The organism is Microcoleus sp. (assembly GCF_041354475.1).
Classification (GTDB): Bacteria; Cyanobacteriota; Cyanobacteriia; order Cyanobacteriales; family Microcoleaceae; genus Microcoleus.
In genome coordinates, this window is the sequence record NZ_JBGJZU010000023.1 from 1 (window position 1) to 81,158 (window position 81,158).

At 44.5% G+C, this 81,158-nt stretch carries 54 protein-coding genes and 1 tRNA gene; 26 read left to right on the forward strand and 29 right to left on the reverse strand.

Annotated features, from left to right (window positions below):
• Window positions 1-103 precede the first annotated feature (103 nt).
• From ACBR23_RS11200 to ACBR23_RS11225, 6 genes are all read left to right on the forward strand, one after another.
• Window positions 104-838 (forward strand): glutathione peroxidase, encoded by a 735-nt coding sequence (locus ACBR23_RS11200; RefSeq protein ID WP_341737212.1) that lies wholly within the window; start codon window positions 104-106, stop codon window positions 836-838.
• Window positions 839-1,025: 187 nt separating this feature from the next.
• Window positions 1,026-1,997, forward strand: a complete 972-nt coding sequence (locus ACBR23_RS11205) for a sodium-dependent bicarbonate transport family permease (RefSeq protein WP_341737151.1) — start codon at window positions 1,026-1,028, stop codon at window positions 1,995-1,997.
• A 1-nt stretch (window position 1,998) separates the two neighbouring features.
• Window positions 1,999-2,310: a P-II family nitrogen regulator gene (locus ACBR23_RS11210; protein WP_341732197.1), complete on the forward strand. Its 312-nt coding sequence runs from the start codon at window positions 1,999-2,001 to the stop codon at window positions 2,308-2,310.
• Window positions 2,311-2,494: 184 nt separating this feature from the next.
• On the forward strand, window positions 2,495-3,526 hold the full coding sequence (gene gap / locus ACBR23_RS11215; RefSeq protein ID WP_341737152.1) for a type I glyceraldehyde-3-phosphate dehydrogenase: 1,032 nt from the start codon (window positions 2,495-2,497) through the stop codon (window positions 3,524-3,526).
• A 184-nt stretch (window positions 3,527-3,710) separates the two neighbouring features.
• Window positions 3,711-4,076 carry a DUF1823 family protein gene (locus tag ACBR23_RS11220; RefSeq protein ID WP_371116064.1) on the forward strand — a complete coding sequence of 122 codons (366 nt, stop codon included), beginning with the start codon at window positions 3,711-3,713 and terminating at the stop codon, window positions 4,074-4,076.
• A gap of 76 nt (window positions 4,077-4,152) precedes the next feature.
• Window positions 4,153-4,851, forward strand: coding sequence for a CsgG/HfaB family protein (locus ACBR23_RS11225; RefSeq protein ID WP_371116063.1), 699 nt, complete (start codon window positions 4,153-4,155; stop codon window positions 4,849-4,851).
• A 317-nt stretch (window positions 4,852-5,168) separates the two neighbouring features.
• Here ACBR23_RS11225 and ACBR23_RS11230 read toward each other — a convergent pair whose 3' ends face one another.
• Window positions 5,169-5,894, reverse strand: a complete 726-nt coding sequence (locus tag ACBR23_RS11230) for a glycosyltransferase family 25 protein (protein WP_371116062.1) — start codon at window positions 5,892-5,894, stop codon at window positions 5,169-5,171.
• Window positions 5,895-6,056: 162 nt separating this feature from the next.
• On the reverse strand, window positions 6,057-8,345 hold the full coding sequence (locus ACBR23_RS11235; protein WP_371119562.1) for a PP2C family serine/threonine-protein phosphatase: 2,289 nt from the start codon (window positions 8,343-8,345) through the stop codon (window positions 6,057-6,059).
• A gap of 484 nt (window positions 8,346-8,829) precedes the next feature.
• Between ACBR23_RS11235 and ACBR23_RS11240 the strand changes: the two genes are divergently transcribed.
• Entirely contained in the window at window positions 8,830-9,144 is a 315-nt protein-coding gene (locus tag ACBR23_RS11240) for a hypothetical protein (protein ID WP_340519463.1), read from the forward strand.
• A gap of 71 nt (window positions 9,145-9,215) precedes the next feature.
• Here the strand turns inward: ACBR23_RS11240 and ACBR23_RS11245 are convergent, their stop codons facing one another.
• The 3 genes from ACBR23_RS11245 to ACBR23_RS11255 all read right to left on the reverse strand — a co-directional run bounded on the left by ACBR23_RS11245 (window position 9,216) and on the right by ACBR23_RS11255 (window position 12,430).
• The gene (locus tag ACBR23_RS11245) at window positions 9,216-9,560 is read right to left on the reverse strand and encodes an NAD(P)H-quinone oxidoreductase subunit M (protein WP_371119561.1); all 345 of its coding nucleotides are present in this window, start codon (window positions 9,558-9,560) and stop codon (window positions 9,216-9,218) included.
• A 76-nt stretch (window positions 9,561-9,636) separates the two neighbouring features.
• A complete protein-coding gene (locus tag ACBR23_RS11250) occupies window positions 9,637-10,158 on the reverse strand; it encodes a hypothetical protein (RefSeq protein ID WP_371119560.1) in 522 nt (173 codons plus the stop codon).
• Between the two features lie 568 nt (window positions 10,159-10,726).
• A complete protein-coding gene (locus tag ACBR23_RS11255; RefSeq protein WP_371119559.1) occupies window positions 10,727-12,430 on the reverse strand; it encodes a pentapeptide repeat-containing protein in 1,704 nt (567 codons plus the stop codon).
• Window positions 12,431-12,476: 46 nt separating this feature from the next.
• Here ACBR23_RS11255 and ACBR23_RS11260 point away from each other — a divergent pair, with 46 nt between their 5' ends.
• The gene (locus ACBR23_RS11260; protein ID WP_371116057.1) at window positions 12,477-13,274 is read left to right on the forward strand and encodes an ion transporter; all 798 of its coding nucleotides are present in this window, start codon (window positions 12,477-12,479) and stop codon (window positions 13,272-13,274) included.
• A 71-nt stretch (window positions 13,275-13,345) separates the two neighbouring features.
• Here ACBR23_RS11260 and ACBR23_RS11265 read toward each other — a convergent pair whose 3' ends face one another.
• The 7 genes from ACBR23_RS11265 to ACBR23_RS11295 all read right to left on the reverse strand — a co-directional run bounded on the left by ACBR23_RS11265 (window position 13,346) and on the right by ACBR23_RS11295 (window position 22,830).
• Entirely contained in the window at window positions 13,346-14,722 is a 1,377-nt protein-coding gene (locus tag ACBR23_RS11265) for a sensor histidine kinase (RefSeq protein WP_371116056.1), read from the reverse strand.
• 237 nt (window positions 14,723-14,959) lie between these two features.
• Complete coding sequence (locus ACBR23_RS11270; protein ID WP_371119558.1) at window positions 14,960-16,330, reverse strand: sensor histidine kinase; 1,371 nt, start codon at window positions 16,328-16,330, stop codon at window positions 14,960-14,962.
• Between the two features lie 610 nt (window positions 16,331-16,940).
• Entirely contained in the window at window positions 16,941-17,513 is a 573-nt protein-coding gene (locus tag ACBR23_RS11275) for a hypothetical protein (RefSeq protein WP_340519456.1), read from the reverse strand.
• 81 nt (window positions 17,514-17,594) lie between these two features.
• Window positions 17,595-19,160, reverse strand: a complete 1,566-nt coding sequence (locus ACBR23_RS11280; RefSeq protein ID WP_371119557.1) for a hypothetical protein — start codon at window positions 19,158-19,160, stop codon at window positions 17,595-17,597.
• 78 nt (window positions 19,161-19,238) lie between these two features.
• Complete coding sequence (locus tag ACBR23_RS11285) at window positions 19,239-20,609, reverse strand: oligosaccharide flippase family protein (protein ID WP_371116052.1); 1,371 nt, start codon at window positions 20,607-20,609, stop codon at window positions 19,239-19,241.
• A gap of 254 nt (window positions 20,610-20,863) precedes the next feature.
• Entirely contained in the window at window positions 20,864-21,652 is a 789-nt protein-coding gene (locus ACBR23_RS11290) for a TIGR03943 family protein (protein WP_371119556.1), read from the reverse strand.
• Between the two features lie 98 nt (window positions 21,653-21,750).
• Window positions 21,751-22,830 (reverse strand): permease, encoded by a 1,080-nt coding sequence (locus tag ACBR23_RS11295; RefSeq protein WP_371116050.1) that lies wholly within the window; start codon window positions 22,828-22,830, stop codon window positions 21,751-21,753.
• Between the two features lie 497 nt (window positions 22,831-23,327).
• Here ACBR23_RS11295 and ACBR23_RS11300 point away from each other — a divergent pair, with 497 nt between their 5' ends.
• Window positions 23,328-24,767: a sensor histidine kinase gene (locus ACBR23_RS11300; protein ID WP_371119563.1), complete on the forward strand. Its 1,440-nt coding sequence runs from the start codon at window positions 23,328-23,330 to the stop codon at window positions 24,765-24,767.
• Window positions 24,768-25,168: 401 nt separating this feature from the next.
• Here the strand turns inward: ACBR23_RS11300 and dnaN are convergent, their stop codons facing one another.
• The 3 genes from dnaN to ACBR23_RS11315 all read right to left on the reverse strand — a co-directional run bounded on the left by dnaN (window position 25,169) and on the right by ACBR23_RS11315 (window position 28,329).
• The gene (gene dnaN / locus ACBR23_RS11305) at window positions 25,169-26,308 is read right to left on the reverse strand and encodes a DNA polymerase III subunit beta (RefSeq protein WP_371116049.1); all 1,140 of its coding nucleotides are present in this window, start codon (window positions 26,306-26,308) and stop codon (window positions 25,169-25,171) included.
• A gap of 454 nt (window positions 26,309-26,762) precedes the next feature.
• A complete protein-coding gene (gene dnaA / locus ACBR23_RS11310; RefSeq protein ID WP_341737168.1) occupies window positions 26,763-28,136 on the reverse strand; it encodes a chromosomal replication initiator protein DnaA in 1,374 nt (457 codons plus the stop codon).
• On the reverse strand, window positions 28,096-28,329 hold the full coding sequence (locus tag ACBR23_RS11315; RefSeq protein WP_341737169.1) for a hypothetical protein: 234 nt from the start codon (window positions 28,327-28,329) through the stop codon (window positions 28,096-28,098). Before ACBR23_RS11315 ends, dnaA begins: the two co-directional genes overlap by 41 nt.
• Before the next feature lie 181 nt (window positions 28,330-28,510).
• Here ACBR23_RS11315 and ACBR23_RS11320 point away from each other — a divergent pair, with 181 nt between their 5' ends.
• The 6 genes from ACBR23_RS11320 (at window position 28,511) to ACBR23_RS11345 (ending at window position 34,059) form a co-directional block, all read left to right on the forward strand.
• Window positions 28,511-29,749: an HhoA/HhoB/HtrA family serine endopeptidase gene (locus ACBR23_RS11320; RefSeq protein ID WP_371116048.1), complete on the forward strand. Its 1,239-nt coding sequence runs from the start codon at window positions 28,511-28,513 to the stop codon at window positions 29,747-29,749.
• Window positions 29,750-29,866: 117 nt separating this feature from the next.
• Window positions 29,867-30,427 (forward strand): peptide deformylase, encoded by a 561-nt coding sequence (gene def / locus ACBR23_RS11325; RefSeq protein ID WP_371119555.1) that lies wholly within the window; start codon window positions 29,867-29,869, stop codon window positions 30,425-30,427.
• A 48-nt stretch (window positions 30,428-30,475) separates the two neighbouring features.
• Complete coding sequence (locus ACBR23_RS11330) at window positions 30,476-31,027, forward strand: AAA family ATPase (RefSeq protein WP_371119554.1); 552 nt, start codon at window positions 30,476-30,478, stop codon at window positions 31,025-31,027.
• Between the two features lie 141 nt (window positions 31,028-31,168).
• On the forward strand, window positions 31,169-31,741 hold the full coding sequence (locus ACBR23_RS11335) for a TerD family protein (protein WP_341737173.1): 573 nt from the start codon (window positions 31,169-31,171) through the stop codon (window positions 31,739-31,741).
• A 99-nt stretch (window positions 31,742-31,840) separates the two neighbouring features.
• Window positions 31,841-33,385: a TerD family protein gene (locus ACBR23_RS11340; protein ID WP_371119553.1), complete on the forward strand. Its 1,545-nt coding sequence runs from the start codon at window positions 31,841-31,843 to the stop codon at window positions 33,383-33,385.
• A 74-nt stretch (window positions 33,386-33,459) separates the two neighbouring features.
• Window positions 33,460-34,059 carry a TerD family protein gene (locus ACBR23_RS11345; RefSeq protein WP_341737175.1) on the forward strand — a complete coding sequence of 200 codons (600 nt, stop codon included), beginning with the start codon at window positions 33,460-33,462 and terminating at the stop codon, window positions 34,057-34,059.
• Between the two features lie 201 nt (window positions 34,060-34,260).
• On the opposite strand, the gene lysS is transcribed toward ACBR23_RS11345, so the two are convergent.
• Window positions 34,261-35,814 carry a lysine--tRNA ligase gene (gene lysS / locus ACBR23_RS11350; protein WP_371119552.1) on the reverse strand — a complete coding sequence of 518 codons (1,554 nt, stop codon included), beginning with the start codon at window positions 35,812-35,814 and terminating at the stop codon, window positions 34,261-34,263.
• Between the two features lie 746 nt (window positions 35,815-36,560).
• Here lysS and tkt point away from each other — a divergent pair.
• Window positions 36,561-38,576 carry a transketolase gene (tkt, locus tag ACBR23_RS11355; protein ID WP_371119551.1) on the forward strand — a complete coding sequence of 672 codons (2,016 nt, stop codon included), beginning with the start codon at window positions 36,561-36,563 and terminating at the stop codon, window positions 38,574-38,576.
• A gap of 619 nt (window positions 38,577-39,195) precedes the next feature.
• On the opposite strand, the gene ACBR23_RS11360 is transcribed toward tkt, so the two are convergent.
• The 3 genes from ACBR23_RS11360 to ACBR23_RS11370 all read right to left on the reverse strand — a co-directional run bounded on the left by ACBR23_RS11360 (window position 39,196) and on the right by ACBR23_RS11370 (window position 45,622).
• Window positions 39,196-42,519: a PAS domain-containing protein gene (locus tag ACBR23_RS11360; protein WP_371119550.1), complete on the reverse strand. Its 3,324-nt coding sequence runs from the start codon at window positions 42,517-42,519 to the stop codon at window positions 39,196-39,198.
• A 12-nt stretch (window positions 42,520-42,531) separates the two neighbouring features.
• Window positions 42,532-43,005: a response regulator gene (locus ACBR23_RS11365; protein WP_371119549.1), complete on the reverse strand. Its 474-nt coding sequence runs from the start codon at window positions 43,003-43,005 to the stop codon at window positions 42,532-42,534.
• Window positions 43,006-43,366: 361 nt separating this feature from the next.
• A complete protein-coding gene (locus ACBR23_RS11370) occupies window positions 43,367-45,622 on the reverse strand; it encodes an ATP-binding protein (RefSeq protein WP_371116042.1) in 2,256 nt (751 codons plus the stop codon).
• A 433-nt stretch (window positions 45,623-46,055) separates the two neighbouring features.
• On the opposite strand from ACBR23_RS11370, the gene ACBR23_RS11375 reads away from it, so the two are divergent.
• From ACBR23_RS11375 to ACBR23_RS11390, 4 genes are all read left to right on the forward strand, one after another.
• A complete protein-coding gene (locus tag ACBR23_RS11375; protein ID WP_371119548.1) occupies window positions 46,056-48,866 on the forward strand; it encodes a PAS domain S-box protein in 2,811 nt (936 codons plus the stop codon).
• A gap of 36 nt (window positions 48,867-48,902) precedes the next feature.
• Entirely contained in the window at window positions 48,903-49,349 is a 447-nt protein-coding gene (locus ACBR23_RS11380; RefSeq protein ID WP_371119547.1) for a response regulator, read from the forward strand.
• A gap of 135 nt (window positions 49,350-49,484) precedes the next feature.
• Window positions 49,485-50,993: an ATP-binding protein gene (locus ACBR23_RS11385; protein ID WP_371116040.1), complete on the forward strand. Its 1,509-nt coding sequence runs from the start codon at window positions 49,485-49,487 to the stop codon at window positions 50,991-50,993.
• A gap of 91 nt (window positions 50,994-51,084) precedes the next feature.
• Window positions 51,085-52,173, forward strand: a complete 1,089-nt coding sequence (locus tag ACBR23_RS11390; RefSeq protein WP_341737185.1) for a response regulator — start codon at window positions 51,085-51,087, stop codon at window positions 52,171-52,173.
• Window positions 52,174-52,195: 22 nt separating this feature from the next.
• Here the strand turns inward: ACBR23_RS11390 and ACBR23_RS11395 are convergent, their stop codons facing one another.
• The 5 genes from ACBR23_RS11395 to ACBR23_RS11415 all read right to left on the reverse strand — a co-directional run bounded on the left by ACBR23_RS11395 (window position 52,196) and on the right by ACBR23_RS11415 (window position 60,003).
• Window positions 52,196-54,802: a PAS domain S-box protein gene (locus tag ACBR23_RS11395; RefSeq protein ID WP_371116039.1), complete on the reverse strand. Its 2,607-nt coding sequence runs from the start codon at window positions 54,800-54,802 to the stop codon at window positions 52,196-52,198.
• On the reverse strand, window positions 54,799-55,194 hold the full coding sequence (locus ACBR23_RS11400; protein ID WP_371116038.1) for a response regulator: 396 nt from the start codon (window positions 55,192-55,194) through the stop codon (window positions 54,799-54,801). The genes ACBR23_RS11395 and ACBR23_RS11400 overlap by 4 nt, the downstream gene beginning before the upstream one ends.
• A gap of 114 nt (window positions 55,195-55,308) precedes the next feature.
• Window positions 55,309-56,742 carry a response regulator gene (locus ACBR23_RS11405; RefSeq protein WP_371119546.1) on the reverse strand — a complete coding sequence of 478 codons (1,434 nt, stop codon included), beginning with the start codon at window positions 56,740-56,742 and terminating at the stop codon, window positions 55,309-55,311.
• The gene (locus ACBR23_RS11410) at window positions 56,735-59,608 is read right to left on the reverse strand and encodes an ATP-binding protein (protein ID WP_371119545.1); all 2,874 of its coding nucleotides are present in this window, start codon (window positions 59,606-59,608) and stop codon (window positions 56,735-56,737) included. Before ACBR23_RS11410 ends, ACBR23_RS11405 begins: the two co-directional genes overlap by 8 nt.
• Before the next feature lie 251 nt (window positions 59,609-59,859).
• Entirely contained in the window at window positions 59,860-60,003 is a 144-nt protein-coding gene (locus tag ACBR23_RS11415) for a hypothetical protein (RefSeq protein WP_371116035.1), read from the reverse strand.
• A gap of 318 nt (window positions 60,004-60,321) precedes the next feature.
• On the opposite strand from ACBR23_RS11415, the gene ACBR23_RS11420 reads away from it, so the two are divergent.
• A tRNA-Arg gene (locus ACBR23_RS11420) sits at window positions 60,322-60,394 on the forward strand.
• Between the two features lie 199 nt (window positions 60,395-60,593).
• On the opposite strand, the gene kaiC is transcribed toward ACBR23_RS11420, so the two are convergent.
• The 3 genes from kaiC to ACBR23_RS11435 form a co-directional block, all read right to left on the reverse strand.
• A complete protein-coding gene (gene kaiC / locus ACBR23_RS11425; protein WP_341731251.1) occupies window positions 60,594-62,156 on the reverse strand; it encodes a circadian clock protein KaiC in 1,563 nt (520 codons plus the stop codon).
• Between the two features lie 137 nt (window positions 62,157-62,293).
• Window positions 62,294-62,608 (reverse strand): circadian clock protein KaiB, encoded by a 315-nt coding sequence (gene kaiB, locus ACBR23_RS11430; RefSeq protein WP_340520079.1) that lies wholly within the window; start codon window positions 62,606-62,608, stop codon window positions 62,294-62,296.
• 105 nt (window positions 62,609-62,713) lie between these two features.
• Entirely contained in the window at window positions 62,714-63,655 is a 942-nt protein-coding gene (locus ACBR23_RS11435; protein WP_371119544.1) for a circadian clock protein KaiA, read from the reverse strand.
• 395 nt (window positions 63,656-64,050) lie between these two features.
• On the opposite strand from ACBR23_RS11435, the gene ACBR23_RS11440 reads away from it, so the two are divergent.
• The 3 genes from ACBR23_RS11440 to ACBR23_RS11450 all read left to right on the forward strand — a co-directional run bounded on the left by ACBR23_RS11440 (window position 64,051) and on the right by ACBR23_RS11450 (window position 69,635).
• Window positions 64,051-67,287 carry an ATP-binding protein gene (locus ACBR23_RS11440; RefSeq protein ID WP_371119543.1) on the forward strand — a complete coding sequence of 1,079 codons (3,237 nt, stop codon included), beginning with the start codon at window positions 64,051-64,053 and terminating at the stop codon, window positions 67,285-67,287.
• A 125-nt stretch (window positions 67,288-67,412) separates the two neighbouring features.
• Window positions 67,413-68,294: a tetratricopeptide repeat protein gene (locus tag ACBR23_RS11445; RefSeq protein ID WP_371119542.1), complete on the forward strand. Its 882-nt coding sequence runs from the start codon at window positions 67,413-67,415 to the stop codon at window positions 68,292-68,294.
• 111 nt (window positions 68,295-68,405) lie between these two features.
• Window positions 68,406-69,635, forward strand: coding sequence for a clostripain-related cysteine peptidase (locus tag ACBR23_RS11450; protein WP_371119541.1), 1,230 nt, complete (start codon window positions 68,406-68,408; stop codon window positions 69,633-69,635).
• A gap of 21 nt (window positions 69,636-69,656) precedes the next feature.
• On the opposite strand, the gene ACBR23_RS11455 is transcribed toward ACBR23_RS11450, so the two are convergent.
• A complete protein-coding gene (locus ACBR23_RS11455; RefSeq protein WP_371119540.1) occupies window positions 69,657-73,283 on the reverse strand; it encodes an NB-ARC domain-containing protein in 3,627 nt (1,208 codons plus the stop codon).
• A 217-nt stretch (window positions 73,284-73,500) separates the two neighbouring features.
• On the opposite strand from ACBR23_RS11455, the gene ACBR23_RS11460 reads away from it, so the two are divergent.
• Window positions 73,501-74,280, forward strand: coding sequence for a hypothetical protein (locus ACBR23_RS11460; RefSeq protein WP_371119539.1), 780 nt, complete (start codon window positions 73,501-73,503; stop codon window positions 74,278-74,280).
• Window positions 74,281-74,403: 123 nt separating this feature from the next.
• The gene (locus ACBR23_RS11465; protein ID WP_371119538.1) at window positions 74,404-80,586 is read left to right on the forward strand and encodes a hypothetical protein; all 6,183 of its coding nucleotides are present in this window, start codon (window positions 74,404-74,406) and stop codon (window positions 80,584-80,586) included.
• A 315-nt stretch (window positions 80,587-80,901) separates the two neighbouring features.
• Here the strand turns inward: ACBR23_RS11465 and ACBR23_RS11470 are convergent.
• Window positions 80,902-81,158: hypothetical protein (locus ACBR23_RS11470; RefSeq protein WP_371119537.1), on the reverse strand; the 257-nt coding region annotated here is incomplete at its 5' end.

The window sequence follows — 81,158 nt, forward strand, 5'->3', positions numbered from 1 at the left end:
CCCCCTCTCCCCCTCTTCCACTCTCCCCATTGACAACTCATACTCGTTATGAGTACGATTAAGTGCAAGTGAATTTAACCCAAATACTAAAGGATTCAAAATCATGCTGCCGAACAAAGAAGGTCAAAGAGTACCCAATGTCACCTTTCGCACCCGCAAAGATAACGAGTGGGTTGATGTCACCACCGCTGATTTGTTTGCAGGCAAAACCGTAGTAGTATTTTCGCTACCTGGAGCATTTACTCCCACTTGTTCGTCAACGCACCTCCCCGGTTACAACGAATTAGCCAAAACTTTCAAAGCCAATGGTGTAGATGAAATTGTTTGCATTTCCGTCAATGACACATTTGTGATGAACGAATGGGCAAAAGACCAAGAATCGGACAATGTTACCTTAATTCCCGACGGTAACGGCGAATTTTCTGAAGGCATGGGAATGCTGGTAGACAAAACAGATTTAGGTTTTGGCAAGCGGTCTTGGCGCTATTCTATGCTAGTGAAAGATGGCTTAATAGAAAAAATGTTTATTGAGCCGGAAGAGCCCGGAGACCCTTTCAAGGTGTCCGATGCTGATACGATGCTTCACTACATCAACTCCGCAGCAGCAAAGCCCAAAGTTGTATCTTTGTTCACCAAAGTTGGCTGTCCCTTCTGCGCCCGCGCTAAGGCAATGCTGACTGAAAAGGGCTTGGATTATGAAGAAATCGTCTTGGGTCAAGATATCACAACTCGATCGCTCCGTGCAGTAACTGGGGCAACCACAGTGCCACAAGTATTTATCGATGGCAAATTGATTGGTGGCTCCGAAGCCCTAGAATCTTATTTGGCTGCTAGTTAGGAAAAAATACCTAACTCCCTTCCCTAGGAAGGGAAGGGGCAGGAAGATGTCTTGCCCCTTTCTGGCGAGGTTTGGGTTCAACAGTTCCATAGTCACAAAAAATAAGATCGATCGCCCGATCGATCCATTCTCGTGTCACAATTACCTGTGAAGTAAGATAAAAAATCAGACATGGGAGTAACCGATCGTGGATTTAAGTCTCGTATCATCAAATATCTTAAATCCGCCCGTATTAGCTTTTTTTATGGGACTGCTGGCAGTTTTTCTCAAATCTGATTTAGAAATTCCAGCACCAATCCCCAAATTGTTTTCATTGTACTTACTGTTTGCGATCGGATTTAAGGGCGGAGTTGAACTGGCAAAAAGTGGCATCGACCAGCAAGTTGCACTGACAATTCTCGCAGCGATGTTGATGTCAGCACTTGTACCCGTTTATACTTTCTTTATACTGAGAATCAAACTAGATTCTTACAATTCTGCTGCGATAGCAGCTACCTATGGTTCCATCAGTGCGGTAACATTTATCACCGCCACTTCTTTCCTCAAAGAACTGGGAATTGACTTTAACGGCTACATGGTAGCAGCCCTAGCATTAATGGAATCCCCAGCAATTATCGTCGGTCTAATTCTCGTTAGCGTCTTCGGCGGGGAAGAAGGAAAACGCGAAATAGTTTGGCCAGAAGTGCTGCAAGAATCCTTCCTGAATAGCTCTGTATTTCTGCTCATTGGTAGCCTAATTATGGGTATACTGACAGGAGAACATGGTTGGCAAGTGCTGAGTCCTTTTACCCAAGATTTGTTTTACGGCGTTCTGACTTTTTTCTTGTTGGACATGGGACTCGTCGCCGCCAGCAGAATTAAAGATTTGCAAGAAGCAGGAATTTTTCTGATCGGTTTTGCCATCCTAATTCCTATAGTAAATGCAGTAATTGGTTTGCTAATAGCGAAATTAATTGGAATGCCACAAGGAGATGCTTTGCTGTTTTCGGTATTGTGCGCCAGTGCTTCTTATATAGCAGTTCCAGCAGCCATGCGGCTAACTGTTCCCGAAGCTAACCCAAGTCTTTATATTTCAACGGCTTTAGCAGTGACGTTTCCGTTTAATATCATTGTAGGTATTCCCATGTATCTATATGTAATCAATATATTTTGGAGGTGAGATGATGGATTCAGTTAAAAGAATAGAAATCATAGCTCATTCAGTTGAGCTGGGAAAGATTTTAGATGGCTTAGATAAGGCAGGAGTGCCTGGTTATTCGGTGATTCGTGATGTTGCTGGAAAAAGCACCAGGGATCATGTTTCCCGCGATTCCTCAATGACGACCCTGGATAACATTTATGTGCTGGCTTTTTGTTCTCCCGATCAAGTATCAGCAGTCGCAGAAAACATTAGACCAGTTCTGAATAAGTTTGGTGGGTCGTGCTTTATTTCGGATGCGGTGGAATTGCTAATTACTAGGTGTGTTGGGTAGGAAGTCAGTAGTCAGTAGTCAGTAGTCTGTTGACTGTTGACTGTTGACTGTTGACTGTTGTCATTACCAATTACCAAATTCTTAAGATATAAAAAAGATTAAGTTGCACCAAGGGATTGCCGTGGTAAGTTTTAACGCACAAGTTGCGATCGAGATAGCGATATTTTGCAGAGGAGTTTAAATCATGGCTACCCTAAAAGTTGGTATCAACGGATTTGGTCGTATTGGACGGCTAGTGATGCGCGCCGGCATCAAAAACCCCAATATCGAATTTGTCGGTATTAATGACTTAGTTCCACCAGACAACCTCGCTTACCTTTTCAAATACGACTCCACCCATGGCATTTACGACGGCGAAGTTGAAGCCAAACCAGACGGCATTATTGTTGACGGAAAATTTATCCCCTGTACGTCAATCAGAAATCCCGCTGAATTGCCTTGGGGTGACACGAATGCAGATTATGTTGTAGAGTCTACCGGATTGTTTACCGATTTTGCCGGCGCATCAAAACACTTGACTGCGGGAGCAAAACGAGTAATACTTTCAGCACCAACCAAAGATCCTGAAAAAGTTGCAACTTTTCTAGTAGGTGTCAACCACCACAAGTTCGATCCGACAAAAGATACTGTTGTTTCTAATGCTAGCTGCACTACAAACTGTCTAGCACCAATTGCCAAAGTTATCAATGATAACTTCGGTTTAGAAGAAGGTTTAATGACTACAGTTCATGCGATGACAGCTACTCAACCCACAGTAGACGGACCCAGCATCAAAGATTGGCGGGGAGGAAGAGGTGCGGGTCAAAATATTATTCCATCTTCTACCGGTGCGGCGAAAGCTGTTACTTTGGTATTGCCAGAATTGAAAGGAAAACTGACGGGGATGGCTTTGCGCGTCCCAACTCCAGATGTGTCTGTAGTGGATCTTACTTTCAAAACGGCGAAGGAAACTAGCTATAAAGAAATTTGTGAAGCTATGAAAAAAGCTGCGGAGGGCGAACTAAAAGGTATTCTCGGCTATACTGAAGATGCGGTGGTTTCGACGGATTTTCAGGGAGATGGGCGATCGAGTATTTTCGATGCTGGTGCAGGAATTGAACTGAATTCTAAGTTTTTCAAAGTCATTTCTTGGTATGACAATGAGTGGGGTTATTCTTGTCGCGTGATTGATTTGATGTTGTCTATGGCGCAGAAAGACGGAATTTTCGACAATTGATTTTTGGTGGGGTGGGCGGGCTATTCGCCCACCCCACAAGCAGCTTCTTCCATCTTCCTTCTTCCATCTTCCTTGTTTAGATATAGAAATCCTTGCAGGAGTCGTAAATCTTGTTACCCCACCCCAACCCTCCCCTTAGTAAGGGGAGGGAGTAAGACATTCACAAATGATTTAGGATTGCTATATGTCTGAATTGCCACCTCTGAATAACGAAACTATTTGGGCTATCCTCAACGAAGAAATCGACGATGCTGCTGTCAATCGCTTAGTTTGGCAATATTTAGGCTACGGTTGGGATGCAGAGACTGGGCTGTGGAACAGTGAAAATGTGGCCGAGGAGTGGCGCACAGAGTATCCACAACCGCCGGATTTTATCGATTCTAGACCCGCAACGGTGAAATTGACTCGATCGATCCTTCCAGAAAACAAGCAGTTATTGAAGGAAAAATTGGGCTTTCAAGGCTATAAAATTGGGGAATTCGGACCGAGACAGACTCGAAGGGCGACGATGGCTAATTGGTTGATGGGTTTTATGCAGGCTGAAAGCTAGAATCTCAAATTGACTGACATCGACCTGTTCTGTGAACTATTCTAGAGTCGGCACAAAACAACTGTGAGAAGAATTTATGAAAATCACCCCGATGTCTCGCTTGACCAGCATTTCTCTCGCTAGCCTCATGCTAGCTGGCCTTTGTGTAAGTGCGATCGCCACGCCCGCCACTACCCAAGCCACCACTATCCAAACAGCCCAAGCTACTGCCAAAAAGCGTCTCGTCGTCATGGACTTCGACTACGGCACCACCAACAGTTACTATAGCTCCTACAGAGGAGTAGGCGCGGCCAAAGGCATCAGCGAACTGCTAATCAATGAACTGGTGAACAATGGGACTTATACTGTAGTCGATCGCAGCAAACTCGAACAAGTGCTCAAACAGCAAAATCGTAGCGGTACAATGGATGCCGGCACCGCAGCAGAAGTTGGCAAACAATTAGGAGTTGATGCCGTGCTCATCGGCACTATTACCAAGTTTAATGTTGACAAACAATCCGGTGGCGGCAGTTTTATGGGAATCGGCGGTGGTTCTTCCAAAACCAAAGCCATAGTTCAAATTGATGCACGGTTAATTGGTACTGCTTCGGGAAATATTCTGGCCACCGCCAAAGCAGTAGGAGAGGCAGATCAAAGCGATTCTAGTATCTCGATCAGGGGTATCGGAGGCAATTCCAGCAGCAGCAATGAGGATTCACTTTTGAGCGCCGCTGTGGATAAAGCAGTATCACAAATGGTGACAAAACTTGCAGAAGTATCTAAGAAATTAGGTTAGACCTCTTTGACCCCGACTTGTTTACTAAGTCGGGGTTTTAACAGCTAGCTTTTTATAGCATTAGAGTGACTTATATAAAATCCTCTCTTCATCGTCCTGTATTAAACTCTCTCTTCTCTTCCTTCGCGTACTTCGCGCCTTCGCGGTTAAATCATTCCGATACAACCGGAATTGATATTACTTAATTGTTTTTCTGGCTATTAAAACTCTCATAAAAGCAAGCTTTGAACAGGCAAGATGCCTGTTCCACAATTATTGTAGATGCCTATTGTGTGCAAAGATTGGAGAGAATCTAACTATTTTCAAGTCTAATTCTACTAACGAGAAAGACGACGCTTCAGCCATGTTTTGCCTGTTCTTGCTGCTGCTACCAATTCCCTGATCCCCGGTACACGGTCAAACCACGGATTAGGATAGATGTCACTACGGGAACTCTTTTGCCACCCCAGGTTGGGAGAAGCAATCAAAGTCACAACATCGGGATTTTGAGCCCGGAAAGTAGAATAAGCTCCATCGAGGTGCATCGGACCACCGTCGGGATGTCCAGGAGGTCGCTGTTGCACTTGTTCGAGAAAACCCAAGAGGCGATCGAAAATCCTGCCGTTTACACCGTAAAAATGAGTAGTCATCACCGCCTCAGAAAAGGGTACCAGGGGGACAGGAGACTTTTCTCCAACCTTTGCGACGTGTCCGAAGTATACGAAATCCCAATCTTGCTGACGCAGTTGTTCGACGATGGCAGCTTGCTCTGTGCTGAAATCTGGTGAAATTTCTAAGTCGTCTTCGACAATCAGGATACTGCTCAAACCCTCCTGTTTTGCCCGCTTGAGGATAGCCACATGACTAGAAAAGCATCCCCTCGCCCCAATACTGGGGAAACCTCCTGCATCGTCGGGGCGGATTGCAGGAAATATTTCAACCTGATGGGGTTTCAGGGGCATTCCTGCAACCTCTAATTCCTTGACTATGAGTTTGCGTCTATCTGTCCTCTCAGGGAGATTTACCGCATAAACTCCCTGGAAATAATCTGTGATTTTCGTCATAGTTTGAGATCAAATCAAGAGACTGTTGAATCTTTGGGTTGAGGGTCCCCAAATTTTATTTGAGGTCTGTGTCTGCCTTAAATTACTCTATCTTTAGCAAACTGCATCTTCCTATTTACAAAACTTACTCTAATTCTTGAGACAGCATCTAGTATTGATACTTTAATTACCATTGGGATTGGTGGCATCAGCATCCAGACATTTTCCCTGTTGATTGGAGTTTAAGGCTGGGTTAGAGACTACCTGAGACAGGGCATCTTTTTCTTGAATCCATCCCACTTCCCCCGGTTGCAGCTTAGGGATTTGGACTGCCACAGTTGGTTTAACAGTGGGGGAAGGCGATGGAGTAGAAACAACAGGTGAAGGATTAGTTTCTGGTTTAAAAACTCGCGAAAAATCTTTAATTGATTTTGGTTTGGGAGAATTAGATGCTACTACTTCAGGAATCGAGCAAACTTTCAATTCCAGCCAATTACCGGCAGGTGCAAGCTGTTTGTTTGTTACCTGCAAAACGCTACCGGCAGGGACTGTTCCTTTTAGCTCATCACCGATTTTTTTTAGCAAATACAAGCGATCGCCCTCGGTTCCCGAAACGGCAGAATTTTTAATTTCTATAAACGAGCCTTGTTCTAAAGCTTGAATCGGATCGGGTAGGGGTGTTGCCGTTGGTGATGGACTGCTTTTAGTATTAATTACACCACGTTTCCCAAACATTGATTCCCCGGCAGCATCGATCGCCCGACCTACCGGAGGGATGAAAAAATAAGCAAATACTCCCCCCAAACCTAATAACAATACTATTTTCAGCAACAGCGAGAATAGACTTTTGCTTTTTTGTGGTAGCTGTACAAACTCAGTTTTTAATTGAGAATTACCCTCACCCGTATTGGTGCGATCGTTCAAATCCGTGGGTACATCTTCGCTGTCAGGAATGGGTTCCCGCGACGGTTCTAAAACTGCAATGGACAGTTCTGTAAAAGTATTGTCTTTCAAATGTGCCTGACAGTGAATTAAGCCGATGGTGACGTTATCATGACCATTGCGAGTATTAGCAATATCGATCAATCGATCGCGCGCCGAGGCGACACTAATGCTACCGTCAAGAATCGGCAAAATCTCCGTTTCCCAGCATTCCTCAACCCGGTCTTTATCGCTCAAACCATCGGAACACAATAGCAAAACACAGTCCTCATCCACCACCAAACGCTGCACGCTAGGGTGGAGAGTGTTGGAAGAAGTAATTCCCAAAGCTTGAATCAGAGCACCAGCAGCCACCTGTTCCAAAGCGTCCCGGTACAGCGCGTAGCCCAAACGCACCTCGCGACAAGCCACATCGTCATCGAGAGTAACTTGATAGCAGCCAGCGCGAGTAATCAAATAAGCCCGACTGTCTCCGACGTGGGCGACATAAAGTTCGTGGACGTGGGCTAAACCCATCACTAGGGTAGTTCCCATGCGCTGGCGGCCCTGGCGGTGTTCGCTGTCGTTACGATCGGCTATTTCGTCATTAGCAGCACAAGCAGCTCGTTCCAGCTTGGAAATCAGAGTCAGTGGCTCGTAAATATCCTTGTGGAGGACAACTTGCTGCAACTTTTTTCGGAGTACAGAAATTGCCAATTCCGAAGCAACTTCCCCGCCATCTTGTCCGCCAATACCATCGCAGACGATCGCGCAAGCTTCCGATCCCGGCATCACCGACAGTACGGTACCGCTGGGAGGATGACAAGCATCTTCGTTGTGGGCCCGCGATCGCCCCACATCAGTGCCGGTGGCAATCTCCACCGTGCGATCGTACCATTTGCCACAAATTAGCAGAGCCTTATCCAACTGAGCCACGAGTTGTTCGCCGTTGCGAATCTGACGGGCGATCATTTGTCGGCAAAGTTCCCCCAAAAAATTGAGGATTGCCGGGTGAGCCTCATCCAGCCACTGCTGCCACAATTTTCCCAACTCCGACAAATTAGGTGGTTTGCGATCGGGCTGTAACTCCAGAAACCGCACCACAGGCCCTTCCACCCTTAGCAATTCGGGAGTTAACAGCGTCGCAGCCACGCCCTGAGTAATACAGGGCTGCCAAAGTTGGGCAATTTGCCACAGCCAATTAAGCTGACGCATGGCCGAGGCCCCTCTCCACGAGTCCGTCAATTCCGGCATCAAGGATTCGCTGACCTTCTGAATTGGCGCGTTTTCCAGCAGCCAGATATCCCCCGACAGCTTACTCACCTTGGACGATACCATCCCATATACTTGGGGTACGTGCAGTTGATAGGCAAACAGTCTCAGATAAGGAGTTATAAAGTTTGGAATGTCTTCGGGAAGTTCCGGCAACTGTTCAGGTTGAGTATCTACCAGAAGTCGCTCGCGCTTAAGCAAGTAGCGACCGGCGATTAGATCGCCCGGTTTACAAGCTTTTATCCCTTCACCTAAAGCCCATAAGTAGTTTTTTGGCACAGAGTTTTGCATAAGGGTTCCTAGACGCCTTTGGGCCCAGTGCTGATCTGAACTATTTTAGCGCTTGAACCTCGACGGGTTAATACGTGGCGATTATTTTACACTCCCCGGTCTCGCATACGCGGGGATTTTAAGACTTTGTTGCCTTAATATCCCTATTGCTAGGGTTTCCGGGCGCAATCCTGTTACCAAAAAAGGCGGTTTGCTGTCCTAGTCTTGCAACTGGGCTCCTCGGTCTTCACTTTCCCCCAGTTGGAGGGTAAGTTTTAATGTCTTGTACTGACAAGTGGTATTTTACCACGCCAAAACACTGTGTTAACATCATTTGGCACCATCGGTAAATCCAAGCAGGATTTATCCTGCAACTACCTTTGAAACTTGGACTTTAGTCGATCGGGTTTTCAGGCGATTGTTGATAACATGGAGTCATTAATCAACTAAAGTTTAATTTGACAAGCCTCTCCAAGCAGTTGAGTATCTATCCATGCCCCTAGAGGAATCCAGCCCTGTTCCTGAAAATTTTCCAGACCCAAAACTTCCTGCTGCGGTCGAAGTTGACGAAATGCTAACTCGGATTAAGCATTCCCACGGTCATTACTACAAAGTGATGAATCTTGAGGTTTGGGCGCTGGTGGAAACCCTCGATCGCGTATTTCCCGGTGCTTGGGGTAACTTCATGGCCAACCGCCAGGTGGCGGTGAAACAGTTTTTGCAGCGCAAGGGCCAGCTAAATGGTTCAGTTGAAGCTGAGGAGATCGAGGAGAAGCCAGAAGCCAGAAGCCAGAAGCCAGAAGAATAAAAGCAGATTTTCCCCCCTTCTCCCCATCTCCCCATCTAGTGGCGATCGCAGTCTAGATAGCTCTTACGCCCTTACAGGTGAATTTTCGCATCCACTTGGGGAACTCCCATGCTGTAGTTGACAGCACGGCTGTTGAGGTTATAGCTGATTTGGCCTTTCTGTAAGAGCGATCGCACCAAATGCTCCAATTCCGAGCCGATGCGACGGAGGTTGTATTCCGTCAAATCCTCGCCTTCATAGGAATCTACAAGTTCATCGAATTTGGCATACACCTGTTTAACCGACTCATCATTCCAGTTCAGTTCGTTGTCTGGGTCAATGTCCAGTGTCAACAGATCGTTGCTGGGTACAAGTTCGTTATCTTCCAGGATGGCGGTATATATGCGAATATGGCGGGTTGTGGACTTGAGCTGCATAAGTTCTTAATCTGTAAAGATTTTTTGCTGAACTTATTGTAGTTGCTTCCAGAGGCGCGGGGAGAACGGGCGATCGTCAATTTCTCGGAATCCCGAAATATTTGAGTTGTTGGGCCGTCCAATTTCTATAATATTCAGTTTTCAGTAAAGAATCAGAAACTGGCTTAAGCTGAGAATTTGCTTGAACGGTGAAACCCGGATACGGTGCCCTCCTAGTATGAAGCCCGTCAATATTAAAATCTTCATCGGGATGAACGTGAAAAGCCAGCAAACCCAGCTCTGAAATATTATTATTGAGTTTTTCTATTAATGCTTGAGTTTGCGGTGCACTAATTGCTGTTTTTTCAGGATTAATGACTAACATTATTTCAAAATCGGAATTGTAAAATTCATAAATCGATTGCATTATGGCAGAATTGCGATCGAACTCAGTCAGCGTTGAAAACGGTTTTATTTTGAATAAAATTTGATTGGCCAAGCGTGCTGTTTTAGTAAAGGGACAAACGGGTAAATCGCCGAAAACTGGATGTGGTAACTCGACAAACTCCGTCATCCATCTCAGGGTAGATTCTATAATTTCCGTGTCAGATTCATTCATCGAAAATCTATGTATTTGACATTTCACACTAATCATAATCTATTTCTAGGGCGATGCACATCTCACCATTGATATCAACTTAAGACTAAAACCCTCTGTCTCTCTCATTTGTATCGAAGTCTAGATCCCCCTAAATCCCCACCCCCCCCTGCCCCCCCCAAGGGGGGAAGGGGGACTTTGAGAATGCTCTTGTCCCCCCCTTATTAAGGGGGGCTAGGGGGGATCTCCGGGTTAAAAAACACGCCCTAGGCCTTCCATTGCTGAGGGAATTTGAATTCTCTTGTCCCCCCCTTGTTAAGGGGGGCTAGGGGGGATCTCCGGGTCAAGAAAACACGCCCTACTCCTTCCATTGCTGAGGGAATTTGAATTCTCTTGTCCCCCCCTTATTAAGGGGGGCTAGGGGGGATCTCCGGGTTTAAAAACACACCCTATTCCTTCCATTGCTAAGGGAATTTGAATGCTCTTGTCCCCCCCTTGTTAAGGGGGGCTAGGGGGGATCTCCGGGTTAAGAAAACACGCCCTACTCCTTCCATTGCTAAGGAGTCAATTTGTGACTACAAACATTAATTCATTCGTGAATTGTGCCGTCTGGCATAATTGCACCTGTGAGTTTTGCCCGATCCATATTTGCTCCAGCCATATTTGCTCCAGCCAGTTTAGCCTCCTTCAGGTTAGCTTTTTCTAGGTTTGCCATCATCAAGTTTGCCCCGCGCAAGTCTGCTGAAGTTAGATTTGCTTCACTCAAATTGACGCAGATCAAGCTAGTTCCGCAGAGATTGAACCCGCTTAAGTTTTGCCCGCTCAAGTTAACGAGATCGAGGTTTACTCCAACCAAACTTACTCCTATAAGATTAACACCTCTTAGGTCGAGTTCTCTGAGGTTAGCTCTCTTCAAGTTAGCTCCAACAAAACTTACACCTGTGAGGTTAGCAACCTTCAAGTTAACTTTCATAAAGTCTACTCCCGCCAAACTTACACCTGTCAATTTAACGCCTGTCAGATTAGTAGCAATTAGGCTGGCACTGTTAAGATTTGCTTGACTTAAATCTGCTGCTGCCAAATTAGCACTATTGAGATTAGCCGAAGTTAGGTTAGCATTATTTAGATTAGTGGCGGTTAAATTTGCTCCACTGAAATTTGCCCCTGTTAAGTTTGCTCCACTAAGATTTGCCCCTGTCAGGTTTGCTCCTGTGAAGTTTGCATCGCTTAATATGGCTTGATGGAAATTCGATTGAATCAGTTTTGCATACTCCAATTTAGCCTTGGTTAGGTTGGCACTGCTTAAATTAGCTCCTATCAAATCAGCTTCTTGCAGATTTGTTAAACTTAAATTTGACCTTTGCAGATTAGCTTCAAATAGATTTACTTTTTTTAAAGTAGCACCAGTTAGGTTTGCTTCTGTCAAATTTGCTTCTGACAAAATGACATCAGCTACCAAAGTTTTTCCACTCAAATCTAATCCGAATAAATTGCAGCCAGTAAAGTCTCTTTCACCTGCGTTATATCGCTTCCAGAATTCCTCAGTGCTGGTAGCTAGTTCTCGATCGTCAATCTTAGCATTCACAGGAGTAACGATCGGCGATTCTACCGCTTTGCTAGATACAGATTCTTCCCGCAATAACCGATCCACCCGATCGCTAAACTGCCTCAAAACCTCAGCATCATCAACCTTCCCACCAGCATTCGCCCCCTGCGTAACCGCATTCTCAACATAATACTTATCCACAAAACTTTGCAGCCCAGCATTATATCCTTGTCCCACCGCCTGAAACCTCCAGTCGCCATTCTTCCTATACAAACGTCCAAATTCCAAAGCCGTTTCTTGCGAAAATATCTGATTCAAATTATACCGAACCAATTCATTTCCAGTCTCGGAATTGTAAAGCCGGATAAAAGCATTTGTAACTTGACTAAAACTTTGATGCTTTTCCTGTCCCTCGTGAATCGTCACCACAAACACAATTTCTTGAATCCCAGAATTGATTTTACTCAAATCCACATAAACCGTCTCATCATCTCCCTCAATTTGTCCAGTTGCGCTGTCTTCTGAATGTCGCACCGCACCGTCTGGCGATGTCAAATTATTGTAAAATACAAAATACTTTTCATCGGGAATTCGACCATCTGCTGCTAACATAAAAACAGATGCGTCAATGTCGCAATTTTGTGCTGTCTGGCTGACTTGCCAACCTAGGGCGATCGCCAATTTATTGAAATTAGGAACTTCCTGAGAAAGATTGAACCTTTCACCCTTAGTTAATTCGATGCTCATATGCGATAATTTCCTTACCTCACAAATGGTATTAATTATCCCATCTATGTTAACTAGAAAGCAAATAGGCTTTTATCTCGAAGATATCGAAACCCCAATTGGCAAAACCGTCAATTTAACTCTTACCGGACTTATTCTCCTATCTTCCGCCAGCTTCATCGCCGAAACTTACCCCCTGGCGGAGCCTGTGAGATTTAAATTGCAAACTCTCGATCTAGTATTGTTAGTTTTTTTTGTAGTTGAGTATTTAGTGCGGCTGTGGTGCGCTGACCATAAATTAAAATTTATTTTGAGTTTTTTTTCTATCGTCGATTTGCTCGCAATCTTACCATTTTTATTGGGATTTGTCAATGTCAGTTTTATCCGTATTTTCCGTTGGTTTAGAATTCTTAGACTCATCCGCTTTCTGGAATTGAGAAATTCTGTGGTTCGGATTACTAGCGAAGATAGTGCGATTTTTTCCCGGATAATTTTTACTTTGCTCGCCATAATTTTAGTTTATTCGGGTTTAATTTATCAAGTCGAACATCCGGTAAATCCTGAAGGTTTTGGCACTTTTTTGGATGCGGTTTATTTTTCCGTTGTGACGATGACAACGGTGGGATTTGGTGATGTGATTCCGATTTCGGAAGCGGGGCGCTTTTTGACTATTTTGATGATAGTTACGGGCATTGCCCTGATTCCTTGGCAGTTGGGGGATTTGATTAAACAATTAGTTAAAACTGCTAATCAAGTAGATAGTGTTTGTCAAGGTTGCGGTTGGTCGGTACATGATGCTAATGCTAAATTCTGCAAAATGTGTGGCACTCATTTAGACATGGGGGATCGGGATACCCCCCCCTGATATCAATTCCTCTCTTCATCGGAATTATTCATTGGGCATCAGGCATTTTTGACAATGGACAACGGACTTGTTTATATCAATGGCAACCAAATTTCAAATTCTGTGCCCATTCCTAACTCCGATTGCATTCTGAAGATGCCGCCATGTTTGCCTGTGATGATTTGATAGCTAACTGCCAAACTTGTTTCTTTGAGGACTCGTTTTTCGGCTGAAAATGAATGTAAAATTTTTTGGTATTTCATCACAGACATTCCGGGTCCGTTATCTTTGATGCGGATTGAAACCCAGCGCAGGTTGGGTCGCTCCGGGTCGATGGGCGGTTCGGGGCTGCAAACTTGAGTGGCGATTTCAATTTGAGGTTTGCGAGTGAAATTTTTCAATCCCTTTCCTCTGAATTCTTTTGCTAATTCTTGACCGACAGCTTCGTTAATTAAACTATTGATGGCGTTAGTCAAGATATTGATAAATACTTGGTTTAGTTCTCCTGCATAGCAGGGTACGGGGGGTAGGTATCCGTAGTTTTTTATTACTTGAATTTCGCTGCTCAAGCGGCTTTTTAGCAGCAACAGAATGCTATCAATATTTGAGTGCAAGTCTGCGGGTTTGGGATACACGTCATCTATGTGGCAGAAGTTTTGCAAGCTGGTGGCTAATTTGCTCAAACGTTCGGCTCCGGCTTTGATGCTGCCAACGGTGCTGAGGAAATCGTTTTGCAAAAAGTCATAGTCTATCTCTTCTTTTAGTCTGGCGATTTCTGGCGGAGGCTCCGTACAGTGGGCATCGTAAACTGATAGCAACTCGATCAAGTTTTTGCTGTAATCACTTATGTAGGTTAAATTGCCCCAAATAAACCCTACGGGATCTAAAATTTCGTGGGCTACTCCGTTGACTAAACGCCCCAAACTAGCCATTTTTTCGCTTTGAATCATTTGCGCTTGGGCTCTTTCGTAGCGCACTTGAGTTTCTATGCCACGAATTTGCCAGTAGGCGATGTTGAGTGTGTGGGAGTCTAGCAGCCTATAGGATTGGGAGTCGATTTGCACGACGATGGGATCTGATTGCAATTCGGGCGATCGACGCAGAGCTTGCGGGGCTGCGGTTAAGATGGTTGTACTCTCCCTGAGCACAGACATCTCGACGCGAGCATAACTGTAGAGAGTTTTTAGTGGTAGGCGCAAAAATAGCTCCGTACCTTGGGGTTTGAGCAGGTATTCGAGCAGCAGCCTGCGCGATATCATGCCCACAAATTCTCCTGCTTCTACCAAAACTACTCCCGGTAATAGGGGGTGTTTTTCAAACATTTCGGCGACAGGAGCGCCCAAGCAGCTAGATTTTACCTGAAATTGATACAGGGGCAAGTCCCGGAGAGTAGACTCTAGCGAAAGGTCTTGATGGCTGCCTTCGGAGAGCAAAGGACCAAGTATTTTAGATCTGAATGTATTTGCCACGATCGCTTTGAGTTACCGGAATACCCTGACTGTGAAAACGATCGGGTGGTACTAACATAGTCTATCATTTCACCTAAACAGCAAAATTGGGGATTTTTTTTTGAGTAGGTCTGGTTGTTCTCATGGTTTCGATGTTACCATCTGGCTAGGTTCTGGTGCTAAGTGCTTGCCTTGGTTTGAGAAGACTTTTTATGCTAGCTAGACTGTCTGCGATATCAAGTATGTACACAAAAGTCTTTATAGTGCCTTTTGATCGCCGGTCTGAACTATAGGTAACAGGATCTCGAATTCGGTGTTGGGTGCCGGTTGCGATCGCAAATTTAGTTTACCCGCGTGCTTTTCTGTGATGATTTGATGACAGATAGCCAGCCCCATCCCGGTTCCTTTACCTACTGGTTTGGTGGTAAAAAAGGTCTCAAATATTTGCTCCTGAATTTCTGGGGGAATGCCTGGGCCGTTATCGGTAATGATAATTGCGGCCCATTTCCTGTCATCGACTTCTACTACTTTGGTGGTAATTTCGATGCGGGGATACCAATTTTGTGGGTACTGTGCGCTCATTTCGCGATCGCCCGCCCGCTCTGCCAAGGCATCTAGAGCGTTGATTAACAAATTTAAAAATACCTGACTTAATTGACCAGAATAGCATTTTATCAGTGGCAGGTCTCCGTAATTTTTTACCACTTCTGTGCTTTGTTTCAATCTATTTTTTAGGATTAAAAGTGTATTTTCTATGCACTCATGGATGTCTGTACTAAAGGGCTTACTTTCGTCCATGTGAGAGAAGTTGTGCAGACTGTTAACAATTTTGAGCAATTGTTCAGCCCCAAATTTCATACCTTCTAGGGTGGCTGGCAAATCTTCTCGTAAAAAATCAAATTCTATCCTTTCTTTGATAGCTGCAATTACAGGAGATGGTTCGGAAAATTCTTCTTCGTAAGCTGACATTAGTTCTAGCAAATCTTCAAAATAAGACAGCAGAAAATTTAAATTTCCCCAAATACAGTTGAGGGGATTCCTAATTTCGTGAGCTACCCCTGCGATAATATTTCCCAAACTTGCCATCTTTTCTGTTTGAATCAACTTGGATTCTGTTTGCTTTTGGAGCAATTTATTGGTTAATTGGTGAATCTTTGACTGAGCCACCATTAACTGTTGTACGTCTAACAGCCAGTAGGTCTCAGGGGCTACTTCGACTACTATGGGATCGTAAACTAATTCGGCTGGTCTGTAGAGCGATTCCTCGGCTGCTTCTACTATTAATTTAGTACCTGATACTATGAGCATATCTTTCCTAGAAAAACGATATAAAACCTCTATTGGTCGTTTAAAGAACATTTCTATACCGTAGCGCCGGTTGACTCTTTCAAAAAATAGCCTTCGGGAAATGATGCCGACAAATTTACCCCGATCCGTCAAAATAACGCCTGGAAGTAATGGTTTTTTGTCAAAAGCCTGGGCCACTTCTTTTGCCTGTTGAGTTAATTCAATTTGGCAGTTGTACAGAGGCAGGTCTAGGAGGGTAGATTCTAAAGAGAGGTTCCAAGTACAAATTTCAGGTATATGCAACACTGATAACTCCGAGTTAAACTCATGCAAAGCAAACATTGATGAAACCTCTGTTAAATATTTTATTGATAGATAACTAAAGTTGCTGGTCATTCATACTTAATTAGTCATAGTTAACTGGTGATGAGTCATTGGTAAGCAAGTCAGTAGTTGGGATTTTTAAGTATCGAGGGCGTGAATTTGCTACTCTTTAACTTAAACATTACTCACTTCCAGAGCGTTGTTCGCGAAGGACAGTGGCCATCTCAAAACTTTTTTGTTACCGATTCTCCTCTTCCCCATTCTCCATTCCCATCAAGTAATTTGCAACAGCACCCTATCGGAAAGCCCGATCGGGTCAGCATTGTCTGCTAAAAATATTGTTTCTAAATCAATGTTAAGGGATAAAAGCTGTTGTGGAACTTACAGATGTTTAATATAAACTTTTTACCATAAAATACCCTAAGATCGCGTATTTTGCTAAAATCTTAAATTTTTATACACTGGTTACTGTTATTTTTTATACAATCTTCTGGGTACTGGTAGAGTATTTCTATTGGGAATTTGGGAGGGGGCCTTTTGCCCGCAGATACCTCTGGGGGCTGATTAAAAATGAGGGTTAACTGTGCAGTTTCTCTAGGGAGAATTCGAGGCCAGAGAGGAAATTGCTTCAGGATTGCGGTTCTACTTCTGGCCATAGACGTTCTAATTGATACCGCCAAGCTGCGAGAGTCTGTTGGCGAGACTCTGGTCCGAGTTCCATTTCCCCCATCAAGCCTTCGGCGTAAAAACGGTCTAAAGTCTGAAGGGTAGTTTCCACAGACTGTCCCTGAATCTTGGCAGCTTTGATGATTTGACGGATACGGGTTTCGATCAAGTCGTCGAAAAAGTCTGACAAACCGCGCTGTTGTAGAGCCAGCAGTCTGGCTACGGCGGCGGAGAAATCGCCAGTGGCCAGAGTAGTCAAGTTGTGCTGAAATACTCCCCACAAGATATTTTGATGTACTGCGTAACGAGTTTCGAGGGTGTTGTCAAAGTTAGCTTCTAGCAGTTTATCGAAAAATTTTTGAGTGGATGTGGCATCGGCGATGGGGATCAAAATCCGCAGCCAACTGCTGTCTTCTGAAAGCAGCACTAGCAGGCGAAACTGGGGCGTTTCTACTTGCCAAGAAGTGGCGGCAGCCATCTCCACACTTTCACCAAATAAATCTTTGAGGGTATGGGTAATTTCTTCGGGAGTCATAGGATTTTCGATTTTCGATTTTCAATTTTCAATTTGAGATTTTCGATTTGCCGGCGGGGTGGGTTCCAATTTTAAATTAGTTTAGGGTAGCCAGCGGGGGTGATAGCCCGCAAAAGGCAGTTCTTCGGGCTGCACTTTGGGTTGAGAAACGTCGGGAGGTATTTCTATTAAGGGTAGCAGCCAAAGGCGACTGCTGGCGATCGACTGTCCGCTATCATTGCGAGGACTGGTTGGTGTTAAGGGTTGTGCTGATGTGACTGATTGGTCAAAAAGTAATGCCAGTCCGTCGGGAGATAAACTGATTTGGGTATCTAATTGGTTGGGTAAAATTAGCAGGGGTTTGATGGTTCCTATCAGACGAGTTCCGTCTTTTTTGAGGTCGATGGCGGCAATGAAAGGCTGTTCTTTGTAGTCTTCTGTTTTTAGACGTTGGGATAAAAGGCAGTATAGGCGCTGGAATTGATTGTCTTTGTCTTTGCGGGGGTCGAAATGGACGGTGATAATGCTGCCGGGAATTCGCAATATTTCTTGTTCTACGCCTTGGTTGTCTAAGATGAAAAGCGATCGGGTAAAGTCGGTGTTGTATTTAACATAGGCTGCGGCGGAGTTGTCGCGAGCCATGCCTAATACCTGTTCGTATTTGGGCAAGAATTCTACGGGTTCTGCTTGCGGTTTGAGGGGGACGATGGCTAATCCTTGTTTTTGAGATATTACCATCGATTTGTTGTCGGGCCGAATCATAAAATCACCACCTTGTTGATTTTCCAAGGGTCGAGGTGGCATTTTTTCTTCTAAAATCCAAGGACTAAAATCTGCGGGATTACGGCGGTTGACGCGGGCAATAACTATGGTTTTGCCGTCGGCTGAGAGGTCGAATTTGAGGTTCTGATAATCTTTGGCATCTAATAGTTTGTCGATTCTACCTGCTGGCTGCGGTGGGGAGACTTCCCCTCCCGATTGGGGATTGAGGCCGGTGGTAACAGTGAATAGTTCTTGGCTTAGGGTGGAGCCTGATTTGACTTGCGATCGATCTGTTGCTAAGAATAAGATGCGATCGCTATTAGGATAGGGTTTAAAATCGGTGACGACTAAATCTTTGGGAGTTAGGGCTATAGGTTTCGGGTCGGTGCTTGAGAGATTGACTAACATTAATCTGCTTTCTGCTTCGCCTTTGACGCCGATGTAAGCAAAAGCGCGATCGCGACTGCGAAAGGAAGCGCTAAATGGTTGAATTTGCCTGCCTGGATTTTGGTTGTTTTCTCCTCCGTATTTGTCCGTGGCTCCTGCGAGTTTTAATGTGTAGGTAACGCCGTAGGGTGCGGGGTTTTTGAGGGTGTAAGCCATGCGCCTTCCAGCCCAGCTAAATTTGCCGGGGAGAGGTGGTTCTATTTTTAAGTTTTCTTCGACGCTGGAGTGATTCATGGGGCGAAAGAATGTGAGGATAAATCCCGTATCTGCCGCCCCGATTTGTTGGTTTTGCCAGCTAAATTCTCGGACTCGCGGTGCGGTGCGATCGCCCGACAGCAGCAACAGTCCAATTAACAGGCTCAGTCCTAGCATCAAGATGATTGCCGTGCGGTCGATCGGCTGTTTAAATAGCCCTACATTCAACGAGGAAAGATTAATTTTTTTATTTAAAATACTCACTAATCTTTCTCTCCTCTTTCCTATCTAAATTTCTGCCCACACTTAAAAAGTTAATTAACACTCTCTCCGTTTGTTTTACTAAAATACTTTACCTGGTGATAGATCCGTCGGTAACAGATGGTCGATCGGTGAACCACCACCAAAATGATATCTACAAAACAGTATAGTTGCTAGTACCCCTAAAAACAATGCTGTCAATTTAACATCTTCCCCCAAACAAAATAATTTTTCTTTCCAAAGACCGTAGGTAATGACTAAATAAGTAGGAATATCGCCCACAGCTACAGCAATCACAGCACCTAAATAACCCAGGAAATGATATCCGACTGGTATGCCAATAGTGATACTCAAGAAAGTGGCAAAATTGCCCATAGCTCCGTACTGAGATTTGCCTATAGCTAACAGACAAGAACTCATCAAATTGTGGAGGGTGGTGTGCCAAATTCCTAAAGCCAAAATAGGCAACATCCAAGATGCTGCTATATACTCTTTTCTGTACAGGATTAAAATTATTTGATCTCCAAAACTGACAAAGAATGCTAAACCTATGGCTAGAGGGATCAGAATCAGGTTACGGTTTTTAAGAATCTTGGCGCGCAATTCTTCGCGAGGCAACTCTGCTAGCATGGAAATAGAGGGAAAAATCACCTTGCCACCAATGGCGATAATCACTTGACGTGGCATATCACCGAGGGTGAAAGCAATGCCATAAATGCCCAACATCGTCAAAGAAAAGATTTTTCCTAGAACTAGCCGATCGGCTTGAGAACATAGAAAAAATAAAAGTGTAGACAAAAATATCCATTTGCCATAAGAAAATATTTCTTTAACTGCTTCTCGATCCCAAGTGAAGCGGTGACGCTGATTGCGAATCAAAAAATGACTCCAGATTAACTCTACTAAGGTACTACTAAAACCACCAGCCAGAATCGCCCAGATGCTGGGATTTAAGAAAGCCCAGATAATCATCACTATAGTAGAAATTATCTGGGTGCCAAATTCAAAAATTACTACTTCCTTGACTGCCATTTTGCGGTTGAGGCTGAATATGGAAGTGGAGTTGAAGCCTCCGATCAGGGTGTTGATACCGATCACTGGAATCAACCACAGCAGACGTGGTTCTTGGTAAAAAGTAGCCACAGGCCAAGTGACTAACATTAAACACAACCACACAAAAAAGCTGCGAATAATTTGCATTGTCCAAGCGGTGTTGATAAATTCTGGATCGTCTCCACGCTTGTTCTGGATGATACTTGGCCCCAGACCGATATCTGAAAATAGGTGAACACCTACGATGAAAACATAAGCAAGACCAACAAGACCAAATAGTTCTGGCAAAAGCAGCCGTGTCAGGATGAGGTTACTGCCAAATCGGAGAATTTGACTGCCTCCATAGCTGATGATAGTCCAGATTGCGCCTTTGATAGCTAGTTTTTTTTCTGATGACATAAACTTTAAACTTATCTTCTCATCATGAGTCTAGTTGCTGCATTTGCTATTGGCAACTCCTACAGGATACGGAGGCTAATGTTTTACCTGACTTGACAACATCTTAATTTGGACATCGCCGAGGGCGGGAGGGTTATGCCACAATCACAAAGGTCAAATTTAATCTGTCACCTGTTCGACATTTAATAGACATCTCCCATAATTCTGGTGGGGTAGGCATCCTGCCAGCCCTTAACAGCCCTGTTGGGAGATGTCTAATAATCATAAGGGTTTTTTGGTTCGGGAATTGATTTGAGGGAATCAGCCTGAATAGTTAATTTGCGTTTCCCTTGCAGTTCTTCTGAGATCGCTTCTCCTTCTATTTCTAACCAACTGTCTGGCGGAAATGCGGTGCGGCTTTGACCGATCGGTAATTTTACCGGCAAACCGACTGGATAGGCATCTGCGGCACAGCAGGTAATGATAAAACGACCGATCCAAATATATTGCTCTGATACCTTGGGCGGGTGAATTACAAATCCTTGAACCTTGACTTTTTGACCTATATATGTGTCAGGCTCTGGATTGAAATTTAACAGGCGGACCCACTCGATGAGCGATCGCTTTTCTGGTTTGGTGGTATTGCGAAATTCTTGGGGTTGCAGTCTGGTGATGGGGAGGGATTCAGTCAGGCCTCGTTCTAATGCTGTCTGACTGGTAAAGGTACGGGGTGTCGTGACTAAACCGATTAAGGCGACGCTCAACATTAAGGTACTGCCAAAACTGGGGGGAAATAAAGTAATATGTTCAACTTTTGGGATTCTAGGAGAGTTGATGGTGGGTGATGTCCGAGATTTCTGGTTGCTGCGATCGAGCTGGATGAGTTCCCACATTTTATAACCGCCAATGATGATTAAGCCAATGCCTCCGGCTACAGTCAAGCCAAAGTAATTGGGGTGAATCAAAATGCTTAATTTGCCAGTGATCCAATATTTGAGGAGCAATATTCCCCAGGATAAGATAGCTACGGTATCTAGCCAAGGACCTAATTTTTTAAGAATCATCACGTCTGATTTGAGATGGGAAATTGAAGAGTTGAGATTTGAGCATTGCTCCCGATCGCTCTTTAATTAAGTTACAATTAAAAAAAATGTTGCTGATGCTAACCTAGATATAAATTGACGGCGAGAGTCATTAAAAAAGTTAACTGAGCTGCCAGTACCATTAAGTAAATTACGGCTCTACCTCTAAAAATTGATAGCATTAAACCGATGCCTTTGATGTCAATCATCGGACCAAAAACTAGAAAAGCTAAGAGGGAACCGCTGGTAAATGTGGCGGCGAAAGACAAGGCAAAAAAGGCATCTACCGTAGAACAAATCGATACCACTGCGGCTAATAACAGCATGGCGAGAATCGAAGAAACGGGGCTTTGGCCGAGGTTGAGAATTAGTTCGCGGGGGGTGCCAACTTGAACGATCGCAGCGATCGCGCTACCAACGACTAACACACCTCCCAATTCGCGCAACTCCTGTACCATACTATCGAGCAGCAGGCGCAGACGCTCTTTAGAAAGGCGGTGGAACAGGGAGGAAGGTTTCGAGGTTTTTTCAGTTTTGCCTGTTTCTAAGGGCTTCCAGTTGTCTTGTAGCAAAGATTCGATCGGCACTGCCCCCCCTGGCATACCTAGGATAAATGTCCCCGACTGCAACAGGGAAGGAGTTTCGGCTGTTAGTAGCTGTGTTTCGGAGCAATCGGGTTTTGGTAGGGGAAGGGCGCGGGCGATCGCGGGTTGTAGCAGAGGCCGCAAGTCTTTCTGGGTGCTAAACACCCAGCCGATGATAGTTGCAGTGATTAGGGAAAATACCACCCGTAAAACCACAATTTCTGGCTGATCCCGAAAAGCAGTCCAAGTCGCCCAAATCACGATCGGATTGATTGTCGGTGCGGCGAGTAAAAAGCCGATCGCCACCGGTGCGGGTACTCCTTGCATCAACAACCTGCGGGCCACCGGCACGTTACCGCACTCGCACACCGGAAACAAAAACCCGACTAAACTACCGGCTAAAGCCCCCAGCAGTGGATTTCGGGGGATGCGGGCTATGAGTTTGCGTTCATCTACAAACCCCAGCAGCACACCGGAAAATAAAACTCCCAGCAGTAAAAAAGGTATAGCCTCTACTAACAAGCCCAGAAACAGGGTGAAAGCATTATTTAACTGATTTGTCAGGGCGGGTTGCATCCATCACCTACTTGTAAACTGCGATTTGGGGCCTACCCCCTGTCATACTAAACACTGGTTAAAAACCCCTATTTATCGACATGGAGAGGGGGAGGGACAAAAAATGGGGTGAATAACCCGGATGTGGTATTAATAATCATAGCCGATCGCACAGCCAAGTTAAGATTCAGTTAAAAATCTCTGGCTATACAATCCTAGCTGGTATTCAGGACTTCTCTAAACCAGAGAGTATGGATAGGAATTTGAATTAGTTTTAACCACAGGTTAAAAGTTTAAATTCAGGTTAAAAAGTTACTAAATTTGGGAACTAATCGTTAATCCGCCAAAACTCAATATAAAATAAAATCTAGCATAACTGCCGGGATGCCTCTATATTGCTTATACTATTGCTGATACTGCTCTCAGTTTTTTTCGATAATTTAAAAAGCGGTTTGCTATGTGCTCGCAGCTAAATGTCTACTTGTAAATATAACCTCTATCTTCGTGCTGATGAATTTATGTTGAATACGTCCTGCATCGAAATACCAGCCCCACTCATGCAAGATAATTCTATAGCAGAGTTCCGTTTGGAATCAACTCTTCAAGAATTGTCACTTTATGATTTTCAGGTAGAAGCTACAGATTTGGGAAGTAAAATTGCTCAGATGTTGGAGGCTTATCCCCTGCTTCCAGGAGTCATTTTAACCGATATGGGTCTATTTGCCGGCATGATTTCCCGCCGGAGATTTTTGGAATTTATCAGCCGTCCCTTTGGGCGAGAATTATTTTTAAAGCGACCTGTCAGGGCCTTGTACCGATTTGCAGAAACAGAAACTTTAATTTTTTCTAGCGATACTTTAATAGTTGATGCAGCGAGAAAGTCCCTACAGCGATCGCAAGAGCTCCTTTATGAGCCCATCGTAGTTCAAACATCGCCTCATACTTATTGTTTACTGGATGTCCACGAATTGCTAGTAGCCCAATCCAACATTCACGAACTAGCAACAAAATTGCTGCGACAACAAACACAAGCCCAATTAATTCAAACTGAAAAACTAGCCAGTTTAGGACAAATGGTGGCTGGAGTCGCCCACGAAATTAGAAATCCTGTAACCTGCATCACGGGAAATCTCGAATTTTTGTCAAAATACTCCCAAGACCTGATGGATTTGCTGTCGGCTTATGAAAAAAATGTCGGCACCAACGAAGAAATTGAGGAGCTCAAAGAACGCATAGAATTTGATTTTTTAGAAGAAGATTGGGCGGAAATTCTCAAAAGTATGAAAGTTTCTGCACAGAGATTGACCGAACTTGTCACCAGTCTCCACACCTTCTCTCATATGGATGAAACTCACCGCAAAGAAGCTAATCTCCATGAATGTATTGACAGCACACTACTAATTATGAAAAACCGTCTTAAGTACGGGATTAAAGTAGTTAGAAATTATGGAAATTTGCCCTTAGTCAGATGCTATTCGGGTCAGTTGAGCCAGGTATTTATGAATATCATCAGCAACGCGACAGATGCTTTGGAAGAACTCAAAGGAAAAACAGGTTTTGTACCTGCTATTACTATTAAAACTGAGCTCATAGAAAGTTCTGAGACCAACTACATGAGTGCGGAATTAATTCAAAATTATGTAAAAGGCGATCGGGAAAATTCCCCACACCTATCTTTAGTAAATATCAACGGTCAACCGAACTCAGAAGCAGTGGAAAAAAATCAAAATCATGGTTGGATAGCGATCAGAATTGCAGATAACGGGCCTGGTATTCCGCCAGAAATTCAACGACGAATTTTCGATACATTTTTTACTACAAAACCAGCCGGAAAAGGTACGGGATTAGGATTGGCAATTACTCACCAAATTGTAACGGATAAACATCAAGGTAAGTTGAATTTGCATTCTACTCCCGGTACTGGTACAGAGTTTGAGATTTTGTTACCAATTATTTGAAGGAATAAGTCAGTTGTTATTGGTTATTGGTTATTGGTGGCAAATTACTAACGACTAATGATATCAAATCCGGTAGCATCTGAATTATTAAAATCTCTATTTTCTCCCTCTGTGTCAAGAGTGTTCTAGTAAGGTTAAATCATTCCGATGCAACCAGAAATGATATGACTGCTAACTAATGAGGACTTATACCAATTTCATAAAGTAGCGCGACATAACTACCCCCCCAACCCCCCCTTACTAAGGGGGGACTTTGAACGGCATCTGTAGCAAATATTGATGAAATTGGTATTACGCATGGGGGGTCAAAAACCCGGTTTCTGCGTGAATATTTGTCGAAAAAATCGACGATTTTTGGAAGAAACCGGGTTTTTTGCGTCCAGGACTACTAATGACTCTTTTTAAGCTCTTAGCTGAACAGGCATTACCAAGAAAGTAGCATTGACTCCGCCCAAAGGCTGAAAAATTACGGGGGCCAAAGCCCCATTTAATTGCAGTTGAATTTCTGGGGATTGAGCCGTTTTCAAAATGTCAATTAAATACTTGACATTGAACGCGATATCTATGCTGTCTCCCGAAATTTGCGCGGGCATTGACTCTTTGCCACTACCGACATCTTTAGCATCTACCGACAAAGTGATTTCCTGATTCACCGAGTCGATACTGCATTTGAGAATATTATTTTTTTGGTCGGCAAAAACAGCTATTCTTTCTACTGCGGATAAGAAAGCTCGCCTATCCATTGTAATTTGCCTCTCAAAGGAAGGCGGAATTAACTGGCGATAGGCTGGATACTGCCCTTCCAAGGTGCGAGTTGTCAACCGTTGGTCTGCCCATTCAAACACAACTTGACCGTGTTCAAAATGCAGGGTGACAGGTTCAGTCCACTGTCGCATGACTAGCATTCTTTCTACTTCCCGCAAGGCCTTAGCTGGAACTGTCACCTCAAATTCTTTTTCTGTTTCTTCCCCTTCGGGTTTTTCATTGGCAGTTTGAACTACTGCTAATCTGTGGCCGTCTGTAGCTGCAAATTCTAGACAATCTTTTAGTACCTTTAAATGCACCCCTGCTAGTACCTGTTTTGCTTCGTCGGGGCTAGTAGCAAACAAAGTTCCTTTGAGTCCTTCAATTAAAGCTTCTGGGGGCAAATGGAGGATTGTGCCTCCTTCAATGGCGGGCAATTCTGGGAATTCTTCTGGGCCCATCCCTCTGACTTGGTAGCTGCCAGAACTGCAAGTGAGATATGCTACGGTGTCTCCTGCTTCGTCTTCTAAAGTAATCTCTCCATCTGGGAGTCGGGAAACAATGTCGTTGAGTAATTTAGCGGGTATGGTGAAACTTCCGCCACCTGTCACTGCTGCTGGAAAACTGGTACGGATGCCTAAACTTAGATCGAAAGCTGTCAAGCTAACCCGTTGATTTTCCTCATCCGCTACTAAGAGCACGTTGGCTAGTACGGGATGTGTCGGGCGAGAGGGAACGGCCCGGCTTACCAACGAGAGGTTGGCGTTGAGGTCACTTTGGGTGCAAACCAATTTCATGAGATGAAGGTTAATTAACCGGATTTGAGATAGAAACAAATCCTATCACAGAAAGTCGGTGGGGGAATCCCCAGGATTTTTAGCTTGGGGCTGGGGCTGGCTTTTCTGGAGGTGGGGTGTGTGGGGATAATGGTTTTAATTTTTTTTGTTAATTTTTTGGTCGATCGCACGGTGTAAACTGTGGAAAAAAATGCGAAAGGATTACTGGATCTACTTTTTTATTGATTATACCCTGTGGAAAACTTGTGGAAAAGTTGCTAAATAGTCGATCGCCCTTGCTGCGATCAGAATTTTTATACAAGGAAACACTAATGTTTTCCACAAATTCAGGGTTCTTTGTCCACAGGTTTTTCCACAGCTAATTAGAAGGAAGAACGTTGTTAGGGGAGGGGATAGGAGACCCAGAACCAGTCAACCAGGATCTAAAAAATAACCAACAACCAATAACTTCTGCTCAAATTTTACGGCTGATCGCGTTAATACGATCGCTCAATTGACGCAAGGTTTGAGACAAATTCGGGTCAGTGTTCCGCAACTGAGCAATTTTATCACAACTATAAAGCACAGTGGTATGGTCTTTCCCGCCGAAAACTTCACCAACTTTCGGCAAACTCAAACCTGTGTGTTGCCGGATTAAATACATACCTATTTGACGAGCAAAGCTAATTTCTCGCTTCCGAGAATTGCCTTTCAAATCTTCAACAGAAATGTCAAAAAAATCTGCAACTACTGCGACTACTGCATCGGGCTTTGCTTCTACACTTTCAGTTTGGGGATTCAAAACCGGGGCTATATTTTCCACAGTCATCGGTAAATCGGTAATTGAAAGATAGGCTACGGCCCGAATCAAAGCTCCTTCTAATTCGCGCACATTGGAAGTATAGCTAGAAGCAATATATTCTATCACATCTCGCGGCAACCGCATATTTTCATATTCGGCTTTTTTCTGCAAAATGGCCATGCGTGTTTCCAAGTCTGGCAACTGAATATCGGCAATTAACCCCATGGAAAATCGCGAACATAAACGCTCTTGCAAACGGGGTATTTGTTGCGGTGGGCGATCGGAAGCTAAAACTACTTGATTGCCAGCTTCATGCAAAGTATTAAAAGTGTGAAAAAATTCTTCTTGAGTGTATTCTTTGCCTTCAATAAATTGAATATCATCTACTAATAAAACATCGGCTGCTCGATAATGATCGCGGAAAGTTTGCATACTATCTTTGCGAATGGCTGCAATTAAATCGTTGGTAAATTTTTCAGTAGAAACGTAGAAAATCTTGGCGTTAGGGTCAATTTCTAAGCGATAATGACCGATCGCCTGCATGAGATGAGTTTTGCCCAAACCGACACCGCCGCACAAAAATAGGGGATTGAATTCTCGGCCCGGAGACTCGGCTACCGCTAGGGATGCTGCGTGAGCCATGCGGTTGTTGGAACCGACCACAAAACGGGAAAATAGGTATTTGGGGTTGAGATTGGCTGGTTTGGGGGGATGGAGGGAGTGGCTTTCGGGGACATCGGGGCCGATGGGAGATGGCCAAATCAGTCCTTGTCCGCCGTGGCCTTCGGTTTCAGTCCCCCCAGCAATTGTCAAGTAAATGTCTACTTTATAGCCGAGAATGTCGTAGACTGCATCGGCGATGATTTTGACGTAATATTTCTGCAACCAATTGCGAGCAAAGGGGTTGGGAGTGCTGACGATCAAACAGTTATTTTCGAGTTGTTCGGCTTTGGCTGTTTTGATCCACGTCTCAAAACTAGGTCTGCTCAGTTGTACCTGGAGACGTTCAAGTATCTGATTCCACAGACTTTCGAGGGGAATTTCCACTGCTCACCTTTGCTGCTAGGCATTTATAGAGATCGAATTTTTGTTCTGGAAAACTCAGTTTAATCGAATTGGCGATTTGGGAGGTTGATCGATCGATCAACATTGTCTGTCGCCGGAGGATTGCAAAATGCTTGAATAATAGATCGACATCATAAATCTTACCTTCTGGGGTAGTAGGGTTGCTTGCTTGCATCTCTCATCCCACCGCTAAATTGAGTACAATTATAGAACGGGACTTCCCGGCGGTATAGTTAATGGAGTCTGCCGATCGCCCCAAAATTCTGTAAAATTCTGTGGCCACCAGGAGGCTCACAGCTATCGGGAATCAGCTCTGCAAATATTTTGATTTGGCAAAAAACCCTAAAAACGTCGCGATGAAGAGTTCTACTGGCAAATTTTGGAAGCAACCGGCAATCTACATATTACTGCTGGTGACGGGAGCTGGGGCCGCCATGTTGGGCGATCGTCTGACGGCTTCCCGATTACCTGCAAATTCTGGCGCACCACCAAGGACGCTGGAACCGAAATTACAACTCCCTCTGAATACTAAGCCTCAAGCGGGCAAAGTCTTGCCGCCGAATTCCCTGTCGGGGAATCCCGCTAATGCCAATTTTATTGTGGCTGCGGTGCAAAAAGTTGGCCCGACAGTGGTGCGGATCGATGCTTCCCGCAAGGTGAAACCGGGAAATCGAGGGATATCGCCGGAGGATTTTTTTGGCTTAGATCCGAATTCAGGGGGCCGTGGTGGGGTGGAACGGGGTACTGGTTCGGGTTTTGTCATCGGTTCTGATGGCGTGATTCTCACTAACGCTCACGTTGTAGACGGCGCTGATACAGTAACTGTAACTCTCAGGGACGGCCGCAGTTTTCAGGGGCGCGTGTTGGGGGCTGATGGGGTGACGGATGTGGCGGTGGTGAAGATTGAGGCGAATCAGGTGCCTGTGGTGACGATCGGCGATTCTGATAAACTGCTGTCTGGGGAATGGGCGATCGCGATCGGTAATCCTTTGGGTTTGGACAATTCAGTGACAGCGGGGATTATTAGCGCTACGGGGCGATCGAGTACCGAGGTGGGCGTACCTGACAAGCGGATCGGTTTTATTCAAACAGACGCTGCGATTAATCCGGGGAATTCCGGTGGCCCACTGCTGAATTCTGCCGGGGAAGTGATCGGCATGAATACAGCAATTATTCAAGGTGCTCAAGGATTGGGGTTTGCAATTCCCATTAAGGCGGCTCAAGAAGTTGCGAAGGAATTGATTGCGACGGGCAAAGTCGAACACGCTTATTTGGGCATTGAAATGGCGACGCTAACTCCTGAAGTGAAGGAGCAAATTAATAAAAACGGTAACAGCAGCCTTCGAGTTACAGTCGATCGGGGTGTGGCTATTATTAGTGTGGTGCCTGCTTCTCCCGCCGCTGCATCTGGTTTGCGGGCTGGGGATGTGATTCAAAAGATTAACAATCAGCCGATTATTCAGTCGGAAGCTGTTCAGGAATTCGTACAAAATGCTAGGGTGGGTGGGATTTTGCAAATGGAGATTAATCGCAATGGCCAAATACTCAAATTGAGTGTGAAACCAGGCAGTCTCCCCGTGCAAAAAGTTCGATAATCATTAGTCAGTAGTCAGTAGTCATTAGTCAGTAGTCAGTAGTCATTAGTCATTAGTCAGTAGTCATTAGTAATTAGTCAGAATTACGAATTACGAATTACCAATTACCAATTACCAATGCCAGAAATATTACAAATATCGCAATTAGGAAATCCTGTATTGCGTCGCCGATCGCAATTTGTGGAGAATATTCAGGACGAGCGCATTCAACAGTTGATTGACAACTTAATCTCTACAGTAAAACACGCCCACGGGGTGGGGATTGCAGCCCCTCAAGTCGCTAGGGGCGATCGGCTGTTCGTCGTCGCCTCCCGTCCCAATCTGCGGTATCCCCAAGCACCAACCATGGAACCCACAGCCATGATTAACCCTCGAATTATGGCGAGTTCAACAGAGACAGTCAAAGACTGGGAAGGCTGTTTGAGCATTCCGGGGATACGGGGATTAGTGCCGAGAAGTCGATCGATAGAAATCGAATACACCAGTAGAGATGGCAAACTCCATCAACAAGAATTGACAGATTTTGTGGCTAGGATTTTTCAGCACGAACACGACCATTTAGATGGCATCGTGTTTTTAGACAGGGTGGAAAGCACCAAAGAACTGATGAGTGAAGATGAGTACCAAAAGCAATTTGTTAATTTACTTTCTTCAGTACAAACCCGTCAGCACATTTGAGATTTACTCGTTTTTTGTAACAGCGTCATTGAATCTATAACAAAGAGTATGAATAGCGATCGACAACCTGCAAATCATCAACCACAAATTATTTTGATTACTGGGAACATGGCTGCTGGAAAATCAACAGTTGCCCAATCGCTTGCCGAAAGGTTGCCCAAAAGTGTTCACCTGCGCGGGGATATCTTTCGCCGCATGATTGTGAATGGGCAGGCGGAAATGGCGTTAAATTTGTCAGCAGAGGCATATCAGCAACTTCAACTGCGCTATCATCTGGCAGCAATGGCAGCGCGACACTATCTTCAGGCTGGCTTTACGGTTGTGTATCAAGACATTATCATTGGTTCCGCACTCGCTGAGGTAATTGCCAGGTTTCATGATGTGCCGTTTTCTGCGATTGTTCTGTGTCCCCAGGCAGAGGTTGTAGCGGCACGGGATACAGCAAGAGCGAAGACGGGATATGCCAACGAAACAATGGTTTATGCATTCGATCGCATCCTCCGCACCGAAACTCCTCATCTCGGTTATTGGCTGGATTCAACCCATCTAACGGTTAAAGAAACGGTCGATCGGATTTTGGCTTCTTTGGAAGATGAATGAGTGAGATAACGTCGCTATGTAGCGAGGGCGCGATCGCTCCTAAATCAATCTTTTAAAGACAGGAAATATTATACTTGACATTTAAAATTTATGGTATAATTGTTAGCAGTAATATCAGAGATGTTGCATACAGGAGAGCAAATGTCTATCAACTTGGAAAAAGGCGGCAGAATCAATCTCTCTAAAGAAGCACCGGGGCTAAAAAGTGCTGGTATCGGTTTGGGATGGGATACCAACGCTACCGACACCGGCGCAGCATTTGATTTAGATGCTTCCGTGTTTATGTTAGGTGCCAATGCTAAAATTCCCAGCGAAAAATACTTTGTTTTTTACAACAACAAAGAGTCACCAGATACTTCTGTAGTTCATCTGGGAGATAGCAGAACCGGAGAAGGATTTGGCGATGATGAAACAGTGACAGTCGATTTAACCAAAGTCGATCCGGCGGTGCTAGAAATTGTGTTTGTTGTCACCATCCACGAAGCGGAATCGAGGAGGCAAAACTTCGGCCAAGTGCGGAATGCTTTTATCAGAATTTACGACACTACTACTAACACAGAAGTCACTAAGTACGATTTAGATGAGGATTTTTCTAGGGAGACTGCGGTGGAATTTGGCAGACTTTACAAGAAAGATGGCGAGTGGAGGTTCCAAGCTGTCGGACAAGGCTACAATTCAGGTTTGCAGAGCTTTGTAGACAAGTATGCCGGATAAAAGGGCGATCGCATCCAGCTAAATAAATCAAGGGAAATTTCGGAAAAATCATGAATATTTCCCTTGGTTCTAGATGCTACTAATTACAGGATAAAGTTAATGGGAATTCAATTAAGTAAGGGCGAAAGATTTGATCTTTTCCCCGACAATCCTAATTTACAAAAAGTATCCTTTGCCCTCGGCTGGCAAATCAATGAAACTAAAGACAACTTTGATATAGATGCTTCTGTATTCATGTTGGGCGCAGAGGGCAAAATTCCCCAGGAAAAATATTTTGTATTTTACAATAATCTGCGTTCCCTCGATGACTCTGTACACCACTTAGGAAATCACCCAACTGGGAAAAACCCAGGAGACAAAGAGACGATAAATGTAGATTTGCATAAAATAAGTTCAGAAATTCAGGAAATTATTTTTGTCGTCACCATTCACGAAGCACAGGCAAAAAATCAAAACTTTAGCCAAATCCACAATGCTTTTATTAGACTTGACAATTCCGAAACCCATAGCGAACTTGCTTGCTACAATCTCCAAGAGCATTTTTCAGGAGAGACAGCAGTCGAGTTTGGCAGGTTATATAAAAAAAACGGAAAGTGGAGGTTTCAGGCAGTCGGACAAGGATACAATGCTGGCTTGAAAAGTTTTGTAGATAAATATTATGTTGAGATTAAACAGGAAGATAATCAACCAGAAACTAACCTAAACAATTCAGATGTTGATATCCCCGACTTAGCAATAAATGAATTAGCAGCTACTCAATTAAAAATTCCCGAAGTAGAGATTCCAGAATTAAAAATACCTGAATTAGCAATAACTGAATTAGCAACTCCCAAAGTTAGTAACAAAAGTCAGAAAGCTATAGCCTTAGAAAAAAAACTGGAGGAAAAAGCGCCGCACATTTTCAATCTAGTTAAGAAGGCCGATATCTCCCTTGAGAAAGCAAATCTCACCAATCATGATGCTAAGGTAGCGCTGTGCTTGGATATTTCTGTCTCTATGTCTGCGCTGTACAGTGCGGGAAAAATTCAGCGTTTGGCTGAGAAAATTTTGGCTTTGGGATGTCGGTTTGATGACAACGCAGCGATCGATATATTTTTGTTTGGCATCAACTCTTACTATGCGGGGGATATGACGATCGAAAATTTTCCCAACTTCATCAATCATATACTGAAGCGATACCCTTTAGAAGGAGGTACTTACTATGGTAGAGTGATGCAGGAGATCAGAAATTTCTATTTTCCCGACTCTCGCGATGGTAGTCGCTACGCACCTATTAGCGCCGATAAACCTGTGTATGTGATGTTTGTCACTGATGGAGCTACTACCGATGAGTCTGCAACCAAACAACAGCTACAATGGTCGTCTTATGAGCCTCTATTTTGGCAGTTTATGGCGATCGGCAAATCGCAAAAAGATGTCAAACGGAAGGGAGTTGGTGGCTGGTTTGCTAGGGCTACAGCCAGCGATTTTAGCTTTTTAGAGCAACTTGATGAAATGGGCGATCGCCACCTGGACAATGCTGATTTCTTCAGTGTAGAAGACCCCGAAAGTATTGCCGACGAGGAATTATACGATTTGCTGACAACAGAATATCCCAATTGGGTAAAATCAGCACGACTCAAAAATCTCTTACCCTATAGTTAGCCCTCAAAGGCTAATCAAATCTCCTGCTTGACAATCTTGAAACTTGACTTTTACCTTAACCAAATCACAAAACTATGGCTATCAATTTGACCAAAGGACAATCAATCATTCTCAGCAAAAGCGAATACGACTTATCCAGGCTGACAATGGCTTTGGGATGGGATGTGTCGAAAGCTAGCAAAGGTCTTTTCGGTAGAAGCAGCGGGGCGAATTTCGACTTAGATTCCTACGCTCTTTTATTAGGAGAGAACGGTAAATTAAAGAACTACAAAGACGATGTAATTTATTACGGTCATTTGGAATCAAAGGATAAAACAGTTGTTCACTCCGGCGACAATCTCACCGGGGCAGGAGATGGGGACGACGAACAAATATTTGTCAAATTGAATGCTTTACCCCCACAATATCACAAAATAGTTTTGGGAGTGAATATTTATGATGCTAAGGATAGAAAACAGCATTTTGGCATGATAGAAAATGCTTTTGTGAGAGCCTTGGATGCGACTGGGAAAGAAATCGCTCGCTATCGCTTGTCAAATGACCCTTCCTATGAGGGGAAATTAAATATGTTAATGGGAGAAGTTTATCGAGAAGGTAGCGAGTGGAAGTTTAAGGCTATGGGAAATCCTTTGGCTGAGGATATGAACGGTGTTGTCGGTTCATTTATGCGGTGAGATCAAATCTGTTAAATCCCATAATTGTAGGGGCGGGTTTCACCAAAAATATCAGCCAATAATGGATAATTCAAATAAACCCGCCCCAACCCAACGGTAAATCAATTGATGTAGGTTATTTGTGGGTGGGGGCGGGTTTATAGAGATTGTTTGTTGGAGTTAGATATTGTTGGTAAAACCCGCCCCTACAAGATTTACCAATCAATCTTTGACAGGCCGCATTGTCGGGAACATCACCGCATCACGGATGCTTTGAGTATTAGTCAACAGCATCACCAATCTATCGACACCGATTCCCATACCCGCACAATTAGGCATTCCTAAAGATAAGGCTTGAATAAAGTCTTCATCCATTGGATGCGCTTCATCATCCCCTGCATCTTTCTGTGCTAATTGTTCCTCAAACCGCTTTCTTTGCTCTTTCGGATCGTTCAATTCCGAGAAGCCGTTCGAGTATTCCATCCCGTTGATAAATAACTCGAAACGCTCGACAAATCCAGGTTTGCTGCGGTGTCCTTTGGCGAGGGGACTGACTTCTACAGGAAAGTCAATGATGAAAGTTGGCTGAATTAGTTTGGGGACTACTAATTTGTCAAACACGGCGTACAGCACGTAGCCTAAACTCTGTTGTTCTAATTTAGAAAGGTGTAATTCTAGTTTAGTTGCAGAGGCGATCGCACTTTCGAGATCCAAGCTATCAAAATCCAACCCAAACTCGTCTCTGACAGCTTCCACCATGGTTTTCACTTCCCAGTGCAGGCCGCTAAAACTGGGATATTTTTCGCTGTAGTCGAACTTGCGTTCTAAACTAATCATCTGTCCCTGATTTTCAATTTCTTTGACATCCCCAAGTACAGCCTGAGCAGCGCTACACATGACATCTTCTACCACTGCTAAAATGTCGAAGTAATCTGCATAAGCTTGGTAAACTTCTATGGAGGTAAACTCAGGATTGTGGGTGCTATCAATCCCCTCATTTCTAAAAGCTTTTCCGAGTTCAAATACTCGCTCAAAACCGCCACAAATTGCTCTTTTCAAGAACAGTTCAGGAGCCACTCGCAAATACAAATCAACATCCAAAGCATTGTGGTGAGTGATGAACGGCTTAGCAGCAGCGCCGCCATAAATAGCTTGCAGTGTTGGTGTTTCTATTTCATGAAAATCGGCTTTCCAGAGATAGGAACGGATGTTTTGGACGATGCGACTGCGTAGCATGAAACGGTTGAAAGCGTCTTGGTTGCTTGCCAAATCCATTTCGCGGTGACGGCGACAAACTTCGGGATCGTTAACTCCATAATAAGCATCGGGAAATTGAATTGTAGCTTTTGATAACAGCGTGAATTCCCGCACTGAAATCGAAAGTTCTCCCTTCTGAGTGCGACAGCCGATGCCTTCGACGCCGACAAAATCGCCTACATCAAGCAAAGTTTTAATTTGCTTGAAGCTTAAACCGACTTCGCCGGTGACGACTTTTTTCTCGATTTTGAGTTGGATTTTGTCTGTGGCGTCTTTTAAATCGATGAAGCAAATGCTGCCGCTGTCCCGTTTGGAAATGATACGGCCGCCTACTCGCAGGGAAATTTCCTCGGGGTCATTTTCTCCGTTTTCGAGTTCTTTTCCCGGCTGACTAAATATTTCGCGAACTTGTTGAGCTGTGTGCGATCGCACGTAGGATTGGCTAGGATACGGTTCTATGCCTTGCGATCGCAGTTCGTCTACTTTTTGACTGCGGACTTCGGCTTCACTGAGAGTCATTAGGTATTGCCTGAGTAAAATTGCAAATATAGCAGAAGGAAGAAGGAAGAAGAAAGAAGGAAAAAGAAAGAAGGAAAAAGAAAGAAGGAAAATAACTACTCGTTACCAGGCTCTGTACTCGTTACCAGGCTCTGCCTGGTAACGCAGATCCTGAGGCTCTGCCTCCTATTTTATCAAAGCTGGCGAGGCAGAGCCTCTAGACATGGATTCCCAGGCAGAGCCTGGGAACCAGTTAAATTCCCAGGCAGAGCCTGGGAACCAGTTAAAAGCTGGCGAGGCAGAGCCTCTAGACATGGATTCCCAGGCAGAGCCTGGGAACCAGTTAAAACCAGTTAAATTCCCAGGCAGAGCCTGGGAACCAGTTAAAAGCTGGCGAGGTAGAGCCTCTAGACATGGATTCCCAGGCAGAGCCTGGGAACCAGTTAAACCAGTTAAATCAAGATACTCTCGCGATCGTCCAGCCTACCTTGACTGACAACTGTCAACTGTCAACTGCCAATTGTCAACTGCCAACTCACCCCAGAAATACCTCCGATCGCCAATTATTACTAACTGCACAAAGGCCACGAAATATTAAAAAATTAAGTTGTATATCGAGTCCAAGTGGTGAGATGATCTGTAGTGCAGCCTCACGGCAGTTCCACAGAATCTGAACACTAGAGACGATGGTCGATCGAACTCGACTCATCGCACCTCTGCCAGAATCGACCACACACACTCACTCCATAAACATCAAAACCACAATTATGGCTGTTGCAACCCAACCACTCGAAGAACTCTGCATCAACTCTATCCGCTTTCTCGCCATCGATGCGGTAGAAAAAGCAAAATCAGGACACCCAGGACTGCCGATGGGCGCTGCGCCTATGGCCTTCGTGCTGTGGGATCGGTTTATGCGGTTCAACCCGAAAAACCCCAAGTGGTTCAACCGCGATCGCTTCGTCCTCTCCGCCGGCCACGGCTGTATGCTACAGTACGCCCTCATGTACTTGACAGGCTACGATAGCGTCAGCCTCGACGACATCAAGCAATTTCGGCAGTGGGAATCGAAAACACCGGGACACCCAGAAAACTTCGTCACAGAAGGCGTAGAAGTTACTACCGGCCCCCTGGGACAAGGCATTGCTAACGCCGTCGGTTTGGCAATGGCAGAAGCTCACCTCGCAGCTAGATTTAACAAGCCCGGTAACACGATTGTTGACCACTACACCTATGTAATTATGGGTGATGGTTGCCACATGGAAGGTATTTCTGGCGAAGCTTGTTCTTTGGCCGGACACCTGGGACTAGGCAAATTAATTGCTCTCTATGATGATAATCACATCTCGATCGAAGGCGACACAAACTTAGCCTTTACTGAAGATGTCGGCAAGCGTTTTGAAGCCTACAACTGGCACGTCATTACTGTAGACAATGACGCTCTAGACCAAGATACTAGCCTCGAAGCAGTTCACAAAGCTATCGAAGAAGCTAAGAAAGTCACGGACAAACCGTCCATGATTAAAGTTCGCACAATTATTGGCTACGGTTCTCCCAACAAGCGCAATAGTTACAGCGCTCACGGTGCTGCTTTGGGTGGCGCTGAAGTGCAAGCAACTCGCGATTTCTTGAAATGGGAATACGAGCCGTTTGTAATTCCTGATGATGCTTTGGCTCACTTCCGCAAAGCGTGCGATCGCGGTGCTCAATCAGAACAAGAATGGCAGCAAGCTTTTGATGCTTATAAAGCAGCATATCCCGCCGAAGCCGCAGAATATGAGCGCACTGTGGCTGGCCAACTTCCCGAAGGTTGGGACAAAGTTTTGCCTACCTACAGCCCCGAAGATAAGGCAGATTCGAGTCGGAATCATTCTGGAAAATGTTTGAATGCTTTGGCTGCTGTGTTACCTGAATTGATCGGCGGTTCCGCTGATTTGGCTTCTTCTAACATGACTTTGCTCAAGGGTGAAAAAGACTTCCAAAAAGGTCAGTACGAAGGACGTAACCTCCGGTTTGGTGTGCGGGAACATGGCATGGGGGCGATCGCAAATGGGATGCTCCTCCACGGCGGTTTGATTCCTTACTGCGCTACCTTCTTGGTGTTTGCTGACTATATGCGGGGCGCAATTCGCCTGTCTGCACTTTCAGAAGCTGGTGTCATTTATGTAATGACTCACGACTCCGTAGCCTTGGGCGAAGATGGTCCGACTCACCAACCAGTAGAAACCATCGCTTCTTTGCGCGTCATTCCTGATTTGTATGTGATCCGCCCTGCTGATGGAAATGAAACATCCGGCGCTTACAAAGTAGCCATTGAAAACCGGAAAATCCCAACATTGATGGCTCTGTCTCGTCAAAACTTGCCTAACTTGGCCGGAAGTTCGATGGAAGGAACAGCCAAAGGCGCTTACATTTTGTCTGATGACGGTGGCACTCCCGACATCATTTTAATCGGCACCGGTGGCGAAACATACCTCTGCGTTGATGCGGCTGAAAAATTGCGCGCCGCAGGTAATAAAGTACGGGTAGTTTCGATGCCTTGCTGGGAATTGTTTGATGCACAAGATGCAGCTTACCGCGAATCCGTACTGCCAAAAGCTGTTACCAAGCGCTTGGCTGTGGAAGCTGGTTGTAGCTTCGGCTGGGGACGTTATTTGGGTTCTGAAGGCGATAGTGTCAGTATCGACACCTTCGGCGCTTCTGCACCGGGCCCCGTTGTGTTAGAAAAGTTTGGCTACACCGTTGAGAATGTGGTAGCTAAGGCTCAGGCGCTGTTGGGCTAATAATGGCAGCATAATTGAGTTGGGGGCGGGCTTCTGGCTTTTGCCCCTTTTTTTTTGATCTAGCAGATTCCACGTTTATCTTAAGCTTGAAAGCATGGTGTCCTCTCTAGAGGGATCGGACACACCCCCAGCCCCTCTCTAGAGGGGAGCTAGATCGGACACACCCCCAGCCCTTCTAAGCGAGGGGGGCTAGATTGGACACACCCCCAGCCCCTCTCTAGAGGGGAGCTAGATCCGGTTCCCCTCCTGGGAGGGGCTAGGGGTGGGTCTTAGCCCCTCCTGGGAGGGGCTAGGGGTGGGTCTTAGCCCCTCCTGGGAGGGGCTAGGGGTGGGTCTTAGCCCCTCCTGGGAGGGGCTAGGGGTGGGTCTTAGCCCATAGGTGTCAACTTAACGTCAAACGCACTCAGAGACTGTTGTTTGACGATTAAGGCCAGATCCCCCCTAGCCCCCCTTAAGAAGGGGGGGACAAGAGTCTGATCAAAGTCCCCCTTTTTAAGGGGGATTTAGGGGGATCTAGACTTGGCATAAAAACCAGATTTATCAAGGATTTCAGCCTTAAGTTGACACCAATGCACGGTGCTGTGCGGCGCCTGTGAGGGCGGGCACGGGGGCACCGCCCCTACGTGAGGGCCACTATAGCTTCAGCTAACAGTTCAGGTTCCAGGGGTTTGATCAGGTGCTGTTGATAGCCACTGGCGATCGCACGCTGGCGATCGTCTTCTGTGGCATAGGCAGTCACAGCGATCGCCGGCAACTGTCCCCCTTGTTCGGGTGGTAGAGCGCGGATCTGTTGGATCAGGGTATAGCCATCGACTTCGGGCATTCCAATATCGCTGACGAGCACGTCGGGTTGAAAGGATTTCAGGCTGGTCAGCACTTCTGCCACAGAGGCAACTGTCAGCACTTCTGCTCCATATTGGGTCAGCAATGCGGTTAATAGCTCGCGGGTATCAAGTTCATCATCGACTGCAAGGACTCGAATTCCTGTGAGATCGAAGATTTGTGGTGGCAAATCGCCTGTCTGGTTGTTTTCTGGCTCAATATTCAGTAAGGGAAACTGCAATGTAAATGTGGCTCCCAACTCTTTACCGGGGCTGTCTGCGACGATCGTGCCACCGTGCGCTTCCACTAATTGACGGACGATCGTTAACCCCAACCCTAGCCCGCCATACTTACGGGTGGTGGAAGCATCTTCTTGGCGAAATGACTCAAAGATATACGGTAAAAAGTCGGGGTTGATGCCTTTACCTGTGTCGCTGATTGTAATTTGTGCTTGGTTGTCGATTTGAAAGAGCCGAATGTCTACCCGTCCATGATTGGGGGTAAATTTGATCGCGTTGGACAGCAGGTTCCAAATTACTTGCTGGAGTCGAGCTGCATCGCCAGACACTAGCCCAATTTTGGGGAGCACCGGATGAATCAGGATTGATTTGGCGACGGCTGCTGCTCTCACTGTGTCGATCGCCGATTCAATGATAAATATCAGATTGACGGGAGTCGTATCTATGCTGAGTTTGCCACGCAAAACTTTCGCAATATCGAGCAGGTCATCAATCAGTTTGACTTGCAGTTTGGCATTACGTTCAATCGTTGCCAGTGCTTGGGAGGTTTTAGCAGGATCGAAGTTGCGAGTTTGCAGCAGTTTTACCCAACCCAAAATTGGATTCAGGGGCGATCGCAATTCGTGGGAGAGAACGGTTAGAAACTCATCTTTGATCCGATTAGCTCGTTCGGCTTCTGCTCTGGCTGCTTGCTCCTGTTCAAACAGGCGATCGCGTTCGATTTCAGCCTGCTGGCGATCGGTGATATCCCGTGAAATCACCAGCACTCGTTCCACCAGCCCAGAGGCATCCAAAATTGGGCTCACGATCGCTTCCCACCATTTCGGCGTGCCTTTGGCGGTTGGGCAGTAGCCGCGAAAGAGGTAGATTTCGCCTGATGCGGCGGCAGCAAATGCTTGCTCTGCCTGTTGCCGATAGTCGCCATCCCAAAAGCAGAGCCATTCGGTATTCAGGTAAGGAGCAATGTCATCAATTTCCAGCAAACACAGTCCACCCGTATTGATATAAAGGATCTGCCCATCCAGGTTTAGTACCTTGATGCAGTCTGGACTGCTATCCAACATCCGATTCTTAAATTCTTCACTCTGTCGCAACGCTTCTTGGGCTTGTTTACGATCGGTGATATCTTCGGCAATCCCGGCAAACCGATAAATCTCTCCTGCATCGTCTCGGAGTGGAAAGCAGCGATCGTGCACCCAACGAATACTGCCATCCGCCAACACAAGACGGTACTCTTCATCAAATTGACCTGCGGCTGCTTTTTGCTGAAACGCTTTGGCAATCCATTCCCGATCGTCTGGATGAATATAATCAATCCAGGCTTGTTGATCGTCATATAATTCCTGCGGGTTTAGCCCCCACAAACGTTCAAAGGCTGGACTGACATAGCACACTCGGTCTTCGGGCATTTCTTTGATCCAGAACACCGCATCAATATTTTCGGCCAACTGACGGAAGCGTTCTTCACTCTCTCGCAGCACTTCGGCGATCAGTTTGCGTTCCGTGATATCGAGATCGATGCCCGCCATCCGCATCGGCTGTCCGTTCTGGTCATAAAACACTTTTCCCTGAGTGAGTGTCCAGCGAATAGTGCCGTTAGGATATACCACCCGAAATTCAATGTCATAATTTTCTCCGGTGGCGATCGCATGATTGACGTTTGCCAAAACACGATCGCGATCGTCCGGATGCAGCCGATCGACAAACATCTCATAGGAGCCATCAAACTCTCCTGGTTGCATTCCAAATAAGGCTTCCAGGTTCTCCGACCAGAAAATTTTTCCGGTCTGGAAGTCCCAGTTCCACCTTCCCATGCGAGAGGCTTGCAATGCCAAGTTTAGCTGTTCTGTGCTCTCTCGTAGCTCCTCTTCTACCCGTTGGCGTTCAATTAATTCATGCTGTGCCTGCTGGTAAAGTTCCGCTTGCCGCAGGGCGATGCTCACCTGAGTTGCCAGTTCTTTGAGCAGATCAATTTCTAAGGGCTGCCACGATCGCGGTGCAGCACAGTGATGGGCTATCAGCAAGCCCCAGAACCGATCGCCGTGCAGAATGGGTACGACCAGATTGGCTTTGACTTGAAACTGAGCCAACAATTCAACGTGGCAAGGATCGATGCTGCCATCCTGAATATCATTGATCGCCGTTACCTGACCCTGACGATAGCGTTCCATATAATCTTCGGCAAAGGTGGGATCGTGGGTGATTGATGGCGATCGGCTGAATCTGAGGTAGTTCTCAGCGAGGCAGGGATCGTACATCGTGGAGGAGAGCAGCGATCGCCACTCTGACCCCACTGATTCTGCCACCACCGTCCCGTTGCCATCTGGCTGTAGCCGAAAAAACAGAACGCGATCGGTGTGCAGAAATTGTTGCACCTCCGTCACCGTCGTTTGCAGAATTTCCTCCAGATCCAGAGTTTGATGGATCTTCCGGGTAATCTGGGAGATTAAGCGCTCTCGTTCGTGGGACTGTTGCAGTTGGGTGTGAAGTTGCACTTTGGCGATCGCCCCATTCACTGCCAGATGCAACCCCGCGGTCGTAATGTGTTCCTTGACCAGATAATCTTGCGCCCCTGATTTCATCGCCTGCACCGCGATCGCCTCATTGCCTTGCCCCGTCACCACAATCACTGGTAAGTAGGGCTGCTGCGTCAAGGATTGCAGTTTGACCAGAAATTCCAGTCCATCCAGGTCAGGTAATCGGTAATCCAGCAATATGGCATCCGGTTGATGTTGCTGCCACAACTCTAGCCCGATGCGCCCCAGACCTGCTTCTAGAATTGTGTAGGAGTAATCTCGATCGCGCAGCATATAGCGACGATAGAGTTCCCGGTCTTCAGGAGAATCATCCACAATTAAAATAGTGCGCGAGAGTTGACCCATGATTACTATTAATTATTGCTCTAGGTGATCGGGCAGCGTTGTCACTTCAAACCAGTAATCTACCAGCAGTTGCACATCTCGTTTCAGTTGAGCAAAGTTGATAGGTTTAATCATATAGCTGTTGACACCGTATTGGTAGCAGTCTTCGATATCTTTTGGGTTGCTGGAAGTTGTAAAGACTACGACCGGAATGGTTTTCAGGCTCTTATCTTGTTTGATCCGGCGCAATACTTCCCGTCCATCGGTGCCGGGCAGATTTAGATCGAGCACAATCAAACCGGGACGGGGCGCACTTTCACGATTGACATAGCTGCCAGTCCGATAAAGAAACGCCAATGCTTGTTCGCCATTGACGCACCGCTGGATGGGAATGACCTTGGGCGATCGCCCCAAAAATCGTTGTAGTGCCTCAAAGTCTTCGTTGCTGTCTTCTACAATTAACAGCGGTGGCGTTTTTTCGATCGAGAAAGTTGAACTGTGAGTCATATCAAATCCGGTAGCATCGGAATTATTAGCCGAAATCAGGAGACGGCTTTTGGAGTGTCCTTACCCAAAATCATACTGTAGGGAAACGGCACTGCCTATAGGTGTCAACTTAAGCCTGAAAGCCCGCCAGTTCGTTGGTCATCCCGTGAGTCCGACAGAAGTCTCAACCCCTGTCTAATAGCTAAAGTCCTCTGAAGAGGACTAATGAGTTGAAAATTCTTCTCTTCAGTCCTCTTAAGAGGACTTTCGCTTTGAGGCAGGGGTTTCAACCCTTGCCGGACTATGGGTTTTACCTTAAGTTGACACCTATGGGCTCTTGCGCCGTCTCCTCTATATCATTCCGGTGCAGCCGGAATTGATATCACGCGATAATCTCCGCTCCCAAGGTGAAATAAAACGTACTGCCTTGACCAGGGGTAGATTCAAGCCAAATTCTGCCCCCGTGGCGCTCCACAATTTTGCGGGCGATCGTTAACCCTACCCCTGTGCCCCCACCGAAGTCATCTCGTCCATGCAAGCGACGAAAGATCTGAAAGATTTTCTCAAGATGCTCCTGCAAGATCCCAATGCCATTATCACGCACATAGAAGGTCAGGGGGTAAAGCTCAGAATTTTCTTCATTCCCTGCGATGAAACCAATTTCGATCCACTTGGAAGCTTTATCGTTGTATTTAATCGCGTTGCTGATCAAGTTGGTCAAGAGTTCATTCACCTGAGCCAGATCGCCCTTAATGCTGGGCAATGGTTGGGGAATCCGAAACTCGACTTCGTTTTGTGGGCGGGCAATAGTCAGGGTGGCGATCGTCTGATGCACCAACTCATCCAAATTCACCGTTTGTCGCATCAGTTCGGTGCGACCTAACCGCGAGAAATAGAGGAGTGAATTGATCAAATCTTCCATCCGCTGAGTCAGCCGCACCAGAGTTTGCAGTTTCGCAACCCCATCCTCGTCGAGCACTTCTTCATAGTCCTCCATCAAGAAATTGGCGTAGTTGTGAATGCCCCGCAGCGGCTCTTTCAAGTCGTGGGAGGCAATGTAGGCAAAAGAGTCAAGGTCTTCATTGCTCCGCTGCAATTCAAAGTTCATCAATGACAGTTCATCTGCCTGTCGCAACACCACACCTACAATCAGGCTTCGCAGTTCAGCCACCGCTTCAATTTCACAGGGTTTCCAGGGCAGGGCACAGCCTTGGACCCTTTCCTGCCACAAGTCAAAGGATTGTCGCGGAGACATCCGCAAACTGCCATCCACCGAAACTTCTACAGGCTTGTTAGGGTTGCCGCCCCAATTCACGGTTTGCATCACCTCGGGACGAAACCACAGAATGTAATTGCGGTGAACTTTAGAAATTTCTAGTGCTAACACGCCACTGGCGATCGCCTTAAACGATTCGGCAGCAGGATAGTCTTTAGAGAGCGATCGGGTTTCAAACAAGCTGTTATGCAATTGAGGTTTAATCCAATCGAGTAAGGCGTGAACTGCTTCCTCTGATGGCGAAACGCCCACTTGAAAATACTCGTTACCACTGCAAACCACCACTCCGGTGGCATTCACCAGATTCAGTAGTTGAGATTTCAGTTGCACCATTCCATCCAGCAAATTCTCAGCCTGAGACAATGCCTCGACAAATTGAGTTTGCAAAGACTTCAATTGCATTTTGTAGTCAATGTCTTCGGTGGCTGTTTTGTTCGTTAGTTCCACAGACATCACCTGCCCAATAAACTCGCAAACAGTGCGGATATTGTAGGGAACATATTTAGGCGACAAATGATGGCAGGCGATCAATCCCCAGAGCTTTTGATCGTGCATTAGAGAAATGGACATAGAAGCATCCACGCCCATATTTTGCAGGTACTCTAGATGAAGTGGCGACACACTTCGCAACACCGACAAACTCAAATCGAGCGGTTGATTCGTGAAGGGATTGGTGGCTGGAATTAACGTAACGGGCTGGTAGCTGGTAGTTGGCATCAGCCGCAGCCAGTTGAGCGTATAGAGATGTCTGGCTTGCTTAGGAATGTCGGAGGCTGGGTAGTGCAAATTCAGATAGGACGTTTCTTGATTGGTGTCTTCAGCAATGACGCTACCTGCCCCGTCTGGAGCGAATCGGTAAACCATGACGCGATCGAAGCCAGTGATCCGCCGGACTTCCTTAACCACGATCTGGGACATATTCAGCAACGTGGGTGCTTTTTGAATCCGAGTAATGGTTCCTTTTACCTGTTGATAAAAATCAAAAAAGTCTGTTTTTCCCTTCGCTTTTTTTGGCTCCAATTCTAGTACAATGGCATCCTCTAAACGATGCACAATCCCATCAAAATAGATCGATTTATTCCCCCGCTTGATCGACAGGTTGAGGGGATTGATGCCCTCAAAATCCTCTGCCAGACATTGTTGCATCAGCTTAATCTGCTTGGCATCCAATAAGTCTGACAGCGGCTGGCCCAGCAAATCCTCCGGTTGGCGACCCATCACTGCTTCAGTATTGCGGCTCACCTGAACGATTTCTAGGGTGGGATTCTGCAAAACTAGCAAAACCCCGTGCGGCTGAATTAGCCCTGGAATATGAATCGGTTCGCGATCGCAGTTAGTCAAATCAATCGTCACATCAGTCATGCTGAGGCTCTCGAACTCCTGATTCTTTTGATTGTGATTGTTTTGATCGCGTCTGGAAAATCGCGATCGAGTAAATACAGTGTATCCCAGGTTTATGAAGTAAGGACTTCATCAACCTGCAATACGGGAGCATCCCAGGGCTGTTTCATTCTCAAGAAAACGATGCTTTTGTAGGGGTAGTGCCCCCGTGCCTACCCTCCCCATCTTTTGTAGGGGCGGTGGATGGTGCGTGCCCGTCCTCCCCATCCACAATTTTGTAAGTGTTTCAGAGATTGGGGCAGCCACGGGGGGCGGCCCCTACAAGAGAATGAAACAGCCCTGCGTTGGGGGGGGTGCGGAATCTGGGTTGAAACAGCCGATCGACCTCAAAAAATTGAGATAGGTTATAGGTCAGATCCGGTTTTATTCTATTGATTACCGTAAATCGCACCTTATGCTCTGGAATTTTTTAAATAACCTATTATTCACCGCCAACTATATTCCCCACGGCCACTGTTACCTGTGGCAGCGAGAATTAGTCGGACTCCACATAGTCTCTGATTCGCTGATTGCCTTCGCCTATTACTCCATACCTCTATCGCTGCTTTATTTTGTCCACCAGCGACAAGACTTGCCCTTTCGTAACATTTTTTGGCTGTTTGGAGCCTTTATTATCTCCTGCGGCACTACTCATGTGATGGAAGTTTGGACGCTTTGGCATCCTGTTTATTGGCTTTCTGGCAGCTTGAAACTTATTACCGCTTTAATTTCTGCTTACACCGCTTTCGCATTAATTCCTTTAATTCCGCAAGCATTAGCTCTCCCCAGTCCCACTCAATTAGGGATGATTAATCAAAGACTGGAAATAGAAATAGCTGAACGTCGAAAAAGTGAAGCTAGGTATCAAATTTTAACTGAAGTTTCGCCAGTGGGAATATTTTATACTGATACTTTAGGAAATTGTTTATACGTCAACGAACGCTGGTGTCAAATTGCTGGAATTACCTGCGAAGAAGCTTTCGGAACAGGGTGGGTGCAAAGTATTCATCCTGACGACCGTCAGCGCGTTTTTGCGGAATGGTATCGGGCTGCCCAGGAAAAATTGCCCTTTAAATTTGAGTACCGTTTTCAAAATCTTGATAACCATAGTGTCCGGTGGGTATTTGGTCAAGCTGTCGGGCAAATCGACGAGAATGGGGAGGTTAAAGGTTATGTTGGTACTATTACCGATATTACAGAACGCAAGCACGTAGAAGAGGAAAATCGACTGCTAAATGAAAGCCTGGAGCGTCGAGTTGCTCAGCGCACTAATGAAATACAAATTGCCAACCAACAATTGCAAATAGAAATCGCAGAACGTCAACAAATATCTACAGCTTTGTGGGAATTAACCCAACTGCAAAAGGCGATTCTTAACAGTGCTAATTACACAATTATTTCCACAGATGCCGACGGTGTAATTAAAACATTTAATCGCGCAGCTCAGCAACTTTTAGGCTATTCCGTAGAGGAAGTTGTGGGTAAATTAACACCAGCAATAATTCATGATCCTGTGGAGGTGGAGCAGAGAGCTGAAGTTCTTTATCAAGAATTGGGAGTAAAAATAGAGCCGGGAATTGAGGTTTTTGTGACCTTGCCCATTCGGGGAATACCTGACGAGAATGAATGGACTTATATTCGTAAAGATGGTTCGCGGTTTCCGGTGCTGCTATCGGTTACTGCTTTATCTGACAGCGAGGGAAATATTAACGGTTTTTTGGGCATTGGTCAGGATATTACCACACGCAAGCAAGCTGAAAAAGAGGTGCGGGAACTGAATACTGCTATGCAAAATGCGGTGGAAGGTATTGGGAGGCTGGATATTGAGGGACGCTACTTGAGCGTTAACCGGGCTTACGCTCATAAATTTGGCTACGAACCAGAAGAAATGATTGGGATGGCATGGAAGCAGATTGTACATCCTGACGATGTTGAGATGTTGATGTTAGCCGAGCGGGAAATGCTGATTTCTGGCAAAGTAGAAGTTGAAGCTAGAGGTGTGCGGAAAGATGGCTTGTTTTTTTACAACCAAATCACCATGGTAAAAGCTGATGACGAACAAGGGATATTTAATGGATACCACTGTTTTATGAAAGATATCACTGAGCGTAAACTAACGGAAAGAGCATTACAGGAAAGTGAATTTCGATACAGACAAATAGTGGAATTAGCTGAAGAAGGTATTTGGGTAATTGACAGCAATGCTCGCACCACTTACGTCAACCACGCCATGGCGCGAATGCTCGGTTATACAGAGTCAGAAATGTTGGGAAGGCGGATTTTTGATTTCATGGATGAACAGGAACAACAGCTAACTAGCCAATATGTGGAGCGGCGTAAACAGGGAATTAGTGAAAAACATGAATCTAAGCTTAAGAGTAAGAATGGTAAAGATGTTTGGACTTATATTTCTACCAGTCCGGTTATGGATGAATTTGGTTGTATGCTGTCTTCCTGTGCCTTGGTTTACAATGTTACAGACCGCAAACAGGTAGAGCAGCAAATGCTGCAACTTACAGAAAATTTGAAGCGTTCTAACGAGGAATTAGAACAATTTGCTTATGTGGCTTCCCACGATTTACAAGAACCTCTAAGAGCTGTTACCAGTTACACTCAATTATTGGCCCAGCGCTATCAAGGCAATTTGGATGCTAAAGCAGATAAATATATTAATCATATTGTTGATGGTGCTTCCAGAATGCAACAATTAATTAATGATTTGTTAGCTTATTCGAGATTGGGAACTAGGGCTCAGGAATTTGAGATTGCTGACTGCAACGCTGCGGTGGAGCAAAGTTTGTGCAATTTGCAAATTGCGATCGCCGAAAAGCAAGCTATTATTACCAAGGATGTGATGCCCACGGTGATGGCAGATGAATTTCAACTGGTGCAATTATTCCAAAATTTGCTCGGTAATGCCATCAAATTCTGCCGCGAAGAGGTCCCCATAATTCATATTACTGCTATCATACAAGATGATGAATGGCTGTTCAGTGTCCGCGATAACGGGATTGGCATCGATCCAGAGTATGCCGATCGCATTTTTATCATTTTTGGGCGCTTGCACTCCCGTCGCGAATATTTAGGTACTGGCATAGGTTTGGCAATGTGTAAGCGAATTGTTGAACGCCACCGCGGACGGATCTGGGTTGAGTCTTGGCCGGAAGAAGGCGCTACTTTTTACTTTACTATTCCGATCGTTAACAGTTGCAACATCAAAGTTTAAATATTTTGTTTAGAGAATCACAAGGATACGCCAATTATGAGAGTTCAAATCCAAGTTAAACCAATAGAAATTTTGTTAGTTGAAGACTCTCCCAGCGATGCTGACTTGGCAATGGAAGCCCTCAGCAACGGTAAAATTTTAAATAACTTGCATTTTGTCGAAGATGGAGTAGAAGCCATCAATTTTTTACGAAAAAAAGCACCTTACAAGGAAGTACCGCGTCCAGACTTAATTTTGCTGGATTTGAATTTGCCTAAAAAAAGCGGTGTAGAAGTCCTGAAAGAAATTAAGACAGACCCAAATTTAAAACTGATTCCAGTATTGATTCTCACCACTTCAGCAGCCCAAGAGGATATTATCAAGTCCTACTCGCTCCATGCCAACTGTTATATTACAAAACCAGTAGATTTCTTACAATTTACTAAGGTAGTTAGGTTAATTGAGGAGTTCTGGCTAGCAGTAGTCAAACTTCCTATCGTTTAATGGATAGAATAGTTATCGGGGTGGTGTACACCCTTGCCAAACTCTATTTTTCAAGTTACAAATAGAAGGAGAAAGCAAAATAGTTTAAGATCGTATTTGCCCCGTGGCAATCTGAGGATAAATAACATCAAAGCTATGTGGATTAAGATTCTGTTGGTAGAAGACAATCCGACTGACGCTGATTTGCTTGCAGAACTGTTAGAAGCATCTGTAGGAGTGGAGTGGGAACTGGTGTGCGTTGAGTTCCTACACTCGGCGATCGCACATCTGAGCAAACAATCTTTCGATCTAGTTTTGCTCGACCTTTCTTTGCCCGATAGCCACGGTTTGGGAACCCTAACTCGGTTGCGAGAAGTGGCCCCGGATACGGCAGTGGTGGTAATGACAGGGTGGGATGATGAGGCCGTTGGACTCAAGTCTGTCCGCTTGGGCGCTCAAGATTACATAGTCAAAGGTCAAATTACTACTCAATTGTTAGTGCGCACAATCCGTTACGCTATTGAACGTTCCCAAACTTTTCAAATGCTCAGGGAAAGCGAGCGACGTTTTCGGGCAATTTTTGACTCCTCATTTCAACTGACAAAGCTACTAACTCCCGATGGAATTGTGCTGGAAGTTAACGAAACAGCTCTGGAGTTTACAGGAATGCGATCGCAAAATATTGTGGGCTACCCGATTTGGGAACAGCCGATTTGGCAACAGTCACCCCATGCTAAAGCACAATTAAAAGAAGGAATCAGTAAAGCTAGTCAAGGTGAGTTTTTTCGCAAAGAAATAGACTTGTTAGGAAAAGGCGACCAAATTGTGACGGTGGATTTATCCCTCAAGCCAGTCAAAAATGACACAGGACAAGTTTTGCTGCTGATTGCTGAAGGACGGGATATTAGCGACCGCAAGCGAGCTGAAGCTGAAATTCTCAAAACCCTGGCACGAGAAAAGGAACTTTCAGAACTCAGAGCTAAATTTGTGAGCATGGTTTCCCATGAGTTTCGCACCCCCCTGACAACTATCCAATTTTCCGCTGGATTGCTACAAGATTACAGCTCAAATTGGTCGAGCGAGAAAAAATCGACTCATTTTGTGCGGATTCAACTAGCGATTCAACGCATGACAGAGTTATTAGAAGATATCCTAGTAGTAGGTAAAATCGAAGCCAATACACTACAGTTTCAACCAGTTTCCTTAAACCTGGAAAAATTTTGCCGTCAGATTATAGAAGAACAACAACTCAATGATAGCAACCAACACCCCATCGCCTTGATTGTCTCCGGCGACAACACCAAAGCTCAAATGGATGAAAAACTACTCAGGCAAATATTGGGAAATTTACTCTCAAATGCCCTCAAGTATTCTCCAGCCGGAACATCAGTTGATTTACACCTGAAAACTCAAAATGGAGAAGTTATTTTTCAAATTCAAGACCGAGGAATCGGGATTCCCAAATCCGATCAAAAGCGAATTTGGGAAACATTTTATCGCGCTACAAATGTCGGCAATATTTCGGGAACAGGTCTCGGTTTAGCAATTGTCAAAAGAGCTGTAGAACTCCACGGTGGCCAGATAGTCATACACAGTCAAAAAGGCAAAGGGACAAATTTTAAAATCACCCTACCTTTAATTTGTAATTCTGCCCAAAATAGCTAATTACTCCGTGGTAAAAATCTTCAAAACACACACAATTTAAAAACCGGATAAATTCAGAAATTAACTACAATAAATCACCGCATAAATAACTATGGCAAAAATTTTGGTAATTGAAGACGAAGCAGCGATTAGAGAAAATATTTTAGACTTGCTAGAAGCCGAGAATTTTGTATCCCTAGGAGCTGCTAACGGCAAAGTCGGTATCAAAATGGCGATCGAACATATGCCGGACTTAATTTTGTGCGACATGATGATGCCAGAAATTGACGGTCACGGTGTCCTCAAAGCATTGCGAGCAGAGCCTTTAACTACAACAATTCCGTTTATTTTTCTCACAGCCAAAGCTGAAAAAACAGACATTCGCCTAGGGATGGAACTGGGAGCTGACGATTACATAACCAAACCTTGTACGCCACAACAACTGCTAAAAGCTGTTGCGATTAGACTGGAAAAACACAAAGCAATTAGCAGTCAATCCCAAAAAAAACTTGACGATTTACGTTCCAATATTAGTACGTCCTTACCTCACGAATTGCGCACTCCTTTGAATGCAATTCTCGGTTTTTCTGAACTGATATTGTCGGAATATAAGGTTTTTGAGGAATCGGATATTTTAGAAATGATCGGTCACATCCAAATTTCCGGCCATCGCTTGTACCGACTAATTCAGAATTTTTTGCTATATACAGATCTGGAAATATCAGCAACCAATCCCGAATTAATTAAGGAGATGCGAAACAGCAAATTTAGCTGCGTAGAATCTTTGCTATCAGAAAAAGCGCGCCAGCAAGCAAAGCTGGCTAATAGAATAGACGATTTAAAATTAAGCTTGCAAAATTCATCGGTAGCAATAGATTCTGTGAAGCTGACAAAAGTTCTTGAGGAACTCCTGGACAATGCGTTCAAATTTTCTTCAGAAGGAACACCAGTTTTGGTGAGTGTTTGGGTGGAAAATCAGAAGTTCATTCTGTCGGTGAAAGACGAAGGACGGGGTATGACTTCCGAGCAAATTTCACAAATCGAAGCTTATATGCAATTCGATCGCCAACTTTACCAACAAGCAGGTTTGGGATTAGGTTTGGCAATTGTGAAACGGATTACAGAATTACATGGCGGAAACTTAAAAATAGAAAGTTCCCCGAATTTATCAACCATAGTCTCTGTATGTCTGCCCGTTTAAATAGAATACAGCCTTGCTTGAGTCAAACAGTGGCGATCGCTAGTTTGACACACCGTTGTATATAAATTTGAGCTACACTATCTGTAGGATGGTGTTGCAGACAGGCCGAAAATAATTCTCTAGCTTCTACAAACCTGTTGCTATGATAATATACCAAAGCTTGTTCAAAGATGGCTTTAGTCTCTAACTTTTTCTGTCGCGACTCCGGCCCATCCGCCTCAAATACTTCATAAACTGTGATGGGTCGCGATTTACCTTTAACTTTGACGCGATCGACTAACCTCAAATCATAAACTTCTTCCAACTGGATAAAAGTATTGTGAGTAATTAACATCGATACTCCATATTCTTTCGTCAAATTTTCAATGCGGGAGGCTAAATTTACTGCATCACTAATCACCGTACTATCCATCCGATTTTGCCCCCCAACAGTCCCCAACATTAAAGAACCTGTATTGATACCAATGCCAATTTGTAGCGGCTGGCGATCGGGTTGAGTACGAGTAGTATTGTATTCATTTAGTTGCTCTAGCATCACAATTCCAGCTTTCACAGCATGGTCTGCACTACCATCAAACAATGCCATAATCGCATCACCAATATATTTATCAATAAAGCCATAATTATCAGTAATTGCGGGTTCCATCCGCGATAAATAACCATTAATAAATTGAAAATTTTCTTGGGGATTCATAGTTTCAGATAGCGTTGTGAAATCACGAATATCTGAAAATAGCACCGACATTTCTTTTTGTACCTGATCCCCTAATTTCACCTCTAAAATACTTTCATATCCCAGAAAATACAGAAATTCATGCGGCACAAATCTCCCGTAAGCATCTGTTAATTTTTCTTCTGCTGCTAGGGCTTTTTCTAAGTCGTCTGTGAATTGACGGCGCTCTTTTTCTACACATTGACGTTCTGTGATATCTTGAAATGCTGCGATCGCATAGACTATATTTTTTCCTTCGTCGTAAATTGGTGTCGCCCAAACCTCAATGGGCACAATCCGATCCGGGCGGTGAATTTCCGCATCATCAACACGCACAACTTCTCCTCGCAGGGCCCGAATCACCGGTTGGCGATCCATGGGATATAATTGATTAGTTCCCGCACAATAAGCTTGATAAACTTCTGGTAACTTACCAGGAATAACATCGCAAACTAAACCTTGACCAAATATCCTTGTACCGGCCGAATTCATGTAGCAAGGTTTTCCCTTAGCATCTACGACAAATATTCCCACCGGCATCGCTTCCAGTAATTGAGTCAGCCGATTTTCACTTTCTGACAGTTCCTCATTTAACTTTTCTTCTGCTACTAAAGCTTTTTCCAAATCATTGGTAAACCTGAGCCGTTCCATTTCTACCTCTTTTCGCAAAGTAATATCCTCTGCAAAACCCTGGTAGTAAAGCACTTCATCATTCCCATCAAAAATAGTGCGTGCATACTCAGAAATCCAAATAATCCTACCATCTTTGCAGTAAACCTGAGACTCAAACTCAGATAGAGTACCGTGGTGTTTCATCAAATTCAGAAACTCTTGACGGCGATTCGGCATCACATACAATTGGTGCTCAATATCATTAACACTTGCTATCAATTCTGCTGGCGAATCATAGCCGTAGATTTGAGCTAGAGCCGGATTAACACTAATAAAATGTCCGTCTGTCGTAGTCTGAAAAATACCTTCAAGAGCATTTTCAAATATGCTGCGATACTTCTCCTCAGCTTGAATTAACGCTGCTTCCGCTTTCTTCCGTTCCGTAATATCAGTAAAAGCGATAATCCCATCGGAAATTTCCCCTAGAGAATCATAAATTGGAGTCGCCCAACTTTCAACGGGAATAATCTTATTACCCGCACGAATTTCTACACTTTCAGTCCGCACATTTTCGCCACGAAGCGCGCGCATAATGGGCAATTCTTCTACAGGACATCTCTCATTAGTTCCTGATTTATAAAATTGATAAATAGCTGCTTTTTGCTCAGAATTAATATGCGGCACAGTTCCTTTGCCAAATATCTCCCGCGCTTTCTGATTTGCATAAAAAGATTGACCGCTGGCATCCAGCACGCACACACCCAACGGCATCGCTTCCAAATATTGCCTCAAGCGACTTTCGTTTTCGTGGAGTGTCGCAATTAACCTTGCCTGCTTGCGACTTAATTTTGCTAATTCCTGATTCATCTCCTGAAGTTCTACTTGTTTTTCCGCAAGTTGTTTCTCCTGAAAATACTTATATATTGCCTCTGTCACAGTTAGTTTCAAATCGTCCGGCTGCCAAGGCTTAGCGATATAGCGATATAATTTGGCATAGTTAATAGCATTAGTAACCGCTTCCAAATCCGCTTGTCCAGTCAGCATAATATTCAGAGATTTCGGAGATATAGCATGAACGTTCCTTAGTAGTTCGTCTCCTTTCATGTTCGGCATGATCTGATCGGAAATAATCAAAGGAACTTCATAATTATCGGCGATTAATTGTGATAGTAACTCTAAGGCTTCTTCACCACTTTCTGTGGTTTCAATTAAATATTTATCTTCAAAGGCTTTGAGCAAATCTATTTCCAGACTATCTAGTATAGTCGGCTCGTCATCTACACAAATAATGACTGGTTTTTTCATAATCTTCCTATACCAGACTTAATCGCTTCAATTAATTCTTGATGGTTCCAAGGTTTTGCTAATAAAGCATGGACGTTTGCTTGAGTTTTGGTACGCTCAATGGCATCTTTGTCAGCTTGTCCAGTCAGCATCACCGTCACAATTTTTGGATATTTTTGATGAATCTCGATCAGCAACTGATCTCCTTTCATTCCAGGCATTAACCAATCAGAGACAATCACGAGTATATTCACCTCATCTTGACATAACTCTGCAATAATCTCCAACGCTTCGGCCGCACTTTCAGCAAATTCATAGAGATAATGTCCGTTAAAAGCCTGTTGCAGTTCTATTTCCAGACTTTCCAGTACCGATATTTCATCGTCCACACACAGAATTGCTGGTTTAACCATGGCTTGTTTCCTCTTTGAGTATAGTATGCTGATTGGGCGATCGCGATCGGCAAGATTTCCCAATTAATTATACAATCCCGACAGGGACTTATTGCGAGCCCATAACCCACTTACCTACTCCGGTAAATTTATTGGCAAAGAGACTGCAAATGTAGTTTTAGCAGGCATAGATTCGACATCAATTTTACCCTGATGTTTATCAATTATTTTTCGGACAATATCCAATCCTAAACCGCTGCCTTCGCCCATAGATTTAGTAGTAAAGAACGGCTCAAATATTTTGGGCAATACTTCAGGCGGAATTCCCTTGCCACTATCAGTAATGCTAATTTTTACCCAGTTATTTTCATGTACTATATCAATTCTTAAAATTCCTTTATCGTCCATCGCTTGTAAAGAATTATGCACTAAATTTGTCCAAACTTGATGGAGTTCGTCGGGATAGCACAGTACCGCTGGCACTCCGGCTTGATAGTTTTTGATGACTTCGACACCGTGTTTGAGTTGATTCTGGTAAAGAGTTAATACAGTTTCGATTCCCTCAGCAATATTCACCTCTAATTTTTCTCCATTAAAGTCGTAACGCGCATAACTTTTTAACGCAAACACGACTTTTGCTGCACGTTCGGTAGCGGTAGCGATCGTTTTAGCACTTCTCTGAATACTAGAAAACTCATAAGCTGTCTTGAGAATTTTTTCGCTATCGGGGTCTTTTAAGAGCGACAAAAACGATTGTAAATCTGTCTGCAAGCCGAGATTGACTAACATACCAGCAAGACTGTCCGCATTACCAATCTCTTGGAACTCTAGCTGCTGCTTCACACCTCTTTTGAATTCCCGTTTTTCTCGCGTCGATAAAGAGTAATCTTGTTTGCTGGAACTGTGCATTAAATTCACGAAATCTTCCTGGCGTTCGACGGAAAGTTCTTTAAAAAAAACGGGCAAACTTTCTAGATTATTATCCAAAAAATTGTTAATGTTGCCAATAGACGATCGAATCGCGCCTAGGGGAGTATTGATTTCGTGAGCAATCCCAGCAATCAGTTGTCCCAGGGCGGCCATTTTTTCCGACTGTACCAAGTGATTTTGAGTGGCTTTTAATTGTGCTAAAGCGACTGTTAATTCTTCATTTTTTTGTTTGAGTTTATTTTGCAACTTACACATCGCCAAATGAGTTTCCACTCTCACCAACACCTCTTCAACTTGAAAAGGTTTAGTAATATAATCTACACCACCTACAGCAAAAGCTTTTACTTTATCTAGCACATCGTTAATTGCGCTAATAAAAATGACCGGAATGTCGCGAGTGCGTTCATCTGCTTTGATTTTTTGACATACTTCATAGCCATTCATTTCCGGCATCATAATATCCAGCAAAATCAAATCAGGAGGCATTCCCCTAGCAGCAGAAAGTGCCAATTCCCCATTAGGGACCGGGCGGACTTTATAGCCCTTTCCATTCAAAATTCCCGCTAACAGGCGCAAATTAGCTGGTGTATCATCTACTACTAAAATATTACCGTTGTTAGTATTCGTGTCGTTATTCATGGTATTTTGTTTCAGAAATTAAATTCAACACTCGATCGTAGTCAAAATTCTCTATACAATTTGCGATCGCACTGGCCAGTAAAGGATTCTGCAAACTAATTTGGGCGATCGAGCTATCTATTAAATCCAGATCTATATTCAGTATGGCCAGCTTTAACTCAGCTACTAATTGCTGGGGTAATCCGTTGAAAGCATCCACAGTAAGTACCTCAAAATCCCCATTGTTTGTTTTCAGTACATTAACTTCCTTTGTATTTTCATAAATATAGCGCACTCCAATATGTTTGTGCATAGCATCAAAAATCTCGGCTTCCCGGAAAGGTTTCCGCATAAAGGCATCGCAACCCGCTGACAAAATCACTGCCCGTTCCTCCTCCAAAACACTAGCAGTGAGTGCAATAATCGCAGTAGCTTGACCTTTGACAGTGCCTTTTATGTGTTTCGTTGCTTCGTAACCGTCCATCACAGGCATTCTCATATCCATCCAAATTAAATGCGGTTCCCAACTGTCCCAAATTTCAATAGCTTCTTGACCATTTATGGCTTCTTTCAATTGAAACCCCAGAGGATTCAGGATTTTAATTAAGAGTTGGCGATTCAGCGGTTTATCGTCTACTATCAAAATTCGATAGGGGTGTTGGTTTGGTTCCAGGGCAATCACATGATTAGTTGATTGTTTGCTTTCAACTTCAGCACTTTCGACCACAATAACTTGAATATCAAACTGAAAAACGGTGCCTTTTCCCACCGAGGAAATGACACTCATTTCACCACCCATTAATTCAACAAACTTGCGACTAATTGGCAAACCTAATCCTGTACCCTCTTGGGAGTCTTTTCCTGTTTGTGTTTGTACAAAAGGTTCAAAAAGATTATCTAATTCTTCCTGGGAAATACCCTTCCCTGTATCTGCTACTTCAAAATGCAGAAACAAAGAAGAATTAACCGGGACTGAATCCGGGGCATAGATTGAATCATCAAGGGGAATTGGCGAGGCAAAATTAGCATTTTTATACAGAGCTAATTCGGAGTCTTGAACATCTTTAATTTGCCGATTCTTGATTTTTTTAGACTTTTCTAACATCGGAGAACTTTCCGATTCTGCCTGCTTGCTAATTTTAACCGATACACCACCCTCATCAGTAAATTTGAGAGCGTTGTTAAGCAGATTAATTAAGACTTGTCGCAATTTTAGTTCGTCAGTTTCCACGTATTGTGGTACATCAGGACTGCGGTCAAAAACCAACTGCAATTTTTTGTCATCTGCTTTTAATTGAAACATATCTTCGACATCGCACAGCAGGCGATAAATGTCTATTTTTTTGGGATTGAGGGTAGTGCGTCCCGCTTCAATTTTGGATAAATCGAGAACATTGTTAATTAGGGTGAGCAGGTGTTCTCCGCTGCTGCTAATTATGTTCATATTTTCTTGGTCTTCTCGCGATAGAGTTTGGCTGCGAGTCATTAGTTGGGAAAAGCCGAGAATTGCATTGAGAGGCGATCGCAATTCGTGACTCATGTTAGCCAAAAAGGTACTTTTAGCTTGATTTGCGACTTCAGCTTTGTCTTTAGCTACAGCTAATTCTGCCGTCCGTTCTTCCACTCTATTTTCGAGATTTTCAAAAGAATGTTGCAGTTGTTGAGCCATGCTGTTAAATGCTTTGCCTAATTCTCCCAATTCGTCTTTACGTTGAATTTCTAATGTTTGATTCCATTCACCTTTGGCAAGGTTTTTGGCTGCTGTATTTAAGCGCCAAATAGGATTTGTCACCCACCGAGAAGTAAAAATTCCAATGACTACAGCTACTCCCAAAGCAGCCAAACATAACCAAATCGTCATGCGGGTATTGGCATCTATTTCAGCGGTGAAATCAGCTTCGGGAACCACGACCACAATTAGCCAGTCTAAACCTTTGCCATCTTGAAAGGGTAGGACTTTGACAAATTGTGGTTTGCCTTCTATTGGAAAATTTAAAGTATAGGAAGCTTTAATTTCTTTTAATTTTTGAAAATGACTTGCTACATATTTTGCAGTAGCTTGAGTCGTAGCATCAACACTTTCTTCAGCTTTAAACAGTTCTTTGTTATTACTTCTGGTACGGAAAGGTTTTTCGGAAGTGGAAGTTGCCAGCAGGGTGCCGTTTCTTTCCATGATAAATGCCTGTCCCGATTTGCCAACTTTGAGACTGTTTAAAAATTGACCAATGTGATCGAGGCGCAAGGCAGTAATTAATACTCCTTCCAGTTGGTCATTTTCGTAGACTGGTTGTAGAGCGCTGATGATTAATGTCGGCTCCAAAAAAGAAATGTAAACTGAACTCCAAGTGGGTTTGCCTGCGTTAGCCGCATTTTGGTAGGAAGGATGTTGGCGAATATCGAAAGACTTGACAACAGTTGCTACTGTAGTGCGATCGCCTGTATTGTTAGTATTGTAAGAATAAAAGTCAAGCCCAGTAGAGCGTCCTGACATATTAATCATCAGGGAGCCATTGGAAAGTTTTTCTCCGGTTCTATATTCTCCATTTTTATTGCCAATGGATGTAAAATTGATATAAGGATATAATTGTACTTGCCGCCAAAGGTATTGCTCCCAAGCTGATAAATCTTCCATGTTTAACAGCCCCAGTTTGACTGCATCCAGCTTGCTTTGATTAATTTGATGGGGCGTGGCTACGTAAATTTGCAGGTTTTGCTCGACGCGAGCACTAACTTCGCTCATCAACTGACTAGCTAAGTTATTAACTGCTTTTTGTCCGTTTCTAAAAGAAAGATATCCTACAAGTCCCACGGCTCCGACTATTTGCAGTACAAAGGGAACTATCAGTACAGTTCGCAGGGGAAGTTTCTCTAAAAGTTTAAAAACCATAAGTTTGAGAGGTTTGGTGAACTTAATCTAGGACAGTCCTGGTACAATCTGTCTCAAAAGCAGCGCCATCAACGGGCAATTAGACATCTCCTAAAAAGATAGTCAACAACAGGCAGGATGCCTGTTCCACAGGAATTATGGGAGATGTCTAATAGCTATAGGTAATTGTTTTCTGGTTATTCGCTGCGGTAGATGCTCAACCCCCGATCAATTTAAATCTAGTATTGGCGATGTTATAGGCTGTTATTGTATCAATCTAAAGTGTGCTGTTGCGCTTCCATTTCATAAGACATCTCAAGGTAAAAAGCTCCATTCTTAGGGAGAATCGTAAACTCTTTCACGTTGGGCGACAACAATACTTGCTGAATTCCCATTGCTTTTTTGAGTTGAGACACCTCTATTTCCCTAATAACTGGTGGATTTACCTAGTCTAAGCAATTATAGTGGATCTATCAACCTGCATCAACAAAATATTTATGCTGCCACTCGCCGAATATCAAATACACAACCACGTCAGGTAATATTAGTAGTGAGGTGGGAAAGAAATACATAGAAGACCCGCATCATTCCGCTAATTAAGAAAAATTACGGGGACTGAAGTCCCCCGTGCCGCTTCCATCTCAGCACTAAAGTGCCTGAGTTTCCCGCATCCGATCGAATTTGCGATCGGACTAGCTATTTTAGGCAAGACGTGATATAGTCAAAAAAGTTGAGGGCACGTAGCTCAGTGGATAGAGCATCAGGTTCCGGTCCTGAGGGTCGGGGGTTCGAATCCCTCCGTGCTCATTTTGTATGATGATACCTCTGGCATAATTATTGTGGAACAGGCATATTGCCTGTTCCACACTTGCTTTTGTGGAGAGTTGGCGTTATGTATGTTCACCATCGATCGATCGACTACGAACTGACACGCCTTAATGGTTTCAAAAATTGGGGTTGAGCTGCCAAGCCCAACCTCATTTTAACCACGAATCATGGCTCAGGGTCAAATATCATCATTGTCTTGACCTTGTACCCCCTGAAGAATCCGCGATAATTCACTCTTCTCATTAATTGTAATTCGAGTCGGAGAACCGCTGATAATGCGTTCGTAACTGCGGAAAGAATCCCGAATTACGGGTCCGTTATCAGTAATAGTGTATTCCCGAATTCCCTTGTCATGCCAGGAACCACGCATCTTAAACACATTAATTGCCCGCGACATTTCCCCTCTAATTTCCACATACTGAAGCATGATGATCGTGTCAGTAATCGTAGAAATATGGGAATCCGTAATCGAATTAGAACCCATAAACTGGTCGCTTGTATTGGTAAAAAATCCTGTAATTTCCTCCTGCTTGGCGAAAGCTGTCACTCCAATCACGAATTGCCGGAAGGAATTATTGCTAACTCCCCGTTCTAAAGCTGACAGGGAATCGATCGCAATTCGAGAGGGTTTAAAATCTGCAATTTCTGATTTAATATTTTGCAAATGGTCTTCCAAACCCGCAGATTCCGGGTAATTACAAAGAATTTTTAACAAACCCTTATGTTCCATTTCCTCAAAATCAATGCCCCAAGAATAAGCATTGCGGAACAACTGCGCCCGCGACTCTTCATAGGCAAACAGCATGGCGCGATCGCCATTCATGCAAGCATTCTCCAAAAACTTGCTTACCAACAGCGTTTTGCCAGTTCCCGTCGCACCCGTAGCCAAAATAATCGAGTCTTTAAAGAAACCGCCCCCGCACATTTCGTCGAGAGTTTTGTCCCCGGAAGAAACCCGAACATTGGAAGATCTTTGAGTCAATCGCATAGCCCCCAACGGAAAAATATTAATGCCGTCATTAGTGATTGTAAAAGGATACTCGCCCTTCATGTGAGTAGTCCCCCGCAACTTCAAAATTTCCATGGTTCGGCGACGACGTTCTCCTTCCAAAACGTTGCGAACAATCACCACATTATCCGAGACAAATTCCTCGACTCCAAACCGGGCCACCGGGCCGTATTCTTCCACTCGTTCCGTAGTCATGATTGTAGTTGCGCCTACTTGTTTGAGGCGTGCAACTAAACGGAAAATTTCGCGCCGCACCACAGATGCAGCGTCGTATTGCTGAAATACTGCCGTCACCGAATCAATAGAAACCCGCCTTGCTTTATATTTGCGTATGGCGTATTGAATGCGTTCGATTAAGGCAGACAAGTCAAAATTTCCCACGATATCCTGACCTTCTGGATCTGGGGAAGCGTCTAAAATAAATAGCTTACCTTCATCGATAAACTTAGTCAAATCCCAGCCAAAACTGTAGGCATTTTTAATAATGTCTGTGGGAGATTCTTCAAAAGTTACAAAAACTCCGGCTTCGTCAAAATGGGTGATTCCGTTGTAAAGAAATTGTACAGCAAATAAGGTTTTTCCGGTTCCAGACGTGCCACTGACTAGGGTAGTTCTGCCGATCGGCATTCCGCCGTGACTGATGTCATCAAAGCCTTCAATCATGGTGCGGATTTTTTGAACTCCCGCCGTTACCAATCCTTCTGGTTGCACCGTTTGACTAATTTCATTCATGTCGATTTTTATCAATTGTCAGTATTTTAAAATTTTCAGCCATTAACCGCAGCTCGTTAGTATTTGTACTCAGTGTTTAGCTAGTGCTAGCGCTCCATAACTAATTACTGCTGACTAATGACTGTAACTTAATTATCTTACGAATTCATGTCTTCTTCGCGAAGTTCTTCATAGAGTAAATCTAATCCTATCAGAACTTTTTCCCGATCGGACAAATCACCAATAATTTTTCGCACTGGAGGGGGCAGAATTTTTGCCAGGGTAGGGGTTGCCAAAATTTTATCCTCTTCTGCTAGTTGAGGATTTTTGAGAACATCTATCACTTTCAGGGCGTAGACTCCTTGAAACTCTTGTTCGAGGATGTCCTTAAGGGTCTTCAAAGCTCGCACTGAGTTGGGAGTATTTCCCGCAACGTAAAGCTTGAGAACGTAGGTTTTCTTCAGAGGAGTCATGAACTTTTATGAGAGATTGAGTGTTAGTTATCAAATTTTAGTTGTAGTTGTTATTTGTCTTAAATCCCCTATTCTTTCGTATTTTATAATATTTTTAGCCAGGTTTTACCTTCCACGTTCCGAGGCATCTTTGGGAATCGATCGCCTATACATTTCGCACAAATGAGCGATGACGTCAATCAGAGTCAAGCGGTAATCCAGCAATATTTCTTCGCTGCGCCCTTCTAATTTGAGTTGCTTGGCAAACTCGTCCATCAATTCCATGTGAATTTCTACAACTTGAGTCACCGCAACATCCGCAAAAAAAGCTATATTCACAAATTCATCTATTTGATTATTTACCGCAGTATCTTCAGAAAAATAACTCAAAACAATTTTTCGATAAATTAACTTGAATTGCTCCAAAAATTTTGGCTTTTCTTCCTGAGACAGATTACGAAAAAAATTCTGGGAATTTCTTTTATAATACACACCTAAGTATCCTAATCGCTCCCGCAATTTTTCAGCAAGTCGGCGTTGCTGTCGTTGTAGTAAACTTTGAGCAGTTAATTGCGCCGTTGCACCCACCTTGGCGGATTGGTCATCTAAAGGAACCGGAGTAGAAAGTTTCAAAAATTGGGCGATCGCCCGATCGATACTGGCGGCAAGTTCGTCCGATCGATCGATTGGGAGTTGCACCTCAGCAGCATGGTAAAAAAAAGAGCAACTTTGCTGTTGATTCAGTTCGGGGCTAGTTACCAACGGATAGCAGCCATTGTCCGATGTCCGTGGCACTTCCTGCGTCCCATCGTCTCCGGGCTTGGTCGCAAAAACCACAGCAGGTAAAAAGATCGATCGCTCTTGGAGTTTAGCAGTCAGAGATCGCAGATCCCCATCTACTTCAAAAACCAAACAGTCTAGGTGGTAATTGTGCTTCAGGTATCCAAAAAACTCGCTCTCGGACTTAACCTGGGTCAAAGCATAACGTCTGCCTCCCAAAACCTCGATCGCCAAGCCTGCGAGTTCCCCTGACTTGACAAAGATACATATAGACAGTTGGGGAAGCAAAGCTGTAGGTGAAACATTTAAGTTGCCTGAAAATGGTGGATCGCTCAGAGTTGATATCTCCTTTACAAAACACTTAACATTTTAACAATCATCGCAACATTTATGTTACCAATCTTAACTACAAAAATGGTAACAACCTTGTGACAGAGGGATAATAAAACTGTAGTCCTTTGCTGCTAGCTCAAGCACCCCCAGCCTGATTTCTGCAATTAAGCTTAAGCCTTAAAATAGGTGCTAGTAGCCCCAAATCAAGCACTGGCATCGAACTGGCGGGGTTCGATCGAGCTTCGAGGTGCCATAGCAGACTGATATAAAACAAATTAGATACAGAAATCGGCAGCTACATTGGGTCTCAAAAATATTACTGCTCAGGGGAGCAGACTCTCAGGTTCGTTATGCCACAAACCCGCCCTAGTCTCCAAAATTTTATCGAGCCAGTGCCACTGTGCCGACCGACAGCTCAGCTAAAAACACTGCGGTCAATTTTCAGTCAGGGCAACTGCGATCGCATCGCATTAGTCAACGAACAGCTACAGCCCCTGGGATTAATATATCTCCGCAGCCTCATGCCCCTGGCAGACCAAGACCAGAAATGGCAACAACCCCTGTCAGAAAACCCGATCGCGATCGCTCCCCTCAGAGCAGTACCCGCAGATTGGAGCGTCAGCGAATTCTGGCAATACCTGCAAACAGCAGAAATTAACCACTTCTCGGACCAGGGCAAAATGGAGGGCAGAGCTGTCGATACTCCCATCGCCCTCACCAATTCCGAAGGCAAATTTTTGGGACTTCTAAACAGCCTCAGCCTGCTACAATTCTTCGCCCACAGCAACTCCATCCCGATCTCCACCGCGGCGGAATACAGCATCAAAGCTCAAGAAACAGCAACCAGAGAGCCGGTACATTCAGCAATGGCAAGCGCCCTAGACGCTCAATTACGCTTTCTCGAAGCAGGACTCAAACCCTCGGAAAACCTCAATTCCCTAGTCCAACTCCTGGAAAAACTGCCCCTACCCCTGAGATTGCAAACCCCCACCGGACAGATAGTCAGTCAAAACGCAGCGTGGCGGATTTTACTGGGAGCAGGCCCAGAACCAGTCCCAGAAACAGCAGTCAATCGGAATCGGCCATCTCCCCATCTACCTAGCCCAGAGCCGACTAAATATAATAGCCCCCCAAATTTAGCCATCTCCCCAGAATTCAGAAGCTTAGTAGGAGCAGGGCGATCGGGCGATCGCGACTCCACCGCACCCACCAGTTGCCCCCTACCCCTCTACGCCGCCGCCTCCCCATCCACCTTAACCAGCCCAGCCTGGTGTCCCATCGCAGGCAAACCAGACACATACATTTGCGACTGTCCAGTCCAAAAAGGTCAAGAACGAATCTGGCAATTTGTCAAACAGCCACTCTCGGACAACCTAATTTTAGTCATGGGACAAGATGTCACCGAAGAACATTTAGTCGCCAAAGAACTAGCAGCTAAAAATGCCGACTTAATCCACCTCAACCGACTAAAAGACGAATTTTTATCCTGTATCAGCCACGAACTCAAAACCCCCCTCACCGCCGTCCTCGGTTTGTCCAGCCTCCTCAAAGATAAATTAATCGGAGAACTCAACGATCGCCAAACTCGCTACGCCAAACTCATCCATCAAAGCGGGCGACACTTAATGACCATAGTCAACGACATTTTAGACCTGACCAGGATGGAAACCGGGCAGCTAGAACTAATTCCCGAACCAGTGGAAATTACCGCAGCCTGCCACAGAGCCTTTGAACAAGCCAAACAACTCCAACAGCAAGAAGAAAAATCTCCATCAAAATCCGAGGGAACTACCGCCAACCCAGGGGAAGAATCCCCCATCCAAACCGAATTTATACTCGAAATCGAACCGGGACTAAGCCACTTAATCGCCGACGAACTGCGGTTGCGACAAATGCTCGTCAACCTGCTATCCAACGCCCTCAAATTCACAGAAATTGGTGGCAAAATTGGCTTAAAAGTAAATGTTTGGGAAGGCTGGATTGCTTTCACAGTTTGGGACAACGGCATCGGCATCCCCGCAGACAAACAGCACCTCATATTTCAAAAATTCCAACAATTAGAAAGCCCCCTAACTAGGCGATTTCAAGGAACCGGACTAGGACTGGTACTGACTCAACGTTTAGCTAGGCTCCACGGCGGAGACGTTTCGTTTATTTCCTCAGAAGGTCAAGGTTCTCAATTTACCTTACTCCTACCACCAACTCCTCCGGGAAACACTAGAGAAGATGTGGCAGAATATCCAGGCATAGAGCCAGAATTATTCAAACCAAAATATCAGTACCCGATCGCCAATTCTCGCTCTCGCCTCGTATTAATCGTCGAAGCAGTTCCCAAATATATCGAAGATTTAACCAAAGTTCTTACGGGTTTAGGTTATCAAGTAATCGTCGCCCGTTCCGGCACCGAAGCACTGGAAAAAGCCCGCCGATTCAGTCCCCAAGTGATTTTCCTGAACCCGTTGTTGCCACTGTTGTCGGGCTGGGACGTGCTGACACTGCTCAAGAGCGATCCAGATACTCGATCGATACCAGCCATCATCACAGCCACCAGAGGCGAAAAAGAACGGGCCTCCGTCAACCGAGCCGAAGGCTTTTTAAGCTTACCCGTCACAGAGCCAGCCTTGGGAATGCTGCTGGGCAATTTGCTCGGACACCCCGATGGCAATATCGGCAATGTGAGAAGTTGTTTGACTATTTTGTGGCTGTGCCCGCAGAACAGTGGCTCCCAAGGCTCATCTTTATTGCTCAACCCTACCTACTGCCGGGTTTTAGAAGCAGATGATCTCGGTCAGGCCGAACTGGTGGCCCGTATCTGGCGTCCCGATGCGATCGTTTTGGACGGCACAAACCAACTGCAAAACCCTTTAGCTTTTATCAAACAGTTAAGTCAGTCTTCGAGTTTGGGTTTTCTGCCTTTAGTAACTTTAGATCAGGCAACTACACAAGTGGCAAATCAAGTCCAGGGACTGTCAGTATTTCCGTGTTTAGCCACCGACAGCGACACCTCCGACACTCCTTTAGTAGCCTCTGCTTTGTGGCAAGTTATTCAAGTAGCTGCTGGGATGAGTTGGAAGCCCAGCATTTTATTTGCTGATATTTCGACCTTACTGGACTTGCAGCAAAATATGATGGAAAATCGGGATTTCGCCACCTCCGAAAATGCAGATTATCGAGGGAAAAAATTTGATTTTCCTATTCATAATTCTGAAAATTTTGCCCCTAACTTTCAAGCTTTGATTCAGTACATCCAAACCGCAGGCTTTCGAGGTTCAATTGCTCTCCATTGGAGGGAAGTTTTGCAGCAGTTGCAATATCAAAGCGTGGACTTAGTTTTGCTTTGCTTGGGAGACAGGCCCTCGGAATCCCCCAGTGTGTTGCCAGCGCTATCAAGTCTGCGAGAAATGGCAACAAAACCGCCGATATTAGTTTTGGATTATCGGTGTAGTACAAATTCCGAATCGGAGGCGATCGACTTTCTACTACAAGAAGTAGGTGCTAAAATTTTGCCTTCTTCTTTATCAGCAGCCCAATTGTTAGAGAAAATTCAACATAGCATCCAGGCAAGGGCAAAGATTCATAAAAATTAACCTAACCCTCGGACTAGGGTCTCAATCGCCATTAATATAATCTAGTCCGGCGAGGCTGATGCGGAGAATTATAGGTTATCATAGGCGATCGAGAAACCTTTATATTTTTTGCTGGGGCTGCTCGCGTGCCTAATCGGATTCCTCTCATATCTCTGCTACTCGCCCTCGGTTTGTGCACAATGCCCAAGCCTGTTGTCGCCCAGGCACTCCTGCCTTACACTCTACAAATCGACTCTGCCCAACTCGAACAAACAGCCTTGAGCCTGGGAGAAGAAGCTGTCCAGCTAGCCAGACTCCAGCAGTACCAACTCGCGGTACCCAGAGCCGAACTCGCCACACAATTAGCCCCTAAGAATTCTCAAGCTTGGACTTTGTTAGGCGGCTTGTACCTTCAAGTTGACCAGTTGCAAAAAGGCATTGACGCTTTGCAACAAGCTCAATCTCTGTCGCCGGAAAATCCTGCAATTAAATTTGTCTTGGGGGAAGCTCATTTTCGGCAAGCAAACTATGAAAAAGCAGTGGAATACTTACAAGCAGGGTTAAAGTTAAAACCCGATAATCCGGGTGCATTATTTGATTTAGGCAATGCTTTTTACAAGCTTAAACGATTGGATAATGCGATCGCCCAATATGAAAAAGCCTTTGCTTTAGAAAAAAATCTCTGGCCCGCTCTCAACAATATCGGATTAGTCAAATACGAAAAGGGAGATGCCGATGGCGCGATTAAACGTTGGGAACAGGCGATCGCGATCGACAACAAAGCAGCCGAACCAATGCTAGCTCTAGCAGTAGCATGGTACGGCAAAGGCGACAAAGAAAAAGGCTTAGCGATGGGAGAAGCTGCTCTAAAACTAGATAAACGCTATGCTACTGTAGATTTTCTCAAAGAAAACCTCTGGGGCGATCGTTTAATCGCAGCCACCAAAAAGTTCTTAGATACTCCAGAAATGAAAGCAGCACTCACTAAAATTCAAGACACGCCACCTTCGGGGCAAATTTCGCCTTAGAAATCAGGAATTGTGCACCCTCATTTGCAAGTCCAGTTTGTAATTTTAGTTAAAAGCGAGGAAGAGCCTGGGAACCTATGTCCCCAGGCTCTTCCTGGGAACCAGTTAAACATGAAAAGAAGACAAGCAATCAAATTTCTAACAGTAGGTATGACTTCTTTAATAGAGACAGTATATTCATCTAGAGAACAATATATGCTTGGAAGTAATGCTAAAAATAATTATGACTGGATATTACTATACTGGATGCCCTATGACAATAATCTATCAAGATTTGGACAACCAATTATTCAAATGCTAAGTAAAGGTGTAAAAAGTGACAATCTTTTGGTAGTAGTACAATCAGACTTTAGTGGAGCAGCACAACTTTCGAGAAGCATCATTAGCCAAGGTAAGGTGGATACACAATACTTAGAAACAGCAGATAGTAGTAGTGAAGAAGTGTTTACTCAGTATCTGGCTTGGGCACAATCTCGATTTCAAGCCAAACGCTGGGCTATTGTGTTTTTAGGTCATGGTGGAACGCTGATGGAAATCAGCCCTGACGAACATCCCAACTCCCCCTCAATTTCAGAAGTTAGATGGATGAATCTTCATAAAATCAATCAAGTTATATTTAATTTCAACCAATCTGTAAATGGAAATCTCGAATTATTATTTTTTCAAAATTGTAATAAAGCAAATATTGAAGTACACTATACATTCCAAAATACTGCTAAGTATACGCTTTCATCTCAAATAGAACTTGGAGCGCCAAATTACTATTATGAGCAATTGTTAAGCTATTTGAGCGATTATCCAGAAATTGATGGATCTCAGCTAGCCAAAAAGATTATGGATTGTGAACGACCGGATATGTACCATAGTTTGACATTGACTAACAATCATTATTTCCGCTACTTGCCAGAAAAAGTTAATTTTGTGATTAATTCTATATTGCAAGGAAATATTGAGCCTATTAAAGTTTTTATATCCTCTCTTTTATTTTCTAAAGCCAATTCTTCCAATAACTCTGATGTAGAAGCTTATTATTATGCTGGAGAAACCTTTGTTGATTTAGAAAAATTTTTACAAGAACTGACTCGATTATCAGGTGCAAATCCTTCAGCTTATAACGATTTTTTGTTTTTCTTAAAAAATTCTCTTATTCAGAGAGTGCAACAGAATGGTGAATTACTTAGCTCAAGGATCAGACATAAGTATCAAAAATTATCAGGCTTAGGTTTATTTTTACCGACAAATCGGCAGAAACTTGAAAATTATTTGTATTTACAGGTTTACTCAGACTTAAAGCTTGTACCTCTTTTTGATGCAGTTCTCTTCGATAGGGAAAAAAACTAAAGATATCAATGGTACAACATATCACGATCGACTTACTTCCACTGCCCCCAGTGTTTTGAGCATCGCCCCAGTTGCTTCAGTTACAGCTTTAACACCTGTCATATTCAATCCTTCATAAGGTTTCGGAACAGGCAAAGTTTTGAGACAATCACCCGTTACTGCATCCCAAAACTTAATCGTCTCATCTTGGCTGCTACTAGCCAACATTTGACCATCTAAACTAAAATCAACAGACCACACCCAATTTTCGTGTCCCCGCAGAACTTGCAAGCAATCCTTTGTCCTCGCATCCCAAACTCGTACAGTTCGATCGTGACCGCCACTCGCCAAGAGTGTACCATCATGATTGAAGATTACCGATGACACAATACCATCATGTCCCTCGATGCTAGTCAGACATTCTCCGGTATGGATATCCCAAAACTTGATGCTACCGTCACTGTTGCTGCTTGCCAAAATATTACCGTCAGGACTAAAGGCAACAGACCAAACCCAACCGCTATTTCCCATCAAAGTGCTTAAGACTTTCCCTGTACTGACATCCCATAACTTCACCGTCTTATCGGTACTCGCAGAAGCCAGAATATCACCTGAAGGACTAAAAGCAATTCCCATCACCCAACTCTGATGCTCAGTACAAGTATAAAGACATTGCCCTGTGCTAATATCCCATAGTTCGATCGTCTGGTCTTCACTGAAACTTGCCAATATCTTGCCGTCGGGACTGATGGCGGCTCCCCAAACCCAAGCAGAATGACCCTCTAAACTTTTTAGGCATTCTCCAGTCATAGCATCCCATAACCTGACAGTAGTGTCAGAGAATCCACTCGCCAACAAGTCTCCATTCGGACTAAAGGCAATGGATTTCAATCGATTAGTATGTCCATCCTGTATGCTTTTAAAACACTTCCCGGTTTTGATATTCCATAATCTCACGGCGCGATCGCTACTAGCTAAAGTTTGGCCATCGGGCGAGAAAACTACCGAATTTACTGGATTGCTTTGCCCCAATACTGTTTTCAGACAACGACCTGTTTTAACATCCCACAGTCTCACCGTACAGTCTTCACCAGTGCTAGCTAAAATTTTGCCATCTGGACGAAACGCGACAGATGAAACTCGACTGGTGTGTCCTTGGAGTGTTTTGAAACACTCACCCGATGCCACTTCCCACAATCTGACGGTGCTGTCTTCGCTACAACTTGCTAAAATCTGATTGTCAGGACTAAAAGCAACAGACATTACTATTTGCGAGTGTCCAGAGCAAATGCTTGCGACTCGATCCGTGCTAATATCCCAGATGCGAATCAAAGCATCATGACCACCCCGGGCTACAGTTTTACCATCTGGACTGAAAGCCACCGATCGAATTTGACGACAGTCACTCTCAAACATTTTCAGGCATTTTCCCGTAGAAACATCCCACAGTTTGAGTATTCCGTCATCACCGCCACTAGCTAAAATATTACCTTGAGGACTAAATGCGATCGACCAAGCCTGACTTTTGTGTGCTGGCAAAGTTAGCAAACATCGTCCATTACTCCAATCCCAAAAACGCACAGTCCCATCACCGATGCCACTAGCAAGCATCTTGCCATCTGGACTGAAAGCAACTCCGAGCACACTGCTATGATTTCCCTGCAATATTTGACGAATCGACCAACTGCTAACATCCCAGCAATTAATCGTACCGTTACTACCGCCAGTAGCAAGAGTTTTCCCATCTGGACTAAAAGCAACAGATAACACAATGCTGCCGTATTCTTTGCCAGTTCTCAGCAGCCTAACTTCTGGCATTTGCCACAAATGAACCTCACTATTGGTATCGCCCATTGCTAAAAGTTTTCCATCCGGGCTAAAAGCGATTGACAAACCGCTGCCCAGAACTTCAGCGAAAACCGAATTAGTTAAATCAGCCCCAGCAAAGTTTACCTGATGCAAATTCGTATTGGGTAAATAAGCTTGCCAAATGGTTAAATTAGAAAAATCCCAACCGCTTAAATCTGTCTGCATTTGACACAATAGATTTATAATATTACCCGCAACATAGCCAGTTTCTAGTGTGGGTTTACCGCGCAGGGATGTCAGAATAGGTTTGAGTTGGTTTTCGATGATTTGCTGGCGTTCAAAAGAAAAAAAAAGGCGATCGGCAATAGGTTTTAGTATCAGACCAGCTTGCGTATCTCTAATGTATTCTTTAGCTGTAGCTTTGAGCAGACCCAGGCTTCTGAGAAGATCAATTTTGCTGGTTGCGATTTCAGTGCAGACTTGTTCGATTAATCGTTCCGTCATGTATTCCATGACGACAGGTTGTTGAGTGTAGCCGTCTGAGGTTTTTTCAATCATAGAATGTCTCAGGAGAGAACCTAAAACCTCTAGTAATTCTTTAATAGTTAATTTAGCAACTAAATCTTGTTGTAATTCTGCCGCCGAGACAGGCTCCCGATTAATAGCCAGCCAGTACATCACCTTTTTTTCTAAATCTAATAAACGATTAAATTGCCTGTCTAATAGGTTGCGAATATCATCAAACACTAAAGTTCCTTGATTTAAAAGTTCTAAAAATTTGGGGAGGCTACTATCAAAAAAATCGCGAATAGCGGGAGCGACCATTTTTAATGCTAGGGGATTTCCCCCATAGTGAGATATCAAAATATCCCATTCGGAGTCAGATCCTTGAAAATCACCGATACGTTGAATAAATTCCCGTGCTTTTGTGGTGGTTAAACCAGTCAGTTGTAATGAACGAACAGGCAAAGTTTTGCCTTCTTGAGCAGCTAAACCGATTGGCTTTTCTCGACTGGTTAATAGCAGGGTACTTTTATGGTTGATTTCGGCTACGCATCGCAGAAGTTGACCGTATCCTTCATATCCCTGTCGGTAACAACCCGTGCGTTCTTCTTCCTGTAGAATTGACTCGATATTATCCAATATTAAAAGACACCGATGCTGTCGCAGATAGTGCAGCAGTCGCGAGATTCTACCATCCACGGTATCTGGTAAATTCGTTTCCTGTTGGTGCGAGAGAAATTGAATCAATTCTAGTAATAAATCGAGGAGCGAGGGAGCATTGCAGAGACTGTGCCAAATAATATAATCAAATTGTTCTTGGATGCGTTCTGCTACCTTAATAGAGAGAGAAGTTTTGCCAATTCCACCCATGCCCAACAGCGTCACTAGGCGGCAGCGATCGACGATCAGCCACTTTTCTAATAAGGCTATTTCCTCTGCACGTCCGTAGAAAATAGAAACATCAATTGCCTCTCCCCAATTTATCGATTTGTTGAGTTTTGTTAAGTCAGTTGTAGCTCGATCGGCGATCGCGCCACTGCGATCGACTTGTTCGTCGATCTTGTGACTAATTTGGCTATTTGGTAGTCTTACGTTTACTTGTGCCTGTTGTGCTTGCCGTCGCAAAACAGACTGAAAATTACTCTTAGTGACTTTTTCTCCGCATACCCGACTGAGAACTTTCCATAACTGAAAGCCAACAAACTTAATATATTCGGCATCATAACCAGCGCTTTTGGCAATCTCTGGATAAGAGTGTCCTTCCCAAGTCTGTCGCAATACTAATATCTGAATATCGTTGAGATGTTGTTGTTTGAGAACCGAGTCGAGGAAAAGCAGTGCTTCGTCGATCGTCATTTATTTAAAATTATCGGGTGTGTTAGCACAAAAGCGGTGGTTCCTGCTGGACGGTACAGGAAATTAAGTAATTATACTTAAGATTGTAGCATATTTTACGCGCAAGTTATAACTATTTATAACTTTTTCTCACTGACGTAGCTGCCGCAACCGAGTTATTACTGAATCAAGGTTGATTGAACCAGTGAATTGCAATATTAAGAGGGAAGGATATTTTATGAAAATGTCAAATAAAAAATTCTCGCTAATTCTTGCTGTAAGTATTTTGGTTTTATCACCTCTTGGCCTTCTCGTGAGACAACTGTCAGTTCAGGCTGGCTGTCCTCGATTTTTATGCCTAACTAAGCAGTCAATTCCCGGTGGTCGGGTTCAACGGAAGTTTTATTCAAGCCCAAGTGGATATTCTTGGCCTAAATTTCCTGAGCCTCTAGTTGATCAAAGTTTTTCTGACGAACAGCGCCAGCTAATATGGAAAAGTCTAGCCAAAGCTCAAGAACTGTTACAACGCAAAGAAGTTTATGATTGTATTGGCAAGTATGTAAATAATGGTTATGATGGTACAAATCCTAAAGGTGCTGTTGAAATTTTTCTTACTCAATATCCTGTAAATGACCGGGCACTAGGACGACCAAGGCGCGTCTATATTAGTAAAATGTATGAAGAAAACAATGTTTTGGGAGAAGCTACTCTAGGCCTTACTATTCAACAACCCAACAAAAGAGCAAAAGATTTTGCCCTAAGCCTTAATGCTTACAATTTGTCAAATAATCGTTTAAATGAAAATACCTGGGCAGGCGTAATAGTTCATGAAATTTTACATAATTGGAATTACGATCATGTGGACAATGTAGTCATTAACTCAGAAACAAACCAAACTAATGTTGCTGGTAACTTTGTTTATGAAAGTGGTTGGTGTGTTGCCAGAGAAGGCCGTGATAAAGAACCAGGAACTTTTGGATTAACAGGTTCTGGAGGAGCAGATGTATTCGTTGATTAGTGTTAAATATTTACTCACCATTCTGTACTCATCAATAATACACGCGATCGCCCTTGTTTCAGTTGGGATGGCGAAGTGCGATCGCAGATACATGAAAATAGTTACAGGGAAAAGGTGAAAAGTATGAATTTCTTACTAGATAGCACTACCGTTACTCATAGTTTAGAGCAATCTCTACAAAAAACTCAAAGCTTCCTCGCAGCTTTAGGAACAGATGCTGATTTAACTGCCAAGATGATTTTAGCTTTTGGTAACAATTTTGATACTGATATTACCAAAAGTTTAGCTTTAGATTGGGCAAATGGAGACTTTGAAAAACTTCCTTCGATCGAGATTCGCTCTTCAGCAGAAATTAATGGAGCCAAGGGAGCTTTTGCTGGAGCAACTAATACCATTTATATCTCGCGAGAGTTACTCACCGAAAATGCCAATAATATTGATGCGATCGCCAATGTTATTTTAGAAGAAATCGGTCACTCAATAGACTGGCAATTGAATAACTCGGATACCCCAGGTGATGAAGGAGCAATCTTTTCAGCTTTAGTGCGCGGAGAAACACTTAACTCTCAACAGCGACAACTGCTTTTAGCTGAGGATGATTCAGCTACTATTGCCTTAGATGGACAAGTTCTTCAGATTGAACAAGCAACAATTTACACAGGTAACAACCTGGGAAACATTATCGGAGGTTTCGATGCTCTTCTAGATACCCTCCAAGCTGCTGTCAATAACCGAGTATATGGGAACAAATTGCCACTTTTAGGAGATAAACTGAAGAATTCCGCTGAAAGTGGCGTACAGTTTATCAGCAATTTTGAAGATGATATTCTCAAAAAGCTGCACGAAAAACTCGATACAGCAGTAACTAAAACACCGGAGCTAATTAAACAAGCTCTAGCAGAAGCTTTGGGGGCCAGTGGGTTAAAGTTGCTTCCCGACTTGAATAATGATGGTCAAGTTGATGCCCAAGAAATTGACCAGGCGATTAGCTTTGTGGAAACAACCGACGATGTTAAGTTTAACTTAAGGCTCAAAAAAGAACAGGCGGCTAACTCATTCTCTACAGCCTTGGATGCTGGGATTGGATTACCAGCTTTGAAATTGGATATCAATGGCAAGGCCAAAATCGGTCTTGGCTATGATTTAAATCTGGATTTTGGTGTCAATAAGACTAAAGGCTTTTATTTCGATACATCAAATGCCAACGAACTTAAAATTAATTTCAATGCCTCTCTTCCCAACTTAGAGGTAACTGGCAAACTGGGATTTCTGCAACTCAATGTCAAAGATAAAGGCACCCAATTTAACGGCGATTTTACAGTTGATTTAAAGGACTCAGATAATCAACTTTTCTTTTCGGAACTGCCATCAGTTAATTTGGCAAATCTCGTTGATGCCAAATTTAATGGCTCTGCCAATATCAATCTGAATGCTGCCACCAGTTTTCAAGAGTCTGCCGTACTGCCATCGCTTAGTACGGACATCAATATTGGCTGGGGATTTAATAGCAGCAATGCAGATCCAGACAATCCTAGCAGTTTTGGCGATGTACCCAGTATTGCGTTCAACAACGTACAGATGGATATGGGTACATTCTTCAGCGACTTTGCCAAACCTATTTTGGGAAAGATCAAGCAGGTTACAGATCCAATTCAACCTGTCATCAAAGTGTTGGAAGAACCGCTACCTGGGTTCTCTGATGTCAGAGCTATCAAAGCTGCCTTAGATAAAGATAAGGATGGTAATGTTACGCTCTTGGATATCATCGAAACTATCGGGCCAGCTATCGATCCTGATTTCAATGTGGGGTACATAAAAGCAGTCATCGAAATCGCTGATTTGATTAAAAAACTCGACAAATTTTCTACTAGCACTGACAAGCTGATTGTTGACCTTGGCAGCTTTAATTTAGGTGGCACGGATATCCGATCGGTCACCGACCTTAATAATGTATCGCCGAGTTTAAGTCAGGGAATTCCCGACATCAAATCGCAGCTAGAAAGTAAAGGAGCAACAGAAGCCACAAGCTTTGTCAGCAGTTTTGAAAGCTCAAAGGCAGGTCAACTAAAATTTCCACTCTTAAACGATTCAAAGAATGCGTTTAAGCTGCTGCTGGGGCAAAAGGCAGATTTGTTTACATACGATATGCCGGAGCTGAAATTCAAGTTGGAATACAGTCAGTTTTACCCCATCATTTATATTTTGGGAGCTCGTTTCAGCTTTGACCTTAGTGCCAACATCGATTTAGCTTTTGGCTTTGATACAGAAGGGCTAAAGCAGTTCGCAGATAGTCGCAAAACTGCTGATATTTTCAACGGATTTTTTGTGAACGATTTCCGCACTAACCCCGACGGAACGACTGAAGAGGTTCCAGAAGTTAGTCTGACTGGAGGGATTGGAGGCGCTGGCGAACTCAATGCAGTATTAGCTAGTGCTGGTGTAGAAGCAAGCGTTCGCACCAAAGTTAACTTCGATCTGGAGAATAATCTACACAATGGTGATGGCAAGGTTCGGGTCAATAAAATTCTGGAGCAAATTAAAGAAGATCCGCTGTGTTTGTTTAAGACTAGCGGTGAAGTTACTGCTGGGTTGTACGCTTACTATAAGTTTTTAGGAGGTCGTGAAGAAATCGGTCTGGCCAAAACTCCGCCACTAATCAGCTTTGATTCCAAGTGCGATGATAAAACAGGTTTGAAGCTGGCGGAAGATGTTGGCGGTGGCCTGTTGCGGCTGAATATGGGGCCAAATGCAAGTGCTAGAACTAGGGGCGATCTCAACGATGGAAATGAGATATTCACCATTTCGCCAGATCCAAATTCAGGCGGGGTTGTTTACATATCAGCATTCGAGACCAGGCAGAAGCACAATGTCAGCAGCAAAATTGTTGGCGATGGCGGTGTTGGTAACGATTTAATTAACATTCAGGCTGGCGTGAAAACTCCGGCAGACCTTTCAGGTGGGGTTGGTGACGATAAGCTGTACTATCGGGGAATTGGCTCGGCAACGCTCCACGGCGGTGAGGGGAATGACCAGTTGGTAGGTGGTGCAGGCAGCGATGAGCTTTTTGGTGAGGGCGGCGACGATAATTTGAAAGGTGGCGATAACAGCGATCGCCTCTTTGGAGGTGATGGAAGCGATCGCCTTTCTGGGGAAGCAGGTGATGACAAACTTTTGGCTGGTTCTGGCGACGATTACCTTGCTGGAGGAGCAGGAGCCGATACTCTTGATGGTGGAGAGGGTATTGATGCTGTTTCCTATATCTCCTCCGGTGAAGCAGTATCCGTCGATCTGACATCTGGTAAAAGTTCCGGCGGAGACGCAGCCGGTGATGTATTGCTCTCCATTGAAAAACTGACTGGCTCAGAACTTGGGGATACGTTGTCAGGTAGCACCCAGAATGACTTCATAGATGGTGGTGGAGGCAACGATGCCATCAACGGCGGAGACGGAAATGACACGCTCACCCCCGGTTTAGGCGACGATACGATCGACGGGGGAACGGGAACTGACCTGTTAGTTTTGGACTATTCCGCTTTACCCACCCGTGCCGTCGCATGGAGAGACATTGACCCAACAAATCCCTCTTCATGGGATGTCTTTGTGGCAAACGCTTATGGTGTAGGAACACCCCTCACCATTGACATTGGCAAGAGCGTTGGTCACTATGACGTTGCTCTATCAGCCGATGGCACGACAGTAGCGTGGACAGATGAAGAGGGACTGTGGGTTAAAAAGGTCGGTAATTCAAATCCACCTTTCAGAATCAATCCTGCTACTAATCCCAACTTTTACGCCTCCTCTCTATCAGCCGATGGCAGCAAGGTAGCTTGGATAGAATCTAGGGGACAGGAAGCTGACGTCTTTGTTGCCAACACTGATGGCACTGGCATCACAAAAATTACCCCATTTGAACCACTAGGTGGAGTTAACGGTCTAATTTCCCTCTCAGGCGATGGGACGAAAATAGCCTGGAGTGGGGTGGTTAGAGTGGGGGAGTCTGTTTTAGAGGAAGAAATTTTTGTTGCCAATACTGACGGTACTGGAATTAAACAAATTACCGATGATTCTGCTAAATCTAGTGCCTTCGCGGAAGTTTATGATACTTATCCATCCCTTTCAGCAGACGGCTCGAAGATAGCTTGGCAAAGTTCTATCAGAACACAAAACAGATCAATATTTGTTGCCAACACAGATGGCACCGGTATAAAGAAACTGTCCGACGATACCTATGGCGAAAACAAATTCCAAGAATCTGCTTTTCGTCCATCCATGTCAGGAGATGGTAGCAAGGTGGCTTGGTCTAGCGCGGCGTATGTAGCTGACTCACCAAATGTACTTAACATGATTCGGACTGGTAACACTGATGGCTCTGGGGTCGTTATGGTTGCCGGTAGCGAAAATGCTAATTTCGCTCTGTCTCTTGCTGCTGACGGTGCCAAAGTAGCTTTTGTCAAAGATACAGACATCACCCAGGGAAAAGGAGGTATTGGTCTTTTTGTAGGGAATGCTGATGGCACCGGGATTCCCACACTCATTGATATTGGCAACCCTACGGGAGATGTTAACTATGATTTTGGCAGTTCAGTTGGTGATGGCCCTTCACTGTCAACCTATGTCAACGTTGGTATTCGCTACCCCAAATTCGACCCAATAACAGGCAGTGGAGAAATCCAGACATGGGGGCCAAGCCAACTGCATTTCAGCAATATCAAGCAATTCAAGATTATCGGCACTCCCTATGGGGATGAAATCTATGGCGGTGCCTTGGAAGACACGCTGACAGGCGGTGGCGGTGCCGATACCATCAAAGCTGGCTTAGGGAACGATACTTACGAGCTAGAGGCCCAAAAAGCTGCTGGCAGTCAAATCCAAGATGCAGGTGGCACGGATATTCTTAACCTTCCAGGCGTAACTATCTCTTTATCAGCTCCATCTGCTGGTTCTATTGGTATCGAACGAGATGGCACAACGCTGCTGGTAGACCTCAACAAAGATGGGGTTGCTAATGCTGCTAAAGACCTAGCTATTTTAGACTTTTTCGATGAGTCGGTTTCTGGTGCTGGCTTAATTGAAACTGTGGCGAATCTCTCCGGGAGTGACATCCTCAATTATTTGAGCAGCACGCTAACGCCAACACCCACTCCAACACCAACGCCAACACCCACTCCAACACCAACGCCAACACCCACTCCAACACCAACGCCAACAACGACACCAACACCAACACCAACACCCACTCCAACACCAACACCAACGCCAACACCCACTCCAACACCCACTCCAACACCAACACCGACACCCAATCCAGAGCCAACACCGACACCCAATCCAGAGCCAACACCGACACCAACACCAACACCAGAGCTAACACCGACACCGACATCCAATCCAGAGACAACACCAACACCAACACCAGAGCCAACACCGACACCGACATCCAATCCAGAACCAACTCCAACTCCAGAGCCAACACCGACACCGACATCCAATCCAGAACCAACTCCAACACCAACACCCAATCCAGAGCCAACTCCAACACCCAATCCAGAACCAACCCCAACACCAACACCCAATCCAGAACCAACGCCAACCCTTGAGGCGATCGGCGGTGACACCTTAATTGGCACTGACAATGACGACTCAATCACAGGTACTCAAAACGATGATGTCTTAATCGGTAAGTTGGGAAATGACACTCTTGTTGGTGGATTGGGTAATGACTTGCTCTATGGCAATAAAGGCCAAGACGTTCTCAACGGCAATCAGGGAAATGATTCTCTTTACGGCGGTAAAGGCAACGATATTGTTAGCGGCGGCAAAGATAATGACCTGGTTTTAGGAGATTCAGGAAATGATGCCCTCTTCGGAGGCATGGGAAATGATACTGTCTATGGCGGTAAAGGTAATGATGTTGTCCACGGCGGTAAGGATGATGACTTAGTTTCCGGGGACTTGGGAAATGACACCCTTTTTGGAGGTTTGGGAAATGATACTGTCTATGGTGGTGCTGGTGATGACCTGCTCAGCGGCGGTTTAGGCGATGATTTGCTGATAGGTGGTGAGGGTCGCGATCGCTTTGTGCTGAACTCTGGTGCAGGAGTAGACACCATTACTGATTTCCAGATTGGTCAAGATTTACTCGGATTAAGCGGCGGTGTCAGATTTGACCAGTTGACCATTAGCCAGGGTAGTGGTATGCAGGCGCAGGACACCCTGATCCGTATCGCCAGCACTGGTGAGTTGTTAGCGTCTCTCACTGGTTTGTCATCCAGCTCGCTTACCCAAGATATGTTCGCTCTGATTTGATATCGACAGTCCTGGACGCACGCTCTACGGTGTGCCAAGGGTTTTGAGATTGCTTCGTGCCTCGCAATGACAGAAATACGTTAGATCAATTCCGGTTGCACTCCTTATGATTAGCGAGGAGACGGCAGTGCCTATTGGTGTCAACTTAACCTCAAACCGACAGTCCGGCAGGGGTTTAAACCCCTGCCTCAAAGCTAAAGTCGTCTGAAGACGACTAATGAGTTCTTCAGTCCTCTTTGAGAGGACTTTCGCTATGAGACAGGGAATTCATTCCCTGGCGGACTCGCGGGTGGGCGGGAAGACTGGTGGAAAAGCTTAAGTTGACACGCTTTGGGCAGTGCCTATTGGTGTCAACTTAACGTCAAACCCAGTCAGAGACTGTTGTTTGACTATTAAATCTAGATCCCCCCTAGCCCCCCTTAAGAAGGGGGGGACAGGAGTCTTCTCAAAGTCCCCCTTCCCCCCTTGGGGGGGGCTAGGGCGTGTTTTCAAACTCGTTGTATACTGGAAAATAGGCGATCGCAACCACTTAACGCTCATGAACCGAGGAGACTTAAGTAACGAACAGTGGG

Bases quoted from the DNA above. Each gene is read 5' to 3' on its own strand.
- ACBR23_RS11200 (WP_341737212.1), top strand. From the start codon at position 104: ATGCTGCCGAACAAAGAAGGTCAAAGAGTACCCAATGTCACCTTTCGC.
- gap (WP_341737152.1), top strand. From the start codon at position 2,495: ATGGCTACCCTAAAAGTTGGTATCAACGGATTTGGTCGTATTGGACGG.
- ACBR23_RS11335 (WP_341737173.1), top strand. From the start codon at position 31,169: ATGTCTATCAACTTGGAAAAAGGCGGCAGAATCAATCTCTCTAAAGAA.
- ACBR23_RS11330 (WP_371119554.1), top strand. From the start codon at position 30,476: ATGAATAGCGATCGACAACCTGCAAATCATCAACCACAAATTATTTTG.
- ACBR23_RS11220 (WP_371116064.1), top strand. From the start codon at position 3,711: ATGTCTGAATTGCCACCTCTGAATAACGAAACTATTTGGGCTATCCTC.
- tkt (WP_371119551.1), top strand. From the start codon at position 36,561: ATGGCTGTTGCAACCCAACCACTCGAAGAACTCTGCATCAACTCTATC.
- ACBR23_RS11270 (WP_371119558.1), bottom strand. From the start codon at position 16,330: ATGTTTGCTTTGCATGAGTTTAACTCGGAGTTATCAGTGTTGCATATA.
- lysS (WP_371119552.1), bottom strand. From the start codon at position 35,814: ATGACTCTCAGTGAAGCCGAAGTCCGCAGTCAAAAAGTAGACGAACTG.
- ACBR23_RS11375 (WP_371119548.1), top strand. From the start codon at position 46,056: ATGCTCTGGAATTTTTTAAATAACCTATTATTCACCGCCAACTATATT.
- ACBR23_RS11210 (WP_341732197.1), top strand. From the start codon at position 1,999: ATGATGGATTCAGTTAAAAGAATAGAAATCATAGCTCATTCAGTTGAG.
- kaiC (WP_341731251.1), bottom strand. From the start codon at position 62,156: ATGAATGAAATTAGTCAAACGGTGCAACCAGAAGGATTGGTAACGGCG.
- ACBR23_RS11460 (WP_371119539.1), top strand. From the start codon at position 73,501: ATGAAAATGTCAAATAAAAAATTCTCGCTAATTCTTGCTGTAAGTATT.
- ACBR23_RS11285 (WP_371116052.1), bottom strand. From the start codon at position 20,609: ATGTCATCAGAAAAAAAACTAGCTATCAAAGGCGCAATCTGGACTATC.
- dnaN (WP_371116049.1), bottom strand. From the start codon at position 26,308: ATGAAATTGGTTTGCACCCAAAGTGACCTCAACGCCAACCTCTCGTTG.
- ACBR23_RS11360 (WP_371119550.1), bottom strand. From the start codon at position 42,519: ATGGGTCAACTCTCGCGCACTATTTTAATTGTGGATGATTCTCCTGAA.
- ACBR23_RS11295 (WP_371116050.1), bottom strand. From the start codon at position 22,830: ATGCAACCCGCCCTGACAAATCAGTTAAATAATGCTTTCACCCTGTTT.
- ACBR23_RS11465 (WP_371119538.1), top strand. From the start codon at position 74,404: ATGAATTTCTTACTAGATAGCACTACCGTTACTCATAGTTTAGAGCAA.
- ACBR23_RS11450 (WP_371119541.1), top strand. From the start codon at position 68,406: ATGAAAAGAAGACAAGCAATCAAATTTCTAACAGTAGGTATGACTTCT.
- ACBR23_RS11300 (WP_371119563.1), top strand. From the start codon at position 23,328: ATGTTGAATACGTCCTGCATCGAAATACCAGCCCCACTCATGCAAGAT.
- ACBR23_RS11275 (WP_340519456.1), bottom strand. From the start codon at position 17,513: ATGACTCCCGAAGAAATTACCCATACCCTCAAAGATTTATTTGGTGAA.
- ACBR23_RS11240 (WP_340519463.1), top strand. From the start codon at position 8,830: ATGCCCCTAGAGGAATCCAGCCCTGTTCCTGAAAATTTTCCAGACCCA.
- ACBR23_RS11390 (WP_341737185.1), top strand. From the start codon at position 51,085: ATGGCAAAAATTTTGGTAATTGAAGACGAAGCAGCGATTAGAGAAAAT.
- ACBR23_RS11365 (WP_371119549.1), bottom strand. From the start codon at position 43,005: ATGACTCACAGTTCAACTTTCTCGATCGAAAAAACGCCACCGCTGTTA.
- ACBR23_RS11345 (WP_341737175.1), top strand. From the start codon at position 33,460: ATGGCTATCAATTTGACCAAAGGACAATCAATCATTCTCAGCAAAAGC.
- ACBR23_RS11290 (WP_371119556.1), bottom strand. From the start codon at position 21,652: ATGATTCTTAAAAAATTAGGTCCTTGGCTAGATACCGTAGCTATCTTA.
- ACBR23_RS11440 (WP_371119543.1), top strand. From the start codon at position 64,051: ATGCCACAAACCCGCCCTAGTCTCCAAAATTTTATCGAGCCAGTGCCA.
- ACBR23_RS11340 (WP_371119553.1), top strand. From the start codon at position 31,841: ATGGGAATTCAATTAAGTAAGGGCGAAAGATTTGATCTTTTCCCCGAC.
- ACBR23_RS11395 (WP_371116039.1), bottom strand. From the start codon at position 54,802: ATGAAAAAACCAGTCATTATTTGTGTAGATGACGAGCCGACTATACTA.
- ACBR23_RS11250 (WP_371119560.1), bottom strand. From the start codon at position 10,158: ATGAATGAATCTGACACGGAAATTATAGAATCTACCCTGAGATGGATG.
- ACBR23_RS11315 (WP_341737169.1), bottom strand. From the start codon at position 28,329: ATGCAAGCAAGCAACCCTACTACCCCAGAAGGTAAGATTTATGATGTC.
- kaiB (WP_340520079.1), bottom strand. From the start codon at position 62,608: ATGACTCCTCTGAAGAAAACCTACGTTCTCAAGCTTTACGTTGCGGGA.
- ACBR23_RS11410 (WP_371119545.1), bottom strand. From the start codon at position 59,608: ATGGTTTTTAAACTTTTAGAGAAACTTCCCCTGCGAACTGTACTGATA.
- ACBR23_RS11260 (WP_371116057.1), top strand. From the start codon at position 12,477: ATGTTAACTAGAAAGCAAATAGGCTTTTATCTCGAAGATATCGAAACC.
- ACBR23_RS11405 (WP_371119546.1), bottom strand. From the start codon at position 56,742: ATGAATAACGACACGAATACTAACAACGGTAATATTTTAGTAGTAGAT.
- ACBR23_RS11455 (WP_371119540.1), bottom strand. From the start codon at position 73,283: ATGACGATCGACGAAGCACTGCTTTTCCTCGACTCGGTTCTCAAACAA.
- ACBR23_RS11400 (WP_371116038.1), bottom strand. From the start codon at position 55,194: ATGGTTAAACCAGCAATTCTGTGTGTGGACGATGAAATATCGGTACTG.
- ACBR23_RS11320 (WP_371116048.1), top strand. From the start codon at position 28,511: ATGAAGAGTTCTACTGGCAAATTTTGGAAGCAACCGGCAATCTACATA.
- ACBR23_RS11230 (WP_371116062.1), bottom strand. From the start codon at position 5,894: ATGACGAAAATCACAGATTATTTCCAGGGAGTTTATGCGGTAAATCTC.
- ACBR23_RS11385 (WP_371116040.1), top strand. From the start codon at position 49,485: ATGTGGATTAAGATTCTGTTGGTAGAAGACAATCCGACTGACGCTGAT.
- ACBR23_RS11245 (WP_371119561.1), bottom strand. From the start codon at position 9,560: ATGCAGCTCAAGTCCACAACCCGCCATATTCGCATATATACCGCCATC.
- ACBR23_RS11370 (WP_371116042.1), bottom strand. From the start codon at position 45,622: ATGACTGATGTGACGATTGATTTGACTAACTGCGATCGCGAACCGATT.
- ACBR23_RS11225 (WP_371116063.1), top strand. From the start codon at position 4,153: ATGAAAATCACCCCGATGTCTCGCTTGACCAGCATTTCTCTCGCTAGC.
- ACBR23_RS11380 (WP_371119547.1), top strand. From the start codon at position 48,903: ATGAGAGTTCAAATCCAAGTTAAACCAATAGAAATTTTGTTAGTTGAA.
- ACBR23_RS11255 (WP_371119559.1), bottom strand. From the start codon at position 12,430: ATGAGCATCGAATTAACTAAGGGTGAAAGGTTCAATCTTTCTCAGGAA.
- def (WP_371119555.1), top strand. From the start codon at position 29,867: ATGCCAGAAATATTACAAATATCGCAATTAGGAAATCCTGTATTGCGT.